Raw genomic sequence first — 115,343 nt, forward strand, 5'->3', positions numbered from 1 at the left:
CTGACGCAGCATCAAAATCACGAGGTCAAACAGTTCATTACCCTGAGCAAGCTTTTTCACTGGTCGACAGCCTACTCTTCGAGCCTGACGGTTGGCTTGAGCCTTAGGTGCTTCGTATAGGCCATCGGCAAGCTGGTTACGACGAATCTCTCGACTGATTGTTGAGGGGCTTCGATCAAGTAGGCGAGCAATACTTCGCAGACTGAGATTGTGAAGCAGGCCAATTTGAATAGTGGCACGCTCTTCTATGTTGAGTTCTTTGTATGTCATAACAACACCTTACCCGATATTGGATTAGGTGTTGCACTCAGAATTTGCCGCTAAGCAGTAAAAGCTATGGTGAAGTTTGATAGTACTGTTGTTGTACCTTTGAAAAAAAGCCGTTATTAATAATTTGCTCTATGCTCTGATTAAACAATTGTTCTTGCTTATAAAAAGGCGATTTTTTAGAAATACCTAAGTATAGAAGCGTGCTATTTTCAGGTTCAAAAGCAGCCTTGGTGAATTGGTTGTGCCAGCGGCTCAAGCTAAGTTCATAATCTGCTTGGCAATCTGTTCCAATATAAGTGTCGATGCGTTTGGCGCTCAACAAAAACAGTAAAGTGTTTTCTTGAGTTACGATATGCTTGTTAAGTTTGGTATCGTTATCAAATTCAAAGTAGTAAGCAGAACCCCTCACCATGCCTATTCTAAGATTGTAAAGATCGCTGCTCTGTTGCAACTTTGCTTTATCTTCGTTTCGAATATAAAAGCGCGTGTTGCAGTGATAATAAGGGGGTGAAAGGTAGTGAATATATTGCGCCCGCTCTTCTCGCCAAGCGATCCCTGTCATTAAGTCTAGTTCTCCAGTCTGCATCATCAGTAAGCAGCGTGCCCAAGGGCATTGTATGTATTGTATTTTTAGCCCTTGCATTTGAGCGAGTTGGTTTAGCAGGTCGATGTCTATACCTTTAAACTCGCCTTGGGTTGCGATTCTGAATGGTTCCCACGCGCTGAATGCGACTCGAAGTACTTTGCCTATAGGATTGTTTTGTGTCGCTATCGCTAGGTTGTCACTGCTAGCGCTTGATGCAATTGAGCACAGCCAGAGTAATAATATCAGGGCAGATTTCTTTATTCCCATTGGATAATCCTGCTCACCTGTTTGATGCTACAAGTATAGCTTAGATATTTGGCGGTGCAGAAAGGTTGGGATTTTGGTGGGTTTTGTCGAGTCTATAAAGGCGGAAGCCCCCGCCAGCCACACCTCGGCACACGATCCGCTTGCTGTGGCTGCTCCCTTCCGGGCCTGACCAGGTTCACAAGTTTCCGTTGCGAGGGGACCGACGAGGGCCTCCATAATTTGCTTGTGCGCTATAGCGCTTCAAACAACGTGCGTAATCTTAACACTATCAATTAGTTAGATACAACAGTTCTTTTCTTTGGTTGCTCGTTTTTATCAGAGTGTAATTGCTTTGCTCTATTGATAGGGCGATAAATCAAAAAAACACAAACCTATAGTAACGGGTTTGTGTTTTTTGATATGCGCTAATGGCTAAATTTGGAACGGATACACCGAGCCTAAATTCAAAATGCGCGTTAGTTCGTCTAAAGCCGTGCGAGATTCAATTAGCAATTGAGGATCGGCTAGATCTGCCTCTGTTAAACGGTCGCGATAGTGACGCTCTACCCAGTTGTTTAGACTCTTAAACAGTGTCTCACTCATGCGAGTCGATTGGTTAAATGCCTGTAGTTCAGCATCATTTAACACTACGCGCAAACGCAAACAGGCAGGCCCGCCACCATTGCACATACTTTGTTTCAAGTCGAAAACCTGTAGGTCGTCAATTGGGCTGCTGCCATCACGTAGCTCGGTTAAATACTGCCAAACCGCAGGGTTTTGACGGCATTCATCTGGAATCACTAGCAAGGTGCGGCCATCGGTCAGGCTTAGCAATTGGCTGTTAAACAGATAGCTGGTGACCGCATCTTGTACTGTTACGCGGTTGTTTGGCACTTCAATGATATTAAACTGACCGCCTAACTTTTGGCTCAACTCTTGTTTAACCTGTGTTTGGTCAACAAAAGCTAGCTCATGGCAGAACAAGGTGTTGCGGTTGCCCACGGCGATTACATCATTGTGAAAAACCCCTTGGTCTATTACTTCAGGGTTTTGTTGTGCGTAAACCACTTGGTTTGCACTTAAACCATGAATGCGTGCCACGGCCTCAGAAGCTTCTAGTGTGTGACGGGCGGGATAGCGTTTTGGCGCAGGACGATTGTTGTCAAACGCACTACGGCCATAGACAAAAAACTCAACCCCTGTATCGCCATAGTTATGGCAGAAACGAGTGTGATTGGCTGCACCTTCGTCACCAAAGTGTTCTACGCTGGGTAGTGCGCCATGATGAGTAAAGTGAGCTTTGTCACTGAAGGTGGCCTGCAAAATGCGCCCCGTGGTTTCGTGCTCAATAGAGCGGTGAAACTTATTGGTAAGATTGGCAGGGGTAAAATGTACCTTACCATCTGCCGTATCTGCGCTCGGTGAAACCGTGGCTGCATTAGCCGTCCACATACTAGAGGCTGAGCAGCAAGCCGCCAAAATACGAGGGGCGTCTTTTGCTGCGCTGGCTAGCACCTCTGCATCACTGCCCGTAAAACCCAAGCGGCGCAAAGTGTTAATGTCAGGCCGCTCTTGTGGCGCTAATACCCCTTGCACTAAGCCCATGTCGTGCAGGGCTTTCATTTTGGCTAAGCCCTGCAAGGCCGCTAATTTAGGATTAGACGCCAATGCTTCGTTACTTTGTGACGCCACATTGCCAAAAGACAAGCCACTGTAGTTGTGAGTTGGGCCGACTAAACCATCAAAATTCGCTTCAAATGCTTTCATTCGCACTCTCCAATCGCTTGTCTATTAGTCTAGCGTTAGACCGGGGGCAAAAGTTTCAGGCAAGGCCAAGGCTGAGGCTTCAATACCCGCAACTGGGTAGGCGCAATAGTCTGCGGCATAATAAGCACTGGCACGATGATTACCACTGGCACCAACACCGCCAAATGGCGCAGCACTAGAGGCACCTGTTAGCTGTTTGTTCCAGTTCACGATCCCCGCACGGATGCGGTCGTAGAAATAGTTGAAGCGGGCTTCATCATCGCTGAACAAGCCTGACGACAAGCCGAACTTGGTCTTGTTGGCCAAACGGATCGCCTCATCAAAGTCACTGTAACGGGTCACTTGCAGCAGAGGGCCGAAATACTCTTCATCTGGTAGCGTTTCTGTAATCGCAGTGACATCAATTAAGCCAGGCGAAACAAAACCTCGGCCTGCTTGTAGTTTTTCTAGCGTTAATAATGAGCTAGCACCCATGTCCAGTAGGCGTTGTTGCGCGGCCACCATGCCATCGGCTGCGGCTTCAGAGATCAAGCTGCCCATAAAGGGTGCCGGCTCGTCAAACTGACCGCCAATTTTGATTTGGCTAACAGCTTGCTTCAGTTGCGCCAAATAACGGTCGCCCCACTCACCAACAGGCACATACAAGCGGCGTGCACAAGTGCAGCGTTGACCCGAAGTAATATAAGCGGATTGAATGGTTTCGTGCACGGCGGCTTTAATGTCGGCCACTTCATCAACAATCAGTGGGTTATTACCGCCCATTTCTAAGGCCAGAATTTTGCCTGGTTGACCTGCAAATTGCTCATGTAACAGATGACCTGTACGTGGGCTGCCCGTGAAGAACAAGCCGTCCAGATCAGGGTTTGCTGCTAACGCAATACCGGTTTCTTTTTCGCCTTGTACGAGGTTCAAGACACCTGCTGGCAGGCCTGCCTCATGCCAAAGCTCTACCATACGTTGTGCTATATGAGGCGTCAGTTCGCTTGGCTTTAAAACCACCGTATTACCTGCTAATAGCGCAGGTACAATATGCCCATTTGGCAAGTGTCCTGGGAAGTTATAAGGGCCAAATACTGCAACAACGCCATGCGGCTTATGACGTAACACTGCACGAGCACCCGCCATATCGCTGCTGCGTTCGCCTGTACGTTCGTTATAAGCGTTGATTGAGATCTCAATTTTGCCCATCATCGCCGCCACTTCCGTGCGGGTTTCCCATAGCGGCTTGCCCGTTTCTGTGGCGATAATAGTTGCCAGCTCTTCTTTATTGGCAGCCAATAGCTCACCGAAGCGGCGCACAATAGCGGTACGGGCTTCAAAACCCAGTAAAGCCCATTCAGTGCTGGCGCTGCGAGCCGCGTTTACTGCCCGCTCAACCTGAGCCGGAGCGGCGGCTTGACCTTGCCAAACTACTTCGCCCGTTGCAGGGTTAACTGATTGAAATGCAGGCCCTTCTCCAGCCAACCATTCGCCGTTGATAAACAAAGTCGTGGTCATTCTAAAATCTCCTTCCTGAGGATAGAGGTGCAATCCGAACGGTGGTGCCCTCAGTAATGTTAAGTGCATCCGCAACTGCTTGAGGTAGGCCAATCACATGTTTACCCACCAATTCGATAGCAGATAGGCAGCAGCGGAAGTTATTAAAGTCGGTGGTACTGATCATATACAGACCGCCTTCTGGCGCGTCGTCAATAATGCTGACTTTGACGTAATCACTTTTGCGAATGGTGCGAATATCATCGGTGCGACACTCTAAAGTAGGGCCGCCATCAAAGATGTCGATGTATCCGGTGTAGCGCATACCTTCGCTTTCTAATAGTTTGCGAGCAGGTGTGGTTGCTTCATGGGTTTTGCCGATGGCGTCCTGTGCTGCTTGAGGCAACAAGTTGGTGTAGATGGTGTTTTGCGGCATCAGCTCTGCAATAAACACTTTGTCCATTGAGGATATTTTGTCAGCTTCGGCAAAGTCTAAAGAGAAGAAATGACGGCCTAGCCCCTCCCAAAAAGGCGATACACCATTTTCATCAGAGTAACCGCGCATCTCTGCGATTAAGTGCTCGTTAAAGCGCTTAGGAAACTCTGCCATAAACATAAAGCGAGACTTCGACAGCAAAGCGCCATTGCGGCCATAACGTGCATCAGGGCTGAGAAACAGTGTGCACAGCTCAGAATAGCCCGTGTGGTCATTGGTGATTGTTAAGGTGTTGATTTTGTTATACACCTTGAGTTCACGAGAGGCGTGAACCAGTGTGCCGACACGATAGTTGTACCAAGGTTCTGTTAAACCCACCGCCGAATAAATGCCGGAGATGCCGACCACTTCTTTCGTTTCAGTGTCTTCCATGACAAAAAGGTACAGCGCCTCCTTTGGAGCCGGATTGGCCGTAAAAGCCAGCAAAGCAGTTTCCAGTTTGGCGGCCACTTGTTTGTCATTGTCTTGTAAAGAGGTGAAGCCGGGGCCTGTTTTACGCGCCAGCTCACGCAGAGCGGCATAATCATCGGCTTTAATTGGGCGAACGACCATCATTGTTGGGATCACTCCATTTTTATGCTGTTGAACACAGTCTGATTTATTTTTAGACGTAGTTAGGCGACGCCTCTACTAGGCCAGTGTTTGTATTCATCTCTTTGGATTATAGAAGTTGAGCGATGTCAGAATGGTTTATCTTATCCTGACGCCCGCTTTTATCGGTTTACAACCAAACCACCCGTACCATTGAACGCCCATCAAGTTGTAGCGCCTGTGCTTGTTCTGGTGTGAGGGTGGGTTGTGATGCATCAAGTGGTGCAATCAAACAACGGTAGTTTTCTAAACCGTCGTTACTGATCAACGCTAAAGGGGCTGTGCTGGTATCAAGAGCTGCAATTTGTACTTCAACCTGCTGGCTTTGACTAACGGTGCGTATATTATCAACGCGCGCCTCTAAGCTTGGCCCCGCATCAAAAATATCGACGTATTTGCGGTAGACAAAGCCTTCAGCTTCTAACAGATCGCTAACAGCCTGCATATCTTCACGTGGTTTACCCAATGCCGCTTGAGCCTCTTTGCTTAGTAACGGCACATAAACTGGATAGTGGGGCATAAGATCGGCAATAAAGCCTTTTGAGTTAATACCTGTCAGGTAATTAGCTTTATTGAAATCCATATTGAAAAAGTGACGACCTAGGCACTCCCAAAATGGAGACTGGTTGTTGTCGTCGGCAATTCCTTGCAGCTCAACCATCACTCTTGACGCAAAACGCTCAGGGTGAGCGGCCATAAACAACATGCGCGCACGGGATAACAAGTGCAGATTGCTTTCTTGGCGGTGTGCCTTGTCTAAAAACAAAGTACAAAGGCGTGAAGCCCCTGTGTAATCTTGGCACAAGTGTAACGCTGGAATACGGTTGTGAATTTGCAACTCGCCAGAGGCATGAACCACCTCATCAATACGATAGCTGTAAAACGGTGTTTCTAAACCAACGGCAGCTTCAACCCCTGACACGCCAATAATTTCACCTGTACTGGAGTTTTCTAGAACAAAGTGATAACTCTCTTGTGCAGGGGCTGTTACAGCCTTGCGCAAAGATTGGCGGGTGCTATTGATCAAATGGCTTAGGTGATCACGGTTATTGGGCAGCGTAGTCATGCTGCCGCCAGAGATCACAGCAAGGCGTTCTAAACCTTGCAGGTCGTTGAATGTCAAAGGGCGAAGTAGAAACATGATTAAGGCTCCAACCAGCTTAGGTCATCACTTGCCGCCAGCTTCATCAGCATAAGTGCGCTCAATTTCGCCCGCTGACTCAGACTGCTGACTTTGACATACTCATCCGCAGAGTGAATTTTGCCGCCTTGCACACCCAAAGTGTCAATATTGGGAATGCCTGCCGCAGCCAAATTATTACCATCGCAGCAACCGCCCGTAGGCAGCCATTGTAGCTGCATACCTAAGTCTTTACCGCAGGCTTGTGCCAGTTCAAATAGCTTCAAATTGGCAGGGCTTAGTACTTTGGGCTTGCGAGTAAAACCGCCGTGTAGTTCAATCAAAATCCCTTCTCGGGCATGAATACGCGCCACCAAGTCGGCCAGTTTGTTTTGACACCAGCGTTCATCTTCAGGACGTTCTAACCGAATGTTGAAACGAGAGATACACAGATCAGGCACGATATTGACCGCACCACCGCCCTCGATAAAGCCGGGGTTAATGGTGACCCCTTCACGTTTACCGTTTAGGTCATCGAGTGCAGAGATAAAATCGCACATGGCACGAATGGCATTACGACCCAAATGATGTTCACGGCCTGCGTGTGCGGCGCGGCCTTTAATCACCACACTGAAATTGCCGCTGCCTTTACGCTCACCCGCTAAATTACCATCGGGGAAACTTGGCTCGTAGATCATGCCTAAATGCACACGTTTGGCAGCATCTGCAATTAACGGCGCAGAGCCTTGAGAACCAATCTCTTCGTCAGGATTAAACAGAATCTCCCAACCGATCTTCTCCGCCCAAGGGCTACGCTCTAAAGCCGCAATGGCATTTAACATCACCATTAAACCGCCTTTTAAGTCGGCCACACCGGGGCCGTTTAATGTGTCGTCATCTAGCCATTTCACAGTTTGAAAAGGGTGATTGACGGCAAATACCGTATCCATGTGGCCGCAGAAAAATACTTGTAAAGGTGCATCGGTACGCTTACGAATACGGATCGCATCCCCTAAAGCATGGGCTTCAACCTCACCTTTGGCATTTACATTCTGGTAAGGTGCAACAGGAATAATTTCAACATCGCCGCCTAAAGGCGCAAACAACTCGATTAGCTTTTTGCCAACCTGATTCACCCCTTGCGCGTTAAAAGTGCCAGAGTTGATCTCTGCCAACGCAATCGTATTACGCAGCATTTCATCTTGCTGTCCATCAAGCCAATCTAACCAAGGGGTGAAATCTGTAGTCATGTCGCTGTCCTATTGATCTGTTGTGATCATTATTGACTAGGGGGGCAACAGATTCTGTCAACGATGCGACCTGTTTTTTCAAATGAGGACATGGGGTTATAGGGAGTGTAATTGGCTTGTTCAGAATAAGTACTTAGACTGTACCAGCCAAAACGGCCTCGAATTGAGGCCGTTTTCAGTTTTCTAGCATCAAAATCAAAGTATTAACGCAAACAGCACTTTTTATATTTTTTGCCGCTGCCACAGGTGCATGGATCGTTGCGGCCTACCGTCTTTTGTGAAGGTGGCGTGTAGTCCTTACCATGTACGAAGTACCAGCGCCCGTCTTCAAGCACAAATTCTGAGTCTTCAGAATGGTTGATAATAACGTCATTTTGACGATAGCGTGCGGTGAAGCACACGCGTGCTAGTTTAGGGTCGCTAGATTCAGATTCGGTGTGAACAGTTAGTCCTAACCACTCAGATGATTCTGCCCAGTCTTTTAAATTGGTAAAGTCATACTTAGCGCGCATGCTGGGTTGGGTGGTTTGTTCGATGTAGTCAATATTGGCCAGTGTATAAGCGGTATAGCGTGAACGCATTAATAATGCCGCTGTCTCTGGAAGTTGGTCACCTACAATATAAGGTGCACAGCATTGACCATACTCTTGTCCTGATGAGCAAGGGCAAGGCATGTTGTTTTCGATAGTTAAGGTCATAATGTCTACTCGGTTTTAATCTTCGCTGCATCATACTGGAGTTATCTCTATGTTTCATTTCGAAAAAATACAATTACCCAATGCGGAGCAAGCATTAAAAGGCAGGGCAGAGTATGACTTTGTGCTGCCTCCGCATCGGTTATTCGGTTGCGATCTAGGCCAGTTTGATCAATACCCTAAGCGTTTACTATTAGGCATGGGTTGTTTTTGGGGGGCTGAACGTTTGTTCTGGCAGCAGCAGGGGGTGGTTTATACTGCTGTTGGTTATGCTGGTGGTCATACCCCTTTTGCTACTTATGAAGAGATTTGTAGTGGGCTAACAGGACATACAGAGGTGGTTGCAGTGGCTTATGATGAACAGCAAAGCCTTGAGCAGCTGTTGGCGCTGTTTTGGCAACGTCACGACCCTACTCAAGGTATGCGCCAAGGTAATGATACTGGTACTCAATACCGCTCAGCACTTTATTTATATTCAGAGCAAGATTTGGCATTGGCAATAGCGAGCCGTGACGCTTATCAAAAACAATTAGATAGTGCAGGATTTGGCGCCATTACCACGGAAATTGCTTTGGCGGATAAATTATATTTTGCAGAGCCATATCATCAGCAATACTTAGATAAAAACCCTAACGGCTACTGCGGTTTGAAAGGCACAGGGGTGAGCTGTGCCTAAGTCAGTTTAATTAAGGTATAGCAAGATCGAACAATTAAATGTGAGTTTGCCTGAGACAGTGTATAGAATAGTTGACACATCATCCGTTGCTGTCAATTTTGCACAGTGAGTCTAAACAAAAAGAGTGGTTAAGCTACCATGCGATTAGAGATTATCTGCCAGAACCGCGTTGGCATTATGCGCGACATTCTAGAGGTGTTTGTAGAGTTCCGTATTAATGTGGTGAGAGCGGAAGCGGGCGGCGATAAATGTAGCGCTATTTATCTGTATATGCCCGGTATGCTCAATATTCAGTTGCAAAGCGTGCGTAGTCGGCTGGAGAAAATCGCAGGGGTTTATAAAGTGCGGCGTATCAATTTAATACCAAGTGAACGCCGTCACTTTGAATTGGATATTTTATTGCAGTCTCTTGATATTCCTGTGCTATCTGTTGACAGTGATGGACGTGTTGTTGTCGCGAATATTGCCGCTGGGCGGGTGCTGGGCGTGCGTGTAGATGAAGTGCCGGGTATGTCTTTAGGCAAGCGCATTAAGAATCTTGATCTTGAAACTTTATTACCTAAGTTAGAGAGCCGTTTAAATGGTGTGCGCACAGAGATAAGGGGAGACGCTTTTTTAGCGGATATCAGCCCGATTTATTTTGAAGATAAGCTGACAGGTAAAGAGCCTGCTGGCGCTGTTATTTGTTTGCACCCTGTTGAAAGCTTAGGTGCCAAGCTGTACTCCATTCATAGGCATGATGCTTACGGTTTTGATGCGTTGCAAATTCAAGCACCTAAGATGCTGAATTTAATTCGTGAAGCCAAGCGTATGGCCCCTTTAAATGCACCATTATTGATTCAGGGTGAAACAGGTACGGGCAAAGAGATGCTAGCGCGTGCCTGCCATCAGAGCAGTCCTAGAGGTCGAGCGCCTTTTATGGTGCTGAACTGTGCTGCGCTACCAGATAATTTGGCAGAGTCTGAGCTATTTGGTTATGCCTCTTGTGCTTTTGAGGGTGCTCGTGTTGAAGGTAAGCTAGGCTTGTTAGACATCACCTCCGGTGGCACTATTTTTCTAGATGAAGTGGGTGAAATGAGCCCTCATCTGCAAGTGAAGCTGCTGCGCTTTCTGCAAGATGGTTGTTTTAGGCGTGTTGGCAGTGATGATGAAATACAAGTCGATGTACGGGTGATTTGCGCAACTCAAAAGGATTTATCGGAGCTTTGTGAACAAGGTGTTTTCCGCGAAGATCTATTTCACCGTCTGAATGTTTTGGCCTTAACTATTCCTCCATTACGCAATTGTAAAGAGGGCATTATCAGTTTGGCCGCTCACTTTATAGATCGGGCATGCCAACAAATTGGTGCGGAACTACCCAAACTGAGCGAGGGTGCTCAACAGTTGCTCAAAACCTACCATTGGCCCGGTAACGTGCGCCAGCTTGAAAATGTGCTCTATCAAGCGGTTTCTATTTGTGAAGGCCGTGAGATTAAGGCTGATCACATTCGCTTGCCAGCGTTACACCAAGGGTTGAATAGTGAGGTCGATCTGACAGGTAATTGGGGCAATATTATCGACCGCGTAGAGATACAAGTGCTCAGTGCGTTATATCCTGACTACCCTAGTAGCCGTTTACTGGCCAAGCGTTTAGGGGTGTCGCATACAACAATTGCGAATAAGTTAAGAAAATATGACATAGGCCAGTCATAATCTTTCAGCAGCAGGCACAGTGCTTGATGCAGCCTATTTTTATCCTTAAGTACAGTTTTGAATTTTAGACTTATTTAATGGTTTAAAGATTGCAGTTGTAGCAGCAGAGTGTTATCTATAAGTCTATGTTTTGAATATATTTGTTCCAGTTGAGGTCAGCATGGTTAAGCTGCTTATTGTTGATGATCACCATATCGTTCGTGCTGCTGTTTCAAAAATGCTGGCTGATGAAGACTGGATTGAAATTGTCGGCGAAGTAGGAAGTGGTGAAGAAGCGGTACAGATGGTGAGAGAGATTGAGCCAGATGTTGTGCTTATGGATATTAAGATGCAGGGTATTGGTGGCCTAGAGGCAACCCGTAAAATTGTACGTATGCAGCCTGATTGCAAAGTGATTGCGCTGTCGGCACTGGTTGAAGAAACCTATGCGATGCGTGCCATGGAAGTAGGGGCATCTGGCTATCTTTCAAAAGGTACTGATCCTGCTGAAATGATACAGGCGATACGTCAGGTCAGCCGAGGCTTAAATTACATCAGCTCTGAAGTGGCACAAAAAGTGGCACTTAAACGCATGATGCCCGGTAATCAAAATCCTTTCGATGTGCTATCTGACAGGGAGCTACAGATTGCGTTGATGGTGGTGAACTGCCACAAAGTAAACGATATTTCCGATAAACTGTTTTTAAGTCCTAAAACAGTGAACACTTATCGCTATCGGATTTTTGAGAAACTGAATATCACCAGTGATGTTGAGTTAACTCATATGGCGATTCGTCATCAGCTGATTGATACAGAGTCTTTATAATTCTAGCCTGCCCATGACTGCATTTGACTCAAAAGCCTTTTTAAAAAGCTTATCCACCCATCCGGGTGTATATCGCATGTATGATGAGTCGAATCAGTTGCTCTATATTGGTAAGGCTAAGAACCTTAAGAACAGGGTTAGCAGTTACTTTCGCAGCAGCGGACTTAGCGGAAAGACTCAAGCTTTGGTTCAGCAGATTCACCATATAGAGTTCACCGTTACTAGCAGTGAAACTGAAGCGCTGCTGTTAGAGCAGACACAGATTAAAAATCATCGCCCGCCTTTCAATATTCTGATGCGCGATGACAAATCATACCCTTATATTTTTATTAGTGCTTCAGACTACCCTCAAATTGAATACAGTCGAGGTAAAAAGAAGCGTGCAGGACAGTACTACGGCCCCTATCCTAACAGTAATGCGGTTAAAGAGACTTTAAGCTTGCTGCACAAGGTTTTTAAGTTGCGCCAATGTGACGATAACTTTTTCAAAAACCGTAGTCGCCCCTGTTTACAGCATCAAATATCACGTTGCTCTGCGCCTTGCGTGGCGATTATTTCACAAGAAGACTATTTAAAAGATGTAGCCGCTGCACAAATGTTTTTACGCGGCCAAAGCTCAGAGTTACTAGAGCAGTTGCAGCAAAAGATGGATTTAGCGGCTGAAGCATTGAACTTTGAAAATGCCGCGCATTTGCGGGATCAGCTTATTCAGCTCAGAAAAATTCAAGAGCAACAATATGTTTATGGAGAGCAGGGTGATGCAGATGTCTTTGCGCTGGCCTCTCGTCCTGGTGGCATTGCAGTATCTGTGCTTTTTGTACGCGCAGGTCGGGTTTTAGGCTCGCGTCACTATTTTCCAACAGATCAGCTGTCCGATAGTCACAATGAAACTTTAGAGGCTTTTATTAGTCAGTTCTATCTTGCATCTGAAGGGCGAGAGATTCCTGCGGAATTAATCACCAATTTGGAGATTTCTGACCCTCAGCCTTTGATTGATGCAGTTCAGTTACTGCATAAAAAACGCGTAACAGTGAGCCATCAGGTACGCGCTTACCGTGCGCGTTGGTTGCAGTTAGCGATAACCAATGCCGAACAAGCGCTGATTAGCCATCTTGCTAGAAAAGGCACCTTTGAGGCGCGCTTTAAAGCATTGAAGCAAGTGCTAGGCTTGAACTTTCAGCCAGAGCGCTTAGAGTGCTTCGATATTAGCCACAGTTCAGGCGAAGCAACCGTTGCATCTTGCGTTGTAATGGGCAAAGAAGGCCCCATTAAGTCAGAGTATCGCAAGTTTAATATCGAAGGGATTCAAGCCGGTGATGACTATGCGGCTATGAAGCAGGCGCTTACCCGCCGTTACGAGCGCCTACAAAAAGGAGAGGGCAAAAAGCCAGATATATTGATTTTAGATGGTGGCAAAGGTCAGTTGAAACAGGCTCAGGAAGTTTTCAAAGCGCTAGCTGTTACAGATGTTATCTTGTTGGCGGTATCAAAAGGCACTACTCGCAAACAGGGCTTTGAAACGTTATATCTTGAAACAACAGACCAAGTATTTGATTTATCTTCAGATTCAAAAGCGCTACACCTAATAGAACAAGTGCGCGATGAGTCACACCGCTTTGCCATTATCAATCATCGTCATAAGCGAGATAAAACGCGTAGAACCTCCGGTTTCGAGTCTATCCCAGGTATAGGCCCTAAGCGTCGACAAGCGATATTGAGATTTTTTGGTGGCCAGCGAGAAGCTTTAAATGCCAGCATTCAAGAGCTCGCAAAAGTACCCGGAATTAGCGCTGCTTTAGCTGAGCAGATTTATAACCACTTACACCCAGAACAGTAGTCCGTTAAATGAAACTACCGAATATCCTTACTGCATTACGTATCGCCTGTATCCCATTAGTTGTATTGGTGTACTACTTACCCTTTGCTGATCATCTATATTACGCAGCGGGTATTTTTGCATTAGCCGCTTGGACTGATTGGTTAGATGGTTATCTGGCGCGTAAGTTAAACCAAAGTACAGCCTTTGGTGCGTTTTTAGATCCTGTGGCAGACAAACTTATGGTGTGTGTGGCGCTAGGCTTATTGATAGAGGGGCACTCTAGCTGGCTATTAACCATACCTGCACTGATTATTATTGGTCGAGAAATCGTAATCTCAGCGCTAAGAGAGTGGATGGCCGAGCTTGGTAAACGTGCCAGTATTGCTGTTTCGATGATCGGCAAGGCCAAAACCTCGTTGCAGATGCTGTCTATTTTCATCCTGTTGAGCCAAACACCGGATACAACAACTGCTTATGTTGGCTTGGTTTTGCTCTATATTTCGGTGGTGTTAACCATCTGGTCAATGGTGCAATACCTGAAAGCCGCTTGGCCGGACTTAAAGTCAGGTATGTAAGCTAAGCACATGATTTTTTTTGAAATTATTTTAAAAAAACTATTGACGCCCCCATAAGCTTGTATATAATACGCACCAAGTTCAGCGGGAATAGCTCAGTGGTAGAGCACAACCTTGCCAAGGTTGGGGTCGCGAGTTCGAGCCTCGTTTCCCGCTCCAAACTTACTAAGTGTAAGATGATGTATTAAGAGATGGCCGGGTGGCAGAGTGGTCATGCAGCGGACTGCAACTCCGTGTACGCCGGTTCGATTCCGACCTCGGCCTCCATGCTCTTAAGACAGATTGCCCGGATGGCGAAATAGGTAGACGCAAGGGACTTAAAATCCCTCGGTGGAAACACCGTGCCGGTTCGATTCCGGCTCCGGGCACCATTTGGTTGTTTCATGTTATTCCAAATGGTGCCAAAACACTTAGAAATCATATATAAAACAAGCGCTTAAGGCGCTTTTTTTGTTTCCGCTTATTCCCGCCTTGTTTTATTTCAATCTAAAGTTTTAGATATATTGATTCGTATATGTTCAGTTCGATAACGGAGCGTATAGCTAAATGATCATAATCACCAAGCCTATCATTGATCACATAGCTTCTATGTGTCGTTTTATTCGCATTATACTGGACTTTTTTAGCCGTCAGTTGGTTCCATTTTTGGGATAGATCCGTAACAGCGCAATATGGCATTTCGGCTCAGTCTTAGTCTTTAAAAGTTTAAGGTGTAGCGTGCCTATTAAGCGTTGTCGAATTGTTCTTATAAGGGCTAAAGAACGGGGGGTTGATCAGATTTGATTGATACGAGGGATGTGAGGCCTAGAAACAAACAAAGGCCAGACCGAAGTCTGACCTTTGTGGGTACGCCAGTGGTTTAAGCAAAACTTATAGTTTGCCTTCCAACTCTGGCAGTGCGCTGAATAGGTCAGCCACTAAACCATAGTCTGCCACTTGGAAAATTGGCGCTTCTTCGTCTTTGTTGATCGCAACAATGACTTTAGAGTCTTTCATACCCGCCAAGTGCTGAATCGCACCTGAGATACCTACCGCGATATACAGTTCAGGTGCAACGATTTTACCTGTTTGACCTACTTGCATATCGTTTGGTACGAAGCCTGCGTCAACCGCTGCACGAGAAGCACCCACTGCTGCGCCTAGCTTGTCAGCTACTTTGTTCAGCAGTTCAAAGTTCTCACCGTTGCCCATACCGCGACCACCAGAGATGATCACTTTAGCAGCAGTCAGTTCTGGACGATCAGATTTTGCCAGCTCTGCGCCAACAAAAGCAGACTTACCTGCATCTTGAACGCTTGCCAGTGCTTCGATGCTTGCGCTGCCATCGGCTGCTGCGGCATCAAAACCAGTAGCACGTACAGTGATCACTTTGATCGCATCTTCTGACTGGATCGTTGCAATCGCGTTACCCGCGTAGATAGGACGCTTGAAAGTATCCGCAGATTCAACTGCGATAATTTCAGAGATCTGTGCTACGTCAAGCAGTGCAGCAACGCGTGGCAAAATGTTTTTGCCGTTTGAAGTTGCTGGTGCTAGAACGTGAGTAAAATCTTTACCCAGTTCAGCGACTAATAAAGAAACGTTTTCAGCTAACAGATGCTCGTAAGCAGCGTTGTCTGCAACTAAAACTTTGCTCACACCGTTCAGTTTAGCCGCTTCTGCTGCCGCGTCTGCGCAGTTGCTTCCAGCAACCAGAACTGTGATTTCGCCGCCAATTTTCTGAGCTGCTGTAACCGTGTTAGCGGTTGCACCCAGTAGGCTTGCATTATTGTGATCAGCTACAACTAAGATACCCATTAGATCACCTTCGCTTCGTTTTTCAGTTTTTCAACTAGCTCGTCTACGCTACCCACTTTGATGCCTGCGCTGCGTGCTGCTGGCGCTTCAACTTTCAGGGTTTTTACTTTAGACGCCACATCAACACCTAAATCAGCTGGTGTTTTTACATCTAGAGGCTTTTTCTTAGCCTTCATGATGTTAGGCAGAGACGCGTAACGAGGCTCGTTCAGACGTAGGTCTGTTGTCACAATTGCAGGTAGGTTCAGTGCAACAGTTTGCAAACCACCGTCGATTTCGCGGGTTACGCTAACTTTTTCACCGTCAACCGCCACTTCAGAGGCAAAAGTACCTTGTGGCATGCCAGTTAAAGCACCCAACATTTGGCCTGTTTGGTTGTTGTCTGAATCAATAGACTGTTTGCCCATGATGACCAGACCTGGCTGTTCATCTGCAACCACTTTAGCCAAAATTTTAGCAACGCCCAGAGAGTCTACCTTGTCAGCAGTCTCAACTAGGATAGCGCGATCAGCGCCTAGAGCCAGCGCAGTACGCAATTGCTCTTGAGCTTCTTTAGGACCGATAGATACCACAACGATTTCAGTGGCAACACCCTTTTCTTTTAGACGAACCGCTTCTTCCACTGCGATTTCGCAGAATGGATTCATCGCCATTTTCACATTGGTCAGATCAACGTCAGTGTTGTCCGCTTTAACACGAATTTTGACGTTGTAGTCAATGACTCGTTTGACAGCAACTAATACCTTCATAGATTCCTCGTTCTATATATCTGGGACGAGCTATTTATTGTTGGTGCTCGCACAATCAATTCAAGCGATCGCTAAACGATTAGACTTGAGCGAACCAACATCAACTTTAGTGATAGCAGGCCTAATCGTCGATTGGGGTTGATCAATAGACCTGTTAATCAGAATTCGTTTCAAACAAGCGTTTGCTGCACCTGTCTGGAACATGATGACTATTTTTTCACTTTAGGTCAAATTCCATTCTAAACTGACCAGTCACATTTTTAAGGATATACTTGCTGCACTGCATAAAACAGAGGCTATTGTTTTATTTCGCTATTTAATTTGAAAAAAATAAGCCCTTGAAGTCTATAAACAGGGGTAAAGACAAATTAACGGTTGACCGTAAGCAAACGTCCGTTTTAAATGACCCTTGCAGAATAATTAAAAAATGCCAAAGTGCTGTTTGAGGAGAAGATCGTGGAAAGAGAATCGATGGAGTTCGACGTTGTTATCGTCGGTGCTGGCCCTGCCGGCCTTTCAGCTGCTATTCGTTTAATGCAGCAAGCCAATGACGCCAGCCAAGAGTTGACGGTCTGTGTGGTTGAGAAAGGTTCTGAAGTCGGTGCTCATATTCTATCAGGTGCCGTTATTGAACCTTCTGCCCTGAATGAACTGATACCTGACTGGAAAGCACAAGGTGCGCCCCTGCTAACTGAAGTGACTGAAGATCAGATTGTGATGCTGAAAGATGCTGAAAACAGTCAGACCTTCCCGAACGCCATTGTGCCTAAAACCATGCACAACGAAGGCAACTACATTGTTTCTCTCGGTAATGTTTGCCGTTGGCTGGCCCAGCAAGCTGAAAACTTAGGGGTAGAAGTGTTCCCCGGCTTCGCGGCCTCAGAATTGATTATTGAAGACGGCATCGTGCGCGGCATCATCACAGGTGATATGGGTGTTGCAGCGGATGGCAGCGAGAAGCATGATTTCATGCCGGGTATGGAGCTGCGCGCCAAATATACTCTGTTCTCTGAAGGTAGCCGTGGCCATTTAGGTAAGCAGTTGATCAGCCAGTTCAAACTGGATGAAGGCAAAGATGCTCAGCATTACGGTATCGGTATCAAAGAATTATGGGACATCGATCCTGCCAAACACCAAGCGGGCTTAGTGGTACACGGCTCTGGTTGGCCACTGTCTGAAAACGGTGCCAGTGGTGGTTTCTTCCTGTATCACGCAGAAAACAATCAGGTCGTAGTGGGTTTAATTACCGACCTGAACTACAGCAATCCACACCTCAGCCCATTTGATGAGTTTCAGCGTATGAAACACCATCCAGTACTGAAACAGTATCTGGAAGGCGGTAAGCGCGTGTCTTATGGTGCGCGTGCCATCACCAAAGGCGGCTACAACTGCTTGCCAAAAATGACCTTCCCGGGTGGTTTATTGATCGGTTGTGATGCGGGTACGTTGAACTTCTCAAAAATCAAAGGCACTCACACCGCCATGAAGTCTGGCATGGTAGCGGCAGAAACTATTTTCAGTGCGATTCAAGGTGGTGATGAAGGCGGCAAAGAATTAACCGCATTTACCGCAGCATGGGAAAGCACTTGGGCCTTTAAAGAGCTTTACGGCAGCCGTAACTTTGGCCCTGCGATGCACAAATTTGGCCCAATGCTGGGCGGTGCATTTAACTTTGTGGATCAAAACCTGTTCAGCATTCCAGTGACGCTACATGACACGGAAGAAGACTATGCCCAGTTGAAGCCTGCGGCATCAGTAAGTCCAATTCAGTATCCAAAACCGGATGGTGTTTTGAGTTTTGACAAACTGACCTCGGTGTTCCTGTCGAACACCAACCATGCAGAAGATCAGCCTTGTCACCTGAAGTTGAAAGACGACAGCATTCCGTTGCAAGTCAATCTGCCGAAGTGGGCAGAGCCAGCACAACGCTTCTGCCCAGCTGGGGTTTATGAAGTGGTGAAGGATGATGTAACAGGAGCTGATCGCTTCCAGATCAACTCTCAAAACTGCGTACACTGCAAAACCTGTGACATTAAAGATCCGTCACAGAACATCACTTGGGTGACACCGGAAGGCGCGGGTGGCCCGAACTATCCGAATATGTAATATTGGGTTAGTGCTTGAATCTAAAAAGAGGCCGAATGGCCTCTTTTTAGCATTTGTCACTTATGTTTTACATTAATATCAACGATATTCTGCATTCTACTTTGACTGAAGCAGCGACACTCATTTGCCCGATACCCTGTTTGGTGTCGTGATCAACTTTTCTCTTGACGCCAAACTTTGGCGCTCTAAAATGCCGCGCACCCTCTCTTTCTGAATGATGATATTCATCTTTATTTTGCGAAAAAACTCTTTTATTCCCATAAGCCTGTTACGCTATATAAATAGCCCAACGTGTTGTAATGTGACCGTGTATTTTACTAAGCACTTGTATCCGTTCGGAAATTTAATAATCGGAATCTGAGTTATGACAGAAAAGAAGGTGGTTGGCTGGCGGGAGGCGATCTGTCTGCCGGCCTTAGGCGTTGATGAAGTGATTGCCAAAGTTGACACCGGAGCGAGAACCTCTGCACTACATGCTTATTTTGTTGAGCCTTTTACGAAAGAAAATGGTGAAGAGTGGGTTCGTTTTGGTTTACATCCCATTCGCAAGCAGCAAACACCTGAGTTAATAGTTGAAGCTAAGGTTAAAGATCGTCGAAAGGTGAGTGACTCTGGTGGTCATAGCGAAGACCGCTATGTGATTGAAACTGACCTGTTACTGGGTAACCAAACTGTACGGGCAGAAATTACCTTAACAGATCGCGAAAGCATGGCTTATCGCATGCTGTTAGGGCGTACCGCGTTACGCGGACACTTTATTGTGGACTCTGATCTATCCTATGCATTGTCTAAGCCTCAGAGCCATCAGATTGATTAAATTACCTAAGGGGTAGTTATGAAAATTGGTATTTTGTCACGAAATGGAAATTTGTATTCAACTCGTCGTTTGGTCGAGGCGTGTGAGGCAAAAGGGCATACGGTACAAGTGATTGATACCTTGAAATGCTACATGGACATTACGTCATCTTCCCCTGCCGTGTGGTATCACGGTGAAAAGTTAGAAGGTTTTGATGCCATCATTCCTCGGATTGGTGCGTCGATTACCCATTACGGTTTAGCGGTGATTCGTCAGTTTGAAATGATGGGGGCTTATACGGTAACAGAGTCCATCGCTTTGGGGCGTTCTCGCGATAAGCTGCGTTCTTTGCAGTTGTTATCCCGTAAGGGTATTGGAATGCCCAAAACAGGTTTTGCCCATGATATGGATAACACAAAAGATTTGATCAACCTTGTAGGTGGTGCGCCATTGGTGATCAAACTGACCGAAGGCACCCAAGGTAAGGGTGTGGTACTGGCGGAAACACGCAAAGCTGCGGAAAGTGTGATTGATGCTTTCCGTGAGCTTGAAGCAGATATTTTGGTTCAGGAATTCATTAAAGAAGCGGGCGGTGCCGATGTACGCTGTTTTGTTGTAGGTAAAAAAGTGGTTGCTGCAATGGAGCGTGTTGCGGCTGAAGGAGAGTTTCGTTCAAACCTGCATCGTGGTGGCACTGCTCGTTTAACCAAGTTAACTGCGGCAGAACGTTCCACTGCACTAAAGGCAGCGCAGTGTATGGGTTTAAATGTGGCAGGGGTAGATCTATTACGCTCTAATCGAGGCCCATTGGTGATGGAAGTGAACTCTTCTCCAGGTTTAGAAGGGATTGAAACGGCCACTAAAAAAGATATTGCGGGCATGATTATTGAATTTATTGAGTTAAATGCTCGTCCGAACAATACTAAAACGCGTGGTAATGGCTGATATTCCAGCACATAAAGGCATCTTCGGATGCCTTTATCCTATAGGCGACCTTGAGTCGCCTGATGTATTGATTACAGAATAATAAGCCGCCCGCTGATCTTTGGATGAACAGTTAAGGGCTGGAGCAAGATGCATGAGAGCAGAACCAATCGAAATTAATGGAACCTTCATTAAACCTGGTGAGAAAAAGACCCTTAGTATTCCAGTAGCCGCAATGGTGACCAACGCCGATGTTGAACTGACAGTACAAGTAATACATGGTCGCAGACCTGGGCCAGTACTATTAGTATCGGCAGCGATTCATGGTGATGAGTTAAACGGCGTTGAGATTATTCGGCGTTTATTGAAGCTACGTCAGTTACAGTCTCTATCTGGTACATTGATTGTAGTACCTATTGTTAACGTACATGGTTTTCTGGCACATAGCCGCTATTTGCCAGATGGTCGTGATTTGAATCGCAGTTTTCCCGGCTCGCCCAAAGGCTCCTTGGCCGCGCGTTTGGCGCATACCTTTTTGGCCTCAGTGGTATCGCATGCCACTCACGGTATCGACCTTCATACGGGGGCTCGTCATCGCGCTAACTTGCCGCAAATACGTTTTGATCCTAGCGATAGTCGCAGTGAAGAGATGGCACGTGCTTTTGGTTTGCCGGTTATTCTGCACTCAGAAAGTAAAGAGGGTACTTTACGAGGTGCGGCCGCAGCCTTAGGTATTCCGATGATTCTTTATGAAGCAGGGGAAGCGCTACGATTTGATGAGGTTTGTATTCGAGCTGGGATGAATGGCATCGTCAATGTGATGCGTAAATTAGGGATGATTCGCCGAACCAAGCGTAAAACTGTACCAATGGAGCCTTCGGTTGCGTTGAACTCTTTATGGGTTCGCTCGCCTGCGAGTGGTATCTTACGTACATTGCTGCCACTGGGTGCCAAAACCAGTAAAAGTAGTGTGATTGGTGTTGTGGCAGACCCTTTAGGTGAAACAGAAGTAGAAGTAACAGCTCCTTGTGAGGGCGTTGTTATTGGGCGGGTGAATTTACCATTGGTGCATGAAGGCGAAGCGCTCTTCCACATTGCTCGTTTCAGCCAAGATGCAAATGAGGTCGTTGATCAAGTAGAGGCGTTCACGGGTGAGCTAGAGCCGGACACACCGCTGGAGCCTCCTTCACAGCCTGATTTGGCACCTATTATCAGTTGATAGTTGGTAAGGGAATTCCGTTGGAGTAGGTTCTCTGTCGTTCTAAGTATCTGGTCAACGACGCTTTGATATTTTCCGGCCTATGGCCGGAAAATATCAGAATCACTTTGCAGTAAAACCTCTGCATAAGTGCTTAGGTCATAACGTATTTACTTGAAACTAGTGTAGTGACACACTTTCGCTTTCGTCATCCTCTTCGCTCTCACCCTGATCTGGGTAAGTTAAAATCCCCATCTCTTGACAGTCTGTAACCAGCTGGCGTGTTGTCTCCATCGTAGTCAGTAGAAAGTGCCTGAACTGGCTAAAAGAGACTCCGGCACGAGTGTGCAGCGTATCCATGATGATGAGCTTGGGAAGAGACTCGTCTGTAACCTCTAAAAACAGCTTTATATGAGGAAAAGCAACATTCATGCGACTTAGCTCAATTGTCATTGGCAATAGCGCCGTCGGTCTAATTTCAAGCTCAGAGGTAATATACAGATGATCAGATTCAACAAAAATACGGCTATCAAGTACGCCGTCTAGCTGTTGCAAATCAGTTAGATGTAGGCCGTCACAGTGTTCACAGACAAAGTTAGTGGTTGAACCTTCGTTTAACCAGCGTCTTACTTGTTCAGAATCAGGTACAAAAATAGGTTCCATAACCACCCTCGTTACGCCACCGATAACGGAAAATATGATGGCGAATAGTATTACGATGGCAGGCCTTGGGGAATGCGCATCAGATCTTGGCCATTATAGCGATAGACGCAGGTAATTTATACCAATCACATCCTATGCAAGCGACCTGGGATGTTCTCTGTATCTCATCGTGAACTTTATGAACAAAATGCGCTTAAAGCATAAAAAAGCCTTTAAGTGCACAATCTTCTCGTCATTCAAAACCTTCACTAGAGTGAGCGAATGTTCTACTTGCCGTGAACTAACAAACGCAACTCAAAAAACACTCAATAACAATAAACACTGAGGTTTTGACTATGAAACTCTTCCAACAGGCTAAAAGCCAGCAGACTCGCGCTGTGTCTCGCACTCGCCGTGCCTTTATGCAACTGACCCTTGCAGTTTCTTGTGCAGGTTTACTGGGCGGGGCTTTTTCAGCGCATGCCGCACAGGTCGATAGCATTCACTTTTTAATCCCCGGTGGTGCAGGGGGCGGCTGGGATGGTACCGCTCGTGGAACAGGTGAGGCTTTAAAAAAATCAGGTTTAGTTGAAACTATTTCATTTGAAAACCTATCTGGTGGCGGTGGTGGCAAAGCGATTGCCCACCTGATTGAAACTGCTGGTCAGCAGAAAAACACCTTAATGGTTAACTCAACGCCCATCATTATTCGTTCTTTAACGGGTGTGTTTCCTCAGTCATTCCGTGACCTTGTACCTGTTGCCGCCACTGTTGCTGACTACGGTGCGTTAGTCGTGCGTAAAGATAGTCCATACCATCATTGGAGTGAAGTGGTACGCGACTTTAAAAAGAACCCTGCCAAAGTGAAATTCGCGGGTGGTTCAACCCGTGGCAGCTTAGACCACTTGATTCCTGCTGCTGCCATTAAAGAAGAAGGTTTAGATCCGCGTACCTTACGTTATGTGGCCTATGACGCAGGTGGTAAAGCGATGGCAGGTTTACTGTCAGGTGAAACGGCACTGCTATCGACTGGTTTAGGCGAAGCCTTAGAGATGAGTAAAGCTGGTCAGATTCGTATTCTAGCGATTACCGCTGAAGAGCGTGTATCTGACGCACCTGATGTGCCAACACTAAAAGAGATGGGCAATAACACTGTTTTTGCAAACTGGCGTGGTTTCTTTGCTGCACCGGGCACAAGCAGTGAAGAGGCTGAGAAATATGCCAAAGTACTGGGCGATATGTACAAAACAGACGCTTGGGAAACGGTACGTTCACGTAATGGTTGGGTCAACTTGTACAAACCTACCACTGAGTTTAGTCAATTCCTTGAGCGTCAAGAAAAACAAGTGGGCAACCTGATGCGTGAATTGGGCTTTTTGAAATAAGCCCAAGCTTAACCGCACGACGTTTTTTTATTACCGCTTGTTTGACCTTTGATACGGGAGCTTTGCTCCCGTTCTGGAGTCTGTGATGTCTACGCCCCAACGTAAATCTTTAAGCGAAGACCTAATTGGTAGCCTGCTTTTTCTAGCATTCTCCGCTGGTTACGCTTATTCGGCTACGCTGATTCCCGCTTATCCGGGAGATGAATACGAGCCTTTTACGGCTCAAACCTTGCCTTTAGCCTTATCAACAATGGGTGTTGTGCTCTCTCTGCTTTTGCTTGTGGGTACTTTAAAAACACGCAATGCACAAAACTCAGAGCAAGCGCTACAGCAGCGCGCTACCTGCATGACCGATGTGAAGCCTGACTATGATTGGAAAACCGTACTACAGCTGATCGCTTTAATGTTGTTCTATGCCGTGGGTCTAAAATGGCTCGGTTTTATTATTGCTACCACGGTGTTCTTAGCGGTGGGCTATTGGGTATTAGGTGAGCGTCGTAAAAAGATTTTATTCGGGGCCTCTTTGCCTTTTGTTCTGCTGTTTTGGTTCGCTTTAACTCAGTTGCTTGATATTTATTTAGCACCCGGCCAACTCTTCCACCTTTTAGGATAAGGAGTCATACCATGTTAGATGGCATTATGACGGGTATCAGCACCGCTGTTTTACCAATCAACCTTTTTATGGTGTTTATCGGCTGTTTCGTCGGCACTTTTATCGGCATGTTGCCAGGCTTAGGCCCTGTTTCAGCCATCGCGTTGATGATCCCGATTACCTACGGCCTTGATCCCGCATCTGGCATCATTTTGATGGCGGGGGTGTATTACGGCGCGATTTTTGGAGGTTCGACCTCTTCGATTTTGATTAACGCACCGGGCTGCTCAAGCACCGTTGTGACAGCCTTTGATGGCTACCCTATGGCGCAGAAAGGTCAGGCGGGTAAAGCATTGGCTCTGGCGGCTTATGCGTCCTTTACAGGGGGCACCATCTCAGCCATTTTCTTGCTGGTTGCTGCGCCAATGTTGGCCAGTGTGTCGCTGAGTTTCCAGTCGGCAGATTACTTTGCGTTGATGGTCTTAGGCTTAACCGCTGTGGCAGCGTTCTCGGGTAAAGGCCAAGTGCTGAAAGCGATGCTGATGACGGTATTGGGCTTGATGATCTCAACCATAGGTACTGACCGTTCCAGTGGGGTTGAGCGCTTTACCTTTGGCAATATTGATTTAATGGATGGTATCAGTTTCTTGCTGCTGGCGATGGCGACCTTTGCATTGGCTGAGGTGGTGATGGCGGTATTGAAGCGTGATCACCTGAAAGAAGAAGAGAACCAAACCGACACCTCTGCCATTGGCAGCATGAAAGTGACTGCGGAAGAGGTCAAAGAGGTTGCTCCTACGGCACTGCGTTCTTCTGTTTTAGGCTTTATCGTGGGCGTATTACCCGGTGCGGGTGCAACCATCGCGGCCTTCTTGGCTTACGGTATGGAGCGTAATCTGGCCAGTGCCAAAGAGAAGCTGAAGTTTGGTACGGGAAGCTTACGAGGTTTGGTTGCCCCTGAGTCGGCCAATAATGCCGCATCATCAGGCTCTTTTGTACCGCTATTGACCCTTGGTATTCCAGGCTCAGGTACAACGGCTATTATGTTGGGGGCTTTAATCGCTTACGGTATTCAGCCGGGGCCAAGAATGTTGGTGGATAACCCCGATGTGTTTTGGTCAGTGATTATCTCAATGTACATCGGCAATATTGTGCTGCTGATTTTGAATCTGCCACTGATCCCTTATATCTCAAAGCTGTTGATGGTGCCGCGTACGGTATTGGTGCCTATGATTCTGTTCTTTGCGATTACCGGTGTGTATCTGGTGTCATTCAACACCTTTGATATTTATATGATGGTGTTTTTCTGCATGGCGGCAATTGGTTTGCGCATGTTGAACTTTCCAATGGCGCCCTTACTACTGGGTTTTGTATTGGGTGGCTTAATGGAGGATAACCTACGCCGCGCTTTAATTATTAGTGATGGCAGTTTGTCATTCTTGTGGGAGCGTCCAATTACAGCGGTCATTATGACTTTGGCGCTGATGGTCTTATTAGCGCCAGTTTTGCGGAACTTTTTTCCGAAAAGTCGTTCCAAATCAACGAGTGTGACAAGTGCAGAGGCCAATTAAGTTTTAGCTTTTGTACTGTGTTTTCAAAATGGGTCGAGCACTGAACATGCTCGGATTTGCCGATGATGACTGATAGGAGTTGTCATCGGCTTTTTTTCGTTTCGCCCCCTCTTACTCTGCTTGAATCTCATCTTGATATTGAATTCTGATACGCTTACCCTCTGTCTTTATTAGGCTACTTAGATTAAGTGCCCTGTTTTCAAGTAATTAGAGTTTAATTATGTCTAAGCTAAGTCTGTTTTTAACCACACTGTTATTTAGTCTTGCCAGCTCAGTTAGCTATGCTGACTGCTCTCTTGAACAGACCATCTGTGAAACAAGCTGCAAGGTACGCTATCTAAATGACACTTTTGGCAAAATGGGTTGTATGACTAAATGTGCCGCAGAGCGTGGTGTTTGCTCTACTAAGTCGGGTGCTAAAACAGCTACCGAAAAAACGAAAGAATTAATAAAAGATTAATTCGCTGACAAAATGCTGCATCTGATCCAAAATAACGATATTGCTCAATCTGTTAGCACAGACAAAAGGACATCGGCATGCAGCAGTTTAAACGCCCACTGTATTTAGCCGCAGGCTGGTTGGCGCTACTTTTAGGTGCAATTGGTGTTGCGTTGCCACTGCTGCCAACTACGCCTTTTGTGATATTGGCCGCATTTTTTTTCTCTAAAGGCTCTGAACGCCTACATCAAAAGCTACTGAACCAACCTACCTTTGGCCCAATCATTAAAGCTTGGGAGAAATACCACGTGATTCCACATAAGGTGAAGCTGGTTTCAACCACTATGATGATCACGATGGTAAGCTATCCGTTGTTTTTTCGCCCTTTTGCCCTATGGCTAAAAGTGTTGGTGATTTTTACGGTGTTTTATGGTATGTGGTTTGTCTGGCGCTATCGCTCAGAGCCGGAGTTTGTCTCGGTTGCTCGTTATATGGATAAGGTTTAATAAACATACAAAAGAAGCTTTGTCGGCTATTGTTAGTAAAGTGCTAGATCTATATCGATAACCTGTGCTATTCATAAGCACGTAATAATGCTACCGCATAATAAAAAGCCTCGTTAATACACAATCATTGCCTGTAAGTGAGTGCCCGAGATGAAAATTAAAACAAGAATTGCACTGGCTACCGGAGCCTGCCTCATCTTCTCCTCTCTCACGCTTTTAACCGCGATTGCATGGAAAAATAGTGCGGTAGAAGCGAAAACAACCACTTTGGTCAGCCAAGAGCTGACTGAAAAAGCGCGGGCGCAGCTGTCGGCGTTAGCCGAAGCTCAAGCGGGGAAAACGGCCTCAGAATTGAATAAAGCGATGTATGTTGCCAAAGGTATGGCGGACACCATGACCAGCTTTATTGCTCAAAATGGTCTAGAAACCCAACGCCAACCTTTCTACGAATACACTAAGGCGATGCTGGAGCAAAATAGCAACGTCATGGGCACTTATATCGCTTGGTTACCTAATGCGGTCGATGGAAAGGATCAAGAATCGATAGGCCTCTCCCATACTTACGATAATGGTCAATTTGCGCCATATTGGTATAGAAATGCTGACGCGAGCTTAGGATATCGTGCGTTAGATTTAAAAACAGTCTATGACAATATTGCCAAAGGTAATACCGACTCCTCTTGGTACAGTTGTCCAGTCGATACGGGGAAAACCTGCCTGGCAGAGCCTTATTCTTGGGAGGCCGGAGGTCGAACCATTGTAGGTACCTCTATTACGATGCCGATTATCGTAGGCGGTCAGATCAAAGGTATGACGGGTATTGATATGGAGCTTAGTTTTTTAAGCAAGCTGGCTAAAGAAGCGGATCAGTCGCTGTACTCTGGGCAAGGTCAGGTATTACTGATCAGTCATACGGGGCTTGTCGCAGCGGACTCAGATGGTCAACAGGCTTTGGCTAAAACGTATCAAGGTGCACAGAAAGATCAAATTTTAAAATTGGTCGTCAGTGGATTACCTGAAATATTACAAGCAGATGGCCGACTGTGGGCGGTACAACCAATTACTCTTGCGGGAGTGAATACCCCTTGGGCGGCGGTCATCAATTTAGATGAAAAAGTTGTTTTAGCTGGCGCAATCAAAGCTCAGGCCTCTATGGCGGAGCAGTTCAGTGAAAGCTTAATGACGTCCATTCTTATTGGCGCCACCATTGCAGGTTTAGGCATTGTATTGCTAACGATTATTGCGCATAGCATTGCAACGCCCATCCGTCGTGCCGCGGAGATGATTAACCAATTAGCTTCTCAAGATGGTGATTTGACGCAGCGCTTAAGCTTACAGCGAGATGATGAAGTGGGCGATCTGGCTCGGGGGATTGATGCCTTTATCGAAAAGACCCACGGTATTGTGAAAGATATTGCCGCTGAAATGAGTAGTGTTGAAAGCTCAGCCTACAGAGCCACAGAGATTTCTAACAACAGTGCGATAGGCATTGAAAAGCAACGAGCTGAAGTTGATCAAATTGCGACGGCGATTAATGAGATGTCGGCCTCCGCTGGAGAGGTTGCGTTGATTGCCACTAATACGGCTAATTCATCCAGTGAGGCGAAAGCTTCTGTAGACAGCAGTGCGCAGAATGTTTACGAGAGTACTCGTTCAATTCGGGAACTGTCGGAGCAGATCAGTAATACCTCAACTTTGATGGATCTACTTTCTCAAGACAGCGACAACATCAGTCAAATTGTTGACTCTATTCAAGGCATCTCTGAACAAACTAACTTGTTGGCCCTAAATGCCGCAATTGAAGCAGCTCGTGCAGGAGAGTCTGGACGAGGCTTTGCAGTAGTGGCTGATGAGGTACGTAACCTTGCCTCCAAAACACAGAAATCTACGGAGGAAATTCAGGCTCTCATCAACAAACTGCAAGAGCGGGCAAAGAACGCGGTTGGTGCGATGAAGAAAGGCAACGAACAGTCAGGGCTTTGCTTGGAGTTGGCAGAAGAGGCATCGTTACACCTACAGCATGTTGTCACGGTGATTACTGAAATAGATAACATGACCACTCAGATGGCCAGTGTCGTTGAAGAGCAAAGAGCTGTAACAGAAGATATTACGCGCAATGTTGTGAATATCAGTGACGAAACAAATTTAGTGGCGAGTGGGGTTGTTGATGCGAATAAAGAAAGCCAGTCGCTATTGTCTCTCGTAAAAAAATTGGAAAAGCAATTGGGTCGGTTCCGTTACTAAAATTGACCACATTTTATGCTGAAAAAAATGCCTGACGATGTGTCAGGCATTTTTAATTTCAGTGATGTATTGTCCAGATTATTAAAGCTTAAAGCGTCCTACTTGATCGTGTAAACGATCTGCCAACTGATTTAACTGAGCCGCACGCTGTTTGGCTTGATCTGATTCACCAGAAAGCTGATCAGCAATATCACGAATACGCAGTGTGTTTTCAGAGATATTTTTGTTTACCAAACTCTGCTCTTCGGTTGCAGCAGCGGTTTGGGTCGACATATCACTGATGCTGGTGATGGCATCAGTGATATGTCGACCAGCTTCTCGTAGGCACGGTTGGCTTCCTCTACACTGTCACTTGCTTGTTCACGACTTCTGGACATGATTTTCACTGCATCGGCAGACGCTTTTTGCAGGCTATCAATCATACCTTGAATCTCTTCCGTGGATTGATGGGTACGTTGTGACAATACCCGCACCTCATCAGCCACTACGGCGAAGCCACGCCCTTGCTCGCCTGCACGCGCTGCTTCAATAGCTGCGTTCAGTGCAAGTAGGTTAGTTTGCTCTGCAATACCTTGAATCGTCGACAGGATAGAGTTGATCTGTTGTGCGTGCTCACTCAAACGGTCGATTACGGTTGCGGCATCTTGAATTTGACCAGCCAGACTATCAATCGAGAGGCGACTTTTCTCAACCACCTTCTGACCCTCTTGGCTGGCTGAAGCGCACTGTTGAGAGGCTGCCGCGGTATTTTCAGCATTATTGGCAATTTCATGGGTAGCGGTTGCCATCTCCTCAACAGCTGCGGCTACCATTGAGACCTCTTGCATCTGAAGCTGTACATCATCACTGGTGCGTTGTGCCACCTGTGCGCTGGCATTTGCCGTTTCGCGCAGATTAATGGCCAAGCTGGAGATGTCTTGAATGATGTGATGCATTGAGCCGACAAAGTGGTTGAAGTGCGACGCCAGTGCACCGACCTCATCGTGGCTGTGCACGGTGAGTCGTTTGGTTAGGTCGCCACCGCCTTTGGCAATCTCTTCCAGTGCAACGCCAATCTCTGTGAGAGGTTTCAGTACACGAGACACCATCATCATGCTCATAGCAGCAGCGATCACAATCAACACCAGCGACACGAGGCTGTTCACGATGAGCAGTTGTTTCACCGGAGACATCACATGACCTTGGTGTAAGGCAACCCCCACATAGAAACGAGAGTTGCCCACTTTTTGAAAGCGCATCAGGTAATCAATCCCGTTAATTTTTTCGATCAGCATCTGCTGGCTATTGGCCAAACGGGTCATAGTACCTTGGTTGAGCTCTTGGCCAATTTGGCTGAGCGGTTTCATGCGCAAAGACTGGTCAGGGTGTGCTACGACAATACCGGATTCATCCACCAACATCACGAAGCCTTTGTCACCGACATCAATGCGTTCAATCACATCCACAACTTCTGCCAAGCCCAAGTCGGCACCAACCACCCCTTTTAACTGGCCGTTTTGAATCGCTGGACTGGCAACGGAAAGAATCAGCAGACCTGAGCTGGCATCTTTATAAGGTTCGGTGAATATTGTTTTGCCAGCTTTCTGAGCCTCTAAGTACCAAGGGCGTTTGGTTGGATCAAAGCCTTCTTCATCCAGAATTTTCTGAATTTCAACATTGGAAAAGAGCGCGCGACCATCGGCCCGGCCATAATAGAACACATCAAAGCCACCCGCTTTTTCAGCTTGCTGCAAGAAAGGGAGTAAGTGGGGTTGTTCAATTGACAGTTTGGCAAAAGACTCCGCCACTAATGCCTTGTTTTTTAACCACGCGTTAATAGTGACACTGGCATCATTTACAACACGTTTGGTGTCGGTACTGACTGACTCTTCAATTTCCTTTTTTAAGTCGTTATATCCTATATATGTCAGCGTTAACGTAATCACGAGCACTGGCAACAGAACAACCGCCAATACTTTGTTTTTTAGCGTCATTGCTAGATCCTCTTCGGGGAGAAGGTTTTTTTAATTGTGTTTTTAAGTTAGCAGCATTTTGAGAGAACAAACTGGGAATTTAGAGGCTTGTTACAAAATATAGGTGCTGTAGACAAAAGTCTAATCTATGAGCGGTATTTTATATAGTCAGAAATTATGGTTGTAACAAAAATAAATATTTAGATTTGAATGAACTGTAGTTTATAGCACTAATCATTTGCTTCAAAGTGGTGGTATGCACTACTTTTGTGCTTTTGCACTGTTTTGAGTCTAGCCGAGCTGATGGGGGTGTTGTTGGCTTCAATGGCAAAAAAAAACCATTGGTGGTAGCCAATGGGTTTTGATCAAAAGGGTTTGAAGTTTAAGTGATGGTCAGTTCACCAGCTCTAACAACAGTTTGTTAAGGCGATGTACATAAGCCGCAGCGTCTTTTAGCTGGCGACCTTCTGCCAGCATTGCTTGGTCCAGCACGATGCGCGCTAAATCAGCAAAACGCTCTTCGTCCTGCTCTTGATCCAGCTTCAGGATCAGAGGGTGGCTTGGGTTAAGCTCCAGAATTGGCTTGCTTTCTGGCATTGCTTGACCTGCTGCCGCCATGATTTGGCGCATCTGCTCACCCATATCTCCCTCTGTCAATACAACGCAAGCAGGCGAGTCGGTTAAGCGGTGCGTTACGCGCACATCAGAAACTTGCTCTTTCAGCAATTCTTTAGAGCGTTCGACCATACCTTGTACCTGCTTGGCCGCCTCTTCCTGTGCTTGCTTGTCCTCTTCTGACTCGGTTTCGCCTAGGTCTAGCTCGCCCTTGGCGACATCTTGGAATGACTTGCCGTCAAACTCGGTCAGGTGGCTCATTAGCCATTCATCAATGCGGTCAGTCAGCAGTAATACTTCGATACCTTTCTTACGGAAGATCTCTAAGTGTGGGCTGTTCTTAGCGGTGTTGTAGCTATCGGCGACTAAGTAGTACAGCTTAGTTTGGCCTTCTTTCATACGCGCAACATAGTCGGCTAGGCCAACATTTTGCACATCGCTGTCGCCCTGTGTTGAGGCAAAGCGCAGCAGTTTGGCAATTTTCTCGCGGTTGGCATAGTCTTCGCCCGGTCCCTCTTTGATCACGTTACCAAACTCATTCCAGAAGGTTTGGTATTTTTCCGCGTCAGAGGTTGCCAGTTTAGACAGCATGTCTAGAACACGCTTGGTTAGCGCCCCTTTCATCGACGTGATGTTAGGGTCTTGTTGCAGAATCTCACGAGAGACGTTCAGCGACAGGTCGTTAGAGTCCACTACACCTTTAATAAAGCGCAGGTAAAGTGGTAGGAACTGCTCTGCGTCATCCATAATGAATACGCGCTGTACGTATAGTTTCAGGCCGCGAGAGGCTTCACGATGGTACAGATCAAATGGCGCACGTGACGGTAGATACAGCAAGCTGGTGTATTCCAGTTTGCCTTCAACTTTGTTGTGGCTCCACGTCAGTGGATCGGTGAAGTCATGTGCCACATGCTTGTAAAACTCTTGATACTCTTCATCTTTCACATCAGTACGGCTACGTGTCCAAAGGGCTTTGGCTTCGTTAACCGCTTCAAACTCGGGTGTTGCAGGCTTTTCTTCATCTTTGCCGTAGAAGGGTTTTTCCATCAGCACAGGCACAGCAATGTGGTCAGAGTATTTGCGAATCAGGTTGCGTAGGCGATAGTCTTCTGCAAACTCTTTTTCATCGGCTTTCAGGTGCAGAATAATGGTGGTGCCGCGTTCTGCTTTTTCAACAGTTTCAACGGTGAACTGGCCATCACCTTTAGAAACCCAGCGTACCGCTTCAGCCGTAGTACTACCTGCTTTACGAGTAATCACTTCCACTTCATCGGCCACGATAAAAGAGGAGTAGAAGCCCACGCCGAACTGGCCAATCAACTGAGAGTCTTTCTTTTGATCGCCCGTCAGTTTGCCCAAGAACTCAGCCGTACCTGATTTTGCGATGGTGCCCAGGTGATCAATCACCTCTTGGCGTGTCATACCGATACCTGAGTCGCTGATGCTCAGGGTGTTGTTGTCAGTGTCCGCAACAATCTTAACTTGTAGATCCGGTTGACCATCGTACAGGCTGTCATTTTCTAAGGCTTCATAACGCAGCTTATCGCAGGCATCAGAGGCGTTAGAGATCAACTCACGCAAGAAAATCTCTTTGTTTGAGTACAATGAATGGATCATCAGGTGCAGCAGCTGTTTTACTTCTGTCTGAAAACCAAGGGTTTCTTTCTGTGCATCAGTAGACATCGAGTCAAACTCCAATTGCGTTAAAACAGTTTCATGGATCGAATGAAAATATAAAGTGATCTGAAACAGGTCAGTTGAGCAAGTTCAGCCCAGTACGGTGCTGAACTTGCTATCTGTTTGAAAAGGTGGGGATAAAAAGAAATATTTCAAGTGTGGTAGAGGTAGTAGATTGTGCTTAAATTAGAATCTATTCCTCATCATCTAATAAAAAATGTGCCCTTGAGCTGGCAATGGGCGTTTCGCGGTTTTTTTGCCATGCCACCACATGCACATTTGCCACACGGCGACCTTGTCTGTTTAACGTGCAGGTGGCAAATGTTGGTTTCATATTACCAGAGCGCAAATAATCAACCGTGAGGTCAATAATTTTAGGCACTTGAATGACATCAAGTCGCATCATCATGTTCAGAGTGGCTGCCGTTTCCATAAAGCCTGCAATTACACCACCGTGTAGAGCGGGTAAAATGGGATTGCCAGTATTTGTAGGTAATGGCTCCATGCGAAAGATAATTTCATCACCCATGGTTTGAGCCGACAAGCCGATAAACTTTGCATAAGGGATCTTATCCAGAAGCGCCTCCCAATCCCCTTCTCTTTGAGTGCGGGTGATCAGCTCTACCATTGAGTCAACTTCATTCATGGCTCTACTCCAAATACCGCAGCATCCATTTCTACTGGGGTTTTATCAGCTCCCAATCGCATAAAGTTAGCGACGGCTCTTGCTACAGGCAGCCCCTTGTCTTGGTAAACTTCGCCCTCTGTGAACACAATCTGAGGGGTGATTTTGATCACGCGAGCTTCACAGTACAGTGCTTTGTTGGCAACGGCAGGGCGTAGATGGTCTATTCTCAGATCAAGCGTGGGACACATTTCAAATCTAGGCAGGGCGCATACCACAACCGAGCCACAGGCGGTGTCCAGAAGAGTTGAAATCACACCGCTGTGAATCAGTTGTTTGCGTGCGTTGCCAATTAAGTGTTCGGCAAAGGGGACAGTGAATACCACATGTTGATCATCGGCCTCTAATGCCGACATTTGCAGTATCTGACAGTGCGGCAGTACGGAGATAAAGCGCTGCATGCCTGCTAAATATTGTGCTTTGGGAAATCGCATAAAAGCTCTCTGTTTGATCGGTTGGGCTTAGGCTAGGATATAGAATCAGTCGCCGCCGCCGCGTAGTAGCGCATCAACTTCAAGCTGTAGATTCGTCATGTCTGTACTAAGTCGCGTAACACTGCTGATCAGCTGGCGGCGAGATGCATCTATAGAATCTAAGCGATTTTGGTGATCTTTGAGTGTACGGTCCACGTCACCATTAGAGTTTTGTGCCTTTTGTGTCTCAAGCTGACTCAGCTGCTCACTAAGTGTATTGGTGCGTTGTTGTAAATCGTTTAGTCGAGTTTCTAAAGCTGACTTTAATGCCTCGCGCAACATACCTTCTGACTCTGTTAACTGAGATAGTGCAAGTTGTTGTGCGTTTATCTGCTCTGTTAATGCGATTTGCTGATTGCCAATTTTGGTGTTGAGAAACTCTTGCTCAGTCTTCAAAGTTTGGGTTGCAATATTACGAGTCGTACTTTCATCTGTAAGTACTTGCTGCAAGCGCTTAAGTTCAGACTGTACCATTGAAAACTGCGTTTTTAAGGCTGATATCGCCTTGTCGTTGCTATCAATGTCTTTTCGATTACGTTTATTGCTCAGATCCCACAGCTTACGTATTTCAGACTCATTTGTTTGAATACGATTCTCTAAAGTGGCTCCTGACTTAGAAAGGTCTCGCCCTGTAGCCGTCAGTTCATCTTCTAGTGTTTTAATGCGACTAAGAGATTGGCTCAGTTGGATATTTTGTTTGTTTAAGGTTTGGCTCAGTTGAGTATTTTGAAAATATAGCCCTCCGAGACCGGCCGCGAGAATGATGACAAAGCCCCAAAGCAAGCCATTGCCGCTGCGGGAAGAAGGTGAAATACGATTAGGTGCCAAGCTATCGCGCTCAGGTATTATTTTCAATTCGTCGTTGTCATGCGCCATTGCTGCCTATCCAAATCTATTAATTCTGTAGAATCAAAAAGTTAATAACTAGAGCATATCGTATGCTGCTTGTTATGGGTTGTGCCTGTGAAGTTGAAAGACTATTACATTGTGCCATTAAAATAAATCGACAGATAATATCCAACCTTTTCACTCAGAAATAGAAAATCCACAATTGTAATGCTATTATCTCGGCACCTGAGCTTAATATAAGGGTGAGGCTTAAAGACTGCTACAATTGAAAAAAATCTTTAAGCCCCCACTTGATAGTCATTATGCCGAGGCGCTATTCACCGTGAAGAATAGTCGTCTCTTATTTTTAGACCTGAGTTGACTGGAGATACAACCATGGCTTTTGAATTGCCTGCACTGCCGTATGCGAAAGATGCGTTACTACCACACATTTCTGTGGAAACCTTAGAATTTCACCACGGTAAACACCACAACACATATGTAGACAAACTGAACGGCCTAGTTCCTGGCACTGAGTTTGAAGGTAAAACTCTGGAAGAGATCATCATGGCTGCGCCTGCTGGTCCAGTATTTAACAATGCTGCGCAAGTTTGGAACCACACTTTCTACTGGAACAGCTTGTCTCCAAATGGTGGCGGTGAGCCTACTGGTGCTCTGGCAGATGCTATCAATGCTAAGTGGGGTTCTTTTGACGCGTTCAAAGCTGAGTTCAACGACAAAGCAGTGAACAACTTCGCGTCTAGCTGGACTTGGTTGGTGAAAAACGCTGACGGTTCTTTAGAAATCGTTAACACCAGCAACGCTGGCACGCCAATGACTAACGGTCAGACTGCGCTGTTAACGGTTGACCTGTGGGAACACGCTTACTACATCGACTACCGCAATGTTCGCCCTAACTACCTAGGTGGTTTCTGGGCATTGGCAAATTGGGAATTCGCAGCGCAAAACTTCGCCGCTTAATTTCTTGGTTTGTATGTGAAAAGCGGGCATTTGCCCGCTTTTTTTATATCCAAATTTTCACCTTTGTAGGAGGTGCGCCAGTAACAATTGTTATATATTGTGAATAAGCCTTTCTTTTATGGTTGTTAATGGTAATTAAGGATAACCTTATGATGATTAAGCCTATTCATTCGATTACAGCGGCTCTTGTTTCTCTGTTGCTACTGACTTTTCTAATCGCAACACCACTGCAAGCGGATCAAAATATATTGACTGTAACAGGAGAGGTGACAGGATCTAATCATCACTTCTCGTTGGCAGACTTAAAGGCGATGCCGAACTATCAAGTGAAAACCGAAACGATCTGGACAGATCAAGAACATACTTATACTGCTATTTCGGTGGCGCAACTCTTGGAAAAGCTAGGTGCTAAAGGCCAAAACTTACGCTTTATTGCTTTGAATGATTATGCCATTGAGGTTCCAGTCGATATATTACTAGAGCACAACGCTTTTATTGCGTTTGAGCAGGATGGCAAACCTATGCGTATCCGAGACAAAGGCCCACTTTGGGTGCTTTATCCATTTAGTGATCAACCACAAATTAATACGCCTTTTTATCAAGCACACTGTGCATGGCAGCTGAAAACCATAGAGGTCTTCTAATTGCTATGAAAAATCTGCACCGTTATCAGCCAGTTGCACTTGCAGGAACTTTATTGATCCTAGTTTGTGTTATTGCCTTTTCCCTTTTTAAGTTGGAAAAAGAGATCGACGAGTTTGGTTTGTTCACTAAAGATGAACGTTATTGGAATAGTACTCGTGTAGAAATGGAGTTGTTACGGTTAATCAATCAGCTGAATTTTTTTGTGATTACGGAAACTGATGAAAGCCGTGCAGCAATTGATATTCGCAAAGAAATTCTTTGGAGTAGAGTCAATATCATCACCCAAGGTAGTACAAAGGAGCTAATTGAGCAGATTGACCAAAGCTCATTGGAAACCGCTTATCGTTTGATTGGATTATTAGAAAAGTTAGATCGCGATATTGCCAGCTTAACGCCCAATAAAGCCAAACACTACAGTGCTCAATTTGAAGATTTTGTAGCGCTGTATATGCAAGCCTCCCGCACGGTGGCTTCTGCAATATCTGAGGTTGAGAGTACTTTCGCAATTAAAGTGCAGCATAACTACAGATTAATGGCGATGTTGCTGCTATTGGTTCTAATGATAGGTAGTCTTTTTACTTGGGTAAATTACCGAGAGTTACGGCGTAATCAACGGCTTGCTCGTGAAGCAGCTGCTGCAAATCAGGCTAAAAGTGAGTTTCTGTCTAACATGAGTCATGAAATTCGAACGCCACTTAACGGTATTATTGGTTCTTTACAGTTGATGCGATTAGAGCAGTTGCCACCGACGTTAACACCTTTGATCCAAGACATGAATGCCTGTAGTCAGAATCTTTTACAGCTTTTAAACTCAATTTTGGATTTATCACGTTTACAGCAGCAAAAACTACAGTTGGAATATCAAGCATTTAGTTTGCATCAAGCTGTAGAGGATGTGGTTAGAGTCGTTAACGGTAGTATTCAAAGCAAGAAACTACAGCTCAATATACGTAAAGATCCAGCACTGCCTAGCATTATCATGGGCGATCACTTTAGGTTGCAGCAGGTTTTAATAAACCTGCTCAGCAATGCGGCAAAATTCACTTCAGAGGGGCATGTCACTCTTCGTCTTTTACTCAATAGACAGTTAGATGAGCAGCACTATGAGATTAAAATTGAAGTATCAGATACGGGTATAGGTATTTCTCCAGAAGCTCAACAGCAGATATTTTCACCTTTCACTCAGGCCGATAGTTCAACCACAAGGCGCTTTGGTGGTAGTGGTTTAGGCTTGTCGCTGTGCAAGGAAATTATCAGTTCTATGGGCGGAGAAATCGGTGTTCGAAGCCAAATTGGTCAAGGCTCAACTTTTTGGATTTTACTAAATGTTGAAGTTGCAGACTCTACAGCTGTAATCACCAATATGGAATCTGCCATACCTGATGTTCAAGCGACTGCTTTGGTTTCTGCTTCAAATCATCATCAGGCTAAAAATAGTGATAGTGACAGACCTGCACTTATATTGGTTGTCGAAGACAATGTGATTAACGCTAATCTTGCAGGGGCTATATTAAAGAAATTAGGCTATCAATGTGAGTTTGCAGAAAATGGTCAGATTGCATTTGAGATGTGTCAGCAGCAGCAGTATCAATTGATATTGATGGATTGCCAGATGCCTGTTATGGACGGTTTAGCTTGTACGTTCAAGTTGCGTGCTGAGTCTAATCTGAATCAGTCAACCCCCATAGTAGCGCTTACCGCTAATGCTATGTTAGAAGATCAGCAACGTTGTATAGAAGTTGGTATGAATGCATTTATTGCTAAACCTGTCAGTATTCAGCGTTTGCAAGGCGTCTTAGAACAGTATATTGCAGAACTTAAATAGACTTGGGTTAATGCCATTGCGTCGTGATTCGCGAGCTCAATGTTACTACTGAATGTAGGTTAACAAAGGCGCAATATGCGCCTTTGTTAACTTGTGTATTATTAACTTTTAGCCGCAGCCAGCCGAGCAGACTCATCTAGTATATGAGCAGTACGGTCTGAAAATTTAAGCCAAACAATCAACAATGTACCCAAGGCAACAAAACCACCTGCCAGCCATAAACCAATATCATAGTACCCTGTCTGCTCTGCAATCATGCCTGTTAGCGCTGGGGCTATCACTTGTGCAGCACCGTAAGACAGTGTCATTTTGCCCATTAGTTTAGCAGGCTTGGTCGGGTATAAACGCCCAGCCATGGTTAGGACTAAACTAACGCAGCCGACAAATGTTCCGCCAAAGAGCAAGGCACTGAACAGAGCTACTTCAAGGCTGTGATAAAACGTCGGTAAAACAATCCCCGCGATTTGTAGGCTATAGGCCAAAATTAATGCATTGAGGTAACCCAATTTACGCGCGATTAAATCCCAGTTCATCACCGCTGGCGCTGCGGCCAAACCCACTACTGCAAAGGTTAAAGCGCCCATACCAGACAAGGCGGGAATACGCTCCACAATGGTGACAATAAAGGTTGCACTGATCACATATCCATAGCCTGCACAAAAGTAAGCCGCCAACATCAAACGCATAAACTTCTTGGTAGGAGGATTGTCCTGTAGCGCTTGGCCTGTGGAGGTTGTAGGTGCAGTGTCTGGTTTTGGTAACCAAAGCCAAGCGGGAATCGCCAATATCACAGCAATTAGCGAAAACCATAACCACTGTTCAGACCAGCTTAATGACCAGCGCAACATTAACTCCACCGCAATGGCGGCTACCACAATGCCGATACCCACCCCCGAAAAGTGAATACCCAATTCACTTCGGTGATGATGACGAATCAGCCAGTTAAGGATTAAGCCAGAAGCAATCAACATTGACCCTGCACTGCTAAGGCCAGATAAAAAGCGTAATATCGACCACAACAACATATTATCGGTAAAAGCCATAGCGGCTGTCGTCACAATCGCAGTCACTAAACCAAAGCGGTACAAGGTATCTTTCAGTTTAAGATCGCTGACAGATGCTGCAATTAAAGCACCCAACATATAGCCTACGTAGTTAATGGCCGCTAACCAGCCTCCTTCCGCGTCACCCATCCAAGTTTGATCTTGCATCACAGGTAATAAAGGTGTGTAAGCAAAACGCGCAATACCCACGCATAAAATCTGGCTGAAAAGCCCTGCCAGCAGCACTTTTATTCGGGTAGTCGAGTGATTCATCTCTCATCTTATCCTTTTGATTATTCTTATAATTTAAGCCATAGACAAAGCTTTTCAATGATCGTCAGCTTAATGCTTCTATTAGATCAGGGATAATGATTAATTAAGATAGCCTTCATCTGTTTTTGTGATGAGGCTACAGTTGGGCTGATGATCATGTTGGCAGGCTAAAATTTGAGAAGTGCTATTTGGCAAACAAAGCATTACAGGGATGGGGTCGTTTTTCTATAGACTTATTGCCACTCAGTATGTCTATACTATTCAATAAGTTAAGCCGTCAGGTCTCAGAGAAAGGTACTATAGATGTTCACACTACACTCTCGCTTAGAGCAAGACACTATTCCCGTGGCAGATCTAGGTGTTAGCCGTTTATGTATGATGAATGATGCTCGATACCCTTGGTTTATTTTAATTCCTAGAGTTGGGGGTATTACAGAGCTTTACGAGTTAGAGCAAGAGGTGCTTGTACAAGTGATGAAAGAGTCTTGTGCTTTAGCTGAAGCGATGATGCAAGCCTTTCATGGACAAAAGATGAATGTCGCAGCTCTTGGTAATATTGTGCCACAGCTGCATATTCATCATGTAGTGCGAGCAGAGGGCGACGCTGCTTGGCCTGCCCCCGTTTGGGGTGTTGGACAAACAGAACCCATGGGTACCGCACAGGCACGCGCCCGTATTCAGGTTTTACTTCCAGAGCTTATTACTCGCTTACCAGACTTAGCTGTCGCTTAATCGGATTGAGGAGGCTTTATGCAACTGCGAGTACTGCAGCAACTTAGCGAGTTAAGTCCTTCTCAATGGTCACAACTGCAACTTACTGGTAATCCTTTTTTAAACCCAGTTTTTTTAACCGCACTAGAGCACACAAGTGTTGTGGGTGGGGATACTGGCTGGCAACCTTGTCATCTATTGTTAGAAGATGCGCAAGGTATAGCGGCGTTAATGCCCACATATGTTAAGTACCACTCTTATGGTGAATATGTTTTTGACTGGGTTTGGGCTGAGGCCTATGAAAGCCAGCATTTAGAATATTACCCCAAGCTAGTCAGTGCGATTCCTTACACGCCCAGCGAAGGCAGCAGAGTGTTACTGAGAATAGATTATAGTTTTGAGCAAGTACTACCGCACTTTTTAGCAGGTATTCAGCAATTGGTACGACAATATAAGCTCTCCAGCTGGCATCTACTGTTCCCTGACCAGCACAGCTACCAACAAGGCTTAAAGCAAAATTTATTAGGGCGTACAAGTTGTCAATATCATTGGCAGAATACTGAAGGCTGGCAAGATTTTGAGCAGTTTCTGAATAGTTTTAGTGCTAAGAAAAGGAAAAATGTTCGACAGGAACGGCGTAAAATTGTAGATCAAGGTATTAAACTAAGACGTGTGCGGGGAGCAGAAATAAGTCAGTCTCAGCTGAGACATTTTTATCAGTGCTACCAAACAACTTACCAGCAACGTGGCCGGCAAGGATATCTAAACATGGATTTTTTCCAGTATCTAGTAGAGCAGATGCCTGAGAAAATTATGTTGGTAGAAGCTTACATCAAGGACGAATTGGAACAAAATTGCAGTATTGCCGCCGCGCTGTTTTTTTATGATCAGTCTCGCCTTTATGGTCGATATTGGGGAAGTCGAGCTGATGTTGATTGTCTGCACTTTGAGGTTTGTTATTACCAAGGTATAGAGTTCTGTTTAGAACAGGGTTTAACCCACTTCGACCCCGGCACACAGGGTGAGCATAAGGTTGCCAGAGGTTTTTCGCCTTATTTGACACATTCAAACCATTGGATTGCAGAACCCTTATTTTCACAGACTATTCAGCAGTGGCTTAAGTCGGAACAGCAACAAATAGAGGCCTATGCTCAAGCGATAGACTTAAAAACTCCGTTCAGAAAATAGATAAATTAGAGCCGCACTTCCAAAAACTGAATAACTGCCTTACTCTTTGTTTGTAAAGAAAAACTTTATTATTGATCTTTGTCCAAGTCATAGATGCATGTGTTTGACATGTAGAATGATTAAGTATTGACTATCAACAAGTTACTCCCTCACTAAAGCATATTTGCTCAAGCATGAGCATTAACAATAAGATTGTTCAGTATGAAAAAATTATTAGTCGTGGAAGACAGTGCCCTTTTTGCCAAAATGCTGAGTAAGCAACTTGCAGAAAATAATCTTTTTGAAGTGCACATGGCATACAGTCATAAAGAAGCAGAGGTGCTACTCAGTCGACATGACTTCTTTGCTGCAATTACCGACTTAGTGTTACCAGATGCTGGCGAGGGGCAAATCGTTGGTACTGTTGTGAAGAAAAATATCCCCGTAATTGCATTAACAGGCTCAATGAGTGATGAATTGCAAAAGCAGATCTCATCCATGCCTATTGTTGACTATGTAATTAAAGAAGGGAAAAGCGATCTTTGCTATGCCGTTCGCTTAGCTGAGTTGCTATTAGACACTAAAGGTGTTGATATATTAGTAGTTGATGATTCAAGGGTTGCACTTGCCAGTGTAATAAGTTTACTAGAGCCATTACTGTTTAATATTCATACGGCTAGCTCTGGTAAGGAAGCTTTGGAAATTTTGAAAGCCAATCCAAAAATCTCACTTATGGTAACCGATCATGAAATGCCTGAGATGACAGGATTAGAGCTATCCCGTGAAGTTCGCCGACACCATGACGAACTTACTTTACCGATTATTGCGGTAACAGGTATGCGAGAGCCAAAGTTAGAAGCTCGTTTTCTTAAAAGTGGCGTAAACGACTTTTTGATTAAGCCGTTCTCCCGCGAAGAGTTTATCAGTCGTATTGTCACGTTAGTCAGCGCCCGTGAGCGCTATAAACAGATTCAGCGCTATGCCGATACCGTTGATCGTTATGTGATTTCATCCAGCACTGATGAACACGGTATTATTCGGGCCGTTAGCCAAGCTTTCTGTGATATTTCAGGCTATAGTCGAGAAGAGCTGTTGGGGCGGAATCACAATATTGTGCGTCACCCTGATATGCCAAATTCACTCTATCAGTCGTTATGGCAGACAGTTAAGTCAGGCAAGAGCTGGCGTGGCGAAGTTAAGAACAGTAAGAAAGATGGGAGCTATTACTGGGTTGACGTTAATATCGAACCTCAGTTTGATTCTCAAGGCCAAATTAATGGCTTTACCGCCATTCGACAAGACATCACCAATAAAAAATATGTTGAAGAGCTTTCTATCACCGATCCTATGACAGGGCTATATAATCGTCGTTACTTTTCTGACCAGTTTCCAGTTTATGCTGAGAAGGCTGAAGAAAAGGGCGATTTGCTTGCCTTTTTGATGTTTGACGTTGATAAATTCAAGCAATATAACGATAACTATGGCCACCAAGCAGGCGACCACGTATTGATTGAATGTGCTAAGGCCTTTAAAACTTTAGCTAAAGAGATAGAGGCTTTACCTTTCCGTTTAGGTGGAGAGGAGTTTGCTTTACTCTTTACAACAGACTCTGCCGACCTCGCACAAACAAGGGCTGAAATTGCACGAAAAGCGATTCAAGACCTTGCCATTCCTCACGCTTATAATACCGCTGCTGAAGTGATCACTGCTTCTTTTGGACTATGTTTGATTAAACATAATGCCGACATCGAAGAGACCTATAAAAAAGCAGACGACGCACTGTATGAAGCCAAAGAGCAAGGCCGTAACCGTGTAATTACGTTGCACTTGTAGGCTTAGAATATACTTTCAAAACTAGGGAAAGCTAAGTGCTGCGCGCCAAGGTGGCGTCATATTAAGCACATGCAGTGCTTTTCTGATCAAAATAAAAGGATATGGACATGACTGAATCTGTCGCTCGTTTTGAGCTTATAGAACAAGAGCTTAATCGTGTGGATGGTTATGCTCCATCGCAAGGTCACCCTAAGCACCTCAAAATGGCAAATAATCCATTTGTATTTCTGAGAGGTTCAGCACAACTTTTTTATGCTGACTTAGCTTCTGGCGTTATCAAGCTACCGCCCTCACTTTATAAGCTGCCGCTCACCACAATTATGGGGGATTGTCACAGCGCTAACTTTGGCTTTTTAAGTGAAGAGGGTTCTCATGGTGACAGCATTATTTTTTGTCCCAATGATTTTGATGACGCTTGTATCGGTCATGCGGCATGGGACTTACTACGCTTCGCTGTTAGTTTGGCGCTAGCAGTTGACTACGCCCAAGGTATTCAGCAAGGTCTGTATACGACAGAATATGAGGTGAAAGACAAACCTGCTGTAAGCAGTGCTGAGACTCGGGCTGCAATCGAAGCCTTTTTGGAAGCTTATACCGATATTTGTCATGAAGGTTTGTCTGATCCTCAAAGCCGTTTATTTGCGATATCTGGCTTCCACTCGGGGCATATTTTGTCAAAGCGCTACCAAAAAGCTTTAGGTCGAACTTGTGGCGGTGAGGCTTTTACCGAAAAAAGCTCTCTTGCTAAAGCGGTTGATCTAAATGTTTTACCGCTACGTTTTAAAGCATTGCCAGAGCGCTTTAATGCAATTAGTGCACTATTGTATCAAGAGATAGAGGAAACTTTTGCCCCTTATGTTGACGATAGCATTATTGATATTGTTCAGCGTGTTAATGCTGGCACTGGTTCTGTCAATATGGCGCGCTACTACCTGCTAGTGGGGCCTAAAACTCAAGAGGGCATAACGCCAGATTTGGCTTTGTACCACATCGTTGAGGTTAAGAAACAACGTCATGCCGCGCCTTTATTCCATTTTCCCAGCTTGAGCCCTGTTAATCAATTAAACCCTGCACACCTGACTGTTAACTGCCAACTCAGAATGCAACGTCGACCAGATTTGGTATTAGATGAAGCGGAATGGCAAGGTGCACATTGGCTTATTCGCTCTCGCCATCACGCCCGAGTGGGTATTGATCCAGAGCAGATTACCTTTGGCAAAAAAGCAGTTAAAGGTGGATTCATTGATTATGCTGCAACCTGTGGTGAGGCTTTGGCGCTTGCACATTGTCGCGGAGATCGTCGTTCCACTCAGTTTGAAGCTGCGGTATCTGAGTTATTACCTGATCAAGTTCAAAGTTTGATCAATTGTGCTCTAGATTATGCAGAGCAGGTTAAACAAGATTGCAAAGTGCTAAGGCAGATGCTGGCGGGGTAATCTTAACTGATAGCTTAAGGTGAAGCTTATTTAATTAAGCCTCACCTTAAATAGTATCGATTAACTGCGGTGTACCGCATTGGCAGTTTCGTTACTGACAATGGTTTGTCCCACAGGTGCAAAGGAAATTATCGCCAGCTTAATATGTTGGATAGCGAATGGTATACCAATAATGGTGACCGCACACATCACCGCTGAGGTGAGATGTCCAATAGCAAGCCAGATACCTGCAAACAAAATCCAGAGAACATTACCAATGAAGCCTAATGTACCAGTGCCAATATCTTTTTTACCTGTTAGCTTTTCTCTGCTAATGGCCTGTTTGCCGAAAGGAAAAAAAGAAAACTGAGCAATGACAAAGCAAGAGCGCCCCCACGGAATGCCGATAATGGTACAGAATGCTAGAATGCCAAATAAAAACCACGCTAGCCCCATAAATACGCCGCCAAATAAAAACCATATGATATTGCCGATCAAACGCATTGCTTTACCTTGGCCTTTCGAGCCGTAACTTGAGAAGTTTGCTAGACTACAGTTATGAGCTCTTGATATTCAAGGACTAATTTCGGAGGTTCTTTACACCTCCGAGCTATCCGCACTAGGTATTTGTTATATTGAAGCAGAGTCTTTGGTCAGCCTGATTATTTTGGTGTCTGCATTGCCCAATCGTTTAATGCGCGCTCTAGGTATTGCTCCATTCTACCCTCTTCGGCAAATTGTATTAGGGTTTGCTCTAACTTGTGCTTAAACGCTTGATTATTACAGGCAGACTTCTGCGACATGGTTAAAAATAGCGCTTGCTCTGTAATTGGTGTGGTGCTGGTTTCAATATTATTGATGTCCAGTTGTTTTGCGTAGGCTTTTGCAGGGTTCTCTTCGTAGACTAGATAGTCGACCCGTTGAGCATTTAACATCCGCAAAGCTTGCTCTAGGCTGGCAACATAACTGATATTCAGATCAGACTTAGCATACTCATCAAACTCTTGCCCAAAACTATTATTGATTACAGTCATGCCTTGTAAGCTTTTTAAATCTGACCATTCAGAATAAGCAATAGGATGCTCAGTGTTAAACCAAACGGAAGTCTGTGTTTTTTGAAAGGCAGGATATAAATAGTCCATGTATAAAGTTCTGGGCTGAGTAAAAAAAGCCCCTGCTATCATGTCTACTCGCCCAGCAGCCGTCTCTTGCTGCACCCTACCCCAAGGACCGCTATATATTAAGCTAATCTTAGTGGAGGTCTCTTTGGCAAGATCATCAATAAGGTATCGAATAGCACCCACTAATTGCCTAGGATCCTTTGGTGATCGCCAAAGGTAAGGGGGATACTCAGCGTTGCCACTGGCAGTTAGGCCTGAACATGAACTGTCAGCTTTTAGCTGAGAGGTAAAACCAACACTTGTCAGGGCCAGCATCATTACAACTGTTTTGATCAATGGCATAGTCTTTACTCCTATAAGTAGACCCGCCTTTAAAATTTTATTGTAGAACAATATTATTAAAAAGAGATATTAAAAGGCTAAGGTAATCCCCCTGAAAAATAGCGGTACTCAAAAGTAGAGTTTTCTCGTAGTCTACATGCAGGATATTCAACATGAAAAAGTCATGTTATACCGATAGCCAAATCATGGTGACTTTGAAACAGACCGAAGCAGGCTCGCTTGTTCCTGAGCTTTGCTGCAAGAATGATATTAGTTCAGCCAGATGTTATAAAAGATGAGCTAAATATGGTTATGGCATTGTTACTCATATTGGTGGACAAAATCAGCGCGCTTCTTTCTTCTTTATGCTCTAATGCTGACCCCCAAATTTTGAAGGGATATTACGATGTCTAATGCTAAATCATCTCTATCCGCAGGGCAGGCCAGTGGTGTGCAAGTGACAACAGGCTTATTGTTGATGTTATCGGCACTGACGGCTTTAGCACCTCTGGGAACTGATATTTATCTTGCGGCAGTGCCAAGTATGGCGCTCGATTTTTCCGTCGCAATTCATGATGTAGAAGCCTCTATTAGCTACTTTCTAGTAGGTTTGAGTTTAGGCCAGCTATTGGGAGGGCCATTATCGGATCGCTTTGGCCGCCGTAAATTAGTTATCAGTGGACTGGGGCTTTTCGCCTTGTCTAGTTTGGGTATTCTCTTTTCAGAGGGCTTAATTCAACTGTGGCTATTTCGCTTTATTCAAGCTTTAGGTGGGGGGCTTGCAATGGTGAATAGCTCAGCGATTATCCGAGACCTCAGCTCGGGAAAAGCAGGGGCTGCAAATATCATTCGAGTAATGCAAGTGATGATGATTGCGCCTTTGGCTGCTCCGATCATCGGTATGTTGATCTTACAAATTAGTAACTGGAATAACATCTTTGTATTTTTAATGCTTTATAGCCTGATTTTGATGCTACTGTTCTACCGTTATTTACCAGAAACCAGTCCAATGCAAGCAAGCGGTAATTGGTTTAGTAATTACTTTGCAGTGATTCGAGAGTATCGGGTTTGGGGGTTTATCGCATCGACTTGTGCAGCCTATGCAGGACTCTTGGGCTTTATTACAGCATCTCCTGGAGTATTGATGGGTTACTTCGGGCTATCTGAAACCCTTTACCCTTTTGTATTCGGTTTCAATGTCTTGATGATGGTGTTGATGAGTCGAGCTAACTTACGGTTGCTAGGTCGGTTTGAATCATCGCAGCTGATCTCAATTGGACAAGGCATGCAGCTGTTATCCAGCAGTCTTATGTTGGCTTATATTCTGCTTTCTGAGCAGCATACACTCTATATCTTGATTCCATTAACAATGCTGTTTATGGGAAGCCACAGTTTTGTTGTTGCTAACAGTATCGCTTGTACAACAGAACTATTTCCGCAACGCGCAGGCACTGCTACCGCTTTAATAGCTGCGCTAGGTTTCTTCTCTGGCGGTCTATCAGGCGGCATTATCGGCTATTTTTCTGATGGTACACCGCTACCTATGGTCAGTGTTCTATTTGTAGCTTGTCTAACGGGCATCGGTATTCGTTGGATTACTCGATGTTCAGGTTGCAAAAAAATTAGCTCCATCACCTGAGCGATTTCTGCTAGAAGCTCGTTGGCTGTAAAAACACAATGTGGATGCTGATATAGTAAATAAGGAATCCTAGAAATCGAGGTTATCTCAATCTCAAAATATCGTTGAGCTACTTAAGGTTAACTCAGGCCAAAAGTTTAACGCCCGTCAAATTGAGAAAAACGGTCTAGAAATTCGCGTGGTAATGGCGGTAATCAATGGTTGCACCCTGATATTGTGGCGATGCAGCTAGTAGATAAAGAATGGAATGATCTAATAAGAGCTTGCGTAAAGCAGGGAGCAGGGCAAAGCGTTCGCCTATGGTCTTTTGAGGTAAGAAAAGAGCTCTCAGGCTCAAATGCGAGGAAAAGCTTCTTCCAAGCCGTTAGTAATTCTGGCTGGGCAAACGAGGGTTATCTAGTTGTAACATCAATATCTGACTTAAGCGTAGAGCAAGAGTTAAGAATGCTATCAGCACCTCATGGTATTGGCGTGATTTTATTAAATCCTGAAAATCTAAGTGAAAGTGAAATGATGCTGCCAGCAAGGTCAAGAGCTGAAGTTGACTGGCAATCAGTCAATCGAATTCTAGTGGAGAACGAAGATTTTAAAGATTACATAGAGTTTGTTTCTACTTATTATCAAACAGGTAGAGTGAGAGCTAGAGACTGGAATAAAGTTTAACTTCACTTATTTTTACATGAACAAAAAATTCTACTGCTCTTTGAAACTGGAAGTGGTAACTATGGTTGGATGAGCCGAACCTCTTCATAATAGGCGGCTCATTTTTAATAGCGCGGGGTTTCTCAGGCTAGCTTAGGATGCTCTTTTAGTGCTGATATCATCGCTTCCATCTCTTGGCGCGTACCGATTGTGATCCGTAAGAAGTTCTCAATACTTGGCTTAGTAAAATGACGCACTAAAATATTGCGACTGCGCAGGTGTGTCATGAGCTCTGCGCCACTGATCTCTGGATGGCTGGCAAAAATAAAGTTTGTGCTTGAAGGTAGGGCATTGAAGCCTAATGCAGTCAGTTGCTCATCTGTCCATTGACGATCTGCTATGATCTGTTGAGTGGTCTGCTCAAAGTAGCGTTGATCCTCTATGGCTGCACTGGCCGCTGCAATGGCCAGCATGTCTAATGGGTAGGAGTTAAACGAGTTTTTAACGCGCTCTAGTCCTGCAATAAGCTCTGGGCTTCCAATGGCAAAGCCAACCCGCATACCTGCTAAGCTGCGAGACTTGGACAGTGTTTGAATCACCAGCAGATTGGGGTACTGGTTCACCAGTGTCACTGCACTTTCAGCTCCAAAATCCACATAAGCCTCATCGACAACCACAACAGTTTCGGTGTTTTCTTGCAATAAAGCTTCAATATCTGTTAACGGCAAAGCAACGCCTGTTGGCGCATTTGGGTTTGCAAAAATAATGCCGCCGTTTGGTTGAGCATAGTCAGCTAGGTTGATTCTATAGTCTGTCGTTAAGGGCACATGCTGTGTTTTGATCTGATAAAGATCGCAATACACATCATAGAAACTATAGGTTGTGCTAGGCAGTAGTAGCGGTAAGGGTTGGCGGAAGAATGCCATAAATGTGTGAGCAAGTACTTCATCTGAGCCGTTACCGACAAAAACCTGATCGTAATCCACATGGAAATGCTGAGCGAGGGTTTGCTTCAGTTGTGTTGAGTCAGGATCTGAGTACAAACGCAGACGCTCTTTAGGGAAGTGCGTAAGTACTTCTACCACCTTAGGAGATGGTGGATAAGGGTTTTCGTTGGTGTTGAGCTTAATAATATTGCCCTGCTTGGGTTGTTCACCTGGCACGTAGGGCTGAAGGGATAAGATCGCCTCACTCCAAAACTTACTCATTTGCTACAAACTCTTCTGTTAGCGATAACGCATGGGTCAAAGGTGTCTAGCGTAGCATTGCGCCAGTTTTTCAGCTACGGACATTTCTGATTTGGTGGAGATTCAGTTTTTTCAAAGGGAGGTCGAGCGGCTTTGTAAAAATAATTTTACAGTAGTATGTTCTGGTTATTTGTTTTTATATAGTTGAAAAAGCTGGTTTAATTGGTTTTGTGATAGTATTGATGTTGAAGAATCGATTCTTTATCAGAGAATCGATCTGACCTATGGATGAGTGGCCGATCATATCCTGTTTTTGTGCCATTTGTTCCGCGCTCCAATAACAATAATTTTGCGACATCTTCTCAGCCCTATCGGGCTTTGGGTCAGAAGCGTCACTCTGTCGATTGATCTGGACAGAGCCGTTCCGCTTAGGTCAAAAGCCGAAGCGGTCATTGTGTCTATCAATCCTCTACCGAAGATTGGTTTAAAGTTATTGGAGCGTTATCAATGAAAGAACATGCCACTCACTGGCTCTCTATTTTAGAAGCTTGTCTACTGGTCGCACTGGGTGTGCAGATGATTAATGCCGCAGGCCTGTTAGTCGGCGGTACGGCAGGCTTAGGTCTGATAGCACAACAAATGCTACCGAATCTCTCTTTTGGACAGCTTTTCTTTGTGATTAACTTGCCTTTTTATGCGGTCGCAATCCGCTATATGGGGACAACCTTCACCCTGCGCACCTTTGGCGCGGTGACGCTGTTATCTTTACTCTCTGATTTGATTGAAAACACCATTAGTTTGCAGTTGGCGCATCCATTAATCGCTTCTATTTTAGGGGGGCTGTTAATTGGTTTTGGTTTGACGATTCTGATTCGCCACAATGCGTCGATTGGAGGTATTACGATTATGGCGGTTTTTTTAGAGCGAAGAATGAATATCAATGCTGCTAAAACAACGCTGTGTACTGATGTGTCAATTTTATTGCTGGGTTTGGCGTTTTTCGATTTGATGACAGTGGGCTACTCCTTAGTGGCATTTGTGGCGGTGAGCTCGGTGTTGGGGCGCTATCGCCAGCCGAAGGTGGTGCTACCCGCAGTGGTACTCAACCCTAATGTTGTGGCCGCCAAAGGTTAAGACATTAATATGGTTGATATAAACCAAGTTTAAAGCGCCTACATTTAAATCTGATGTTGAGTTAAATAAATAGATGAGCGCTTTAGGTGGCTAATCGGCTAAAGCCAGGTCTTGTATGGCCTGTATCGAATGAAATGCAGTTGAAACGACTTTTTTTCAATATTTATGATAATAATGCATTTATTTAGTAGCTTGTTTCTAAAGCCTTGTTATACTGCTCCTCGTTCGGTGATGAAGCTAACGCGAAGTAACCGACACCCGGAGAGGTCTTATGGCTGTCCTCAGGCTCGGGATTGTAGAGTCTGATGAGTAAAACCTGTCACTTGAGTGATAGGGCATTAAGAAAGGCCAGTAAGCTGGCAATAGAAGTTAAGAGAATGTTATGTCAAATTTAGTTCAAGGTACTGTTAAGTGGTTCAATGACGAGAAAGGCTTCGGCTTCATTGAGCAGGAAGGTGGTAAAGACGTATTCGTACACCACAGTGCAATTAACGGTAACGGCCGTAAGACCCTTCACGAAGGCCAACAAGTAACAATGCAAGTTGTTGCTGGTCAGAAAGGTCCACAAGCTGAGAACGTAACTCCGGTTTAAGTTCTAGTTTGAAGCAAAGCCCAGTCATTGTACTGGGCTTTGTTGTTTCTGCTCTATTACTTTATTGATCAGATTCATCTCGTTTGTTCTGTTTTATCCCATTCTTATATCTTTCCCTCTGCTTTCATAGCTTTAGAATAAAGTAGTGCTATCTGCTTGTTTGTCTTAGGTTTACACTGCGCTTAGATCTCTTCTTTTGCCATATTGGGTGATAAAAATGGCCAATAATAAAAAACTTTTGCATCAGGTTCGCCAGTTGTCTGACAAAATGGTTGAGCTACAAGCACCTATTCGTGTGTTAGATGCAGTGAACTGGGATAAAAGTGTAAAGCAGGAGTTTTTTAAGTATAAGGCAGAGCGCCTGCCCAATATTACCCGTGATACTTATCTGCAACGAGATTTAGGCTTTGACCCAGAAAACTTGCGCCATGCCTTCAGTACCTTGGAGCAAGAGATCAGCCGCACCATCGGGCAGTTAAACCCTATGGCCCGTTTGATGAAGCGGATGTGTACTGAGTACCGTCAAGTGTTGCGTATGATTGAGTCACGGGGAACGCCGGACTTTCATTACTATTCCGTTGAGCTTTACGGTCATCCGCATGATGTTTTCCATGCGGGCGACCCAACGCTTGCTGAACTGGCCATTATGTTGGAAGAGCCGTTGGTTCGTCTGATGGATCACAGTATCTTACCGGATGACCCTAAAGATATTCCAGCAGAACAGGCCCTTTCTTACCTTGATAGTGTATTGAATAAAAGCATGCCGGGGCTGAATGCGCGCGTGATTCTGTCTGACGGTATTGTCAGTGACGCAGCGGCAGGTAGTGATTACATTAAACTCAATAAAGAAGTGATGTTTTCTCAGAGAGAGCTTGATCTGCTAGAGGCTCATGAAGGCTGGATTCATGTGGGAACCACTCAAAATGGTTTGGCCCAACCTTATCTGACCTGTTTAGCAAAAGGTACGCCTAGCTCAACAGTGACCCAAGAAGGCTTAGCGGTATTAACTGAGATCATTACGCTACGCTCTACTCCAAGGCGGTTATCTAAACTGATTAATCGAATTCGGGCGGTTACTTTAGCAACGGATGGCGCAGATTTTATAGAGGTGTTCCGTTATCTGCGTGACAAGGGTTTGAGTGAAGAGGATAGCTATACTATTGCCAGTCGCACTTTTCGTGGCAGCTTGCCGGATGGTTTGCCCTTCACTAAAGATTTGGCTTATATCAAAGGCTTTGTGCTGACGTATAACTTCTTCCGAGTTGCGGTGCAAAAGGGTCGGATTGATCTGTTACCTCTGCTTTTGGTGGGCAAAATCAACCTTGATGATTTCCGCTTGATCAGTGAGTTGCATGAGCAAGGCATTGTGGTGGCACCTAAGTTCTTACCGCCACACTTTCAAGATCTGCGCGGCTTAGTGACTTGGTTAAGTTTTGGCCGCTTTATTGGCTCGTTGAAGTTTGACCAATTGGAAAAAGATTACAGCCCATTATTTTAGGTTGAAACTGATTGATGCTATTTCCCCTTAATTGATCTCTTTGATTGCGAGGCAGCTTGTGAAACGTCGGGAATTTTTACAATTGGGTGCATTATCAACAGCAGGTTTGTGTTTACCTCGCTGGTCTTTAGCTCAGGTGAATGCTGTGCAGCCTTATCATTACCGACTGACAGCAGAATTGGCTGAGGCAGAGCTGGTTACAGGTATTAAAACGCCTGTGATGGCTTTTAATGGTCAAACACCAGCACCCATTATTCGAGCCAAACAGGGGCAGCCGATTCGTATTGAGTTTGAAAATAAACTCAACGAACCCACGACTATTCATTGGCATGGGCTGCGTATTCCAATTGAAATGGATGGTGTGCCTTTTCTAAGCCAACCACCTGTCATGCCTGGCGAAACTTTTGTCTACGAGTTTACACCTCCTGATGGGGGTACTTTTTGGTACCACCCCCATATGAACAGTGTTGAACAGTTAGGTCGCGGTTTGGTTGGCGCATTAGTGGTTGAAGAGGCCGTTAAACCGAGCTTCGATATCGACGAAACTTTGATCTTAAAGCACTGGCATATTAATGATCAGGGCGAGTGGCAAGTGTTGAGCCAGCCCCGTTATGCAGCGCGTATGGGAACACCGGGCGAGTGGGGGACAGTGAATGGTCTCAAACAGCCTCAATATCGCTATCCAGCTGGCAGTTTAGTACGGTTGCGGGTTGTAAATGTCGATAATACCATGACCTATCACTTGCGTTTGAAAGGTGTTGAGGCACAAGTCATCGCCATTGATGGCAATCCAATTTCAGAGCCTTACCCTCTTATGCAACATAAAATGGGGCCGGGGATGCGTTTGGATGTGGCGTTTATTATGCCGAATACTGCCAAGCCTTTTGTGTTAGAGCATATGCGAGGAAAATTTGGTTTTCCTATGGCCAGCTTTGCCCGTAATGAACAGGTTGTGGCGCACCAAAAAAGAACCCTGCCAAAGTTGCCTCTTAACCCTATTCCTGTGCCTGATCTGACCAATGCCGAAACGGTGAACTTCATTTTTGAGTGGGAAGGGGCGATCAGTCCTAGCGATCAATCCGGACAGGCGCACCCCACATTCTGGTTGATCAATCGTCGCCCTTGGCAAGGTATGGGGCCGGGTAATATCCCAGAGCCAGTGGCAAATTTAAAGCTGGGTAAAAGCTATATATTTGATCTGCGCAACAACACTCAATACCACCATCCCATTCACCTGCATGGGCATACGTTCTGGGTGCTAGAAATGGATGGCGAGCCTGTAAAACCTTTTCATACCGATACGATCTTGTTGGGTAAGAATGGTCGAGCTAAGGCTGCTTTTGTGGCTGACAATCCGGGGCGATGGATGTACCACTGCCATGTAATTGAGCATATGAAAACAGGTTTGATGGGCTATATTCAGGTCAGTTAGTAATAAGGGCAAGCGGCTATTCAGCGGCTTGCCCTTTATGAACTATTGATTAAGTCGGTTGATAAACATTAATTGCTTGCATCATACCCAGGTCTTCATGGGTCAAATTATGGCAATGGAAAACAAAAGTACCTGTGTAATCTTTAAAGCGTGTTCTGAAACGAAGACGCTGGAAAGGCTCCAAGTTGACAGTGTCTAACCAAATACCGGACTTTACGCCACCACCAGAAATCATCTGAAATGGATTCACATGAATATGGAAGGGGTGTGACTCTGCGGTGTGGTTATAAACCTCCCACTCTTCCACGGCATTCAGTGGAATCTGCCAAGCATTGCTACAAGAGAAAGGCTCGCCATTGATGGTGTATTTTGGCCCTGTAGGGTCACCGGATAGACCAAACTCTAAACGCCGACCGAAGGTTACCTCATCATCTTTAATGTTATCCAATGAAGCTGGGCGTGGTAATTTACCGCTATATAGTGGCATATCTTGGCTATCGCCTGTGACTTCAAGGTAGGCGACAACTTCATTCTCAACCCCTTCTGCGCCACTGTGTATTGGGTATAGGCCCGGTTTTTTAGCTTTGATCAATAGATCCGCACGGTTGCCTGGAATCAATACCAGCTGGTCGATCGCTTCTGTTTTTTCTAGTGGATTGCCGTCGAAACAAAGCGCAGTCATTTGGTGCTCTTCAATGCTCAGCTTCATATTCGCCATATGACTGGCGTTTACCATGCGCCAGTACTGAACTTCACCCGAGCGCATCGTAATGGTTGGCTTTAGCTGGCCATTGATATAGATGTCGCCATAGGTGTTCAGCAAGTCGTAGTTTTCACAGACGCCGATTGAGCTGCCGAGTAAGCTTTTGCTCCACTCTGTTTCAAAGCGCTGAGTTTGAAAGCAGATCACCTGCTCTTTTGCGGCTGCAATTTCTGGAATGCTGTTAAGCCCCTCTTCTCCTTCACTTTCAATGATCAGCGCCCCCGCCATGCCACTAGCAACTTGTAGTGATACTGAGCCATGAAAATGGGCATGATAGAAATAAGTACCCGGTGGATGATCTTTGGGGATTTGATAAACGTAGTGTTCGCTTTGCTGATAACTCACCAATAATAAAATATTGTCTGAAGGGCTATTCGGTGAAACATGAACACCATGCACGTGCATATTGGTGACGTTAAAACCACGGGGCTTGTTATCACTATCATCTGGAATGGCGGTACAAAGATCCTGCAATGGGTCGTAGGGTAGCTTGTTGTGTAGGCTTAAACGAATGGTGTCCCCTGCTTTTACTCGTAAAGTTCTACCAATAGGCAGGCCATCGTAGCAGCGCAACATGACGGGCTGTCCACCAAGATCGAACCTGCCGTACTGTGCGTCAATACTGACTTGCAGCAGGCCATTTTTAGCTACCTCTTCTTTTGGATTGATCAATTTAGGTGACGGACCAAGGCGCGCCATTGAGCGATTAATGGCAGGCATTGCACAGCCAATGCTACCGCCCAAAATGCCACTAGCGGCTGTGACGCCTAAACCTTTCAATAAGGTTCTGCGATTCAATTGAGTCGAGTGTAATAAGCTTTTATCTTTTTTCATGCCGACGCTCCCTGTGTTGGCTGGAAGAACTGACTGAGAATATGTTCAGCACTGCGCAATCCTAAGGCTGCAGCAGTAAGAGAAGGTGATGCGCTACCAACGCTTAGATAATTAGCGGTGCCTACGACATATAAGTTAGGGTTATCAAAACTCTGGCAGAATCGATTCACAACGGCATTGCTGGGGTTGTCGCCCATACATACAGTACCTGCGATTACCGCATCGCCAGAACTTAGGCTAAGTTTGTACTCTTTGGCATAATCTCCACGAATAAAAGCCTCCCAGTCCTGATCGCTATCCGTTGGCATTGGGTCATCGGTTATGGTTCTAATACCTAGCTTATGGAAAACACTCATGTGCCAATTCCATGCGGTACGGCAGCCCTTGAGGGTGTATTCATCTAGTTTAAAGTTAACCTCTGGGCGAGGTAACCCTAGTGGATCAAGCTTGTCAGATAAGGTGATACGGTTATCGGCATGCGGTAAAACTTCAATGGTGCTGTGTAGGTTAATCTGGCGAGCAGTACGGTTATCAATATACTGGCGTAACTCATCACCATATAAGCCCTGTGCGATACCGCTTTTAGCCTCATCAAGTGGGCCATTAGCAAAACGAAAAGCAGCATTGATAATAAAAGGCGCGATAGAGGCATAGTCTTTACGAAACTCACCATCACGCCATTGGCCAAAAGCACCTGTCGCGCTGACAGGACCTCTGTAAGGGTAAACGGGCATGCTTTCAGGTGCATAGCCAATGGTATTGACGTTGGCAAATCCCATTAAGTTGCGACCTACTTGGTCGGAAGAGTTAGATAAACCTGCTTTAGGTACATTGTGCTTACCTGCTGATAACAGCATCAAACGAGCACTTTCAACGGCATGGGCAGCTAAAACATAAACCTTTGCCCTAGCAACACCAATAGGGCCAGTTTTAGGATCAGCATCAAAATTACGGTAGTAAATACCCGAAACTTCACCTTTATTATCTAACGCAACTTGGTAAGCCACACGGTTTGGTAGCACTCTGGTTCCTAGTTGTTCTGCCTTGTGAACGTGCACGCTGGCATCGTATTTTGCTCCAATAGGGCAAATCGGTAAGCAACTTGAATTGCCACAACATTGAGGCCGATTATCTCTAGGAATGGAGTTACGGCAGTGAGGGATAGGTTGGCTGTCTGGGCCAAGGTTATTATCTGCAACACCTGCGCCTAGCGTTCTATCCAAATAGGAACGAGGTACAACAGGCATTGGATAACCTTTGTCTCTTGGTGGTGCTATACAGCTAGCGTCCCCTGCAACTCCCCACGCATCTTCAACCTGATTGTAGTAAGGCTGAATCTCGTTGTAATTGATAGGCCAATTTTTACCTACGTTATACGAGGTTTTCATTGTAAAGTCATTTGGGAATAGGCGCTCTGCATGGCCTGTCCAATGCCAAGAGGTTCCACCCACCAAGCGCATAAAAAAGCCTTCAAAAGCCATCTGTTTTAAAGGCTCTTGTGGCGCACCTTCAGGGGGTAAGTTAGGCTGCACATAGTAGCTTAGAGGGTCATCATCATCCGGGACAGGTGCCCAGGGCATCATTTCGTAAGGCGAGTTTGCACCTTTATCTACACTGCTCTTAAAACGATTAATGGCATTGACCCGATCAACTCTTGCACCTGCATCTAAGATCACAACATTTAAACCTTGCTGTGACAGTTTCCAAGCCATCATACCGCCGACAACGCCAGCCCCAATAATGACGACATCGGCATCAATGGTTTCCTGTGGGTTTGACTCACTGTATCTTGTTTGTTCCGACATTATTGCACTCCATTTTTGATCTAGAGAATTCCGTTATGAGACAAAGCTTAAGCTTTTGTTGCAGGAGGATTTGCCCAGTACCCAAATGGGCCTCCGCAAGTCGCTGATGGTTTAGTAAAATCACAGGCTTGCCAAACCAATGCTTCGTCATAACTGATCATCGCAGTGATAGAGCCATTGGCATTTAAGAGAGGCTTGGGGTTAGTGTGCCCACGTAAATTGCTACAAATACGTTGCACATTGGCATTGGTTAAATACTTAGGGCTGATCTCTATTTGCCCTAAATACCATGCAGTTAGCGTGCGATGTGCTAGCTTGTTCCACACAGAACTAAAAGGATCGAATGTACGGTTGTGCTTAATCTCAGCAGAGAGTTGACGTATGTGGTAGGGGTTGAAATCGGTTAGAAATAGCAGTTGCAATATATCGTGACCCAATTGCATATAAGAACGATCAAGTTCAATCCCTGTTAAGAATGAACTGATCTCTAAAAAATCAATAACAAGATCTTGATCTTGAGTCGAGGCAAATACAGAGGATAAAGGCGTGGCAGCAAGGGCAGCTGCAACCGCTATTTGTTTGAGTATATTGCGCCGCTCAAGAGAGTCTGGCTGATTGTTGAGGACTTTATCGCGATAATCAAGTTTAGGATTGGATAGATGTTTCATCATATAATTCCACTTTTTAGACAAAATAACTGCCTATTTTAAAGGTTAAACATAGTTTATTTGTCACTTGCTAGACTGGGGGTTGATTACAAGCGCTTAAAAACATATTGCACTCAAACTGCATGCACTTCGAGAATATATCAATTGCTAGTTGTTGATTCATTTCATTCGCATGTGCATTGATAAAATCTGCCATACTTTTAGGTGCGTCAACTACTTGATTGGCTTTAATCCAGCTACTGTATAAATTCTGCGGTGTTGCATAGTGGTTCAAACTAACTCCAATGTAAGTCCATAATGAGATACAAGGCGTCATGGCGACAATAAAATAGAGGGGGTCAAGTTCTTCTGCTACATAGCGTTCAAAGCTAGCATATTGTTGGGCGATGCTTGTGAGTTTTATCCCTGCGGGGTCTTTAATGTGCCAACCTGCGAAAACTTCAGCGTTATAGTTTTCATAGTCTTTCTGACGCGCCTCACAGAAACTCTTGATCTCTGGGTTTTGGGCTTTTGGGATCACTATGTCGTAATCTGCCACCGAATAACTACAGTATGCTGCATCTAACACAGTAAATTGGCCATATTGGTCAGGGTCTAATGTGCAGTGTGCAATGCCTTGTATAAAGTCAGAGTGTAGTGCTGTTTGTTGATACAAAGTGGTTGCAGCCCACATTTGGTCATATAAGGAGGATGGGCTGGCGTCAGTTTGTAGTTGTGGTCGGAGGTTGATGCTTTTTAATGGAGTCTTTGAGCGAGGAGAACGGCTCAATAAAGAGTTAAACATGCTTCTATCCTTGAGAGTTAAGCTAAGGTTTTAGTTACTAACCAATATTCGGCTATAGCAGGCTAGTGCTCTATTGCTTGCATGTTTTTATAATATAGGCGGTATTCTTTTAGTGCTAGAAAATTTTATTAATATCGGATTGATATCATTTTTATATCCCTCTTGTTAATTATGATATAGGACTGGCGAACTTTGCTTGTCTTGTTTCAAGTATAAGGGGTTTGTGTGAATTTTAGGTTTTTACTTATTAGCTAAATGAGGGTGGCAAGCTCTCTTTACAGATGCTTGGTGTTAAGTAGGGGGGAGTCTGTGCGCATGGTCTTGGCAGAATGAGTGTCTATATATTGCTAGAGTTTGGATTTTTCAGAGCGCTAAATAGGGTGGTGAGCTCTCGTTTGAGATCGTCTATATATCGTGTGGTTTTTCTAGGGTCAAAAACCAGGACGAACCAATTGATATTGGGCAATGAAATAATTAAAAGGATTAAAGCTTTGTTAGAAATTGTTATTTTTTGTAGTATGATCAACGAGTTCTCTGGGTGATAGGTTTTCGATTGCAGTGTTGCGCTCGTTTGGTTTTATGGAGGTGGTTGTGGGTGTAGTCAAAAAGGTGATATATAGGGATGATTCGGCACTTAGCAGTCCACGTCACAGAAATCTCTTTTTAGACATGGAAGAGAATATTCATATTCACTATCGCGACCTTAGAATTGAGCTGAGCCGAGCCGAGTTCGAAGAGTTCTCTGCTGCATTCAACAGCCAGTCAAAAGAATTGCTACAGATTATTACGGATAAAAACTATCAGGATGGAGTTTTAGCAAATGCTAATCAAGAGGATGTCAGGATTTGGACTGAGTCAAGGCTTAGCACTGATGTCAAATACCACCCTCGTCGGATCTCATTAGAAGATTGTGGTGATGGATACCACTTGCACTATCGCCAATATAAAATTCTGTTAGATGATATTGATTTTCGTGAGCTTACTAGAATATTTAGTAGCGTGGATATTGATGCTCCTTATGCCAGAAGCTATGACGAGGTGTTACAGCTAATTAAAGATAACGATGTTGACTTTACACTAGATGCCTCAAATGTACCTGGGAAAATTCTGGGATTAAAAGTTGCGAAATACCATTTACCTAAAGTACGCGATATTTTTCAATATATAGGTTTTAACACAACTTCTGAAAACAATATTCGAGTTTATGAAGGTGAAGTTTTAAAGGTTTTTGTAACTCATGATGAGTTTAAGGTGCCTGCAGACTACAAAAAAATCCGAGAGTACTCTGACTCCTATAGGTTGTTTGACTTTATCTCTAAGAATAAAAACAGTATTTCAGTTGATGATATAAATTTAATAAAAAGTCAGGTTGTTGATCTTTATTATACGGTTAAGTCAGGGACTGTTGTTAATGTCGAGTCTGATCCCGAGTGTTGGTTGTATCTACCTGCTACAAAAAAAGTGATTTACCCATATTCTTCCAGTGGCCTTTCAGGGGCGAAGGATGCAGATGCTCTCTATAAAAAATGGTCGGCATTAGTAGCTTTGTATGACATTGGTTTCATTAAGCCGACTAAAAAGTCTTTTGATAAGAAGTATCAAAATGAGCTGTATGAAAAGATTTTGTCTACAATAAAGAATAATGTGGCAACGAAATCTGCTGTTGAAAGAGTCTGGATTATGGGCTCTGCTGCGAGAAAAGACATGGGTACATATAATGCACCCTTTGTACATGGCAGAATGCTGAAGTTAGGCTCTGATATAGATATACTTATTGAAATTGATCCGACAAGAGAAGCGGATGTGCCAAAAGATTGGCATTTGATTAACACCATGTCCTCAAATAAGTGTGCCGTTTACCATTTGGAACAGATACCGATTATTAGCGATATCGGTTACTGGGAAAATCTGCTGCCACACACACCGCTAACACAGCACTTGATAGATGCTTATGTTTACTTTCCATCTAGAGGGTTCTCAAAAGAGCGAGATGCCTTTCTCAATAGGTTTAAAGCAATTTGCATATATGACCGATCTAAAGAGGGTGTAATACATTCTAGCGGTAAGCTTGGAGAGTTATCCAGAATTGTAGCTGAACACTATCCTTTAGATGATGTTATTGTTGAGGCTATGAATGTCTCAACAGAGAATGAGGTGTACAAAGTTTATAGTAAGCAAGGTATATATTTGTTAAAGCTTTTCAAGGTCTCAGGGAATTACCCTCAAAGCCGAGTAGAGGAACATGTTTTTTATGAGTTTGATCTGATTGCTCGATTAGTTGATTTAGGTGTTAAAACGGCGAAGATAGTACCTGTGAAAACAGGGGGTGTTTTGAAAGTCAATGATCATCCTGCCCTGTTATTTGAATTTCTTCCAGGTGTTATAAATAAAAAACCAGAATATGATATTGATGCATATTCAAGGTCGCTGTCTAGCTTACATCTTGCTCAGATTAATAACGAAATTGAACTGCCAGAGCTTTTTACTTTTAAAGATACGGCTAAAATATGGTTGGATGCATATCCTGGATATTTAGAATTAGCTGATAGAAGCGAGTCGCTGAAGCTTAGTTTTGATATTATGAATAGAGTTTATGACTCTGTATCAGACTTAGAAAAGCTTGCAAAGAATAGCAAGGGTGTAGAAATTTTACATAATCATGGTGATGTCGCATCAAAAAATATCATGATTGATAATGGTGAGGCTGTTTTTTTCGACTTTAACAATGCTTTTTATGGGCCTAGAATTATTGATGTTTTAGATGGCGCTTTTGAGCTTTCCATGGCAGAAAAGTATATGGATGAAATTGATTTCTCTAGATTTCATGTTTTTGTTGATAGTTATAGAGCATATGCGCCTTTTAATAAGGCCGAAGAGAAAAATATACATTATTGGGTGGTTTTATTGGGTTTGATTAAATTCACTAAAGAAATTAGAGTAATGGTTAGCGGGGATAAGAGCGGCTTGAGGGAAAAAAGAGCTCATGCAATTGCAAATTTCATTTCATCACTAAATTAATAAAAAATGTTTATAGTAGAATCTTCTAAAATTGAAAAATTTAGTCTGAAAAAATATGGCCTTCAGATATTGAAGACCGCAAGTATTTTATTGTTGCTGTCAGCTTGTAGTGTTTCTGATGGAAAGAACAGTGATGATATTGTTACTTTGCCTGAAATTGGCGATCAAGTTGATAGTATTAATGCAGTATCTGCTAATGACGAAAAAAAGGTTGGCTACTCCAGGGGCGTGATGCCTAGTGATATTGGCTTCGACTTATGGTGGCGCTTTGTAGGTAGTGATGAGCTTGAGATGCTTATAGATCGAGCTGTTGTTAACAGTCAGACACTGCAAATTTCAGCTCAAAGAGTTGTTCAAGCGAAAGCCTTGTCAATACAAGCAGACGCATCATCATTGCCAGATGTGAACGCCAAAGCAGGGTATAGCATCAATGCTCCTAAAAGCGGTGTGGATTCAACTGCAAAAGGGGGTTCACCTAAAGCGAATAGTGGCACTTACAATATAGGATTGGATGCGACCTATACTGTTGATCTATGGGGGCAAAGAGAGAACTTGTCCCGGTCATCGGACTTGAAGCTAAAGCAAGCGATCTATCAGTATGATGCTGAGCTTCTTAATTTAGTGACCGAACTTTCTAAAAGATATTTGGAATATTTATCTTTGAATGACCGTATTGCTAATGCAAAAGAAAGCGAACAAGCTTTAGCCTCTATGTTAACTTCTATGGAGGCATTGTATGAGCAGGGTGATGCAACCGCTGTAGAGATGCAGATGCAACGTTCTTCGGTTTATAATTCAAAAATACTATTGCCATCATTATTATTACAGCAAAAGAAGCTTGAGCATCAAATTGCCCGTCTTGTTGGTGTAGCACCCGGTGAACTTGCTTTATCTAATAACGGACTGTCTTCGGTTCGCTTGCCTGCAGATGTAAGATCAATATCATCAAGCTATATTTTAAGGCGACCTGATGTTCGTGCGATTGAAGCCGCTATGCTGGCTGCTGATGCTGACTTGCATGTCGCCCGAGCAGCACTATTACCATCGTTAACACTCTCATCAGGCGTTGGCTTTGGTAGTTCAAACTTTGATGAGCTATTTCAGCCTCATACATTAATGTGGAATTTTATTTCCAGCTTAACAGCGACTATTTTTGACGGTGGTAAAAAAGAGCAGCAGGTTAAATACTCTCAGGCGGTTAGAGCAGAGCTTGTAGAGTCTTATGTGTTTACATTATATGCAGGCTTGCAGAGTGCGAAAGATGCGCTGGCAAGCTTAGAATATTCTGAGGATAGGCTTGAGATACAGCGTGTCTCAACAGAGGCTTCTAAAATTGCATATGAATTTGGCTTTGAGTCGTATCAAGTTGGTGGAATTGACTTTCTAACATTTTTGGATTCGGCCCATTCTTATCAAAAAAGGAAAGATGAGTTATTTGTATTTGATTTAGAATATTATCAGTCTTTTGTTGATTTTTACTCTGCACTGGGTGGAGGTATTTTATATAGAGGCTCTGATAAGCCAAGGTATAATCAGAAGACTATATTGTCTTCACAGGTGATTAAGCGTCGCTCATATACTGAGGGTGGCTGGCTAGATAAGGCAGTGAGGGTTGAAAGAGATGATTGGTTAGTAAGGTTGTCTGGCGTATATGATCAGTTTTCGGTTGAAGCTGTATTGAGAGACTTGCCAAGGCGGTATTCTAATTTGAAGCCTGTAAAGGAAATTTTGGCAGAAAAAATTGGGTTTAATAAAGAAGATAGAAACAATGGCGTATCTTGGTATGCGCTATCTGCTATAGGCTTTGCATCAAAAGAAGAGGCTGTTTCTTGGTGTGATATGCTAAGAAAAACCCAGCAACGCTGTATAGTGTATAAAATGAAGGACTCTTTTGAAGTTGAGGGTAAATTCACGCTGAAAGCAGCTGATGGCATACACTCTTTAGAGCATATGTACGCTATAAATGAAGAAAAGAAGAGATCCCAAGAGGTTGGCTTTGAAGCTGATAACAAGAAATTTAACAATAAATATGGACGAGTTTATTCGCTTCTAAGCATTAATGATAACGAGGCTTGGTTGATAGGTAATAGCTCTTATCGTGTATGGAAATTTTCTGCCGGTGATCAGCTTCATTATTCTGGAAATGTAAGGTCTGTGGATAAAGAAAGTGTAATAGTTAGTTTTGATGGTAGTGATTATTTGTTGAAACCAATTTATTACTTGGAAAAAGTCGAATCCAATAGTGCTGGCAGTCTCGTTGCAAAAGTTCGCTGGGGAGGGCGCTCAGGTAAAGTATTTTTCTACAGAGTGGGTGATAAAGTTTATGGGAATGGCACTGTAGAAGAAATAAATAGCAATGCTGTTGTTATAAACTGGAAAGGATATCGAATATCCTTAGCCCTAAATCAATGACCAAGGTATGTAGCATGAGTCAGGGTGAAGCAAAAATCTCTATATCTGGGTCTACTTTAACAAAGCGTCAGCTTGAAATATTGCTGCTTATTAAAGATGGAAAAACAAATAAAGAGATAGCCTCTAGCTTAGATATTAACCTTGGTACTGTTAAGCAGCATATTGCTGTGCTATTTAAGAAGTTAGATATACATAATAGGTCCATGGCTGTGGCAATTGCCGATAAATTTATTGTAAACAAAAAAAGAGATATTTTTTCAATACGGTCTCCTTATCTTTTTGCTCGAAGACCAGCTGTAGTTGTAAGTTTAAAATTCGGTTTTTCTAGTGCAAAAATCCGCCGTAAAATTAATACTGTTTTGTCAGATATTGCATTTGATTTTCATGGTCATCACGTTAATCACTCGCCCTATAGTGCAGATATCGTTTTTGGACTTAAGCGCTCCTCTGAGCAAGATATTATTGCAGCGCTTATTGCAATTAATAAAGTTCATAATTTATTTTTAGAGCTAGGGTTGGCGAGTGCTCAAGATGATTATTATTTGTCAGCGGCCATAGCGGTAGGTTTTATATTAGTTAGTCAGCACCGCTATGGAGGATGGTCAGGTGAGACCGTTGCGGGCCCAGTTATAGCAGAAGCTCATAAACTATTAGTGGGCGTAGAGCCGAATTCTGTTTGTTTGAGTCAAGAAACTCGGGAAATGTTGTTGTCATTTGATATTGACTTGCACAAAAAAACAACATGTTCATTTGAACAGGTTAGCGAAAGTTTATGCTGGCAGCGGCAAATTAATTTGCCATTAATAGGTCGTAATGATTTGGTCAAGCGTTTGATTAACAGTTTCTCATCGAGTCCAATTTGCATTGGTATCTTTGGTGAAAGTGGTATGGGTAAGTCTCGCTTATGCCGAGAGTTGGCTTTTCTACTATCTGAGAAGAACTTTATCGTAGAGTATTTCAAAATTGTTCCCTCAGGATGTTTAGATATGGTCAGAGGGCGCTATATTGAATTCTTTAGTAGAGTCTCAAGGGTATTGTCAACTGTTAAATCGAGTAATCGAGTCATTATAATTGATGATATACATCTGCTGCCTGATGATGAAAGAAGTATTTTCTTAGAGATTGTTAAAAATCTTGTGCAAACTGAAAGAGTGTTAATTTCTGGTCGCTATGCTATTGAGCCAATCCTAAAAATTATTACTACACCAGTTAGATTAAGTCGACTAGATGATAATGATGCTTTTGATCTAATATCTAAATTAGGCGTTACCTATGATGCTAAAAGTAAGGTTTTTAACTTATCTAGAAATATACCGCTTTTTATTAAAGAGCTATCGAAGAATGAAGATAAAATTTCTATAGCGCTAATGACTGTTGTTGCTTCAAGGCTAGATATGTTTAATCTTGACTGGAAGCTACTGTATCTACTATCTAAGTCATCAGGGAAAGCTTGCTCAGAGATACTTGCTATTGATGAGGATTTTTATGAATCCCTTGACGCTGCAATTAATGCAGGGGTTTTAGTTGATGATAATGGTTATATTAGGTATAAAAATCCTCTTGTTGAAAAAGTTATTGAATCATTTTTTTTGGTAGAGTCAGGGGATTAGTAGAGATTTCTATGTTTAATTTTTTAAAGACTTCAGATACGCTTGCCTCTTTTAAGAAGGTGCTATCATCACCAGATTTGAGGAAGCTACTTCCTATTATATTATTGTCATCTTTATTATCTAATTTGTTTGCACTAGCCCTTCCTCTCGGGATATTACAAATATTTGATAGAATTCTGAAAAATCAATCCCAAGACACATTATTTTTTGTAGTGTTTGGCATTATTCTGATTTTGATTTTAGAAGAATTCCTGAAGATGATTAATGGAACAGTAACTAATTGGCTAGGTGCTAGATTTAGGCATAAATCTGGAATGAAAGTATTAGAAAAATACTTTTATATGCCGTTTAGGTTGTACGCGAAGGAAGAGGCAGGAGCTTATGCAGAAAAAATACAAACAGTTGGTAAGGTTGCAGATGTTTATTCGGGGAGTGCATTACTAGTTCTAGTTGATCTTCCATTTGTATTTGTTTTTATATTTGCGATTTACTTAATTGCTGGTAATTTAGTTTTTATTCCGCTATTTATCATCTTTTTATTTTCTTTAGCAACAATTTTATTTGGTCGATGGATGTACTCACAAATTGAGCAGCGAGACTTAAACGATGAGCGGAGAATTAGTTTCTTAACGGAGGTTTTAGCAGGTATTCTTTCTGTAAAAACTATGTCTGTAGAAAACATTATGTTACGGCGTTACGAACGACTAAAAGAGACGAGCGCAACGCAAGGAGAGCGTTTGTTTTTTGGTAATACGTTATCGAGCAACCTTGGCTCAGTAATGTCCCAGCTTATGATTGTTCTCGTGATTTTTTTCGGCTCAATTCTAGTTGTCAAAGGTGATATAACATCTGGAGCTCTAGCAGCATGTATGATGCTTTCTGTGCGCTCATTGCAACCATTAAGAAAAGGATTAAGCACATGGATGCGCTATCAAACATTTATTGCTGGAGATAAAAGGCTGACAGAGGTTTTTAAGCAACCAGGATCACCAGACACTACACTACCAGCGTTAAATGAAGTTACAAAATCCATAGAAATGGCAAATGTTACTTTGGATTATGGTTCTCGCGGCAATAAGCCACTGTTCAAAGAATTAAACTTTTTAATCCCTGTAAATAGCTGTATTGCAATTCGAGGCGATAGTGGTAGTGGGAAAAGCAGCCTATTGTCATTACTTAATGGCTTTGAATACCCTGACACAGGTACTGTTCTAATTGATGGGGTTCCTATATCTGATTATAGTTCAGAGTCTGTACGAAAGAGGATAGCTCTGCTCCCACAAGTAGGGGCAGTTTTCGCAGGCTCTATCCTTGAAAATCTAACTTTGTTTAACCCAGCTCTTGAGGCTAGAGCTTTGGAACTTTCCGAAGAGCTAGGCTTAGATATTTTAGTTGCAGGTATGACGCAGGGGTATCAAACACCTCTCGGAGAAGGCTCAAATGAAAGCGTGCCAATGGGAGTTAGGCAGCTAATAGCGATTGTGCGTGCTCTGGTGAGTGATCCAGATGTTATTTTAGTTGATGAAGCAAATAGCTCCTTAGATTTTGAGGGTGATAAAAAATTACGACTACTGCTAGAGAAGCGTAAAGGTACAGCAACAATTATTTTAGTTACTAGCAGACCATCACTCCTTAAACTGGCAGATGCGGTCTATAAAATAGATGATTATGGGCTTAAGGAGGATGTACGCTCTAGTTTCTTTGGCTCAAGTAATATTGTATCTGAGGAGATAGATAAACCAGTAGAGAATACCAATATGAATGATGTTATTGGTACCCGTGTTTTTAACTATACAGATTTGTCTGCTTGCCTTATTCCTCTTTTAAATCAGCTTGGATGGCAGGCCAATACACGTGCGTTTGCAGAAGCACTGCCGCATTTAGCTGATCATGTGGATGTGTCATATTTCTTTAGTACGGTTGCAAATTTAGGCTATAAGTCAAGCTATTTTGGTTCTAGTTTTCGTCATTTTGATGATCGGTTACTGCCTTGCCTATTTTTAGAGAAAGGTAAGCCTGCCGTCGTTATTAAATCAAAGAACACAAATGACCAGTATGTTGTATTTAATAGTCAAACAGGTCTGGATGAGTGCTGGGGTGATTTGTCTAAAAGAACTGGTGATATATATGTTTTCAAAGGAATTGAGCCTGAGGTTCTTTCTGGTAAAAAGCCATGGGTAAATGAATTGTTTTGGAAATTTAAGAGTCATGTTTTTTTAATATTCTTTATTACCCTGCTTAGTACGATAATGGCTATCGCTCCCTCTTTGTTTGTTCGTTCAGTTTTTGATACTGTGTTGCCAACAGGAGATATAAAGATGGGAGGGTTTATGCTTGTCGGGGTATTTCTTGCGATTTCTTTAGGCTGGTTTTTGAATGTTTTGAGAGGAAAGTTGTTGGCTTATGTTGGTGGTCGGATAGAATATGTTTTAGGTTCAACTATTTTTGAAAAAATAATAAGGCTAAATACTTCCTCTCTGAATAGTGCATCAGTGAGTCGGCAAATAAGCCGGATAAAAAGCCTTGAAAAGTTGAGGGATTTATTTTTAGGTCCTCTTGTATTAATAGTGTTCGATTTACCAGCAAGTGTGATATTACTTGTAGTTGTATTCATTATTAATCCATGGGCAGGATTGATTGTATCAATATCAATTATTTGCTTTTTATTACTTTTATTTATCACTAGGCCTTTCTCAGATAGGGTTTCTGATGAGTCGTCATCAAAAATTGGTAAAAAAGTAGAGCTTGTTGATGAAACATTGAGCAGTATGAAGTCTATTAGATTAGTTGGTGCAAGTGGTGTTTGGTTGTCTCGCCTAAGGGTGCTGAGCGGGCAAGCTGCTTATGCCAATTTCAATGAGCAACAAGGACAGATGAAAATTAGTACAACTGCGAATGTGATTGGTAGTCTGACCGCTATTATTGTATTGGCTATATCAACACTTATGGTTATTAAAGGGCAAATAACCTCTGGTACTATTATGGCAACGATGATTTTAACTTGGCGCCTAGTTGCACCATTACAGAATCTATTTTTGGCAATGATGAGCTGGTCCAGAATATCGACTAATATTAATCAGGTGAATCAACTGATGAAGCTAGGAGGTGAGTCAGAATCTGGTAATAGCAAAACCAATCGATTTATTTCTAATGGCGCAATATCTTTTTCTCGTGTGTCATTCAGGTATACCGCAAGCTCAGACCCCGTTTTATTAGGTATATCATTTAATGCACTGTCGAAGAAAGTTTTGGGTATTACAGGGCCTGATGGTGCTGGAAAGTCTACTTTGCTTGCAATGATTAGCCGTATTTATTTTCCTCAAGCTGGTGCGATTAAAATTGATACTATAGATACTCGGCAAATTTCAGCAGAATACCTACGATCAATAGTTAGCTTTATGCCTCAACGGTGTGATGTTTTTTATGGCACGGTGTCTCAAAATTTACGTTTGGTTCACCCTGCGGCAACAATGGAAGAGCTTGAATGGGCTGCAAAAATGTCAGGTTTATTTAAAGATATTGAGCAGCTTGATCGCGGCTTTGAAACGCGAATCTCAAATAGCTTTGCAGATCAACTTTCTAATGGCTTTAGACAAAGGTTGTCTCTGGCTCGAACGATGTTAAAGCCTGCTTCAATAGTCTTGTTAGATGAGCCAGGAAATGGCATGGATGAAGAGGGTGAACAAGCATTGGTGCGTTGTATTAACTGGTTAAGAGGGCGCTCTACCTTGATTATTGTTACACCTAGACCTAGCCACTTAAAATTAACAGATCATATTCTGTATCTAGAAGCTGGTACTATTACAGCAAGAGGCTCTTATAAAGAAGTTGAAGAGAAAATTATGGCAGGTCTGAGCTGATGAGTAATGCAAATAAGGACGAACTATTAAAAGAGTCAGGTCCAGACGTAACTATGGGTGTACGGCAGCGTAGATTACTGTCAGAAACTGTACGTATAGAGGATGAACTAATACCAGCTTACACTAAGCCAATTGCCTATTTGGTTTTGCTAATGTTGGTTCTGTTTATCTCTTGGTCTGCGATTACAGAGTTGTCTGAGGTGACTTCTGCACCTGGTGAAATTGTTCCTGCTGGTCAGATTAAGGTAGTACAGCATCTGAGTGGTGGAACTGTATCTGATGTTTTAGTGCAGGAACGTCAATATGTTAAAGCTGGAGACCTATTAGTAAAGCTTGATGATGGTAGGATCTTATCTGATATGAGGCAAATGGCCTCAAGATTAGCGTCTCTAAAGCTGAGAGCGGAACGCCAGTCTGCATTTATTTTAAACAGAGAACCTGACTTCGGCATATTTGAAGAAACTGAGCCAGTAATGGTGGATGTTCAGCGCCAACAGCTTGCGAACCAAATTAAGGTTCGAGACTCAACACTGGCTGTTTTGAATGAGCAGATAAAGCAGAGAGAATCTCGCCTAGCTCAACTTAAAGAGTCTTTAACTTCAGCAATGAAACATCAAGAATTGACGTCTGATATGTTGGCAATGCGGCAAAAAATGGCCGAGAAACGCCTAATCACACGTATAACATTAATTGAAACTGAGCGTGCAGCTGTGACTGCAACAAGTGAGGTTGAGCGAGTTGTAAAAGAGATTCGATATACAGAAAATGAATTATCTGAGGCTAAAAATAAGTTTTTTGAAACTCGAAATCAGTTGCTGCAAGACCCATTAAACCAGCTAGATCGTTTGAAAGGTGAAATAGCAGAAACCGAAGAGGAGCTTCTACGGGTAGAAAATAGCGCAAAAGATTTATTGGTTCGTGCTCCAGCGGATGGGTTGGTATTTAATTTAGAGGTTCTTAATAAAGGGCAGGTGATTCAGCCAGGCTCTGTATTACTGCAAATTGTACCCGCTAATGCTGAATTAGATGCTGAGGTCCGAATATCTCCTGACGACATAGGCTTTGTACAGATTGGTCAAGAAGTTAATGTAAAGGTGAGTAGCTATGACTTTTCACGTTTTGGATATGCTTCAGGAAAGTTAGATCGGATCTCAGCATTTAGCTCACTGGATAACACTGGTCAGCCCTACTTTAAGGGGTGGGTTAAGCTAAATGAAAACTATCTTGGTACCGATACACAGCGTTACCCTTTACTTCCAGGTATGACCGTAACAGCTGAAATATTGACTGGCTATAAGACGCTGCTGGCTTATCTGAGCGACCCTATTACCAAAGGGCTTGCAAATGGTTTCCGTGAGCGCTAAAGGTGTTGAGATTGAAGCTATTGAGCCGAGAGTTTCTCGGCTCAATTATTTTAAGAGCACTATCTCTTGATGTTGCCTCAGGTTAAGAAAATTGCTCGTCGCTGATAAAACGCAGTGCCATGCAATCACTATTTTTACCAATAATCATGCTTGAATCTACTCTAACACCGCTTCCCGCATAGCTTCCAGCTGCGGTAAAAGTTGAAACTTGCACATAATATTGATCTATTTTAGGCAGTGGAAAAAGTTGTTGGTAAACGCCGTTTTGAGTTGAGAACTGCCCCTCGGTTTCTGCTAATACGTTATCTTCTGCAGAGACTAGCTGAATATTTGCACCACACCGACCAACTATAGGTTTAGTCACATAGCCGCTAGTTTGAAGCGCCTCAGTCAAACAAAAGTCAGTGTTTAGCAGGAATGGATGATTGGGAAATAGGCTCCATAATACTGCTAAAATAGCTTTGTTGCTTGGAATAAGCGTCCATAAAGGCTCAAACACCATAATATCTGGGTGCAGCAATACGTCTGCCAATCTTGGCTGTTCTCCTACATTACCTTGAGGCTGAAAGTCATCAGCATTTTGTGCATCGCACTCTGCTCTAATTTGGTCAAGCGCACTTTCCCAAGACCATGTTTTCCAAACCCAGCGAACAGGATCACCTTCAGTGTCTACGATACTATTGTCACTTTGCCATATTAGTTGGTTAAAATCGGAGATGATCCGTGATTCAATACCTGCAGCTTTTAGGCTTTGTTGCATAAATAGGGCATGATATAGCTCTTCCGGATCATCATCATGTAGGATGTGTAGAAGCCCTTTTACCTTGCTTTTACGCCATGCTTTTACCAGCTCGTTGAATAAAGAACCTCCTGCATCTATACCCTCTTTTACGCCAAAGTGCTTAGCCCATTTACCCTGCACTTTGCCACTCTCCATATAGCAAGACGCAGAGTCGCAATTATATTCATACACTTTTAAGCCTGATGCTGTCATCGCAAAATCAAAGCGGCTGGTAATCAATTGGTTAAGGCGGTTATCCCAAGATTGACGAATTTTAGGCAAGATAGCTTCAGGTAAATTGAACTGTACTAAAAGTTCAGGGTGATCTAAGACGTAGTCGGTGGCATGCATAAACAAACCATGAAGCTCATTAGTGGCATGCTCAAGCTGTTCTTGAGCGGTGATTGATAGACAGTAGTAGCGGTATTGATCGGAGTCGACACTAGTAAGTTTGTGGCCATGCATCATTTTGACATAAGCTGCTTCATCACTATTGGCGATGTTTAGCCAAGGTTTGGTGCTTTGCCCTATGTTTTTCACTTCACGGCTTTTAAGCTCAAATAGTGTTCGGTCAAATTTTGGAGTATCTTCTCCGTGAGGGTTAGCCTCATTTTGCAGCATCCAACCTAGTATTGATGCATCATTATAAGAGCACTCTAACCAGTAGTCGCCATCTATGCCGATTTTAGCCGGAAGCTCACGACAATAAGATTGCCCTTCAGGCCAAAGTTGGTGACCGACATTTTGCTCTGCAATACGCAAACGATCAGGAAGGACTTCCATTACAATGGCAACGTGTCCAGTGCCCTCAAACTCACCGCCCTCATCCCATATTAGCAATGCCCCTGGTTCAGGGTGCTGTTGAGAGCCATTTCGGAATGCTTGCAGTGGTAGCCTCGTATTGCTGGCAATATCTCTTACAGAACGTAGATCAAAAATATCATATGCCATCGCAACATCGTCAAAGATATAGCCTTTATTTAGGTATAGCCAACGACGGGCGAACTCAACGCATTGCCACTTATAGCCCATGTAAATGCCATCAACATAGCTGCGAAATGCACTACGTTTAGGGTATTCATGATCATTGGCACTATCATAGTCAGACGAATAGGCGGCAACGCCTGATGCATAACCTAAAAGTGTTCCGAAAGGCTCAGGCATGTTCGAACGAGGAGTGTTCACGGGGTCTTCCTTGCTAAGAAGCGAAATTGGTCGTTGGGTTGATGCTTGGTATGTTTTATTGGGGATAAAAAGCTTGAATTGCAAACCGCATATTAATATAACGCTAGATAGCTTGTAAGTGCTCTTTTTCGGGATTCGCCCTAAGTCATTATCTTTTTATGGTTACGAAAAAAAGCCACCTATCATAATAGGTGGCAATCAGAGCGACACAACAATCTAAGCCAATATCCTTGCTGCTTAGGGTTTAACATAGCGACATGGCACGCCTCTATTACTTATTTATTGATGTTAATGGTTTGCGACTGGGTGTATTCCAATAAACCAGCCAAACCAAACTCAACCCCAAAGCCCGACATTTTGCAGCCACCAAAAGGGGCGTGTGGTAGTACTTCTGCATGGCCATTTACCCAAGCTGTGCCGCACTCTAAACGCTGTGCAATTTGCTGAGCCTGCTCTAGATTACTAGACCAAACGGATCCACCTAAGCCTTCAGCGCTGGCATTGGCACGGTCGATCACATCTTCAATATCACTATAACGAATCACGGGTAGAACAGGGCCAAACTGTTCTTCATCCACCAAACGCACACCATCGCTGATTTCAGACACAATGGTGGGCGGATAGAAATAACCATTGCCTTCTACCGCTTTACCGCCACAGAGTACTTTTGCACCCTGTTCACGGGCATCGTTCACTAAAGCTTCAACATATTGCAGTTGTTTTTTATTCTGCACAGGGCCAAAGGTAGTACCTGCCTCTAGGCCATCACCTAGTGTTTGTGCCTGTGCAATTTCGACTAGTTTTTTACAAAGACCATCATATAGGCTGTCATGCACATATAAGCGTTTCAATGCGGCACAGGTCTGTCCCATGTTTAAAAATGCAGTTTGGAAAATCGCTTCGGCAATTTTCTCTATATTCGCATCAGGCAACACAATACCTGCATCATTACCGCCTAGCTCTAATGTTAGGCGTTTTAAGTTAGATGAGGCGTTACGCATAATTTTTTGTCCCACAGGTGTAGAGCCTGTGAAGATCACTTTACTGATACCCGTATGTTCTGTCATTAAATCACCAATGACCGAACTACCCAGAACGATATTTACAACACCAGCTGGTAGCTGTTCGTTCATCAGTTCAAAGAGTTTTAAAGTGCTTAATGGCGTTAAAGATGAAGGCTTACAGACAATGGTATTACCTGCTCGTAGGGCAGGCATGATGTGCCAAATCGCAATCATCAACGGCCAGTTCCAAGGTGTAATCGAACCCACCACACCTAGTGGCTTGTGATGTACCTCAATACGCTTGTGCTCACTGTCTTCAACTACTTCAACAGGAATATCTAACTCTGCGGCATAACGAGTCCAAGCGACTGCACCACCTACCTCTGCTTGCGCTAGGAACATCGGTTTACCTTGTTCTTGTACCACTAGCGTGGCCAGTGTTTCGGCGTGAGCCTCAATACTGTCAGCAATGCGGTGTAGTGCTTGTTTTCGCTCAGCATCACTACTGTATTGCCACCTTTTAAATGCAGTTTGTGCGGCTGCAACGGCATCGTTTAGTTGTTCCGCTGATGCGGCGTTACAGTTAACAATCACAGATTCTGTGGCAGGGTTTAGAACGTCAAAACCCTGCTCGGTACCGATAACTTGTCGGCCATTAATCAACATTGCAAAGTCTGCTTTCATTATTGTTTTCCCAAGCTTATGAATGTGCCTGATCTTTTGTTAGCTTGTGACAACTTAAGATCAATACCTACAATCCGTAGCATAAGCTTGGGATGTAAATCAGTTGCTTGTCATATGTGCAGAGTTGTACTGCTTCGTAACAGTTTGTAAAACTCGACTTAATCCCCCATTGCCGTACCTTCTCGACGCGGATCAACACCGCCAATAAGAATGTTATTTTTGAACTGAATGGCATGAAGCCCAGAATTTAGCGGCTTAATTGCCACTTTAAAGCCCATTGCCTCAAGTGGGGCTTTCAATTGTTCAGCATGAGTGCCTTGTTCAAGCTCATAAGTACTGAAGCGATTGATCAAGTGCGGCATATTGATTGCGGTTTGAATGGGCATGTCCCAATCTAAATGGGCAATTAGAGTAGAAGCCACATAACCGATGATGCTTGAACCACCGGGCGAGCCAATCGCCAAATAAGGTTTACCCTCTTTCATCACAATTGTGGGGGCCATAGAAGAGCGGGGGCGTTTGCCCGGTTCAACGCGATTGGCAATCGGGTGGCCATCTTGGTCGCTGGCAAAAGAAAAATCGGTTAATTCGTTATTCAGCAGAAAACCGTTACTCATTACCCGTGAGCCAAAACCATTTTCAATGGTGCTGGTCATCGAGACGATATTACCCGCTTGATCGGCAATCACCATGTGCGTTGTGGAAGGCAGTTCTATTGACTGATCATCGGCTTGGGTGACCTGTTCGGCCTTAGGCCAACGCGGTTCTCCCGCTGGCGAGGACTCTAACGCTTTGCCAACGTTGATCAGTTTAGTCCGTTGCGCCAAATACTCTGCATCTAACAAACCTTCAGGCATCGGCACAAAGTCGGTATCCGCCATGTAGCGCCCTCGGTCTGCAAAGGCTAATCGTGAGGCATCACCAATAATTTGCCACGCTTGAGGGCTATTTGCTCCCATCGACTTGAGGTCAAAGTGGCTGACAATACCTAAAATCTGGCCTACGGTTAGCGCTCCAGAGCTTGGAGGCCCCATGCCACAAACTTCATATTGACGATAAGGCGCACAAACGGCAGGTCGCTCTTTAATGCGGTAATTTGACAGGTCTTGCTGTGTTAATCGTCCGGGATTGTCGGCAATGCTTTGAACTTTTTTCACAATCGCTTCACCTATAGCGCCTTCATAGAAAACATCAACCCCTTTTGAAGCAATCTGGGCAAGTGTATTGGCATGCTCAGGATTTTCGAGTTGATAGCCCTCTGGTAAAGGCTCACCTTCTGCGGTGAAGAAATAAGCACGGGTGTCGGGATTATTGGCTCAGGCGCTGTTGGTCATTTGCAATGGCTCCTGCAAGCCGTGCTGAAACCATAAAGCCGTTCTCTGCCATTGTTTGAGCGGGCTTAAGCAGCGCAGACCATGCCTGAGTGCCGTAACGACGGTGCAGGTCAGACATCAGTTTTAAAGTACCCGGCGTTCCGACAGAGCGCCCACCGACGACTGCTTCATAAAACTTTAAAGGCGCTCCTTTCTCATCTTGAAATAACGCTGGGGTTACCGCCATTGGTGCGGTTTCTCGACCATCAAATGTTGTGATCTTGTTAGACTTGGCATCAAAGTAAACGAGAAATGCGCCACCCCCAAGGCCAGAGGATTGAGGTTCGACTAACCCCAGCATCGCCTGTACCGCTACCATCGCATCAATGGCACTGCCCCCTGAAGCCAATACCTCATAGCCAACCTTTACTGCCAAAGGATTGGCCGCCGCAACCATATAACGATGAGCTGTTAAACTTTGTTTTGCTGTGAAGCCGCTGGCGATTTCAGGGGCGACAGCATCAGTGGCCTGAGCCGCATAAAGGTTAAATGACAGAAGTGCACCAACAGCCACTAATAATGATTTTTTCAACAACATAAAAGGCATCCTTTTTTGTTCTAATTAAGAGACAAATAGAAGTGGCACTTGCTGAGTACTGATTAACCTGTGCTTGAATAAGCACCTATCATGCAAAACGCTCAAACTCTAAATGTTTGTCGCCATACGGTGGGCGATACGCCAAACACCTGACGAAAGTGCTGACGCATCGACACAACTGAGCCAAATCCTGCATGGCTGGCAATACTTTCAATGGGTTGGTCGGTGCGCTCTAGTAGCTGCTGGCATAACCCCAAACGCTGATGCAGTAACCAATTACCAAAAGTGGTGCCCGTAGCCGCACGAAAGTGCCGTGTGAAGGTGCGACGGCTCATCAAGGCTTTGTTTGCTAAATAATCAATACTATATTCGGCACTGAGATCCGACCGTACCCAAGCTAACAATGCATTTAGGCGATTGTCTTGTGCGTTAGTAGGTAGTGGGCGATCAATATATTGTCTTTGACCACCTTGGCGATGTGGGGGAACAACCAAGCGACGTGCTACACGGTTGGCTCGGTCGGCACCCAGTTGTTGGCGTAGCATCTGCAAGCAGCAATCAATACCTGCGGCGGTGCCAGCAGAGGTCATAATACCTTGGTATTCAACATATAAAATATCGGCATTCAGTTGTACCTCAGGATAACGCACAGAAAAATCATCGGCATAAGCCCAGTGTGTTGTAGCTTTCCTTCCCGTCAATAATCCTGCTTCAGCCAATACATAAGCCCCTAAGCATAAACCTACAATGGTGGCACCCCGTTGATACGCTTTGTTTAAGGCCGCTAGCAATGCTTCGGGTGGGCGTTCATTTGGATTACGCCAGCTGGGCACAATAATGATCTGCGCCTGTTTTAATGGCTGTAAATCATATTGTAAAACAAGACTGTAACCTGCACTGGTGGTTAAACATAAGTCGTTGTCGGCAGAGCAAACTTTCAGTGCAAAAACAGGCTCTCCCTGTAAAGCCTCACCAAACACCACCGAGGGTACAGATAGATGAAAAGGGCTGATCTGATTAAAAGCCACCACTGCAATTTGAATAAGATCAGTATCGGGTAGAGACAAAATAAGTACTCCGAAACAGAGGTCGATATTGACCCAATATAAGCGCTATCTGTCTATTAGGCCACTCACCCTAGTATTGATGCTCAAGTCACAATGATGACTTAAGGTTGTTTAACGACATTTCAAATTACAGAAGGAGTTCATCATGTCACAAGCTGAAAACACGGCACTGGTCATTATTGATATTCAAAATGACTACTTCCCAGATGGGCGCTATCCGTTATGGAATACTGAGACGGTACTCAACAATATCGAGGTGGCCGTTCAACAGGCTCAGGCGAAAGGGATGCCCGTAGTATTGATTCAACACATTGCGCGGCCAGCGGTGGGTTTAGCACCATTTTTTAATGCTGAAACTGAAGGTGTTAAGCTTCACGCCAATCTATTGGCAGAAGCTCCCAATGCCCCCGTTGTAATTAAATCTTATGCCGATAGCTTTTTAGACACAGAGTTAACAGAAGTGTTAACCAAATTAGCGGTTTCTAAGCTATTAATTTGCGGCATGATGACGCAAAACTGCGTGACCCATACCGCAATTTCACCTGCTGCGGCACCTTATCAGGTCAGTATTTTGTCAGATTGCTGTACCAGCGTAGACAATATGATTCATCAAATTGCGCTGAATGGTGTGGCTCCACGGGTGCCATTGGTAAAACTTGAAGACGTGTTTTCTTGATCAGCTAGGCAAATGCCTTGTTGTCCCCGCCTTTGCCAGTGCTTTGGCACTGCTCAGGAGGGGAGGATGTCAAACAGACATAGGGATGCGTGCAAGGTAGGGTGTGTCGTAAGTGGTAACACGTCCAATCACCTCATCATGAGCGACATGTTGAATTAAAACCGCCTGCGTAACACCTGCTTGAGCCAAAGCCTGACGGGCTTGGTCTAAGCTTCTGAAAATCAATGGACGATTACGCCAATTAGTCAGCTTATGCTCGTCACCTTGAGTTTTGATTCGAATGCCGTACTGGCTATGGGTGGCATGAGTAACAATTTCCACCTCAACCTCAGTATCACTATGGATCAGATTTTTAAGTTCTTTAATCTTCATTATTAGACTCCTTCAGTTTAATCATAGTCCTATTTTGCTTTGTTATACGTTGGATAAGACCATTTGGACTAAAGAGAAGTTCAGGGCTTTGCAAGATCAATCACAAAAAACTCATTTTGACATGTCTGTCGGCGTGTTTATAAAGACCCCATGCCCCATGAAAAAGCGATCTCGATTATAGAAGAGTGTCAAGGTACTCATCTTGCCTCTGCCATAGTTGATCACTTTTTATCCATACACGATACTTTACAGTCTATTGCCTCTTGTTTTGCTGTTGTAGCGCCGCGTGATTTTTACGAATCATCGGCGCGATAAATGATCTTCAGATGCCTTCCGATATACAAAACAACGTTTCAGTTATTTTGCTGGCATTCCGGCTACAACTTGGACTATCCCCATCCTCCATGTACACCAATAATTTGCACGCTATAGGGCAGAGCCAGTACAACGAGTGCCGTAGAGAGTAATAGGGACAGGACAACAGCAGTTGCCAGAAAAATGATGATCTTCATGCTCGACCTCCTCAGAAACGATTTAACTGAGAAAATACCAGAGTCGATCAGCTGAACGGTTGAGATGGAATTTTATTGTGATTTCGGTTTATTTGTTTATGTTCGCGTCGTGCTCACCAGGGTAGAGGGTTTCGATTAGCATTGCTCTGGATGCAATATCAGACTCAGCTTTCAGTGCCAGCTCTTTTAATTTTAACAACCGATTTACAGTCTCTCGTTCTTTCAGATAGCGCTCTGGACTCATTAAGGAGTATTCCGCCCAATGGTGGTTCCAGTGATCAAAGCGCATTTCTTTTAGGAACATCGCGGCCAAACGCCAATCCTCAAAACCAGGGTTGTTTCTTACAGATCTTCCTTCAACAAGAACTTTGTGTTCAGGTGTAAAACAGACAACCCCGCGATTTCTAATCTCTTCATTATTGGCCAACTCATTCCGAACCAGTATTCCAATCGACTTTATTCTATGCTGCTTATCTCTCCATGGTAGAAACAAAGCAACACCTACAGCCCCAACAGTTCCCAGTGCTGCAATCACAGCCCATGACAAATGGCCTGCAAGCGTGAGCCCTGCTAGAAAGCTGATCAGCATTAAAACGATACTGGACAAGCAATGATCAACATTACGCAGATTATCCATTTTTTTGAGTCTCTCCATTGATTTGAATGCGTAGTTTAGCCCGCTCCAAATCCGCTTGATATGCTTTTTTGCAGTGGTCTTCTTCCCAAGGACTGAACAGACAATCCACAAACTTACGCATCTGCGACCAACCCTTGTGACCACTCAGAACCCCCTGACGGTAAGATCGGCCTGAGGTGGATTCATCTGGGGTTCCGCCAAGTAGGATTGTATTGAGCGCCTGACTGGCTAAATCGCCAACACGGACCAAGTAGGGGCGGTTATCTATCACAGTTTCGCTCCTTTGATAAAAAGTTGATCAAGCTGGTCATCGGTTAGACCCAGCGCATCGGCAATCGCCAGTAACTGCGGATGGGTGCGCTCAAACTCCATACGGTTATCCCAGTCGTTTTGAGCCAGTGCCCGTTGCAGCGGGTCTTCGATTGCATCCAGTGCGGGTTGTACATGATCAATCAAACCAGCCAAAATCAAAGCACCGCGAGCTTGCGCACGGGAGAGTTTTTGCGGGATAGGCTCCGGCTGAAACTCAGGCTCGACATAATCTGCAACACTGCCTGACTCTATAATCGCGGTAAAAACATCACGACCATGCTGCTCAGAATCATTGTATGACGCAGTGAACGGCAGCCAACCACCGCTGCTGATCTGAATCTCACAGTTGATTGCTGTTTGCGCGGCATTCGCAAACTCAGCATTTTTGATGCCTGTAATCTGCATTATGCGACCCTCAAAAATAATGTAACGTGTCCGTACACGTTAGAAACTGTTTCACCCATTGCCCGCCAAGTACCAGCCAAAGAAGGATTGCTAGGTCCAACCCCTCCACGGGTAAAATAAATATATTGAGTCGATGGATAGGCGCTTGTGCCACTATTAATATCAGCATACTGCGCAGAAAAACCTGCTGCGAGCAGCTGACTACCTGAGTAAAGCGCACCCCGATTCACGGTAACTGAGCACTGAGCAAAAACATAAGTACCAACTGCACCAAAAGCTGCTGTAGCATACTGTGACAGCACCTCCGCAGCAGTAGTCGCTATTGCAATGTTTCCACTACCCAAAATGCTCTGGCCGTTAACTGTTTTAATGTTGGAGCCGCTGACGAGCTGTTGCTGCTTACCATTCAAAGCCTGTTTATCAGCAGCGCTCATCAATCCTGCCTGCGTCGTCGTTGCCGCTGGCACTGCAACATCATCACCTGTGCTGCTATGGATCGTCAGGGTATCTGCTGTGCGGGTTTGACTCAGATGAGTTGGCCCTGCTTCAATGGCCGATTGTGCCGCTTCCTGAGCTTTATCGGTGGCTACCTGTGCGGCTTGTTCCGCTGCTTGGCGCTCTTCTGCCGCGGCGATCAGGTGTTGACTGGCCGTCATTGCCGCTTGTTCAGCAGCATTGGCATCCTGACTGGTTTGCATCGCAATCTGCTGTATCGCATGTAGATCGCTTGCAGTTTGACTTACGGCTTGCTCAGCAGATAGACGATATTGAAGAACGGCCTGTGCGACGGGGTTCAGAACCCCAATTACTGTATTCAGATCCTGCATCAGCCCGTATTGAGAATACAGGTACGCTTCTGCCTCCTGATCAAATGTCGTCGGGCGACCCAATGATGGTGGCTGTGTGATATTTTGCAGCGTAGGAATAGTGGGTAATACGTCACTCATTACACGAGACCTTCTACTTCAATGGACATTTTTGATAGCACGGTTCCTGAGCGTGAGATACGCCATTTGCCGTAACCGTACACGATATAAGCGCTGTGGTGCTGGATACCTAACCAAACCAGCGGGGTGTCCTTCAGCTTAACCAGCCAGGCATAGATAAAGTCGAGCCGATCCGTATCGATATAGACCTCCGTGGAGATCTCCTTGGCGTAGTTGCGCGCCTGTTGGCTGAGACGTCCCCATTGGTCGATTTCACGGAGGGAGTAATCCTCAATACCGGTTTCCGCATCGTTTTCGGTATCACCGATATTCAACAGCAGCCCAGGGCGACACACCCCACACTCTGCTGGGCCGCCGGTATTGATGATGGTGATATGCAGTACCGCATTCAGATACTTCGGTAGATCGATCACGGCGGTATCCACCATGCCCTGCACAATGTAAAAGTCTTGCTGATAGAGAGGTTCTGTAAAAAAGCCCAGCCAAGTACCGCTCGACTGACGGTTAACCAAGTTGGCTGACGCTGAAAACTCCTCAACTTCATCAACGACTAAACGCACTTCGATAGAGGTGGCACGCAAACCTAATAAAGCAACTGCATCGATACGACCTGCCGTAATCGACAGCTCAATCACACCACTGGGGGCGATGGTTTTAGTATTCACCTCTTCATCGAGCATTGCGAAGCGATTGGTCGGCCCAATGCGCTGCCATCGGGTATCGGTTTGGCTGGGCGGGGTATCGGTGGTATGAGCGGTTAAGACCTCCCACACGGCATCCTCATGTGTCACAAATGCACCTGCCGAGACAGGTTGATCGTCATCCCATTCAGGATATTCCAGTGGGATATTGGACTGATACGACAACAGACCAGCAGGGCGGATCACATCCATTACAGGCTCTCCATAATATAAACCGGCTGACCTCGGGACAGAGCTTTAGCCGTACTGGCACTGTCTTTGGTGTGTTTACTGATCCGAGCCAGCAGGGCTTTGTTATCTGACCGAAGCCCAGCAACCTCTGCTGCCAGGGCTTTAAACTGCTTGGAGGTTTCTGCGGTTCGCAGGTAGTCTGACTGCTGGGCAGGCACCACCATTTCACCTTTATGTAAAAAGGCCAAGTAGTTATCGAAGGGAACTTCATCCAAGCCATTGGCATGGCTGCCATGGATCTGATAAGCCGATTGCACATCTGACACCGACCAACCAGTAACTCGAGCCATCTGCTGCACCGTTATCCCAAAGGAGTCCATCGCATCTGCAATTTGCGTCAGAGTTGCACCGCTGTTCTGGGCTAGCCAAGCCTGCACCTCGGCATCTGAGACATCACCGTCTTGTGTCGGTGCTGGTTGTGTTGCAGGCTGCGCTATTGCTTCCTGGCGGCCATCCACATAGAGTTGATCCGGCGTGCGACCTTGGCCATCGGCCAGCCCCAGATAAGCCGCTTCAACCGCTTCCAGGCTCCAGCCTGAAACACGAGCCATCTGCTCCAGAGTGACGCCAAACTCCCGCATGGCATCGGCTACCTGCGCCAGAGTGGCACCGCCGTTCTGATTCAACCAGGTCTCAACATTGGTATCGGATAGACCCGCATCAGTCGGCAGATGCGCTTTATCCAATACCTGTTCCGGCACAGTAGCCATATAACGCTGCTGTACCTCGATGACGGTCATATTCAACAACTCTGCCAAACGCTCGATACTGACACCCCAGATTCGCATTGCAGATGCCACTTCATCATCTGATGCGTTGGGGTTAGCATTCAACCACTGCCGGATCGACTGCTCGGTGGTGTTGAAGTTATCCGTTGGTGTCAGATCCAGAGCATCGGCCACCTGAGAACCGGTGACACCGGCTTGCTGCATCGCACTGACGATATCGTCAACGGTTAGCTGGGCACCGGCGTTTATTTCTAACCAGGCACGGATATCATCGTTGGTCACGCCAATGTTCTGCCATGCCTCACGAAGGGCGTCTTTTAACTTCTGGATAGCATCTTCGACAGAGAGCACGGCATCATCAACACCATTGATGGCATCGATCTCCTGCTGCCAAAATTCCCGTGCTACCTCAAGCGCGGACACCGACTGATCATAGGCACGTTCTTCCAGCGTTAACGTGTTCTGCAAGGTTTGCAGGGTTTGATCCTCAACACTCAGCTGAGAACTGGCGAGCGCTTTAGCATCTGCCAGGGCGTTGGCGGTGATCTTTTTATCGCGCTCATAATCCACAGCACTGGCATACCAATCAGCATTGATATTGCCCAAATGGCCCAAAACGTCCTGATAATTACCTGGATCAGTCCATGTCACCTGGCTCTGATTCAGCCAATCAAACGCCTGCTGTTGAGCGTCGATAAAGTCTTGCTGCGTGGTGGCCTGCAACTGACTGAGCGTATTGCTTAACGCATCAATAAACGTCTGAATGGCCGAGGTTGATTGAGATACAGCTTGTATCTCATCATTCAGTGCCTGCTGACGATCTGACCAAGCACTGTTCAATACATCAAGCTCGTCATCGATGGTCTGAGAGAGCTTGCTAAATGCGGAGGCCGCCTGAGACGTTAGTAGCACCTCAAGATCAGCCTCATCCTGTAGCATCCAGATACGCAGTTGCAGCGCTCTGTTTGATTCATCCAAAGCCGCCAGCTCAGCTTCACGAGTGATCTTTAGAGCAGCAGCCGAATTGCCTTCCAGTTCGTAAATTTGACGCATTAAGCCTGAGCGCTCATTTGCAATAGCCAAGCGCTCAGACGCCTGTGATGCCAATAAGTCATCTTCTTCAGCCTCATCCTGTAGAGTCCAGATACGCAGTTGCAACGCTCGGTTTGATTCATCCAAAGCCGCCAGCTCAGCTTCACGAGTGATCTTCAGTGCCGCTACTGGATCTCCTTCTAATTCATAGATCTGCCGCATCAGACCAGAGCGTTCACGGGCAACCGCCAGCCGTTCATCTTCCCGGTCTTCCAACCGGGAGTAGTATTCGTCGGCGGCATCACTTAGCTCAAACAGTTTGGCGATGTTTCTGGCACCGGATTCAGTCGCCGCATCCTGGGCCTGTACCAAAGCCAGATAGTCAGCACGAGTCGCAGGTAGGAGCGCATCGTATTGCTCAAAGACACTTTGTAGCTGATCACGCGCATTGCTGAATTGCTGCTCTTCATCTAAAAAGGCATCCGAAAAGCTGCTGTAGGCACTCACGAATGTCTCTAAACCGCCCAGCACAGAAACCAGATTAGTTTTAGCCCTCAATTGATCATCAACGGTGCTAAAAGTCAGCCCCAGCATAGATACAACGTTATCAACCGCTGAGGTCTCTGTTACCAGTCGGGACAGGGTTTCACCCAGACCTTCACCGGCCTGCTGGAACTCAGTCAACCAGGGCATGACGTGACCCGAGAGATCATCAAAAATCATGCTGAACACGGCCTGCAGCTCTGCCTGCTGCTCCTCTCCGGTCAAGTCTTTCAGACTGATTAAGGTGCGCTCCAATGCGAAGGACTGAACCGCCTGGTCAATGGCATCGGCTGACAGACCCAACTGATCCGCGCCGGTACTTACGCTGTCGGCAATGCCTGCCATTACTAAGCGCAGCTGCTGCGTGATCTGAGGATCAAGGGCGGTGTAGCTCCAATCTCTATCATAGTCATCAAGCCAGTTATCACGTTCTTCCCAGGTCGTATAGGATTGAGCGGTTAATTGATCAGGGCTAGCGGCTTCCAGCACCAAACCTGAGTCTTCACCCCTAATACTGGCACCAATCGCAGCGGCAAAAACCTCGCCGAGATCCACAATATCCAAAGCTTCAGAAATAGAACTTAATAATCCCGATACAGCAGAAGTACTGCCCAATTCAGCGATGCCGGGGACTATAACGCTATCGTCCCAACGGCGTGTAATTTGCAGTGCAGCCCCATTGATGGATACTTCCAGTGAAAGTAAGGCATCGAGCATCGAGCGATTGATACCCACAATCTGTTCTACAGCTTCAGCAATGGTTTCATTGGATCTTAGTATGGATTCGCTTTTGGCCGCGCTATCACCCAGAACCGTGCCCGTCCCCTGACTGGCCTGACGACGCTCAGCCGTATCAGACGATCCCACGCCGTTAATAGACACACCCAGCTGAGCAACAGCGGCAGCCATCGCCGCCATCCGTGCAAAAGCCGTGTAGGGATCACTTGACGCCTGATTAATGACCGCGTAAACAGCCTGAGCGGCAGTCACTGCCGCTAGACTGATCTCCATCGCTTTGTAACCTTCAGAGCCAGACTCAAACATCGACTGCAGCGACGACATGCCCGCCGCCAATCCATTGGTCATGTTGTCGAATTTTATGGCGCTGATACGGTCTTGAATTTTATCGGTCGCATCAATGAAATCCTCTTTCATTTTGTCGGTGATACCCTCGACGCTCATGGCCTCTTGTAGCTGATCCTGAATGCTTTCCAGACCTTCAATCTCACCGAGATTACCGTCTTGCAGGAAGCGTTTAGCGGCAGTGTTAGCATCCTCCAGCTGTTTCTTAAAAGCCTCTTGCTCATCTGCCGCTTCTTTCTGAGCAGCAGCGGCATCATAAAGCGCGGCGGCTAGGCGTTTAACTTCGGCCACTTCCTCACCCGTCGCCTGCGCGCTTAACTTGCGAGCCTGTGTTTCAACCGCGAGGTCTCGACCTTTAAGACTGATCAGTTCACGCTCTTCCTTTAATGCATCAAGAAGTTTCTGATCTCCACGCTTTGCGTCTGCCGCATCTTTTTCAGCTTTCTGGCGGGTTTTCAAGCTCTCGATATAGTCATACTGAGCCAACAAGGTTTGGCGCATTGGCTCAGTCATCTCCTCTTGACTGAGCTTGTATTCATACTGAGCACGGGCACCCAGCTCAAGGGCAATGATCTGTGCGTTATGACTGATTGCTAATTTGGAAAAGCTTTTCAATACGTCTTCAGAAACGGGACGATCACCCAATGGCTTTTGGCTGCTGGTTTGCTGTAAGCGTTTGAGCAACGCCTCTAACTCAGCTAGCTTTTGGTTGTACTGGGCAACGGTTTGATTGGCTGTATCAAATTCACCCTCTGCTTCAATCAGCTCACGTTGCCAAGCATCCATTTGATCTGCACCGACATTTAGCATGCTCAGATTCTTTTTTAATGACTCGATCTGATTAGCATACTGACGCGCAGCGCTTTGGGCTTGTTGATAGGGTTCTTCCATTTGCTGTAAGCGTTGGCGAGTCTGAGCAGCTGTCAGACCCTCAACACTTTTGGCGAGTAGTTCTGTACCCGAAATAGCCGATTGAGTGCTGTCGCCCCAGTCGATAAACGCAGCAGCGGTAAGACCCGCAGTAACTGCCAAGCCCACGGGGCCACCGAGTACACCTAATAGCGCACGGCCTGCACCACTGGTGGCCGCCTGAGCAAGAGCGAGGCGCTTTAATGCCATTTCATGAGCAATAGCGGCCTGCGCAGCGGCATGATGACCAGCACCAAGGGCGGCTTGCACTTGGGCATTACGCAATGCGGCAGCTGTCGAGAGGGCTTGCGCCTGTGCCAGTTTCAACTCCTCTGCAACTGCGGCGCGTTTAGCAAGAGTATCTTGCAAGGTGGCAGCGGTGCTTACGGCTAGACTTGCCGCAGCACGGGTAGTGGCAGTAACAATGGTGACACCTAAAACAGTGGCCAGCTCTTCCGTGTGCTTAGTAACCCATTGCGTTCCCGTACTGACGCCATCCAATACAGCCCCTAAATAGTTTCCCACTGGTTTTTCCAGTTCACGCGCCAGTAGGATATAGCTGTTTTTTACATCGGTGAATTTGGCACTGAGGTTGTCTGCGGTGGCGGCAGCGGCTCCTTCATAATCTTGAAAGGCGACTATCAGAATGTCTCTGAACATATCAGAAGTCACTTTGCCATCGTTCACCATTTTACGAAAACCACCTGCGGCTTGGCCGCTGGCTCTATCCAATGCTTGCAATAAGCCAGGCAGGGGTTCTGTGATTTGGTTTAACTCTTCAGCCCGCAACGTGCCCGCAGATAAACCCTGAGCCAAGCCATACAGCGACTGCTCTAACTGAACATTAGACGCGCCCAGTTTGCTACTGGCGTTTGACAAGCCTTTTAAGATTTCACGGCCCTGCTCACGATTGATAATCTGAGACTCTTCAAGTGCCAATATGCGGCTGTAACCATCTCCCAGCGTCAGTAGGTTTTTATGGTGTTCTGCGGATAGATCAATCAGATATTGTTCATTTTCAGCAAAGGCGGCTGCACTGGTAGACAGTCCCTCTAACTTGGTGGTCATATCTTGATAGCTGGCAACGGTTTGTACCATCTGCTGACCAGCACTGAGTGCTTGGCTGAGACCAATAAAGGTTAGCAGGTGATTCTGTGCATTTTGCAACTGCTCTGATATAGACTGCACACCTGCACGGGTTCTACCAAATGCTTGGGCGCTGGTTTGCGCAGCTTGCTCACTACGCTCACCAAACTGCTGCACTTCACCTGTGGCCGTTTTTAAGGTGCCAGAGAGCTGGCGACCATCTGCCGATAGTGTTAATTTAAGTTGCAGATTACCCGACATGGAATAAACCCTATGCTTGCAAAAATGACCTTCTTAGGTCTTGGTATGGCCTTAAGTGGCTTAATTATCAGTCCAACTCTATTAATCATCGGATGCCTGATGGTAGGTGTGGCGGTAGTCGGCACCGTTATTTCCATTTTTAGCTGAGACCACCATTCATCGGTTAATCTCCTGGATAAAGTGATGCTCCAACACCTGAAACCGCCGGAAGTCTTCGCGTTCCACCGGCAGGTCAAACGCGCGCTCAATCACCACATCAACCGCTTTGTAATCCATGCCTAGCAGCTGACCCATCGCGCTGTATTGCCAGCAGGATTTGCACTGCATCAACAGCATCGTTGCAACCCAGTTTTCCGGCAGTACCCAACAGTCCTTATCAGGTTTTTGATTATTGGTACGTTCTTCCTTAATGCGGTTTGCCACCGCTTCGGGCAGTAGCGCATCCAGCTCCTCGTTACTGGCTGGGGCACCTTTTTTAGAGGTGCCCGCCAGATAAACGGCGACTTCAGCTAGATTCGCTTGCAAGCCTTTTTTGCAAGCCCTTGGTTATAGGCTTCAAGCATGGCGTTAGCGAGGGTAGGATCAGCCTTAGCGGCTTCCAGCAACTTGCCAGCTTTCAGCACTTCGCTATCAGCCCCCACCAGCTCCAGCTCATCGTCATTGATGCTGACCAGCACCAGATCCAGCATACGTTTTTCAGAGTTACTTTCGTCCATCAGCTCCGTTGTCGGCATCACTTTAAAGACTGCGCCAAAGGTGCCTTTTTGGACTTTACCTGCATCGTCCAGAAAATCGACGATGACTTGTGCAGGAAAAGTACGGTGTGTATTCAGACGTAAAGCCATGGGTTTTCTCCAATGGGTAAATAAAAGTTGTAGATCGGATAAGCGCAGTGCCATCCGACACGGTTAATCAATCGGGTTAATGGAAGAACAGGTAAAACTCGTTATCGGATCGCCCGGTTACATCAAAGGGCAGTTCGTAAACGTCGTCACCGGCACGCTCTTTATCGGAAACGGCGGTGAACTGAGAGGCAGGCAGCACGATAGAAACCTGCTCACCAGCGGTATCACCTAGGGTGGCGAAAATCGCCGCTTTATTGCCGTCTTCCCAATACTGAAACGGGTTAAACTCGTTCAATGCCAGGGACGCAGGGTCAATGGAACCGGTGGGTTTGCGATCCGAGATGCGATAGCTATTGCGGCCACTGGGGCTGTTAACGTCCGGCACGGCCACAATCTCATTGCCCATTGAGAAGCTCAGCTTCTCAATGGTGCCTTTCTTGGTGGGATAATCGTCCAGCGTCATACCAGCCGATTCGACAATCGGCGGAAACAGATCACTAAAGATGGCATCTGGCATCGGTTGATCTTCGGGGCGGGCATAGTTGCCTTTCAGGGTAAAGTTTGCCGTAACCGATTTACCGGCAGACCAATCAAAGCCAATGTCCGCTACCGCGTGTGTTGAGATACGGCGCTGACCATCGAAATGTGCGTGTAGCGTCACCTTTTTAAACTCAGCCCGTTTTGAGGTTGGCCGGTAGACCAGGGCATCATCAACACTCACCACAGTCGCCGTAGCCGTGCCCAGAGTGAGTTCATCACCCACAGCAGGCTCATTCTCAATGATCACGAACAGTGCGGATTCGGTATCCATCACCGCATGGATCAGCTGGCCGGTTGTGTTCGCTGCCGTGGTGTTGCCAATGGTGTCCTGAAACGCGAAACCAGCGGTCAAACCGCTAACGCGGATCACTTTTGCAGCCTCCAATACCAGGCCGCAGGCCAACAGTACCGAATGCAGCTCCGGCGGCTGAACGACACCGGCCTCTGCACCGCCGCCTTTCAGCTCCATCGGTAGCGTGATATCCCAGTTTTTAGCCCCCACCATGCTGCCGGTCTTCGACAGAGAGGGACGCACAATATCGCGGGTAATGGTGTCGCCCACGGCCTTCATGGCAAAACCGGATAGCGTTTCAATCACCTGCATCGGGCCTGTGACAGCTCCGGTATCATCTTCCAGGCCGATCAGAACCAATCGGCGGTTGCTGCTATTACTCATAAAAACTCCTGCTCAAAAAAAGACGCCTACTGTTTTTATCAGGCCGCCGCACGGCGCTGAATCTGGGTCTGGTATCGATCCATCCACCAGATCACGTTGTTTTCCATCCGGATCAGGCCGCTGGTACTCAGCAGGTATGGAGCGGTAGTGCCCTCAGCCTGCCAGCCAAATAAAGCCTGGCGTACCGCATCGCGGGCGGTTTCCAGTTTCTGGGAACCGCGTTCACCGTCCGGATCGTTCAGGGTGCGAATGGCAAACACCACACCCACGGTGACCAGCACCTTCTGCACGGCAGGGCCGGAGACCCGCTGATTCTTCTCGGGCTGTTCCGCCACCGGCACCACAAAACAGCTCACACCATTAACCGGCGGACGCTCCATGGCTGTCGCCAAGCTGACCGCTGACCCCACGTTGTCTAAAAGGCTATCTGCGATTGCCTCAAGGCGAGCTTCCGTTTCCATCAACAGCATCAGATGAACCCTGTCGTGTTTTTACGGCTAAAGACATGGCCGTCTGACTGCATCTCTGCGGTGTCCAGGCTTTCCGGTTCAGCAGCCAAGGCAACGCCCAACGTTGCTTTACCTGTACTCAGTGCCTCTAGGTACTTGATGGCATCATTCTTACGAGCAATCACCGCATCTGATGGGTTGTTATCCAATTCGTAGCGAACCAGGGCTAGCGCCTGATTGGCTAATACCGCTGGCACATTGGCCAGCGGTAATGGGTAACGCCCACCGACGTAGCTATCAATCAAGCTGGATGCACCCGCAACCGCTGCATCGACTGCACCAGGGCGGCCATACTCCAGATCGGCAATATCAGAACGGCCAAAACGGTTCTCAAGATCAGCGCGGGTGCAATAAGCCATGATTATTCTTCTGCCTCTTGGCTTTCTGCAGACTCAGCAACCAAACTCTGGTACGCGGCCCAAGCAGCATCACGCTCATCAGCGGACGTGCCTGAAGGCATCGCCGATGTTTTAGGCGCACCATTAGTCATCCACAGTTCGGCATCCTTGCTATCCAGCTCAGAAATATGAGCAACTAAATCTGCCAACTCATCGCCGGACATTAAATCGCCTGCCAGCTTCTCATCATCCAGCACCCCTTCCGTTTCAGGCTCAGGACTTGATTGAGGCGGCTCTTCAGAGGAGGTGTCCGTCGAGTCTGAAACAGGCACCTGTTTCGCTTCTGCTTTATCCAATACCCGGACTGCCAGGCGTGGCTCTGATCGCATTTGCTTAACTTGCTCAAGAGTGAAGTGACCGGCTTTATACTCAGTCGGCCCCCCAGGGTGGCTAATGCCTGCCCGACGGAAACCAGGGACCGAGCAAGTGATTTCAATGCGGCTGTCAAACAACTGAACTTCAGACATTGCATAGTTCTCTCTTTGTCAGAAGGGGGTTAACCCAAAACGAAAATGGAGCATTAACGTGATGTCAAAGGGCCGGACGTTATTCCAGCCAAGGGACAACCAGCACTTCCACGGCCTTGTAGTTAATGTTGCTTTCGCCCTGTGCTTTGTTTTCCGCTTCGATAACCGCTTTAGCTTTTGCTCGATTTTTAGGGCCAACAACCAACAGATCCGGCATATTGCCCAGGGGGCGACCTTTGTCAGACTTGAAGCTGCTCAGCGTTTCATAAGCGCTGTTGAAGTTGGCTTCATTAAGGTCAGCCTTTGAGGCAAATGCCTGCTGCCAGAAACCAAAACCCCAGCTACCACGGGCATCAACGCCGTACAGGTACTCATCGCTCATAAAGACACGATCTGAATTACCGGCATCGGTTTTAGCCTGCAGCTTGTAATCCTTACGGCGCTGATAAATCAGCGGCTTCAATGGACGGCGGGTATCCAGCAGGAACCAGGCGGGACTAGCACCAGCCTGCATATTGCTTACCGACTGAACGTCATCACCGCCCCCAACCGGGTGATCCGTATCGAAGAAGTTCTGACCGTCGTAGCAAAGGGTTGAGAAACCCGCTGCCAACAGGTCAAAAATCATCTCATCCGGATGGGTTGCTGCGGCATAACCCATATCCTGAAATTTTGGTGCCAATACACCATAGGTATCATCTTCAATACGTTCAGAAGGGATGCCTTCAGTGGCTTCAAACTTGCGGTTTTTCAGTGAATAACCGTGCAGCTTCATGCGGTTGATCTGGCGATCACCGATCCACTCCCGCAGGCGACTGAACTCACCGAGCCATTCATAGTTTTCAGTGGCGGTATTGGATGGCACTAGCGTGGCAATCCGGGGCCAAAGTGGGGTGTAGCTACCGCGCCCCTGTTGGAATGAGGTGTTCACAGCGGCATAAAGTGCACGCAATGCGTTTGGTGTAATATCCATGTTAATTACCTGTGTTCAGTGGATTAAACGCCGACAGAAACCCAGACGCCGTTGACATCGACCTGAGTGATTTTTCCTGCTGCATTACGGGTCGCGGTGTCATCTGAGATCGATACCTGGCCATCCGTCACGAAATAGGCGGTTTGCCCTACATGGGCGATGGTGATATCACCGGCATTACTGAACTTGTGTTCACCCGTAACAACTTCTGCCCGCGCGGCACCATCAGCGCCCAGGCTGTTATCCACTTCAAAAGTGGTCACACCTGCGGCTATGCCCGTCAGCACATCAACCGTGGTCAGATAGCCACTCACCAAAACTGCTGGGGTATTCGGCGCAATGACAGCACCGGCTTTAACCGGGTAATCGCGTTTGCGACCTTCGCGTTCTGCTAGAGCACTCATATCAGTTCAGCTCCTGTTTGGATTTCAGGAAGTCTTCCTTACTGATGCCGGTCGCTTTCAGCACGGCCAGATCCTCAGCAGACAGTTCTTGATCAGCACCTTCGCCTTTTTTAGGTGGGGCGGTATCTTGGGTCTGCTGACCTTTCAGCGCAGCCACAGCAGGGCGAGTAGCCAACATACCTTTCAGTTCGGCCACGCCTTGTTGCTCTCCAAACTGAGTCAGATACTCTTCCTCTGCTGCGAAGACACGACCTTCCTGCTTAGCATCGGCAATGACTTGTTTGATGCTTTTTTCATGGCCATTGGCTTTCAACTGAGCCAGTTCAACCACTGCAGCCTGATAGGTTGCAACCGGCACAAACTTGGATAGGTCAACATCATCCGAACCCTTGGCCTTGAGTGCGGCCAACGCCTGATTCGCTGAATCTGCATCATCAGCCTTAGTCTTCAGCGCACTCAATGCGGCCATAGCAGACTGCATCTGTGCTTCGGTTGGTTGCTGGCCTTCATCGACATTGACGCCGAGCTTGGCCAGTAACGCCTTCAGTTTTTCATCCATCGGGGAATCCTCGCTGTGGTTGGATGATGTTTGATACTGAGCACACAACGCAGCCACCGCTTTCATGCCATCAATACCGGGTCGGTTCACCAGAGCCGCACTGTGCAAAGACAGGGGTTCGCCGGTTTCTTTGGAGTAGGGAAAAACAGCAGATAAGAAACGGTATTCGCCGTTTTTGATGAACTCAGCCGCACGGCTAGTCCAATTGGGCTTGATCCAAAGGCCGGAGCCATCACGCCACTCAACATCTTTAAACCAACCGGCAGCGGGCGCGGGCTGACCATTTTCATCCGCGTTAAGGGTTTGGTGTTCGTAGTCGATCACCAGGTCATTCACCGATGCTGATAATTGAGCAATGAGGCGCTGAGCAATGGAGTCATCAATAAACCACTTCCCGCCAGGCACATCGAAAGGACGACCATCGATAGCAGTAAAGTGGCCTGCAGGTAACAGCTGTTGCCAGCCATCACCGGAAGACTCCGATAATGCTAACGAGGCCCAACCGATATTTCCGGTGGTTGCGGCCAGAACAGCCAAGGCGGTTTGTGATTGCGTATGTGTTTTCATAGCCCCAGATTAGGGGGAGAACGAGAACAGCGGGTTCTAATGTGAATTGGGGGTTTTGGCGTAAAAAGGGAAGGATTTTAGAAACGCCTTAAAACACAGGGCAAACCTATAACCGAATGCGCTTTAGAAACAGGTCAGAAACAGCCTAAAAGCCGCGAAAAGGTAAAAGCAGGGGCAATATACCATATCAGATAGAAAAGCCCGCTACGGGGCTTATTTTAAAGACAGGGTTTATTGCGAACCGCCAACCGATAGAAAGTCCTGCAGGATGCCGATGATCTCATCCTCATCATCAGCACTCAGGCCCAGAAACGGGCGGGCGGGGATATCGCCCCACAAGTGCGGGAAGTCTGCCTTTTTACCGCCGAAGTGCATCATGGCGGCGTATTCCATGGTGCTACCCAGCTCTAATCCTTCGTTGCTGGGTTGATAATGGATCTCCTTTGCCAGCGCACCACTTTCACCTTCCAGCTGCCGGTTATGGCCTTTGCGTTCTTTGGTGATGCCGGATAACTCGGCCCAGGCATTGCCCTCCGGGTCTTGCCGATCCTGAAAGCGACGATGGGTAGACGACACCAAGGCTTCACCAATGGATTTATAGGCGGGCTCCAGATTCTGGGTGCGGGAGAGTGCATCATTCAAAGCCCTGAGCACCTGATCGGTATTCGCGTTGATTTCAATCATTAGGATTCCTATACTCAGTAGTGTGTTGATCATCGTAACGCTTACGAACCCTTTCCTTCGGGATTGATGAGGTCTAGCGGGGAGCGCGTGCCCCGTGTTCAACACTATCGAATGGCCTGTCATCGGTATGGCTACCGACCCCTTCGCTTCGGCGTTGATGAGGGCTAGCGTGGGTGCCTCCCACGCGGCAGGCCATCCCTTCTTCGTTTTACCGCTACCTCACTTTTACCGCTTCTGGTGGTGGATTCTCTGTCTTAACCCTGAATAGCGTCAGAAAATAGTTCTTCCGACCATCTGCTGTTTTCTTTAATGCCGCTCGGTAAAGTACCTGATCCAAGGTGATATAGATCAGTCGCTCATGACGACCAGGCATCTGATAAACAGCCCCGTTATCCAACAGCTGCTGGATCTTACGGTAATCCTCAAGACCTATTTCAGGGTGCTTAGCAATGTGAGCAGCCAAACTCTCTTGCGACAGCAAGACCACCTGTGATTCAGCCCCCAGAACTTTCTGATCTTCCGGCTTGAGCACCGCCACGGGGAATTCACCTTTAATCTCACCCGAAAAGAACCGCTGAAAGATTGGCGCAGCAACCAACACACCAACATTCTGACGCGCCAAGGTATTATCAAAGGTTTCCAACCGACTCTGGCGTGCAGCAATGGCCTTCTGGGCAGCACTGGCTCCCGGTGCATAATCCCAACCCGGTTGAATCCCTTTAGGGGTTTGGGTGATTTCGCCCGTGGCGTCGTTGATATGCTCCTGCATCGGGCTGGCCGGTGCCTTTAGCTCTGCAGGCGTTAAACCGAGTCGCTTCAGATCCCGCTCTGAAAGCGACTCAACGCCACAGTTACAGCCAAAGCCGTTAGGGGGCCAGTGCGCCTTAAACCACGAATGCCCAGCGGGTAACACGGTGCCATGCCAGCGCTTGTGATCTGCTCTTGGGTTTTCAACGGTACGATGCACATAACGCCAATAGGGCCGCAGCTTAACCACATCGGGGTCGGTCATTTGCTGCCAACGCCCCGCCATATAGCTGGTGTCCATATTGGTTTTGTAGATGACTCGGGTACGCCAGGCGGTGCCTGCTTTTGATCCTTCACCTTTCCAGCCCGTCCAACCACGACGGGCGACAATTTCCCGAAACTCCTTACGGAAAGCTTCCAGGCTTTTGCCTTCGCTGATCGCTTTATCAACAGCGGCCCGAAGATCCGCCAGCAGATCCGCCTTCATGGCTCCCGCTACCACAAAGCCGTGATCATGCTCTGCGCCTTTCAGGTCGTCCCAGCGCTCACTGGGCAGGTTCAGTTTCTGGCGGAAAAACTGCACCTGTTTTGCGAACGGCTTTTTAAAGACTACCTTAATGGCAACAGCATCCGTCATATGTCGTCCTTAACGCCATTTCGCCCGGCCAGCTCCGCCGATAGAAACGCCGAACCCAGCAGGTCTGCCAGATCCGCCTCATCCAGATCCGGGTACGTCTCGGCCAGCGTTTGCTGTACATCCGCCAGATCCAGCCCCTGTTGCTCGGCATCCTGTAGCAGGGTCTCCAGCTGATCTACCCAGGCATCGATCACCGGCTGTGCCTCACCCTCTAACCGCTGCATGACTGCTGCAGAGTAGTGGCCGGGCATGGCTTCCGGAGATGAGATCTCTGGCTGAGCTTTCAAAGCCGCTAATCTTTTTAGCCCCTGTAAACCAGGTGCTTGTGTTTGCACGGTAAAAACAGGTTCTCCCTCTTTAGCTTCGGGGATCTGCAGTTTTTCATGCCCCCAGCTTTTCGGGATCTCCATTCCAATGCCAACCAGCTTGGGTAAATGCTCTGCCAGGGCTGCGATATCTTCCGGTTCGGTGATATCAAACTCAAAGCGCGGAATGCGGCGTGGGCTGCTGAAGCTTTTACCATTCAATGCATACATGGGATAAACAATATCCCGAGTAATTGTATTGGCCAGGGCTTTCAGATCCGCATTACGGATCTCCTGCCGTACTTCATTGTGGACATTACCCAGGGCGTTGGTCGATGACTTACCATCCGCCTGACTGGTGAGCGTACCGCCCAGAATCGCTTTGGACTGGCTCTTCTCGCACCAATTGATCTGAGCCATATACGCATCAGAACCACCCTTAGCCGCTTCGTGAAATTCAATATCCATACCTTTAGGGATCACGCCACCGGCATTGTGGCCAATGCTCATCACTGCGCGCATCAGCGTGGCTTTTTCCTTGGGGCTGGCCCCTGAAGGATATTTACCCAAGCGTGTTGGCAGGCCGTAGATCTCCAGAAATTCGGCTAAGTCACGGGCGGCATAGTTCTTAAACAGATACGGCCAGGCGAGTACACGAACCAGCCCCCGGCGCGACAGGTAGCCTGACTTAGCTTTTGCCTGATGGCTGAGCCAGCCGAAAGGCTGCAACGCCAGCCCCTCATGGCTACCATCCCGAATGCGCAACTGGTTACGATCATCCGGATGCGTTTTAAACCATGCGGGATCACGCCACTCAGCACCGGCGATATAGTGGGTTTTATCAGCGTATTGCCATTTCAGTTCAAGGTTGGCAAAGCTCTTTAGAATGGCATCTGCCGCATCAAATATGGCATCGTCTAACCAGGTAGCATCCCGCAGAATCTCTTCGATCATCTCGGTATCGCGCTTTTCCGCGTCAGTCGCATTCTTAGGAGGGATCATATTCCAATCGACCCCGAGAAGAGCCAGCTTTCGCTTACCCAGTTCGCTCTGAATATGAGGGTCTTTTTCTTCCATATCCTCAGCCAGTTCGCACTGATCAATAAGATCCCCGTGCTCACCATCCAACAAGATCTTTGCGATCTTTGCGATCGTTAACCCCTTTGATGGATGGTTGCTGTAGTGGCTGCGTAATGGTGATAGCTTTGCATCACCTAAGGTTTGCTGTTCTTCAAGGTCAGGCAACTCAAAGGGGTTACCATTCATATCTACAATTGTTGATGCCGCCATTACCAGGCTCCCTCGCCATCATAACTATCTAAATAATCATCATCGTCACTGTCTGGGTCTGACTGCTTGCCGGGTAACGCGGTGAACTCAATCACGCCACCGTCCATCCAGCTGGCCCGGATCGCCATCGCCAGTGACACGGCAAAGTCACCATGGCGCTTACCTTTGCCAGATTTACTTTCCAGATCTTTCTGACGACCTTTATCAATCTGTGGCACACCATTAATGACTTTGATCTGCAACAGATCATCCATCACGCTCTGATGACGGGGCAGCTGCAGGTTATGGCTCTCAAACTCGGCCTTTAGCTTAGGCATCCATTCGCCATACCAATTCTGGGACAGATGCACCTGGTCAACGCTGTCGGTGCCGTACCTTAGTGCCGCTGCTTCAGCCAGATAGCCACCGTTACCCGTTGCATCAAACGCCGCACCACACAGCCGGGGCAGACGATCCATAATGAAGAACATGATCTGCTTCTGCTGGTCGTACGTGAGATGGCTTAATTCAACGACAAAGGGTGCGCGCTTGGTTAAGTTCGGGTTGATGGCTAAGGGCGTAAATACCGTTAAATCGCCTTTACGGGCAAAATCCTCACCGAAGGCATGCTGGCAATCAGGGCTTAACGTTTCCAACAGGGGCAACAGGTGCTCTTTGCCCCAGGCATCAACCTCAGATTCGCGCTGGTGTTCTGACCAGGTTTCAAAACCTTCCGGGGCTTCATAGCGTAGGATCGGAATGGTGTGATCCTGAACCATAGCCAGTTCAATCGACATACGTGTCAGATACGCACCGCCTGACTTCTTCGGAATACAGCCGTATTCCTCATCGGCACTTTCTCGGTTAGGTGCGTTTTTGTAGAGATCATCACGCCATTTTTTTTCAGCGGCAGGCGACCACTCCTGACCGGTGACATAGCAGATGCGCTGGTATAACCCTTCGGCAATCGCATCATCCAGCGTGATCCGGTGAATGGAATAGTCTTTCTTACCCTCGCGGGCTTCTTGGATATACTGATTAAAAAGATTGTCTACGCCATTATGGGTACTAATCAGGCGAACTCGATTACCCCACATGGTCAATGCCAATGCCGCTTTAAGTAACTCTTCTAATGCTTCGTGGAATGCAGCCTCATCAATAACCACATCACCTTGTAGACCACGTAAGTTAGAGGGGCGGGAAGATAGAGCCTGAATCTTAAACCCACTGTTAGGAAAGCGGATCATATAGGTCAGAATCTCTTCCTTCTTCCCTGTATCCCAGAATGTTTGCTCATAAACATCAGCCTCGGCCAGTTGGTTGAAGGCTTTGGCAAACAGGGCACAGGCGGCGATATACTCTAATGCCATCTCTTGCTTAGAACCGACATAGAAAGTATTGCAGCCTCTTCGCTTTCTTGGTTTCGCAGCATTAATTACGTTGCGTCCAGACTCAGCCCAAGTAAGACCAGTACGCCTTGATTTCTCACCAAACATGATTTGGCTTTCATCTTCAAACCAGCGTTGCTGATAACCCAGAAAAACAGCTTCTCCACCCGGTATGGCATCCTCAATTTCCTGAGGTACAACAACCCCGTGGATTTCCATTTCTTCGGCAAGGTTGATCTTGCGAGGCCGATTGATAGGCTTTAGTGGCATCAGGCTTTACCTAGCAGAACTTTACGAATTCGGGCTTCCAACTGTTCAGACATGCCATCTTGGCCTCGAAGCTCTTCGCTAACGGCATTAGCAGCTTCTTCTGCAAAGGCTTTGCGGATCTCTTTCTCTCGTTTAATACCCATCATGGACGCTTGCTCAATACGCTGAGACACCAATGCCAATTGCCCCAATACTTTAGGTTCAACTGGGGTGCTTTCATCACTGGTATTGAGCATATGGGCACTGGTTTCAAATGCCATTGTGGTGACCGCTTCACGCAACAGTTTGCCCGCATCACTGGTGGGCTTGTCGCCTAGTTTGGCTGTCCAAACCTCTGCAATTTCACGGCCTTGGCGAATACGCGCCGCCGCCGCTTCCATACGACTGGCATAACGACTTAGACCGCTACGGGTAAGCTTGTCATCTTCTGCCAAGCCTTGGTCTTCAATGCGTTGGTTGATGAGGTCTAATATTTCAATTTGCTGAAGACGACCATCTCGCAGCATCGCATCTAGCTGTGCTTTAAGTTCTTCTGGCAGTAGCTGCACTTTTGAACGCCGCCCGCGTTTTTGCTTACGGTCTGTCATGGCTTAACTCCGACGAGAGCGTTTAATACCGGGAACCGTGCAGCGGCCTTCTACTACGTCATAACCGCGCTCGGTTAAGGTGGCAATTTGGCAGCCCGCTAAATCCTCAAGGCTTAGCACCCCTTGCTCTTCCAACCAAGCCAAATGTGTACGCACTGCATCACGACTAATGGCATGGCCATAGGCATCTAAGCAGTCTTGCACCACCGACTCATTGGCAGTGCCACCGCAATCATTGAGTGACCGCAGCAAGCATAAGCGCTGGTCTTCTGCTAATAATTTTTGAATCGCCATTTAGGCTCTCTCCTTGAGTTCGTTTTCAAGTAACAGGTCAGACATGTGTTGCACGCGGTCTAATCGGGGTGACAGCTCTTTTAAGTCACCGCGTAAGTTGGCAATTTCTAAGTGCAGATCATGCAGCTCTGAACGGGTGGGCAGGTCATTCATACGGCCATTTAAGTGATCCATCTTTCGCTGCATCTCTTCCACCACCTCTTTTTTGGCATAGGTTTTACCCAGCAAAATCATAATTAAGGTGATGGCGGTGCTCACAAGCGCCCAGATCGGTGCCCAATACTTGGCAATAATGTCATCCATCAGCATTTCCCCCGCTCGCGCAGGCTTTGGCAATCAATGCAATAGGCGGCATTGGGTTTGGCTTGCAAACGGGCATAACCCACAGGTTCCCCGCAGGCCAAACACAGCACTTGGCCCTGAATGCGCTTTTGTGCGGGTTCTGCTTTACGCCGTTCATGCTGAGCCAGCGCCCAATCACGCTGTTGGCACTCTAGGGCTTGGGCTTTGTCTAAAATATCGGTCATAGTTTTTGCCTATCCTTTTCTTTAGATCCCTGACTTGAACCGAACCAGAACTGTAAAATCATTGGAATGGCCGCAGTGAGCACCCCAATAACCGTATTGAGAATGCCAAACACTCGATCATTAATGGTGAGGTCTGCGTAATGCACCAACAGCCCCATAATGGCGAAGTAGCCCAGAATAAAGAGCGCTGAGAGCATGATTTGCGGCCAAATGTTGACTTTAAAAAGCTCACGCGCATTTTGTCTGTCTGCGATCTCTTGCCTGAATACATCAATGTCTAATTCACGCATCCGAATTGCGAACTGTTGATCAAGCTGTTTCAGTTGCAGCAACTGTTCGTGAGACGCGGAACCAATAAACTTTGCCACCTCATTTTCAGAGGCTTCTGAGTCACCCAGCAGTTGGTCGGCCAGAAACTTCACCGCCATACCGCCCGCAGGGCCGCCTAAAGCTGCGCCTATTGTGGGCGCGACTGACTTAACTAAAGATTGCCATGTGCTCATACCGGATATGCCTTCCAACAGAGTTCAAAATGGGGGCCGTCGGTAAAGGGCGTTTCACCCGCTTTTTGCTTGCGGCGAAGGTAGGCGTGATAGGCTTGTTCGGCGTTATCGTAATGATCCAGATAATCCCAACAGCCGCCCCAACGAATGGGGACTTTTAAAAATTCAGCCGCTGTTTTAATGGCATCGGCAATCACAAAATAGTGCATCCAATCCCATGCCACCGTGCCGTTAACCCATGCGCCTAAATCGACGGCATGAGCCACCGCGCCTAGGGTTGGGTTGGCCTTGGGGATTTTGGGCAGATGGCGAGAATTAAGGGTTTTAGACTTGCCCTGACTGACACGTAATTGCTGATGAGAGGGGCTGCGAGTGGTTTCTAATACCGTGAAGTCTGTCGTTGTGAGCTGAATCGCCAGATCGACCACTTCAACCAAGTCTGGATGGCACGACAAAAGGCGCTGTTTAGAACGCGCACCTAGTACATATCCATTGCCTTGTGACATAAAAAATCCCCCGTAATATGCTTTTCAGCAGATTACGGGGGATAGTATGGAATCTGGTTCTAATGCGGGTTAGGGCTAATGCTTCTTTCTTTATGACTTAAACAAACAAGGTTGTATTTTCTGTTGGTGCAGCCTGCGCTGCTCTTTGATAATACTATAAATTGCTTGTTCGCTCAGATCGTATTGGCGAATGAGCGTACTTATCTGTACGTTAGCCGCCCACTCGTCATGAATACGTTTATGCAGCAAGGATGTTTTTACAGCATCTGCCTTTGGCAGATAAAAACCTCGACCCCCAGATCTGAAGCAAAGTGCGATAAGCACCTTCTCTGTTAAAAGGTGTTTTTCTTCTGAAGTAATGCCACTGGCGTTGAGTTCAGCATGGATAAAATCGGCCATCTCGATCAGGTCTTTGGGCCACTTTCTACGATCTACCATCACATCATCATCTAAGTGCTGACTGATGGGCTGGGTCATATCCAGCCCGAATAGATCTAGTTCAGGTGAGCTTGCTTGCGGGTGGTTGAGTGTTGTCATTGCACAGCCTTTTTTGCCAAAGTTTCAAACTTTCCAAAACGCGTGCCGCCATCTGTTGATCTTTTTGTAGCCACTCCAGGCTATCTACCCCTACGCCGCCATTCATACGGCTTGTTTGGTGCTTGACCCATGAAATCAAGGCACGTTCAGAACCCTCTTTTAGGTGTCCTGCTTTGTGCATCTCGATCCAGATTGCTCGCAGCTTATCAATCATTTGATTGCGTGACCGAGGACTATACTCACCTCTACGACTCGTTGCACCTGCTTTATTAGACGCTTTAAAATTACGACTCGCCTTAAAACCATGTGTTTCGAAATGATGGATAACCGCATAAAGCTCTGACAGACTAAGACCTTTGCAACTGTCTTTGCCAACAGCAGACTTTAGCGCAGCACGATAGGTCTCGTCGTCTAATCCAAGCTGTTTTTTTGCGATATGAATTTGGGCGATCAATCTATGCTTGGGCGCTTTTGTCATCTTTTTTTCTCCTTGACGGCTGCCCTAAACGGGCAATTAATTCGGCAATGCGGACAAGATTTTTTTGTTTTTGTTCGGGCGTCAGTTCTGGGGCAGGTAAAGCCATAACAGGTGGTCGATCAGGCATTGATTGAATTAAATCAGCGGGTTTCGGCCAAGTACGCTGACTGAGCAGCAACTGATTAAAACCTACCCTTAACCGTTTGCTGTCTAATGACTCGACCCAGCTTCGACTATTCCAAAGTAAATCAACCCACACCTCAACAACGGCTGGAAAAGTATCGTTGGATGGGCTGTACTCCAGTCGAAGCAAGTACAACCGTGACAACTCTTCAGACACCAATCGACCAAACCAAGGGGCAACAGGTGTTTTCATTCCACAGACACCGCCCTTTCAAACTTAATCAGTCGGTGTCTGTTTGGATCTGTACAGCCATATTCTTTTACCTGATAGTAAGCTGGCCTGTATTCGTAGATACCCTTGATGATGCCCTCTTTAATTTTTGTACCGATAGGAAAAGGCGGCTGAATATCGTTACTTTCAAACCATTCTTTTTCAGCCGCTTGATGCTGATCATCAATAATGCCTTCCATCTCATCCAGTAGCTCCATATCGTCTCGACTGACATCCCAGAAGCACTCACGCTCTAGCCGCTTTGCTAATTCATAACCATCCATTGGGTGGCAGTAAGCCTCCACAATACTTCCAACATCTCCCTTCACTTTTTGCGCGACAACCTCAGCAGCATGTCGAATCATCTCATCGGTTACGTCAGGTCTTTTCATTGCATTGTCTTTAGTCGAGATCATGGTTTGAGTTCTCCGGTTCTTGCCAGCGGTTTAATACTTGGCTAATCGTACTTCGAGTGGCACTTTTATTGGTCTGTACTGCCACAGGCTGTATAGGTGTGCTGAGCTGTGTGGTCTTCATAGGCGTAGCCTCTCGATTCTCCAATACACGCTTTAAGTAGTTATGGCCTGTGAGTGGCTGCCAACCACCTTGCTGCTGTTTGGCTCGCAGTGATTCCACCGTTTCAGAGAGTGCCGCCCCCAGCTGAGCACCGTCACGACTGAGATCCACTACCTCGCGACACAAACGTAACGCACGCTCCCAAGCTAGCGCACGGCTCTTAGATCGAAACAAACCCAGATAAGCCACCAATGGGCGTGAGATCTCTTTGGGTAGATCTCCCATCAACGCCATTAACTCGCGAGCGGCCTCATCATTCACCACTTGTTCTAGGCTGTGGGCAACATGGCAGCTAGGGCAACGGAGCATCATGCGGCAGACTCCGTATCAACTGGCGCGCTGTATCCACAAGATTTAAGCGATAAACCCTCTAACTTTTTATACTGTCGCACCAGTGCTGCGGCAGAGGTAAATACAGGGTCGTACCATTCAATCTTGTCATCCAGTTTAGGAAAGTGCTTTTTAGCCCTGCGCACACCAATCTCTTTGATCAGCTTTTGTTTTTCAGCAGGTTTGAAAATTGATTTGCTGCGCTGACGCCAAAGCAGCTTAACCTGAGGATCAAAAACCTCTCCGTCAGGCCAGCCCCAGCCAAGCACTATGTTGCCATCCAGATAAACCGCTAAGTCCAACCTAGACTCACCTGTTCTGATTCGTTCAACACTGATTGCTTGACCTTGATAATCAAACACGACTTTGCAGCGTAAGGTCTTCAGCTCTTCTTCTATTTCCTGCCACTGGGACTTAGTGATGCTCACAATGCACCCCCTTAAAACTGACTAATTCTTTAAAGCGTGACGGGTCACGTTCTACCAACTCGTGCAGGTTATGAACCAACACCGTAATAAGCTCACTGGGTTCAAGCTCGCTGGCTTTACACAGCACTTGGAGCGCCTGATCTGTACCTTGATAAATCTCAAAGCTCAGTGTTTTAGCGCCCACAAGCGCCTTATGCTCACGCTGTCGCGCCCTTTGGCGGCGTTTACGGTTACGGGCAAGAAGCCGTTGCCGATCTTGTCGAGTTTCTTCCATCTGAGATCCTTAGGCTGCTCATCAGTACCCAGTCACCACGCTGGGCAGACACGGCCTAAGCCGTGTTTCGCTTATCGAACTAAACCCCCGCTAAATCTAAACTAATGACTTGATACCGATCAGAAGCCCCCACCCGCTCATACAAACGGACATAGCTTTTGCTGCCCGTAACTTGGCAAGCCTCACTGATCGCCTGCATCGCCTTTTGCCACCGCCCATCGCTGATCTCTAAACGACGCAGCGCAAGCACCCGCGCGGTACGAATCTCACCCTTGGTGTCCACTCGAAACGCCTCACCAATAATGGCGCGAATCTCAGGGCCAGTGTTCTCCGTCCAGTCATGCAAACACTGATCAATCAGCGACTTAGCCGCCTGCAAGCGCTCATCAAACGTGATGCTCTCTTGAATGGCGCGTACAACCTTGTAACGACCATCAAAGCTGAGCAAACTCACATTGCCCTTCTTACCGCCCAGCTTTACGCCATATTCTTCGGCTGACATCTCTACAAAAGCTTCAATGTCGCCAAACGCAGTTGCTTTATACTGAATCAGTCCGGTTTGTAGGGTTTTAGCCTTAGCCACCAACTCAAGCACCAGTTCGTCACGGGCTTTGTCGATGGGCTTAATCAAATCCTCAGGCACTAAACGACCCTGAGCATCTTTACGGTAGCCCTCAGGCGTTGTGTCAGATGATGTATTAGTGTGTTGCTGTGCGTTCATGTTGTTCCTGTTCCTTTGCTTGAATTGCTTGTTGAGCCATCAGGGTATTTTCTTTCAGCAGGTGCGGCAGTAGCTGTGTTGCCAGTTGCTTGGCTGTTGCCCTTGCACAGAGATAAGCCAGTTTAGAGTCCGCTTTCTGATCTGAATGAAATTCAACTTCTGTAACAATCACCCCATCTTTTTCTGAAATACTGATCTTGATCTCAGCCATGTTGTGTCGCTCCTTCTCGTTTCGCCAATAACAACTGGTGCGTGTGTTTTAAGGCCCCGCTGGCTAACTCTGTTAGCAACACAACTGGGGCTTGGTGTTGTGCCACTGCACTGGCCAAGATGGCCATGTGCCTACGGCCATTGTCGTAATACTCTAAATCTGCATTCACACGGGCTTCGCTGTAGCGTCCAGCTTCATCTAAATTGAACGTCACCCCTTGGTGCTCAGGGCGAAGAAACGCCACGCAAGCACTGTGAATGCAGGTGTGTTCCAGCGAGACAATCAAGTAATCAGTCTCAGATACAGCAAGATCAAACATTGGCTTTGCACTCATGCGGCACACTCCTGTTTTGGCGCTAAAAGTTCTTCACGTAATATAGAGATCGCTTTGTTGGCACTAATGCCTAACGTGATGCGTCGCCCGCGCACTCTCAGAATCTTCACTTCAATTTGCCCCTCAAATGACACTCGTTTTTCCTCACGAGCCATCGTCATTGGTCGAGTGGTATGAGAGAACAACATCACGCGCCCATCAGGCCGGAACTGACACCACACCTGAATCTCGTCACCAATCTGCACTTTTTGAAACGGCTTGCGGTTAAGCACTAACATCCGCTATCTCCTTTCTCATATTTCTCGCCGCAGAAAGGGCAAAAAGAGTGCGAGATAGACATCTCATGGCGTTTCTTCTGCCCCTCTAACTCAACTTCAAGAAAGTTGCAGGTCACCATCCCAATGTTTAAACGGTCGGTGAGCGGGTAAACAATGCCTTTCATCCGCACCTCACGAACAGGTTTCTTAAAGCTTGAGCTTTGCTGTAATTTGGCCGTTGCTTGCTTTTCAATATCAGTGATGCAATCACACATGATCTATCCCCTTTTACTGCCAAGCAGCTTGCTGCCAGAACACTTGGCATTCGTTTAACGTGGCGCACTTCTCAACCATGCGCTGTCCTGCTTTTTGCGTATAACAACTGGTTGTCCCCTTCAGATCGTGACAGCCCTTGCCAGCCTGCACACCAATGCGCGGCATGGCATGATTCAGGTCGATCTCAAGTACCGTTAAGTTCAAGCGCTCTAGGCTGTTTAGAGCTGCGGCAACTAAGTTCAAACTGTTCTTCATGTGCTGGTTAGGCTTAATACGGTGTTGTGCGGCCATTACATTGCTCCTAGTTCTGTCCATGCGGCTTTGATGTAGTCGGTACTTAGGCGGTCGTCTGCCCCTTTGGCAAACATGCTGGCAAGGCGCAAGGCTTTGGTAACCCCCCTTAAAGCGCCCGGCTTGGCGGCAATCTCTTTTAATAGGTGGGTCTCTTTAGCGCCTACTCCCCATGCCGACGCTAATGATTCAACGTCTGCTTGGCTGGGTACGGTCAGCTTGACCCGCTTACCAATTCGGCTGAACAACTGAGCAAACTCTGCCACTCGACTGCCACCTGTCAGTTGTGCGTAAACTTGATCATTACCCACCAACGCTAACCCCACGCCTGCCATTTCAGTGAGTCGACGTACAGTTTCCAATGCGCGGGTGTTTAAAAACTGCGCTTCGTCTAAAATCAATAAGCCGCCTGTGTTGCGCATTTGATCTCGTATTTGAATCTCTAAAAGATCGGCTCGGCCTGCTACGGTTCTTAATCCTAGTGCGTAAGCAATAGCGCGTAGACAGCCCCCTACGGTAGCGGTAGTGGGCGTGCAATCTACCACCCATGCATTTTTCTCCGTTTCGCTGTAGTGCTGTAGCGTTTGGGTTTTGCCTACCCCTGCTCCACCAAAAATAACGGCCATGTCGGTGGCAAGCTGGGCGTAAGTCAGCGCGTCTAAAATGCGATTAGCCGTTGGTGTGGCAATAAAAGACGGTGCTGTTGGCAGTTCACGCCTTTGTTTGCGGTTCTCTAGCCAACGCTCCAAAGCATTGGCAATTGCATCAACGTCTGCAAAGCTGTACGCGTTCATAAACTTGCTGAACGTGCTTTTATGTACACCTGCTTCACGCGCAATTTGGTTTTGGCTCAAACCTTCAGCCTGTTGTACCACGCGAATTTGCTGCCTTACGGCCTCAAGTTGTGTGTCGGTTTTTTGAAGTTGTACCACTGCACTCATCTGCCTATACTCCGTGTCGTTTGAGTTTGTGTGTTAAATCTCTTGCGCTTTTTTGTCTTGATGCAGTTGGCGGACTGCGCGATGAAATAAGCCTTCGTATCGGTTAGTCTCTGGCACTATCTGCGCGTCGCTTTCCGGCTCTAACTCAACCACCCTTACCGTATTACCTTGGCTAACATGACCAAAGCGCGGCTGAATGACCTTTGGCTCAGGTAGTGCTGGAGCCTCTTCTAGCGGTAACTGTTGCGCCGCTTCTAGTGCAGTCATACGCACCTGCAATTTGGCCTGTTCTTTGGTGGCTTTGATCATGGCGGTACGGGCGCGTTTGTGTTCTCGTGCAAGGCTGTTGTCTCTGAAACCTACTGCGTGAACACATTCAGCCTGTCCGATGTAACGTCCGTCTAAGCTGTAAACAAACACCGCTGCGTGTAGGTCGTAAGGGTCAAACCGCACTACCAACTGTTGCCCGATATGGTTGAAAAGCTCTGCGCCGTGGTAACGGTTTTTGCCAACGCCAACCGCACCACCTGCTTCTAGTATGATTGAGGCATCTTTTTGTACTCGAACGCCTTCAGCCATTAACATCCAAAGCCTGCGCTGCTCAGCGGTTGCTTTACGAATCGGGGCATTGGCGTAAGAATCCTCAAACACTTGGTTAAAGCTTTTATGGCCTGCGGCCATTTGGGTGTTGCGCTTCTCTCTGGCGTTCCATGCCAAAATTTCCTGATTGAGCACCTTTGTAAACGTGTCTAGTGGTACGGCCTTAGAACCGTAGTTCTCGGGCTTATCCATTGGACTGCTACCCGTCCAAGCCCCTGCGAAGGCGGGATGCTTGTCGACATATTCACCCAAACCACCCACACCAAAAGCGCGCTCAATGGGCTTGGCTTGGCCGTGACCCTGACCGTTTAGCACTGATGTCCAATGCACTTGCACACCTAGCATGGGGAAGATGCCCACGGGGTCTTCTTCCTTCACTTTAAAGCGGTAACGATTGGCAACACCTCCGGTTAAGCATTTGTTCGCGGCTGCGCGGGTGTTATCAATGGTCACATGGCTGGGTATGCCAAACTGCTCAACGACATCGCCAAAGCTCAGTCGAATCATCTCTTTGTTTTCAGTAAAGTCGGTACGCCACCCCAGTATTCGACGGCTGTATACGTCTTGCCAAAACCAAGTTTTCATCCGCACTGGGTTGTCTAAACCCTCAACTTGCACCCATACGTTGTGCATATAACCGTCACCGTTGATATGCTCCATTGCGTGCATTGTGGAGACATCCCGCTGCTGACTTGGGTACAGGCGCATCAAGGCGTGTTCACCTTCTCGCATCAGTACCTGTGTTGGAAATGCCACCTCTTTATCCATGCGCCTACGAAACGAGTCGATACTGGGCACTTGCCAACCTTTGCTTTCGCCTGCGCGCTTCACGCGTTCGTAACAGGATTGGCGGCTTGGCGCTTCAAGTCGTAAATAGTCTGCTTTAAAAAAGTCCCACGCCTCAGGGCTACAGTCTGCAAACTCTCTTTGGCCGCTATGGCCACTCACTAGCGCCGCCAGCCAGTCACCGCGTTGAAAGTGCTGCACACCTTTTTTGCCACCTGCTCCGAAGTACCAACCTTTTATGGTGGCAGCAGACTTACCTGTTTCTTGCGCCACGTAGTGCATGGCTTTTTTCAAGGTGATGCCCTTGTCAACCAGTGCCATCATTCGGTTTAAAACCAGCAATTTGGCTTTGGCGGTTTCTTTTTGGTGCTCTTTTTTACGCTCAAAGTTGGCCCACAGGGCGTCTCTGTCGTAGGTCACGTCTTTGCGTACCTGCTGTTGTAGCTCTAACGAGGTGCTGACTTGTTGCAGCAGCAACCTAGCCTGAGCCGCTTCCGGCAGGTTATGCAGGTGGTACTCGTAGCCACCACCGCGACCGATACGCTGCTGAGCCTCCCAGCCTTCGCGCTTCGCCTTTAGCTGAACAGCACGCTCTGTGGTCGGCAGCTCCGGCAAACCCGCGATCTCTTGTGCGGTAAACCACTGTTTCATGGTCTTACTCCTTACCCGGCTTATCCGCAGTGGGGTAAGCTTTGGGTACACCACGGGAAATCTCATGTACCGCCAATGAAAAAGGGGACAACAATGTTGGACAAATACGAGAAAGATGCCGCAGCAATGGCAGAGGAGCTTTCAGAATCACTCGACGAATCCGAAATTGAAATTCTGCGCGCAGTGTTTGAAACCACCGCTCCAGAAGACTGGCTGCAATGGAAGGCTCATCGCGCTGCAGACGTTGTTGCATTTGTTCAAGCGACACCTTCCCAGCGACGCAAAAAAGTTCGCTGGAAAGAGGAGTACCCGTTTTATGCGTATGCGGGGTATCTGCATTGTGTGAAGGCTTATGCGCTTTTGCGCGCCCTATCCCGTTACAACCTTTCTCCCGGCGGTTCTTTCCGAAGAGTGGTTGCTGATGCAGGGCTGGTTTACGATCACGCTGCAGATCTTGAGCTTCAGATAACCTGTTGGCCGTGGGAGAACCCGCCAAAGAACTGGCTTGAGTCATCGAATCAAATTGACGCGTCATGACGCACCTCCCAGCAGCAGCTCAGGCTGTTTGTACTGGTCAAGGTTACGGCGCTGTTTCTCCAGATCTTCCATCAGGCATTTCAGAGCGTCGCTCACATCATGGGCGCTCTCTTCGCCATCAAAAAAGCGCATCAGCTGACCAAAGGTCTGGTTGGCGTTAATCACCAGGTTGGCGATGTCGTGGTTCTGGGCGCGTTTTCCGGTGGGCATCTCTACCAGCAGTTTGTCTTGCCCGTGGGCCAAAAAGCGGGTGATTAAATTGATGCCGGTGGCATGTTCAAAGGCAGGCACCATCATCAGCGGCATCCGGCCAGACGACAGCCAGCCATACAGGGTGTTTTGGCTGCTAACGCCCATCAGGTCAGCAATGCGCTGAATGCTCAGGTTCTTTTTCTCTCGGCCATGATCAACGCTCAGTTGCAGAGCCTGAGGAATATCGTTGGGGGTAATTCGGTTCCAAGGTTGCTTAGCCATTTTTTGCTACTCGATATTTATCCAGTTCAAAATAAAGTGCGGTTTTTTGTCTTTTTTGGCGGGTTCCTGCGATATACGCTTTAGAAAACTCGCAAATAAGGGAGACGCAAATGTTCTCGCACCACATGCAAAAAGTTCGTAAACTAAGCGGCAATACGTGCCGGATAACGGGAGGGCCAGATCTCTTCCGGGGCCAAACCCAAATAGTCCGCAATGATTTTTTGCATCTTTGGGTAGTTCACGTTGAACACGTTGTAGACCGTTTTAGAATTGGTATAACCGTGTTGGCGTCCCAGCTCTGCCAAGTTGGAACCCTTTTTGCGCACGGCGGCCAGTACATCTTGGCGATGCCAATCCTGCGGTTCAGATGAGTGAGTCTTAATAGTCTTGCTCATTTTTTTTCGCTCCGTTCTTGTTACTAATCTTTATAAGTTAAGCTGAACACTTGCCCTAAAGATTAGCGATAACTTGCCATGTTGCAAAGCGGGAAGTTGCGGTTCGGAGTTAATTTCTTGCTATGTAGTATAGCAATAAACTGCAACTCTTTGTTTTTAAAGGGTTTATGGTCTTTGTATGTCTGAAAAAAAAGAACCTCGAAATGATTTCGGAGTAACTACCGATAACTCCGAACCACTAAAGCTGCTATCTAATCGAATTAGACAGTGTGCAGAGATAGCAGGAAGTGGCGATGCGCTTTCGCGACTTACTGCCATACCTAGAAGAACGCTTGAAATGTATCTGTCAGGAGATGCCGAGCCAAAGGCTGTCAGAATAGGGCTTATAGCAAAGGCCGCAGGTGTCTCCGGCCACTGGCTACTTACTGGTGAGGGTGAGATATTCGAGAGTGATAAGACTGGAGCCTCAGAACTGGAAGAAGAGTTTGCCCTAGTGCCAGGCTATAACATTCAGGTATCGGCGGGGCATGGTGCCTTCCCAGATGCCTTTGAAACCCCAACCCGTAAGCTGGCCTTTCGCCACAAATGGCTGAGGTTTCGCGGCCTGCACGTCAAAGACCTGGTACTGGTATTCGCTAAGGGGGATTCAATGGAACCCACCATCAGCGACAACAACACCCTGTTGATCGACACCAGCCAACGAGATCTGCAAGATGGTAATATCTACGTTATCCGCACAGACGGCCATCTGATCGTTAAGCGCGTGCAGCAGCTTTGGAATAAAGGCATACTTCTAATCAGCGACAATGCCTCTTATAAAGAACAGCAGTTATCACCTGAAGAAGTTAAAGAGTTGCAGGTTGTTGGTAAGGTCGTGTGGATCGGTAAAGACCTTTGATCTGAAACAGCTCAGAAACACCTTGGCAACACCAAGACCATCAAAAGGCATGTTTCTTAAATCAAGTGCGTAAATCCACTGCGTTGGCTGAAAGTTCGTAAAAACAATTTCAGCTATAAAAAAGGGGCTGCATCACTACAGCCCCCGTGTTTACTGCGTTGCACGTAATCCCGTTTAGTTTTACCTAATCCCAATATAATTCTTAAAGTTAGAGCTTAAATACAGCTGTTTCATCCGCCTTTGTCAGCGATTTACCTAGCTCAGGTGGAAGGATTCTCAACCGACATCGCCATAAGGGCAGATGTATCGCCAATCTAAATCACTTCTTTCGTGTTATTTGCTGCCGTGCTGCAAAATTGTAATATAACTGTAACATTGCAGGTGTTTTCCTCCATTACTTTTAGATTGTAGGTAACGGATTTTAACTGTTCTGTAAACGGTATCATTAGATCTACAAATTAAGAGAGCATGCTATGCAAATCAAACATAAGCTTATTTTAAACGCTTGCGTAGTTATCTTGTCGATGACCGCGATGTTTTCGCTATTCAGCTACACCCTACGCATAGCCGAGGATTTAGAAACAGGCAAAGCCTTAGTTATGCAGTTAGAAAGCGATATGTTGAATTTACGTAAAGATGAGAAAGATTTTCTGGCACGCAATGATCTCAAATATGTGGCTGCCTTTGATAAACGTATTCAGCACATCCAAGAAGATATTAAGTCAATTCAGTCTCTTGCGACAGAGTACCAAATAGAAGTTCAAGATCTCAGCCTTATCGGTGAGCGGTTTCAAAGCTACCAGCAAAGTTTTCAACAGATTGTAACCGTTTCAGAAAAGATAGGTCTTAGTCACGAGCAGGGTTTGTCAGGAGAGCTGCGCGCAGCGGTGCATGATATTGAGTCTGCACTTAATGCTGTTAATGCTGACTCTATTCTAGTAACGATGTTGCAGCTACGCCGTGCTGAAAAAGACTTTATGCTGCGTCGTCAACTGAAATATCAAGAGAAGCTGGAAGAGCTGCACAATATTTTTATAAAACAGCTTAAAGGGGTGGACTTAGGTGCACAGGAGAAAGAGAAGCTTCTCGAAAAAGCCAATCTTTACCTTGTCAAATTCAACGCCTATGTTCAGGGCCTTGGACAGCTAGGCTTAACCAGTGACAGTGGCCTACAAAAAGAGATGCGCAATACCATACAAAGCACAGAAACGATGCTCGCAGAGCTGATTAAAACTGTGGATACGGCACTATATAATAAAATCCACCAACTAGAATCTTTGGCGCTATATATCTTTTTGCTGATACTGGTGCTTACCAGCGCATTGACTTGGTTGGTTGGCCGTTCAATTTTTCAGCCTATTCAAACAATGTCTCAAGTTGTGCATCGGATCCATGAGACCAAAGATCTTTCTTTAAGAGCAAATGAAACTGGGAAAGATGAATTGGCATGGATGGCTAAGTCTCTAAATACAATGTTATCTGGATTCCAGAGCCTTATTCAGGGTGTTAATCAAGCTATAGACACTATGAATAGTACGACTCAGGTTTTGTCTGAAAATGCTGGCACCACGTCTAACGATATCAATCGTCAAAGAGTAGAAACTGATTTAGTGGCAACAGCGGTGACAGAGATGGTGAGCACCATTGAGGAAATTGCTCGTACCACTGAGCAAACTGCCTTTAAAGCCAATATTACACATCAAAATGCATTAAAAGGTCAGCAGCAAGTGAGTGATGCTATCAGTGGTATTCGTCATTTATCTCAGCAGCTTGAGAGCTCTGTATCAACGGTGGCCGAGCTGGCTAAAGAAAGTGAAACCATAGGCACTGTGCTAAGCGTGATTCAAGGTATCGCGGAACAGACCAATCTATTAGCTTTAAACGCTGCAATTGAAGCGGCACGTGCTGGTGAACAAGGACGAGGATTTGCGGTTGTTGCTGATGAGGTGAGGGCATTAGCGGGGCGTACCCAAGATGCAACTCATGAAATTTCAGGGATTATAGAGACGTTACAAGACAAAACTCACAATATCGTACAGCTGATTCATACCTGTCGCCAAGAAGGTATTGATAGTCGAGACCAAGCTGAGAAGGCAGAGTTAGCTCTGCAGGAAATCACTCAAGAAGTGACAGAGATTTCTAACATGAGTACTCAAATTGCGGCTGCAATTGAAGAGCAAAGCAGTGTCGCAAATGAGGTTGGACAAAATGTACTCACTATTAGGGATATTTCAGAAGATGCAGCGCAGGCTGTAGAGCGTAACTCTAAAGCCAGTCAAGACATTGCTACTCAGGCTAATGCTTTACATCATGCAGTTTCTGTTTTTAAAGTTTGATTATGTCGAGTTAACTATCATGGGGCTATCACTAGCCCCATGTACTGTCAAAGATTTCAATATTTATGGTAATTCC

Annotated in this window: 110 protein-coding genes, 3 tRNA genes, 2 other RNA genes and 1 pseudogene; 41 read left to right on the top strand and 75 right to left on the bottom strand. The window is 46.1% G+C overall.

Annotated elements, in window-relative coordinates:
• Positions 1 to 270 (bottom strand): helix-turn-helix domain-containing protein (locus B5D26_RS09905; RefSeq protein ID WP_143833113.1); only part of this gene is annotated, 270 nt, incomplete at its 3' end.
• 64 nt (positions 271 to 334) lie between these two features.
• On the bottom strand, positions 335 to 1,021 hold the full coding sequence (locus tag B5D26_RS09910; protein WP_234985271.1) for a substrate-binding periplasmic protein: 687 nt from the start codon (positions 1,019 to 1,021) through the stop codon (positions 335 to 337).
• Here B5D26_RS09910 and B5D26_RS16430 point away from each other — a divergent pair.
• The gene (locus B5D26_RS16430; RefSeq protein WP_234985272.1) at positions 939 to 1,130 is read left to right on the top strand and encodes a hypothetical protein; all 192 of its coding nucleotides are present in this window, start codon (positions 939 to 941) and stop codon (positions 1,128 to 1,130) included. The genes B5D26_RS09910 and B5D26_RS16430 overlap by 83 nt on opposite strands.
• Before the next feature lie 101 nt (positions 1,131 to 1,231).
• On the opposite strand, the gene ffs is transcribed toward B5D26_RS16430, so the two are convergent.
• The 7 genes from ffs to B5D26_RS09945 all read right to left on the bottom strand — a co-directional run bounded on the left by ffs (position 1,232) and on the right by B5D26_RS09945 (position 8,500).
• Positions 1,232 to 1,328: signal recognition particle sRNA small type (gene ffs, locus B5D26_RS09915), an RNA gene on the bottom strand.
• A gap of 206 nt (positions 1,329 to 1,534) precedes the next feature.
• Positions 1,535 to 2,869: an N-succinylarginine dihydrolase gene (astB, locus tag B5D26_RS09920; RefSeq protein WP_078745585.1), complete on the bottom strand. Its 1,335-nt coding sequence runs from the start codon at positions 2,867 to 2,869 to the stop codon at positions 1,535 to 1,537.
• Between the two features lie 24 nt (positions 2,870 to 2,893).
• A complete protein-coding gene (gene astD, locus B5D26_RS09925; RefSeq protein ID WP_078745586.1) occupies positions 2,894 to 4,366 on the bottom strand; it encodes a succinylglutamate-semialdehyde dehydrogenase in 1,473 nt (490 codons plus the stop codon).
• A 1-nt stretch (position 4,367) separates the two neighbouring features.
• Positions 4,368 to 5,396 carry an arginine N-succinyltransferase gene (gene astA, locus B5D26_RS09930; RefSeq protein WP_078745587.1) on the bottom strand — a complete coding sequence of 343 codons (1,029 nt, stop codon included), beginning with the start codon at positions 5,394 to 5,396 and terminating at the stop codon, positions 4,368 to 4,370.
• 166 nt (positions 5,397 to 5,562) lie between these two features.
• Positions 5,563 to 6,573: an arginine N-succinyltransferase gene (astA, locus tag B5D26_RS09935; protein ID WP_078745588.1), complete on the bottom strand. Its 1,011-nt coding sequence runs from the start codon at positions 6,571 to 6,573 to the stop codon at positions 5,563 to 5,565.
• Positions 6,574 to 6,575: 2 nt separating this feature from the next.
• The gene (locus tag B5D26_RS09940; protein WP_078745589.1) at positions 6,576 to 7,802 is read right to left on the bottom strand and encodes a hydrolase; all 1,227 of its coding nucleotides are present in this window, start codon (positions 7,800 to 7,802) and stop codon (positions 6,576 to 6,578) included.
• A gap of 203 nt (positions 7,803 to 8,005) precedes the next feature.
• Complete coding sequence (locus tag B5D26_RS09945) at positions 8,006 to 8,500, bottom strand: YchJ family protein (RefSeq protein WP_078745590.1); 495 nt, start codon at positions 8,498 to 8,500, stop codon at positions 8,006 to 8,008.
• 49 nt (positions 8,501 to 8,549) lie between these two features.
• Here B5D26_RS09945 and msrA point away from each other — a divergent pair, with 49 nt between their 5' ends.
• The 8 genes from msrA (at position 8,550) to B5D26_RS09985 (ending at position 14,435) form a co-directional block, all read left to right on the top strand.
• On the top strand, positions 8,550 to 9,173 hold the full coding sequence (gene msrA, locus B5D26_RS09950; RefSeq protein WP_200810657.1) for a peptide-methionine (S)-S-oxide reductase MsrA: 624 nt from the start codon (positions 8,550 to 8,552) through the stop codon (positions 9,171 to 9,173).
• 138 nt (positions 9,174 to 9,311) lie between these two features.
• Positions 9,312 to 10,865 (top strand): sigma-54-dependent transcriptional regulator, encoded by a 1,554-nt coding sequence (locus tag B5D26_RS09955; RefSeq protein ID WP_078745592.1) that lies wholly within the window; start codon positions 9,312 to 9,314, stop codon positions 10,863 to 10,865.
• Between the two features lie 160 nt (positions 10,866 to 11,025).
• Complete coding sequence (gene uvrY / locus B5D26_RS09960) at positions 11,026 to 11,670, top strand: UvrY/SirA/GacA family response regulator transcription factor (RefSeq protein WP_078745593.1); 645 nt, start codon at positions 11,026 to 11,028, stop codon at positions 11,668 to 11,670.
• Between the two features lie 13 nt (positions 11,671 to 11,683).
• Positions 11,684 to 13,507: an excinuclease ABC subunit UvrC gene (uvrC, locus tag B5D26_RS09965; RefSeq protein WP_078745594.1), complete on the top strand. Its 1,824-nt coding sequence runs from the start codon at positions 11,684 to 11,686 to the stop codon at positions 13,505 to 13,507.
• 8 nt (positions 13,508 to 13,515) lie between these two features.
• Positions 13,516 to 14,064 (top strand): CDP-diacylglycerol--glycerol-3-phosphate 3-phosphatidyltransferase, encoded by a 549-nt coding sequence (pgsA, locus tag B5D26_RS09970; protein ID WP_078745595.1) that lies wholly within the window; start codon positions 13,516 to 13,518, stop codon positions 14,062 to 14,064.
• 84 nt (positions 14,065 to 14,148) lie between these two features.
• Positions 14,149 to 14,223 (top strand) — tRNA-Gly (locus tag B5D26_RS09975).
• Positions 14,224 to 14,257: 34 nt separating this feature from the next.
• Positions 14,258 to 14,331 (top strand) — tRNA-Cys (locus B5D26_RS09980).
• 17 nt (positions 14,332 to 14,348) lie between these two features.
• Positions 14,349 to 14,435 (top strand) — tRNA-Leu (locus tag B5D26_RS09985).
• A 499-nt stretch (positions 14,436 to 14,934) separates the two neighbouring features.
• On the opposite strand, the gene B5D26_RS09990 is transcribed toward B5D26_RS09985, so the two are convergent.
• Both B5D26_RS09990 and B5D26_RS09995 read right to left on the bottom strand, forming a co-directional pair.
• The gene (locus B5D26_RS09990) at positions 14,935 to 15,861 is read right to left on the bottom strand and encodes an electron transfer flavoprotein subunit alpha/FixB family protein (protein ID WP_078745596.1); all 927 of its coding nucleotides are present in this window, start codon (positions 15,859 to 15,861) and stop codon (positions 14,935 to 14,937) included.
• Positions 15,861 to 16,610 carry an electron transfer flavoprotein subunit beta/FixA family protein gene (locus tag B5D26_RS09995; protein ID WP_078745597.1) on the bottom strand — a complete coding sequence of 250 codons (750 nt, stop codon included), beginning with the start codon at positions 16,608 to 16,610 and terminating at the stop codon, positions 15,861 to 15,863. Before B5D26_RS09995 ends, B5D26_RS09990 begins: the two co-directional genes overlap by 1 nt.
• A gap of 471 nt (positions 16,611 to 17,081) precedes the next feature.
• Between B5D26_RS09995 and B5D26_RS10000 the strand changes: the two genes are divergently transcribed.
• The 4 genes from B5D26_RS10000 (at position 17,082) to B5D26_RS10015 (ending at position 21,655) form a co-directional block, all read left to right on the top strand.
• Entirely contained in the window at positions 17,082 to 18,716 is a 1,635-nt protein-coding gene (locus B5D26_RS10000) for an electron transfer flavoprotein-ubiquinone oxidoreductase (protein ID WP_078745598.1), read from the top strand.
• A gap of 364 nt (positions 18,717 to 19,080) precedes the next feature.
• Positions 19,081 to 19,533 carry an ATP-dependent zinc protease family protein gene (locus B5D26_RS10005; protein WP_078745599.1) on the top strand — a complete coding sequence of 151 codons (453 nt, stop codon included), beginning with the start codon at positions 19,081 to 19,083 and terminating at the stop codon, positions 19,531 to 19,533.
• A gap of 18 nt (positions 19,534 to 19,551) precedes the next feature.
• Positions 19,552 to 20,457: a 30S ribosomal protein S6--L-glutamate ligase gene (gene rimK, locus B5D26_RS10010; RefSeq protein ID WP_078745600.1), complete on the top strand. Its 906-nt coding sequence runs from the start codon at positions 19,552 to 19,554 to the stop codon at positions 20,455 to 20,457.
• 133 nt (positions 20,458 to 20,590) lie between these two features.
• Positions 20,591 to 21,655: a succinylglutamate desuccinylase/aspartoacylase family protein gene (locus B5D26_RS10015; RefSeq protein ID WP_078745601.1), complete on the top strand. Its 1,065-nt coding sequence runs from the start codon at positions 20,591 to 20,593 to the stop codon at positions 21,653 to 21,655.
• Between the two features lie 159 nt (positions 21,656 to 21,814).
• Here B5D26_RS10015 and B5D26_RS10020 read toward each other — a convergent pair whose 3' ends face one another.
• Positions 21,815 to 22,297, bottom strand: a complete 483-nt coding sequence (locus tag B5D26_RS10020) for a YbjN domain-containing protein (RefSeq protein ID WP_078745602.1) — start codon at positions 22,295 to 22,297, stop codon at positions 21,815 to 21,817.
• Positions 22,298 to 22,698: 401 nt separating this feature from the next.
• On the opposite strand from B5D26_RS10020, the gene B5D26_RS10025 reads away from it, so the two are divergent.
• The 6 genes from B5D26_RS10025 to B5D26_RS10050 all read left to right on the top strand — a co-directional run bounded on the left by B5D26_RS10025 (position 22,699) and on the right by B5D26_RS10050 (position 29,013).
• A complete protein-coding gene (locus tag B5D26_RS10025) occupies positions 22,699 to 23,661 on the top strand; it encodes a tripartite tricarboxylate transporter substrate binding protein (protein WP_078745690.1) in 963 nt (320 codons plus the stop codon).
• A gap of 85 nt (positions 23,662 to 23,746) precedes the next feature.
• Entirely contained in the window at positions 23,747 to 24,274 is a 528-nt protein-coding gene (locus B5D26_RS10030) for a tripartite tricarboxylate transporter TctB family protein (protein WP_078745603.1), read from the top strand.
• Between the two features lie 11 nt (positions 24,275 to 24,285).
• Complete coding sequence (locus B5D26_RS10035; protein WP_078745604.1) at positions 24,286 to 25,824, top strand: tripartite tricarboxylate transporter permease; 1,539 nt, start codon at positions 24,286 to 24,288, stop codon at positions 25,822 to 25,824.
• Between the two features lie 220 nt (positions 25,825 to 26,044).
• Positions 26,045 to 26,284 (top strand): hypothetical protein, encoded by a 240-nt coding sequence (locus B5D26_RS10040; protein WP_078745605.1) that lies wholly within the window; start codon positions 26,045 to 26,047, stop codon positions 26,282 to 26,284.
• A gap of 77 nt (positions 26,285 to 26,361) precedes the next feature.
• A complete protein-coding gene (locus B5D26_RS10045; protein WP_078745606.1) occupies positions 26,362 to 26,769 on the top strand; it encodes a YbaN family protein in 408 nt (135 codons plus the stop codon).
• Positions 26,770 to 26,919: 150 nt separating this feature from the next.
• Entirely contained in the window at positions 26,920 to 29,013 is a 2,094-nt protein-coding gene (locus tag B5D26_RS10050; protein ID WP_078745607.1) for a methyl-accepting chemotaxis protein, read from the top strand.
• 81 nt (positions 29,014 to 29,094) lie between these two features.
• Here the strand turns inward: B5D26_RS10050 and B5D26_RS16070 are convergent, their stop codons facing one another.
• The 6 genes from B5D26_RS16070 to B5D26_RS10075 form a co-directional block, all read right to left on the bottom strand.
• Entirely contained in the window at positions 29,095 to 29,286 is a 192-nt protein-coding gene (locus B5D26_RS16070) for a hypothetical protein (protein WP_139776566.1), read from the bottom strand.
• The gene (locus B5D26_RS10055) at positions 29,241 to 30,986 is read right to left on the bottom strand and encodes a methyl-accepting chemotaxis protein (RefSeq protein WP_078745608.1); all 1,746 of its coding nucleotides are present in this window, start codon (positions 30,984 to 30,986) and stop codon (positions 29,241 to 29,243) included. Before B5D26_RS10055 ends, B5D26_RS16070 begins: the two co-directional genes overlap by 46 nt.
• A gap of 372 nt (positions 30,987 to 31,358) precedes the next feature.
• A complete protein-coding gene (gene htpG / locus B5D26_RS10060) occupies positions 31,359 to 33,263 on the bottom strand; it encodes a molecular chaperone HtpG (RefSeq protein WP_078745609.1) in 1,905 nt (634 codons plus the stop codon).
• A 187-nt stretch (positions 33,264 to 33,450) separates the two neighbouring features.
• On the bottom strand, positions 33,451 to 33,903 hold the full coding sequence (locus B5D26_RS10065) for a PaaI family thioesterase (protein WP_078745610.1): 453 nt from the start codon (positions 33,901 to 33,903) through the stop codon (positions 33,451 to 33,453).
• Complete coding sequence (locus B5D26_RS10070) at positions 33,900 to 34,376, bottom strand: PaaI family thioesterase (protein WP_078745611.1); 477 nt, start codon at positions 34,374 to 34,376, stop codon at positions 33,900 to 33,902. The genes B5D26_RS10065 and B5D26_RS10070 overlap by 4 nt, the downstream gene beginning before the upstream one ends.
• Positions 34,377 to 34,421: 45 nt before the next feature.
• Positions 34,422 to 35,291: a hypothetical protein gene (locus B5D26_RS10075; RefSeq protein ID WP_078745612.1), complete on the bottom strand. Its 870-nt coding sequence runs from the start codon at positions 35,289 to 35,291 to the stop codon at positions 34,422 to 34,424.
• 348 nt (positions 35,292 to 35,639) lie between these two features.
• On the opposite strand from B5D26_RS10075, the gene B5D26_RS10080 reads away from it, so the two are divergent.
• The 3 genes from B5D26_RS10080 to B5D26_RS10085 all read left to right on the top strand — a co-directional run bounded on the left by B5D26_RS10080 (position 35,640) and on the right by B5D26_RS10085 (position 38,694).
• Positions 35,640 to 36,224 (top strand): superoxide dismutase, encoded by a 585-nt coding sequence (locus tag B5D26_RS10080; protein ID WP_078745613.1) that lies wholly within the window; start codon positions 35,640 to 35,642, stop codon positions 36,222 to 36,224.
• Between the two features lie 149 nt (positions 36,225 to 36,373).
• Entirely contained in the window at positions 36,374 to 36,868 is a 495-nt protein-coding gene (locus tag B5D26_RS16075; RefSeq protein WP_080051846.1) for a putative pterin-binding protein, read from the top strand.
• 5 nt (positions 36,869 to 36,873) lie between these two features.
• A complete protein-coding gene (locus tag B5D26_RS10085) occupies positions 36,874 to 38,694 on the top strand; it encodes an ATP-binding protein (protein WP_159445641.1) in 1,821 nt (606 codons plus the stop codon).
• A 101-nt stretch (positions 38,695 to 38,795) separates the two neighbouring features.
• Here B5D26_RS10085 and B5D26_RS10090 read toward each other — a convergent pair whose 3' ends face one another.
• Entirely contained in the window at positions 38,796 to 40,010 is a 1,215-nt protein-coding gene (locus B5D26_RS10090; RefSeq protein WP_078745615.1) for a YbfB/YjiJ family MFS transporter, read from the bottom strand.
• Between the two features lie 303 nt (positions 40,011 to 40,313).
• Here B5D26_RS10090 and B5D26_RS10095 point away from each other — a divergent pair, with 303 nt between their 5' ends.
• From B5D26_RS10095 to B5D26_RS10110, 4 genes are all read left to right on the top strand, one after another.
• Positions 40,314 to 40,742, top strand: a complete 429-nt coding sequence (locus B5D26_RS10095; protein WP_078745616.1) for an HIT domain-containing protein — start codon at positions 40,314 to 40,316, stop codon at positions 40,740 to 40,742.
• Positions 40,743 to 40,760: 18 nt separating this feature from the next.
• Entirely contained in the window at positions 40,761 to 41,909 is a 1,149-nt protein-coding gene (locus tag B5D26_RS10100; RefSeq protein WP_078745617.1) for a GNAT family N-acetyltransferase, read from the top strand.
• Between the two features lie 201 nt (positions 41,910 to 42,110).
• On the top strand, positions 42,111 to 43,721 hold the full coding sequence (locus B5D26_RS10105) for a diguanylate cyclase domain-containing protein (RefSeq protein WP_078745618.1): 1,611 nt from the start codon (positions 42,111 to 42,113) through the stop codon (positions 43,719 to 43,721).
• Positions 43,722 to 43,828: 107 nt separating this feature from the next.
• Positions 43,829 to 45,157: a DUF2252 family protein gene (locus B5D26_RS10110; RefSeq protein WP_078745619.1), complete on the top strand. Its 1,329-nt coding sequence runs from the start codon at positions 43,829 to 43,831 to the stop codon at positions 45,155 to 45,157.
• Positions 45,158 to 45,217: 60 nt separating this feature from the next.
• On the opposite strand, the gene B5D26_RS10115 is transcribed toward B5D26_RS10110, so the two are convergent.
• Both B5D26_RS10115 and B5D26_RS10120 read right to left on the bottom strand, forming a co-directional pair.
• The gene (locus tag B5D26_RS10115; protein WP_078745620.1) at positions 45,218 to 45,640 is read right to left on the bottom strand and encodes a YccF domain-containing protein; all 423 of its coding nucleotides are present in this window, start codon (positions 45,638 to 45,640) and stop codon (positions 45,218 to 45,220) included.
• 158 nt (positions 45,641 to 45,798) lie between these two features.
• Positions 45,799 to 46,599 carry a substrate-binding periplasmic protein gene (locus B5D26_RS10120; protein WP_078745621.1) on the bottom strand — a complete coding sequence of 267 codons (801 nt, stop codon included), beginning with the start codon at positions 46,597 to 46,599 and terminating at the stop codon, positions 45,799 to 45,801.
• A 385-nt stretch (positions 46,600 to 46,984) separates the two neighbouring features.
• Between B5D26_RS10120 and B5D26_RS10125 the strand changes: the two genes are divergently transcribed.
• Positions 46,985 to 48,217, top strand: coding sequence for a Bcr/CflA family efflux MFS transporter (locus B5D26_RS10125; RefSeq protein WP_078745622.1), 1,233 nt, complete (start codon positions 46,985 to 46,987; stop codon positions 48,215 to 48,217).
• A gap of 201 nt (positions 48,218 to 48,418) precedes the next feature.
• Entirely contained in the window at positions 48,419 to 48,880 is a 462-nt protein-coding gene (locus tag B5D26_RS10130) for a hypothetical protein (protein WP_200810658.1), read from the top strand.
• Positions 48,881 to 49,002: 122 nt separating this feature from the next.
• Here the strand turns inward: B5D26_RS10130 and hisC are convergent, their stop codons facing one another.
• Complete coding sequence (hisC, locus tag B5D26_RS10135) at positions 49,003 to 50,067, bottom strand: histidinol-phosphate transaminase (protein ID WP_078745623.1); 1,065 nt, start codon at positions 50,065 to 50,067, stop codon at positions 49,003 to 49,005.
• Between the two features lie 486 nt (positions 50,068 to 50,553).
• On the opposite strand from hisC, the gene B5D26_RS10140 reads away from it, so the two are divergent.
• The 4 genes from B5D26_RS10140 (at position 50,554) to B5D26_RS10155 (ending at position 54,702) form a co-directional block, all read left to right on the top strand.
• On the top strand, positions 50,554 to 51,180 hold the full coding sequence (locus B5D26_RS10140) for a DUF6198 family protein (protein WP_078745624.1): 627 nt from the start codon (positions 50,554 to 50,556) through the stop codon (positions 51,178 to 51,180).
• 382 nt (positions 51,181 to 51,562) lie between these two features.
• Entirely contained in the window at positions 51,563 to 51,772 is a 210-nt protein-coding gene (locus B5D26_RS10145) for a cold-shock protein (RefSeq protein ID WP_078745625.1), read from the top strand.
• A 217-nt stretch (positions 51,773 to 51,989) separates the two neighbouring features.
• Positions 51,990 to 53,270 (top strand): flavohemoglobin expression-modulating QEGLA motif protein, encoded by a 1,281-nt coding sequence (locus tag B5D26_RS10150; protein WP_078745626.1) that lies wholly within the window; start codon positions 51,990 to 51,992, stop codon positions 53,268 to 53,270.
• Between the two features lie 58 nt (positions 53,271 to 53,328).
• Entirely contained in the window at positions 53,329 to 54,702 is a 1,374-nt protein-coding gene (locus B5D26_RS10155; protein WP_078745691.1) for a multicopper oxidase family protein, read from the top strand.
• A 49-nt stretch (positions 54,703 to 54,751) separates the two neighbouring features.
• On the opposite strand, the gene B5D26_RS10160 is transcribed toward B5D26_RS10155, so the two are convergent.
• From B5D26_RS10160 to B5D26_RS10175, 4 genes are all read right to left on the bottom strand, one after another.
• Entirely contained in the window at positions 54,752 to 56,299 is a 1,548-nt protein-coding gene (locus tag B5D26_RS10160; RefSeq protein ID WP_078745627.1) for a multicopper oxidase family protein, read from the bottom strand.
• Positions 56,296 to 58,104 (bottom strand): GMC oxidoreductase, encoded by a 1,809-nt coding sequence (locus B5D26_RS10165; protein WP_078745628.1) that lies wholly within the window; start codon positions 58,102 to 58,104, stop codon positions 56,296 to 56,298. The genes B5D26_RS10160 and B5D26_RS10165 overlap by 4 nt, the downstream gene beginning before the upstream one ends.
• A gap of 47 nt (positions 58,105 to 58,151) precedes the next feature.
• Positions 58,152 to 58,775, bottom strand: a complete 624-nt coding sequence (locus B5D26_RS10170) for a sugar dehydrogenase complex small subunit (RefSeq protein ID WP_139776565.1) — start codon at positions 58,773 to 58,775, stop codon at positions 58,152 to 58,154.
• Positions 58,776 to 58,842: 67 nt separating this feature from the next.
• A complete protein-coding gene (locus tag B5D26_RS10175) occupies positions 58,843 to 59,556 on the bottom strand; it encodes a hypothetical protein (RefSeq protein WP_078745630.1) in 714 nt (237 codons plus the stop codon).
• A gap of 591 nt (positions 59,557 to 60,147) precedes the next feature.
• Between B5D26_RS10175 and B5D26_RS10180 the strand changes: the two genes are divergently transcribed.
• The 5 genes from B5D26_RS10180 to B5D26_RS10200 are packed head-to-tail and all read left to right on the top strand — an operon-like array spanning position 60,148 to position 71,820.
• A complete protein-coding gene (locus tag B5D26_RS10180; protein WP_159445642.1) occupies positions 60,148 to 62,574 on the top strand; it encodes a phosphotransferase in 2,427 nt (808 codons plus the stop codon).
• A 6-nt stretch (positions 62,575 to 62,580) separates the two neighbouring features.
• The gene (locus B5D26_RS10185; RefSeq protein WP_078745632.1) at positions 62,581 to 64,986 is read left to right on the top strand and encodes an efflux transporter outer membrane subunit; all 2,406 of its coding nucleotides are present in this window, start codon (positions 62,581 to 62,583) and stop codon (positions 64,984 to 64,986) included.
• A 14-nt stretch (positions 64,987 to 65,000) separates the two neighbouring features.
• Positions 65,001 to 66,596 carry a LuxR C-terminal-related transcriptional regulator gene (locus tag B5D26_RS10190; RefSeq protein WP_159445643.1) on the top strand — a complete coding sequence of 532 codons (1,596 nt, stop codon included), beginning with the start codon at positions 65,001 to 65,003 and terminating at the stop codon, positions 66,594 to 66,596.
• Between the two features lie 11 nt (positions 66,597 to 66,607).
• The gene (locus tag B5D26_RS10195) at positions 66,608 to 70,456 is read left to right on the top strand and encodes an ABC transporter transmembrane domain-containing protein (RefSeq protein ID WP_078745634.1); all 3,849 of its coding nucleotides are present in this window, start codon (positions 66,608 to 66,610) and stop codon (positions 70,454 to 70,456) included.
• Positions 70,456 to 71,820, top strand: a complete 1,365-nt coding sequence (locus tag B5D26_RS10200; RefSeq protein ID WP_078745635.1) for an HlyD family type I secretion periplasmic adaptor subunit — start codon at positions 70,456 to 70,458, stop codon at positions 71,818 to 71,820. Before B5D26_RS10195 ends, B5D26_RS10200 begins: the two co-directional genes overlap by 1 nt.
• Before the next feature lie 82 nt (positions 71,821 to 71,902).
• Here the strand turns inward: B5D26_RS10200 and gss are convergent, their stop codons facing one another.
• The 5 genes and pseudogenes from gss to B5D26_RS10220 all read right to left on the bottom strand — a co-directional run bounded on the left by gss (position 71,903) and on the right by B5D26_RS10220 (position 78,452).
• Positions 71,903 to 73,786, bottom strand: a complete 1,884-nt coding sequence (gene gss, locus B5D26_RS10205; protein ID WP_234985268.1) for a bifunctional glutathionylspermidine amidase/synthase — start codon at positions 73,784 to 73,786, stop codon at positions 71,903 to 71,905.
• A gap of 275 nt (positions 73,787 to 74,061) precedes the next feature.
• Positions 74,062 to 75,474: an aldehyde dehydrogenase family protein gene (locus B5D26_RS10210; protein ID WP_078745637.1), complete on the bottom strand. Its 1,413-nt coding sequence runs from the start codon at positions 75,472 to 75,474 to the stop codon at positions 74,062 to 74,064.
• A gap of 158 nt (positions 75,475 to 75,632) precedes the next feature.
• Positions 75,633 to 76,724: pseudogene (locus B5D26_RS10215) on the bottom strand (gamma-glutamyltransferase family protein); the annotation flags it as partial.
• Between the two features lie 58 nt (positions 76,725 to 76,782).
• A complete protein-coding gene (locus B5D26_RS16550) occupies positions 76,783 to 77,385 on the bottom strand; it encodes a gamma-glutamyltransferase (protein ID WP_268808407.1) in 603 nt (200 codons plus the stop codon).
• Positions 77,386 to 77,486: 101 nt separating this feature from the next.
• Positions 77,487 to 78,452, bottom strand: a complete 966-nt coding sequence (locus B5D26_RS10220) for a GlxA family transcriptional regulator (RefSeq protein ID WP_234985269.1) — start codon at positions 78,450 to 78,452, stop codon at positions 77,487 to 77,489.
• Positions 78,453 to 78,597: 145 nt separating this feature from the next.
• Here B5D26_RS10220 and B5D26_RS10225 point away from each other — a divergent pair, with 145 nt between their 5' ends.
• Positions 78,598 to 79,128 carry a cysteine hydrolase family protein gene (locus tag B5D26_RS10225; RefSeq protein WP_078745639.1) on the top strand — a complete coding sequence of 177 codons (531 nt, stop codon included), beginning with the start codon at positions 78,598 to 78,600 and terminating at the stop codon, positions 79,126 to 79,128.
• A gap of 69 nt (positions 79,129 to 79,197) precedes the next feature.
• Here the strand turns inward: B5D26_RS10225 and B5D26_RS10230 are convergent, their stop codons facing one another.
• From B5D26_RS10230 to B5D26_RS10435, 42 genes are all read right to left on the bottom strand, one after another.
• Positions 79,198 to 79,500, bottom strand: a complete 303-nt coding sequence (locus B5D26_RS10230; protein WP_078745641.1) for a DUF6482 family protein — start codon at positions 79,498 to 79,500, stop codon at positions 79,198 to 79,200.
• 600 nt (positions 79,501 to 80,100) lie between these two features.
• Positions 80,101 to 80,649 (bottom strand): hypothetical protein, encoded by a 549-nt coding sequence (locus tag B5D26_RS10235; protein WP_078745642.1) that lies wholly within the window; start codon positions 80,647 to 80,649, stop codon positions 80,101 to 80,103.
• Positions 80,642 to 80,920, bottom strand: a complete 279-nt coding sequence (locus tag B5D26_RS10240; protein ID WP_078745643.1) for a hypothetical protein — start codon at positions 80,918 to 80,920, stop codon at positions 80,642 to 80,644. Before B5D26_RS10240 ends, B5D26_RS10235 begins: the two co-directional genes overlap by 8 nt.
• Positions 80,917 to 81,366: a hypothetical protein gene (locus B5D26_RS10245; RefSeq protein ID WP_078745644.1), complete on the bottom strand. Its 450-nt coding sequence runs from the start codon at positions 81,364 to 81,366 to the stop codon at positions 80,917 to 80,919. Before B5D26_RS10245 ends, B5D26_RS10240 begins: the two co-directional genes overlap by 4 nt.
• Positions 81,366 to 82,313 (bottom strand): hypothetical protein, encoded by a 948-nt coding sequence (locus tag B5D26_RS10250; RefSeq protein WP_078745645.1) that lies wholly within the window; start codon positions 82,311 to 82,313, stop codon positions 81,366 to 81,368. Before B5D26_RS10250 ends, B5D26_RS10245 begins: the two co-directional genes overlap by 1 nt.
• Positions 82,313 to 83,206, bottom strand: a complete 894-nt coding sequence (locus B5D26_RS10255; protein WP_078745646.1) for a hypothetical protein — start codon at positions 83,204 to 83,206, stop codon at positions 82,313 to 82,315. Before B5D26_RS10255 ends, B5D26_RS10250 begins: the two co-directional genes overlap by 1 nt.
• Positions 83,206 to 88,887 (bottom strand): tape measure protein, encoded by a 5,682-nt coding sequence (locus B5D26_RS10260; protein ID WP_078745647.1) that lies wholly within the window; start codon positions 88,885 to 88,887, stop codon positions 83,206 to 83,208. Before B5D26_RS10260 ends, B5D26_RS10255 begins: the two co-directional genes overlap by 1 nt.
• A gap of 156 nt (positions 88,888 to 89,043) precedes the next feature.
• The gene (locus B5D26_RS10265) at positions 89,044 to 89,412 is read right to left on the bottom strand and encodes a DUF1799 domain-containing protein (protein ID WP_078745648.1); all 369 of its coding nucleotides are present in this window, start codon (positions 89,410 to 89,412) and stop codon (positions 89,044 to 89,046) included.
• A complete protein-coding gene (locus B5D26_RS10270; RefSeq protein ID WP_078745649.1) occupies positions 89,397 to 89,732 on the bottom strand; it encodes a hypothetical protein in 336 nt (111 codons plus the stop codon). Before B5D26_RS10270 ends, B5D26_RS10265 begins: the two co-directional genes overlap by 16 nt.
• A 76-nt stretch (positions 89,733 to 89,808) precedes the next feature.
• Positions 89,809 to 90,948 (bottom strand): phage tail tube protein, encoded by a 1,140-nt coding sequence (locus B5D26_RS10275; protein ID WP_078745650.1) that lies wholly within the window; start codon positions 90,946 to 90,948, stop codon positions 89,809 to 89,811.
• 38 nt (positions 90,949 to 90,986) lie between these two features.
• Positions 90,987 to 91,418, bottom strand: a complete 432-nt coding sequence (locus B5D26_RS10280; RefSeq protein ID WP_078745651.1) for a phage tail terminator protein — start codon at positions 91,416 to 91,418, stop codon at positions 90,987 to 90,989.
• Positions 91,418 to 91,816, bottom strand: coding sequence for a gp436 family protein (locus tag B5D26_RS10285; RefSeq protein WP_078745652.1), 399 nt, complete (start codon positions 91,814 to 91,816; stop codon positions 91,418 to 91,420). The genes B5D26_RS10280 and B5D26_RS10285 overlap by 1 nt, the downstream gene beginning before the upstream one ends.
• A gap of 2 nt (positions 91,817 to 91,818) precedes the next feature.
• Complete coding sequence (locus B5D26_RS10290; RefSeq protein ID WP_078745653.1) at positions 91,819 to 92,322, bottom strand: HI1506-related protein; 504 nt, start codon at positions 92,320 to 92,322, stop codon at positions 91,819 to 91,821.
• Positions 92,323 to 92,401: 79 nt separating this feature from the next.
• Positions 92,402 to 93,295 carry a Mu-like prophage major head subunit gpT family protein gene (locus B5D26_RS10295; RefSeq protein WP_078745654.1) on the bottom strand — a complete coding sequence of 298 codons (894 nt, stop codon included), beginning with the start codon at positions 93,293 to 93,295 and terminating at the stop codon, positions 92,402 to 92,404.
• Between the two features lie 23 nt (positions 93,296 to 93,318).
• On the bottom strand, positions 93,319 to 93,699 hold the full coding sequence (locus B5D26_RS10300; RefSeq protein ID WP_078745655.1) for a hypothetical protein: 381 nt from the start codon (positions 93,697 to 93,699) through the stop codon (positions 93,319 to 93,321).
• A 1-nt stretch (position 93,700) separates the two neighbouring features.
• On the bottom strand, positions 93,701 to 94,825 hold the full coding sequence (locus B5D26_RS10305) for a phage protease (RefSeq protein WP_078745656.1): 1,125 nt from the start codon (positions 94,823 to 94,825) through the stop codon (positions 93,701 to 93,703).
• 231 nt (positions 94,826 to 95,056) lie between these two features.
• Positions 95,057 to 95,509 (bottom strand): phage virion morphogenesis protein, encoded by a 453-nt coding sequence (locus B5D26_RS10310; RefSeq protein WP_159445644.1) that lies wholly within the window; start codon positions 95,507 to 95,509, stop codon positions 95,057 to 95,059.
• A gap of 214 nt (positions 95,510 to 95,723) precedes the next feature.
• Complete coding sequence (locus B5D26_RS10315) at positions 95,724 to 96,893, bottom strand: phage head morphogenesis protein (protein WP_078745658.1); 1,170 nt, start codon at positions 96,891 to 96,893, stop codon at positions 95,724 to 95,726.
• Positions 96,890 to 98,488 (bottom strand): DUF935 domain-containing protein, encoded by a 1,599-nt coding sequence (locus B5D26_RS10320; RefSeq protein WP_078745659.1) that lies wholly within the window; start codon positions 98,486 to 98,488, stop codon positions 96,890 to 96,892. The genes B5D26_RS10315 and B5D26_RS10320 overlap by 4 nt, the downstream gene beginning before the upstream one ends.
• Positions 98,488 to 100,125, bottom strand: a complete 1,638-nt coding sequence (locus tag B5D26_RS10325) for a hypothetical protein (protein WP_078745660.1) — start codon at positions 100,123 to 100,125, stop codon at positions 98,488 to 98,490. Before B5D26_RS10325 ends, B5D26_RS10320 begins: the two co-directional genes overlap by 1 nt.
• On the bottom strand, positions 100,125 to 100,712 hold the full coding sequence (locus B5D26_RS10330) for a DUF3486 family protein (protein WP_078745661.1): 588 nt from the start codon (positions 100,710 to 100,712) through the stop codon (positions 100,125 to 100,127). The genes B5D26_RS10325 and B5D26_RS10330 overlap by 1 nt, the downstream gene beginning before the upstream one ends.
• A 3-nt stretch (positions 100,713 to 100,715) precedes the next feature.
• Complete coding sequence (locus B5D26_RS10335; protein ID WP_078745662.1) at positions 100,716 to 101,006, bottom strand: VpaChn25_0724 family phage protein; 291 nt, start codon at positions 101,004 to 101,006, stop codon at positions 100,716 to 100,718.
• Positions 101,007 to 101,309, bottom strand: a complete 303-nt coding sequence (locus tag B5D26_RS10340) for a DUF2730 family protein (RefSeq protein WP_159445645.1) — start codon at positions 101,307 to 101,309, stop codon at positions 101,007 to 101,009. It abuts the gene before it with no gap.
• Positions 101,309 to 101,533 carry a TraR/DksA family transcriptional regulator gene (locus B5D26_RS10345; protein ID WP_078745664.1) on the bottom strand — a complete coding sequence of 75 codons (225 nt, stop codon included), beginning with the start codon at positions 101,531 to 101,533 and terminating at the stop codon, positions 101,309 to 101,311. The genes B5D26_RS10340 and B5D26_RS10345 overlap by 1 nt, the downstream gene beginning before the upstream one ends.
• Complete coding sequence (locus tag B5D26_RS10350; protein ID WP_078745665.1) at positions 101,530 to 102,036, bottom strand: hypothetical protein; 507 nt, start codon at positions 102,034 to 102,036, stop codon at positions 101,530 to 101,532. The genes B5D26_RS10345 and B5D26_RS10350 overlap by 4 nt, the downstream gene beginning before the upstream one ends.
• A complete protein-coding gene (locus B5D26_RS10355) occupies positions 102,033 to 102,542 on the bottom strand; it encodes a M15 family metallopeptidase domain-containing protein (RefSeq protein ID WP_078745666.1) in 510 nt (169 codons plus the stop codon). The genes B5D26_RS10350 and B5D26_RS10355 overlap by 4 nt, the downstream gene beginning before the upstream one ends.
• Positions 102,543 to 102,632: 90 nt before the next feature.
• Entirely contained in the window at positions 102,633 to 103,079 is a 447-nt protein-coding gene (locus B5D26_RS10360; protein ID WP_078745667.1) for a Mor transcription activator family protein, read from the bottom strand.
• Positions 103,042 to 103,557, bottom strand: coding sequence for a gp16 family protein (locus B5D26_RS10365; protein WP_078745668.1), 516 nt, complete (start codon positions 103,555 to 103,557; stop codon positions 103,042 to 103,044). The genes B5D26_RS10360 and B5D26_RS10365 overlap by 38 nt, the downstream gene beginning before the upstream one ends.
• A complete protein-coding gene (locus B5D26_RS10370; protein WP_078745669.1) occupies positions 103,535 to 103,933 on the bottom strand; it encodes a hypothetical protein in 399 nt (132 codons plus the stop codon). The genes B5D26_RS10365 and B5D26_RS10370 overlap by 23 nt, the downstream gene beginning before the upstream one ends.
• On the bottom strand, positions 103,930 to 104,367 hold the full coding sequence (locus tag B5D26_RS10375) for a hypothetical protein (protein WP_078745670.1): 438 nt from the start codon (positions 104,365 to 104,367) through the stop codon (positions 103,930 to 103,932). The genes B5D26_RS10370 and B5D26_RS10375 overlap by 4 nt, the downstream gene beginning before the upstream one ends.
• Positions 104,354 to 104,839, bottom strand: a complete 486-nt coding sequence (locus tag B5D26_RS10380) for a hypothetical protein (protein ID WP_078745671.1) — start codon at positions 104,837 to 104,839, stop codon at positions 104,354 to 104,356. The genes B5D26_RS10375 and B5D26_RS10380 overlap by 14 nt, the downstream gene beginning before the upstream one ends.
• Positions 104,836 to 105,285: a hypothetical protein gene (locus B5D26_RS10385; RefSeq protein WP_078745672.1), complete on the bottom strand. Its 450-nt coding sequence runs from the start codon at positions 105,283 to 105,285 to the stop codon at positions 104,836 to 104,838. Before B5D26_RS10385 ends, B5D26_RS10380 begins: the two co-directional genes overlap by 4 nt.
• Positions 105,272 to 105,559, bottom strand: a complete 288-nt coding sequence (locus tag B5D26_RS16290; protein ID WP_169917380.1) for a hypothetical protein — start codon at positions 105,557 to 105,559, stop codon at positions 105,272 to 105,274. Before B5D26_RS16290 ends, B5D26_RS10385 begins: the two co-directional genes overlap by 14 nt.
• 8 nt (positions 105,560 to 105,567) lie before the next feature.
• An RNA gene (locus tag B5D26_RS10395) (hammerhead ribozyme type II) lies at positions 105,568 to 105,632 on the bottom strand.
• A gap of 6 nt (positions 105,633 to 105,638) precedes the next feature.
• Entirely contained in the window at positions 105,639 to 106,280 is a 642-nt protein-coding gene (locus B5D26_RS10400) for a DUF3164 family protein (protein WP_078745673.1), read from the bottom strand.
• Positions 106,258 to 106,491 carry a hypothetical protein gene (locus B5D26_RS10405; protein WP_078745674.1) on the bottom strand — a complete coding sequence of 78 codons (234 nt, stop codon included), beginning with the start codon at positions 106,489 to 106,491 and terminating at the stop codon, positions 106,258 to 106,260. The genes B5D26_RS10400 and B5D26_RS10405 overlap by 23 nt, the downstream gene beginning before the upstream one ends.
• Positions 106,484 to 106,825, bottom strand: a complete 342-nt coding sequence (locus tag B5D26_RS10410) for a hypothetical protein (protein WP_078745675.1) — start codon at positions 106,823 to 106,825, stop codon at positions 106,484 to 106,486. Before B5D26_RS10410 ends, B5D26_RS10405 begins: the two co-directional genes overlap by 8 nt.
• A complete protein-coding gene (locus B5D26_RS10415; protein WP_078745676.1) occupies positions 106,822 to 107,103 on the bottom strand; it encodes a carbon storage regulator in 282 nt (93 codons plus the stop codon). The genes B5D26_RS10410 and B5D26_RS10415 overlap by 4 nt, the downstream gene beginning before the upstream one ends.
• Positions 107,097 to 107,357, bottom strand: a complete 261-nt coding sequence (locus B5D26_RS10420; protein ID WP_078745677.1) for a hypothetical protein — start codon at positions 107,355 to 107,357, stop codon at positions 107,097 to 107,099. The genes B5D26_RS10415 and B5D26_RS10420 overlap by 7 nt, the downstream gene beginning before the upstream one ends.
• A gap of 13 nt (positions 107,358 to 107,370) precedes the next feature.
• Complete coding sequence (locus tag B5D26_RS10425) at positions 107,371 to 107,649, bottom strand: hypothetical protein (protein WP_078745678.1); 279 nt, start codon at positions 107,647 to 107,649, stop codon at positions 107,371 to 107,373.
• Positions 107,649 to 108,590: an AAA family ATPase gene (locus B5D26_RS10430; protein WP_078745679.1), complete on the bottom strand. Its 942-nt coding sequence runs from the start codon at positions 108,588 to 108,590 to the stop codon at positions 107,649 to 107,651. Before B5D26_RS10430 ends, B5D26_RS10425 begins: the two co-directional genes overlap by 1 nt.
• Before the next feature lie 33 nt (positions 108,591 to 108,623).
• Positions 108,624 to 110,627 (bottom strand): transposase domain-containing protein, encoded by a 2,004-nt coding sequence (locus B5D26_RS10435; RefSeq protein WP_078745680.1) that lies wholly within the window; start codon positions 110,625 to 110,627, stop codon positions 108,624 to 108,626.
• A gap of 93 nt (positions 110,628 to 110,720) precedes the next feature.
• Here B5D26_RS10435 and B5D26_RS10440 point away from each other — a divergent pair, with 93 nt between their 5' ends.
• The gene (locus tag B5D26_RS10440; protein ID WP_078745681.1) at positions 110,721 to 111,164 is read left to right on the top strand and encodes a hypothetical protein; all 444 of its coding nucleotides are present in this window, start codon (positions 110,721 to 110,723) and stop codon (positions 111,162 to 111,164) included.
• Here the strand turns inward: B5D26_RS10440 and B5D26_RS10445 are convergent.
• Positions 111,159 to 111,638 (bottom strand): helix-turn-helix domain-containing protein, encoded by a 480-nt coding sequence (locus B5D26_RS10445; protein ID WP_078745682.1) that lies wholly within the window; start codon positions 111,636 to 111,638, stop codon positions 111,159 to 111,161. The genes B5D26_RS10440 and B5D26_RS10445 overlap by 6 nt on opposite strands.
• Positions 111,639 to 111,781: 143 nt before the next feature.
• The gene (locus B5D26_RS10450) at positions 111,782 to 112,033 is read right to left on the bottom strand and encodes a helix-turn-helix domain-containing protein (protein ID WP_078745683.1); all 252 of its coding nucleotides are present in this window, start codon (positions 112,031 to 112,033) and stop codon (positions 111,782 to 111,784) included.
• A gap of 337 nt (positions 112,034 to 112,370) precedes the next feature.
• Between B5D26_RS10450 and B5D26_RS10455 the strand changes: the two genes are divergently transcribed.
• Positions 112,371 to 112,931, top strand: a complete 561-nt coding sequence (locus B5D26_RS10455; protein ID WP_234985270.1) for a S24 family peptidase — start codon at positions 112,371 to 112,373, stop codon at positions 112,929 to 112,931.
• Between the two features lie 473 nt (positions 112,932 to 113,404).
• A complete protein-coding gene (locus B5D26_RS16185) occupies positions 113,405 to 115,267 on the top strand; it encodes a methyl-accepting chemotaxis protein (protein WP_078745685.1) in 1,863 nt (620 codons plus the stop codon).
• Positions 115,268 to 115,343: the final 76 nt, after the last annotated feature.

It is taken from the genome of Oceanospirillum multiglobuliferum (assembly GCF_900167095.1).
Classification (GTDB): domain Bacteria; phylum Pseudomonadota; class Gammaproteobacteria; order Pseudomonadales; family Halomonadaceae; genus Oceanospirillum; species Oceanospirillum multiglobuliferum.

Coding starts and splice junctions, on each gene's coding strand:
- msrA (WP_200810657.1), top strand. CDS start 8,550: ATGTTTCATTTCGAAAAAATACAATTACCCAATGCGGAGCAAGCATTA.
- B5D26_RS10345 (WP_078745664.1), bottom strand. CDS start 101,533: ATGACCGATATTTTAGACAAAGCCCAAGCCCTAGAGTGCCAACAGCGT.
- B5D26_RS10335 (WP_078745662.1), bottom strand. CDS start 101,006: ATGGCGATTCAAAAATTATTAGCAGAAGACCAGCGCTTATGCTTGCTG.
- B5D26_RS10405 (WP_078745674.1), bottom strand. CDS start 106,491: ATGGCTGAGATCAAGATCAGTATTTCAGAAAAAGATGGGGTGATTGTT.
- B5D26_RS10165 (WP_078745628.1), bottom strand. CDS start 58,104: ATGTCGGAACAAACAAGATACAGTGAGTCAAACCCACAGGAAACCATT.
- uvrY (WP_078745593.1), top strand. CDS start 11,026: ATGGTTAAGCTGCTTATTGTTGATGATCACCATATCGTTCGTGCTGCT.
- B5D26_RS10280 (WP_078745651.1), bottom strand. CDS start 91,418: ATGCTGTTGATGGAAACGGAAGCTCGCCTTGAGGCAATCGCAGATAGC.
- B5D26_RS10045 (WP_078745606.1), top strand. CDS start 26,362: ATGCAGCAGTTTAAACGCCCACTGTATTTAGCCGCAGGCTGGTTGGCG.
- B5D26_RS10325 (WP_078745660.1), bottom strand. CDS start 100,125: ATGCCACTAAAGCCTATCAATCGGCCTCGCAAGATCAACCTTGCCGAA.
- B5D26_RS10110 (WP_078745619.1), top strand. CDS start 43,829: ATGACTGAATCTGTCGCTCGTTTTGAGCTTATAGAACAAGAGCTTAAT.
- B5D26_RS10350 (WP_078745665.1), bottom strand. CDS start 102,036: ATGAGCACATGGCAATCTTTAGTTAAGTCAGTCGCGCCCACAATAGGC.
- B5D26_RS10375 (WP_078745670.1), bottom strand. CDS start 104,367: ATGATCTCGACTAAAGACAATGCAATGAAAAGACCTGACGTAACCGAT.
- pgsA (WP_078745595.1), top strand. CDS start 13,516: ATGAAACTACCGAATATCCTTACTGCATTACGTATCGCCTGTATCCCA.
- B5D26_RS16185 (WP_078745685.1), top strand. CDS start 113,405: ATGCAAATCAAACATAAGCTTATTTTAAACGCTTGCGTAGTTATCTTG.
- B5D26_RS10230 (WP_078745641.1), bottom strand. CDS start 79,500: ATGAAGATTAAAGAACTTAAAAATCTGATCCATAGTGATACTGAGGTT.
- B5D26_RS10190 (WP_159445643.1), top strand. CDS start 65,001: ATGAGTCAGGGTGAAGCAAAAATCTCTATATCTGGGTCTACTTTAACA.
- uvrC (WP_078745594.1), top strand. CDS start 11,684: ATGACTGCATTTGACTCAAAAGCCTTTTTAAAAAGCTTATCCACCCAT.
- B5D26_RS16550 (WP_268808407.1), bottom strand. CDS start 77,385: ATGTTGTTGAAAAAATCATTATTAGTGGCTGTTGGTGCACTTCTGTCA.
- astB (WP_078745585.1), bottom strand. CDS start 2,869: ATGAAAGCATTTGAAGCGAATTTTGATGGTTTAGTCGGCCCAACTCAC.
- B5D26_RS16290 (WP_169917380.1), bottom strand. CDS start 105,559: ATGGAAGAAACTCGACAAGATCGGCAACGGCTTCTTGCCCGTAACCGT.
- B5D26_RS10295 (WP_078745654.1), bottom strand. CDS start 93,295: ATGGATATTACACCAAACGCATTGCGTGCACTTTATGCCGCTGTGAAC.
- B5D26_RS10235 (WP_078745642.1), bottom strand. CDS start 80,649: ATGGATAATCTGCGTAATGTTGATCATTGCTTGTCCAGTATCGTTTTA.
- B5D26_RS10305 (WP_078745656.1), bottom strand. CDS start 94,825: ATGAAAACACATACGCAATCACAAACCGCCTTGGCTGTTCTGGCCGCA.
- B5D26_RS10425 (WP_078745678.1), bottom strand. CDS start 107,649: ATGGCCGCACAACACCGTATTAAGCCTAACCAGCACATGAAGAACAGT.
- B5D26_RS16075 (WP_080051846.1), top strand. CDS start 36,374: ATGATGATTAAGCCTATTCATTCGATTACAGCGGCTCTTGTTTCTCTG.
- B5D26_RS10400 (WP_078745673.1), bottom strand. CDS start 106,280: ATGAACGCACAGCAACACACTAATACATCATCTGACACAACGCCTGAG.
- B5D26_RS09990 (WP_078745596.1), bottom strand. CDS start 15,861: ATGGGTATCTTAGTTGTAGCTGATCACAATAATGCAAGCCTACTGGGT.
- B5D26_RS10360 (WP_078745667.1), bottom strand. CDS start 103,079: ATGACAACACTCAACCACCCGCAAGCAAGCTCACCTGAACTAGATCTA.
- B5D26_RS10035 (WP_078745604.1), top strand. CDS start 24,286: ATGTTAGATGGCATTATGACGGGTATCAGCACCGCTGTTTTACCAATC.
- B5D26_RS10150 (WP_078745626.1), top strand. CDS start 51,990: ATGGCCAATAATAAAAAACTTTTGCATCAGGTTCGCCAGTTGTCTGAC.
- B5D26_RS09955 (WP_078745592.1), top strand. CDS start 9,312: ATGCGATTAGAGATTATCTGCCAGAACCGCGTTGGCATTATGCGCGAC.
- B5D26_RS10185 (WP_078745632.1), top strand. CDS start 62,581: ATGTTTATAGTAGAATCTTCTAAAATTGAAAAATTTAGTCTGAAAAAA.
- astD (WP_078745586.1), bottom strand. CDS start 4,366: ATGACCACGACTTTGTTTATCAACGGCGAATGGTTGGCTGGAGAAGGG.
- B5D26_RS10435 (WP_078745680.1), bottom strand. CDS start 110,627: ATGAAACAGTGGTTTACCGCACAAGAGATCGCGGGTTTGCCGGAGCTG.
- B5D26_RS10175 (WP_078745630.1), bottom strand. CDS start 59,556: ATGTTTAACTCTTTATTGAGCCGTTCTCCTCGCTCAAAGACTCCATTA.
- htpG (WP_078745609.1), bottom strand. CDS start 33,263: ATGTCTACTGATGCACAGAAAGAAACCCTTGGTTTTCAGACAGAAGTA.
- B5D26_RS10225 (WP_078745639.1), top strand. CDS start 78,598: ATGTCACAAGCTGAAAACACGGCACTGGTCATTATTGATATTCAAAAT.
- B5D26_RS10450 (WP_078745683.1), bottom strand. CDS start 112,033: ATGAGCAAGACTATTAAGACTCACTCATCTGAACCGCAGGATTGGCAT.
- B5D26_RS10020 (WP_078745602.1), bottom strand. CDS start 22,297: ATGGAACCTATTTTTGTACCTGATTCTGAACAAGTAAGACGCTGGTTA.
- B5D26_RS10315 (WP_078745658.1), bottom strand. CDS start 96,893: ATGACGGATGCTGTTGCCATTAAGGTAGTCTTTAAAAAGCCGTTCGCA.
- B5D26_RS10065 (WP_078745610.1), bottom strand. CDS start 33,903: ATGAATGAAGTTGACTCAATGGTAGAGCTGATCACCCGCACTCAAAGA.
- B5D26_RS10245 (WP_078745644.1), bottom strand. CDS start 81,366: ATGCAGATTACAGGCATCAAAAATGCTGAGTTTGCGAATGCCGCGCAA.
- B5D26_RS10145 (WP_078745625.1), top strand. CDS start 51,563: ATGTCAAATTTAGTTCAAGGTACTGTTAAGTGGTTCAATGACGAGAAA.
- B5D26_RS16430 (WP_234985272.1), top strand. CDS start 939: ATGTCTATACCTTTAAACTCGCCTTGGGTTGCGATTCTGAATGGTTCC.
- B5D26_RS10420 (WP_078745677.1), bottom strand. CDS start 107,357: ATGTGTGATTGCATCACTGATATTGAAAAGCAAGCAACGGCCAAATTA.
- B5D26_RS10200 (WP_078745635.1), top strand. CDS start 70,456: ATGAGTAATGCAAATAAGGACGAACTATTAAAAGAGTCAGGTCCAGAC.
- B5D26_RS10340 (WP_159445645.1), bottom strand. CDS start 101,309: ATGGATGACATTATTGCCAAGTATTGGGCACCGATCTGGGCGCTTGTG.
- B5D26_RS10125 (WP_078745622.1), top strand. CDS start 46,985: ATGTCTAATGCTAAATCATCTCTATCCGCAGGGCAGGCCAGTGGTGTG.
- B5D26_RS10160 (WP_078745627.1), bottom strand. CDS start 56,299: ATGAAAAAAGATAAAAGCTTATTACACTCGACTCAATTGAATCGCAGA.
- B5D26_RS10455 (WP_234985270.1), top strand. CDS start 112,371: ATGTATCTGTCAGGAGATGCCGAGCCAAAGGCTGTCAGAATAGGGCTT.
- B5D26_RS10415 (WP_078745676.1), bottom strand. CDS start 107,103: ATGTTAGTGCTTAACCGCAAGCCGTTTCAAAAAGTGCAGATTGGTGAC.
- B5D26_RS10140 (WP_078745624.1), top strand. CDS start 50,554: ATGAAAGAACATGCCACTCACTGGCTCTCTATTTTAGAAGCTTGTCTA.
- B5D26_RS10440 (WP_078745681.1), top strand. CDS start 110,721: ATGTTGGACAAATACGAGAAAGATGCCGCAGCAATGGCAGAGGAGCTT.
- B5D26_RS10000 (WP_078745598.1), top strand. CDS start 17,082: ATGGAGTTCGACGTTGTTATCGTCGGTGCTGGCCCTGCCGGCCTTTCA.
- B5D26_RS10080 (WP_078745613.1), top strand. CDS start 35,640: ATGGCTTTTGAATTGCCTGCACTGCCGTATGCGAAAGATGCGTTACTA.
- B5D26_RS10355 (WP_078745666.1), bottom strand. CDS start 102,542: ATGTCACAAGGCAATGGATATGTACTAGGTGCGCGTTCTAAACAGCGC.
- B5D26_RS10365 (WP_078745668.1), bottom strand. CDS start 103,557: ATGACAAAAGCGCCCAAGCATAGATTGATCGCCCAAATTCATATCGCA.
- B5D26_RS10025 (WP_078745690.1), top strand. CDS start 22,699: ATGCAACTGACCCTTGCAGTTTCTTGTGCAGGTTTACTGGGCGGGGCT.
- B5D26_RS10015 (WP_078745601.1), top strand. CDS start 20,591: ATGAGAGCAGAACCAATCGAAATTAATGGAACCTTCATTAAACCTGGT.
- B5D26_RS10250 (WP_078745645.1), bottom strand. CDS start 82,313: ATGAGTGACGTATTACCCACTATTCCTACGCTGCAAAATATCACACAG.
- B5D26_RS10120 (WP_078745621.1), bottom strand. CDS start 46,599: ATGCCATTGATCAAAACAGTTGTAATGATGCTGGCCCTGACAAGTGTT.
- B5D26_RS10040 (WP_078745605.1), top strand. CDS start 26,045: ATGTCTAAGCTAAGTCTGTTTTTAACCACACTGTTATTTAGTCTTGCC.
- B5D26_RS10275 (WP_078745650.1), bottom strand. CDS start 90,948: ATGAGTAATAGCAGCAACCGCCGATTGGTTCTGATCGGCCTGGAAGAT.
- B5D26_RS10095 (WP_078745616.1), top strand. CDS start 40,314: ATGTTCACACTACACTCTCGCTTAGAGCAAGACACTATTCCCGTGGCA.
- B5D26_RS16070 (WP_139776566.1), bottom strand. CDS start 29,286: ATGTCGACCCAAACCGCTGCTGCAACCGAAGAGCAGAGTTTGGTAAAC.
- B5D26_RS09995 (WP_078745597.1), bottom strand. CDS start 16,610: ATGAAGGTATTAGTTGCTGTCAAACGAGTCATTGACTACAACGTCAAA.
- B5D26_RS09940 (WP_078745589.1), bottom strand. CDS start 7,802: ATGACTACAGATTTCACCCCTTGGTTAGATTGGCTTGATGGACAGCAA.
- B5D26_RS10445 (WP_078745682.1), bottom strand. CDS start 111,638: ATGGCTAAGCAACCTTGGAACCGAATTACCCCCAACGATATTCCTCAG.
- B5D26_RS10380 (WP_078745671.1), bottom strand. CDS start 104,839: ATGATGCTCCGTTGCCCTAGCTGCCATGTTGCCCACAGCCTAGAACAA.
- rimK (WP_078745600.1), top strand. CDS start 19,552: ATGAAAATTGGTATTTTGTCACGAAATGGAAATTTGTATTCAACTCGT.
- B5D26_RS10285 (WP_078745652.1), bottom strand. CDS start 91,816: ATGGCTTATTGCACCCGCGCTGATCTTGAGAACCGTTTTGGCCGTTCT.
- B5D26_RS10310 (WP_159445644.1), bottom strand. CDS start 95,509: ATGATTGAAATCAACGCGAATACCGATCAGGTGCTCAGGGCTTTGAAT.
- B5D26_RS10170 (WP_139776565.1), bottom strand. CDS start 58,775: ATGATGAAACATCTATCCAATCCTAAACTTGATTATCGCGATAAAGTC.
- B5D26_RS10075 (WP_078745612.1), bottom strand. CDS start 35,291: ATGGCGCATGACAACGACGAATTGAAAATAATACCTGAGCGCGATAGC.
- astA (WP_078745587.1), bottom strand. CDS start 5,396: ATGATGGTCGTTCGCCCAATTAAAGCCGATGATTATGCCGCTCTGCGT.
- B5D26_RS10270 (WP_078745649.1), bottom strand. CDS start 89,732: ATGGCTTTACGTCTGAATACACACCGTACTTTTCCTGCACAAGTCATC.
- B5D26_RS10105 (WP_078745618.1), top strand. CDS start 42,111: ATGAAAAAATTATTAGTCGTGGAAGACAGTGCCCTTTTTGCCAAAATG.
- B5D26_RS10005 (WP_078745599.1), top strand. CDS start 19,081: ATGACAGAAAAGAAGGTGGTTGGCTGGCGGGAGGCGATCTGTCTGCCG.
- B5D26_RS10210 (WP_078745637.1), bottom strand. CDS start 75,474: ATGAAAGCAGACTTTGCAATGTTGATTAATGGCCGACAAGTTATCGGT.
- B5D26_RS10055 (WP_078745608.1), bottom strand. CDS start 30,986: ATGACGCTAAAAAACAAAGTATTGGCGGTTGTTCTGTTGCCAGTGCTC.
- B5D26_RS10090 (WP_078745615.1), bottom strand. CDS start 40,010: ATGAATCACTCGACTACCCGAATAAAAGTGCTGCTGGCAGGGCTTTTC.
- B5D26_RS10100 (WP_078745617.1), top strand. CDS start 40,761: ATGCAACTGCGAGTACTGCAGCAACTTAGCGAGTTAAGTCCTTCTCAA.
- B5D26_RS10050 (WP_078745607.1), top strand. CDS start 26,920: ATGAAAATTAAAACAAGAATTGCACTGGCTACCGGAGCCTGCCTCATC.
- B5D26_RS10255 (WP_078745646.1), bottom strand. CDS start 83,206: ATGGATGTGATCCGCCCTGCTGGTCTGTTGTCGTATCAGTCCAATATC.
- B5D26_RS09945 (WP_078745590.1), bottom strand. CDS start 8,500: ATGACCTTAACTATCGAAAACAACATGCCTTGCCCTTGCTCATCAGGA.
- B5D26_RS10115 (WP_078745620.1), bottom strand. CDS start 45,640: ATGCGTTTGATCGGCAATATCATATGGTTTTTATTTGGCGGCGTATTT.
- B5D26_RS10300 (WP_078745655.1), bottom strand. CDS start 93,699: ATGAGTGCTCTAGCAGAACGCGAAGGTCGCAAACGCGATTACCCGGTT.
- B5D26_RS10320 (WP_078745659.1), bottom strand. CDS start 98,488: ATGGCGGCATCAACAATTGTAGATATGAATGGTAACCCCTTTGAGTTG.
- B5D26_RS10030 (WP_078745603.1), top strand. CDS start 23,747: ATGTCTACGCCCCAACGTAAATCTTTAAGCGAAGACCTAATTGGTAGC.
- astA (WP_078745588.1), bottom strand. CDS start 6,573: ATGTTTCTACTTCGCCCTTTGACATTCAACGACCTGCAAGGTTTAGAA.
- B5D26_RS10070 (WP_078745611.1), bottom strand. CDS start 34,376: ATGCGATTTCCCAAAGCACAATATTTAGCAGGCATGCAGCGCTTTATC.
- B5D26_RS10260 (WP_078745647.1), bottom strand. CDS start 88,887: ATGTCGGGTAATCTGCAACTTAAATTAACACTATCGGCAGATGGTCGC.
- B5D26_RS10290 (WP_078745653.1), bottom strand. CDS start 92,322: ATGTCTGAAGTTCAGTTGTTTGACAGCCGCATTGAAATCACTTGCTCG.
- B5D26_RS10195 (WP_078745634.1), top strand. CDS start 66,608: ATGTTTAATTTTTTAAAGACTTCAGATACGCTTGCCTCTTTTAAGAAG.
- B5D26_RS10410 (WP_078745675.1), bottom strand. CDS start 106,825: ATGAGTGCAAAGCCAATGTTTGATCTTGCTGTATCTGAGACTGATTAC.
- B5D26_RS10330 (WP_078745661.1), bottom strand. CDS start 100,712: ATGACAGACCGTAAGCAAAAACGCGGGCGGCGTTCAAAAGTGCAGCTA.
- B5D26_RS10430 (WP_078745679.1), bottom strand. CDS start 108,590: ATGAGTGCAGTGGTACAACTTCAAAAAACCGACACACAACTTGAGGCC.
- B5D26_RS10085 (WP_159445641.1), top strand. CDS start 36,874: ATGAAAAATCTGCACCGTTATCAGCCAGTTGCACTTGCAGGAACTTTA.
- hisC (WP_078745623.1), bottom strand. CDS start 50,067: ATGAGTAAGTTTTGGAGTGAGGCGATCTTATCCCTTCAGCCCTACGTG.
- B5D26_RS10370 (WP_078745669.1), bottom strand. CDS start 103,933: ATGAAAACACCTGTTGCCCCTTGGTTTGGTCGATTGGTGTCTGAAGAG.